Source organism: Mesorhizobium sp. M0998 (assembly GCF_040318885.1).
Lineage (GTDB): Bacteria > Pseudomonadota > Alphaproteobacteria > Rhizobiales > Rhizobiaceae > Mesorhizobium.
In genome coordinates this window covers 1-114,165 of the sequence record NZ_JAMYND010000002.1, presented here as the reverse complement: position 1 = coordinate 114,165, position 114,165 = coordinate 1, and the positions used below count along the sequence as shown (strand labels likewise).

107 protein-coding genes, 1 pseudogene and 1 riboswitch (1 of these 109 only partly in view) are annotated in these 114,165 nt (G+C 63.4%); of the genes and pseudogenes, 47 read left to right on the top strand and 61 right to left on the bottom strand.

Features of this window, described 5'->3' with window-relative positions; genetic code table 11:
- The 3 genes from NKH59_RS02350 to NKH59_RS02340 form a co-directional block, all read right to left on the bottom strand.
- Nucleotides 1-942, bottom strand: partial view of a putative sulfate exporter family transporter gene (locus NKH59_RS02350; protein ID WP_352502967.1) — the 5' portion only. It extends 489 nt beyond the left edge of the window; 942 of the gene's 1,431 nt are visible here — the first part of the coding sequence; it begins with the start codon at nt 940-942; its stop codon lies off the left edge, out of view.
- Nucleotides 939-3,026 carry a di-heme oxidoredictase family protein gene (locus NKH59_RS02345; protein WP_353020768.1) on the bottom strand — a complete coding sequence of 696 codons (2,088 nt, stop codon included), beginning with the start codon at nt 3,024-3,026 and terminating at the stop codon, nt 939-941. Before NKH59_RS02345 ends, NKH59_RS02350 begins: the two co-directional genes overlap by 4 nt.
- Nucleotides 3,027-3,365: 339 nt before the next feature.
- Nucleotides 3,366-4,079 carry a GntR family transcriptional regulator gene (locus NKH59_RS02340; RefSeq protein ID WP_023676076.1) on the bottom strand — a complete coding sequence of 238 codons (714 nt, stop codon included), beginning with the start codon at nt 4,077-4,079 and terminating at the stop codon, nt 3,366-3,368.
- A gap of 258 nt (nt 4,080-4,337) precedes the next feature.
- Here NKH59_RS02340 and NKH59_RS02335 point away from each other — a divergent pair, with 258 nt between their 5' ends.
- From NKH59_RS02335 to NKH59_RS02310, 6 genes are all read left to right on the top strand, one after another.
- Nucleotides 4,338-5,426: an ABC transporter ATP-binding protein gene (locus NKH59_RS02335; RefSeq protein WP_352472207.1), complete on the top strand. Its 1,089-nt coding sequence runs from the start codon at nt 4,338-4,340 to the stop codon at nt 5,424-5,426.
- A gap of 36 nt (nt 5,427-5,462) precedes the next feature.
- On the top strand, nt 5,463-6,752 hold the full coding sequence (locus tag NKH59_RS02330) for an ABC transporter substrate-binding protein (protein WP_352472208.1): 1,290 nt from the start codon (nt 5,463-5,465) through the stop codon (nt 6,750-6,752).
- A gap of 195 nt (nt 6,753-6,947) precedes the next feature.
- The gene (locus NKH59_RS02325) at nt 6,948-7,859 is read left to right on the top strand and encodes an ABC transporter permease (protein WP_352472210.1); all 912 of its coding nucleotides are present in this window, start codon (nt 6,948-6,950) and stop codon (nt 7,857-7,859) included.
- Nucleotides 7,860-7,863: 4 nt separating this feature from the next.
- Entirely contained in the window at nt 7,864-8,682 is an 819-nt protein-coding gene (locus tag NKH59_RS02320; protein ID WP_352451583.1) for an ABC transporter permease, read from the top strand.
- Nucleotides 8,683-8,684: 2 nt separating this feature from the next.
- Nucleotides 8,685-9,425, top strand: coding sequence for an aspartate/glutamate racemase family protein (locus NKH59_RS02315; RefSeq protein WP_352472211.1), 741 nt, complete (start codon nt 8,685-8,687; stop codon nt 9,423-9,425).
- A 5-nt stretch (nt 9,426-9,430) separates the two neighbouring features.
- Nucleotides 9,431-10,267, top strand: coding sequence for a GNAT family N-acetyltransferase (locus tag NKH59_RS02310; protein WP_352502969.1), 837 nt, complete (start codon nt 9,431-9,433; stop codon nt 10,265-10,267).
- 51 nt (nt 10,268-10,318) lie between these two features.
- On the opposite strand, the gene NKH59_RS02305 is transcribed toward NKH59_RS02310, so the two are convergent.
- The 6 genes from NKH59_RS02305 to NKH59_RS02280 form a co-directional block, all read right to left on the bottom strand.
- Entirely contained in the window at nt 10,319-10,465 is a 147-nt protein-coding gene (locus tag NKH59_RS02305; protein WP_352502970.1) for a hypothetical protein, read from the bottom strand.
- Nucleotides 10,466-10,541: 76 nt separating this feature from the next.
- Nucleotides 10,542-11,834: an NAD(P)/FAD-dependent oxidoreductase gene (locus NKH59_RS02300; RefSeq protein ID WP_353020765.1), complete on the bottom strand. Its 1,293-nt coding sequence runs from the start codon at nt 11,832-11,834 to the stop codon at nt 10,542-10,544.
- On the bottom strand, nt 11,831-12,808 hold the full coding sequence (locus NKH59_RS02295) for a branched-chain amino acid ABC transporter permease (RefSeq protein WP_352503013.1): 978 nt from the start codon (nt 12,806-12,808) through the stop codon (nt 11,831-11,833). Before NKH59_RS02295 ends, NKH59_RS02300 begins: the two co-directional genes overlap by 4 nt.
- Nucleotides 12,805-13,713: a branched-chain amino acid ABC transporter permease gene (locus tag NKH59_RS02290; RefSeq protein WP_352502972.1), complete on the bottom strand. Its 909-nt coding sequence runs from the start codon at nt 13,711-13,713 to the stop codon at nt 12,805-12,807. The genes NKH59_RS02295 and NKH59_RS02290 overlap by 4 nt, the downstream gene beginning before the upstream one ends.
- Nucleotides 13,710-14,459, bottom strand: coding sequence for an ABC transporter ATP-binding protein (locus NKH59_RS02285; protein ID WP_352502973.1), 750 nt, complete (start codon nt 14,457-14,459; stop codon nt 13,710-13,712). The genes NKH59_RS02290 and NKH59_RS02285 overlap by 4 nt, the downstream gene beginning before the upstream one ends.
- Nucleotides 14,456-15,253: an ABC transporter ATP-binding protein gene (locus NKH59_RS02280; RefSeq protein ID WP_352502974.1), complete on the bottom strand. Its 798-nt coding sequence runs from the start codon at nt 15,251-15,253 to the stop codon at nt 14,456-14,458. Before NKH59_RS02280 ends, NKH59_RS02285 begins: the two co-directional genes overlap by 4 nt.
- Nucleotides 15,254-15,378: 125 nt before the next feature.
- Here NKH59_RS02280 and NKH59_RS02275 point away from each other — a divergent pair, with 125 nt between their 5' ends.
- The 6 genes from NKH59_RS02275 to NKH59_RS02250 are packed head-to-tail and all read left to right on the top strand — an operon-like array spanning nt 15,379 to nt 19,758.
- Nucleotides 15,379-16,116 (top strand): GntR family transcriptional regulator, encoded by a 738-nt coding sequence (locus NKH59_RS02275; RefSeq protein WP_352502975.1) that lies wholly within the window; start codon nt 15,379-15,381, stop codon nt 16,114-16,116.
- Complete coding sequence (locus NKH59_RS02270; RefSeq protein WP_353020763.1) at nt 16,113-16,601, top strand: DUF3830 family protein; 489 nt, start codon at nt 16,113-16,115, stop codon at nt 16,599-16,601. Before NKH59_RS02275 ends, NKH59_RS02270 begins: the two co-directional genes overlap by 4 nt.
- A complete protein-coding gene (locus NKH59_RS02265; RefSeq protein ID WP_352472221.1) occupies nt 16,602-16,961 on the top strand; it encodes a TIGR04076 family protein in 360 nt (119 codons plus the stop codon). It begins immediately after the preceding gene.
- Nucleotides 16,958-18,013, top strand: a complete 1,056-nt coding sequence (locus NKH59_RS02260) for an aldo/keto reductase (protein WP_352502977.1) — start codon at nt 16,958-16,960, stop codon at nt 18,011-18,013. The genes NKH59_RS02265 and NKH59_RS02260 overlap by 4 nt, the downstream gene beginning before the upstream one ends.
- Before the next feature lie 8 nt (nt 18,014-18,021).
- On the top strand, nt 18,022-18,450 hold the full coding sequence (locus NKH59_RS02255) for a DUF4440 domain-containing protein (RefSeq protein WP_352472224.1): 429 nt from the start codon (nt 18,022-18,024) through the stop codon (nt 18,448-18,450).
- A gap of 48 nt (nt 18,451-18,498) precedes the next feature.
- Entirely contained in the window at nt 18,499-19,758 is a 1,260-nt protein-coding gene (locus NKH59_RS02250; RefSeq protein WP_352472226.1) for an ABC transporter substrate-binding protein, read from the top strand.
- On the opposite strand, the gene NKH59_RS02245 is transcribed toward NKH59_RS02250, so the two are convergent.
- Both NKH59_RS02245 and NKH59_RS02240 read right to left on the bottom strand, forming a co-directional pair.
- On the bottom strand, nt 19,752-20,015 hold the full coding sequence (locus NKH59_RS02245; protein ID WP_352503014.1) for a sigma-70 region 4 domain-containing protein: 264 nt from the start codon (nt 20,013-20,015) through the stop codon (nt 19,752-19,754). The genes NKH59_RS02250 and NKH59_RS02245 overlap by 7 nt on opposite strands.
- Nucleotides 20,016-20,217: 202 nt before the next feature.
- Nucleotides 20,218-20,757, bottom strand: coding sequence for an Lrp/AsnC family transcriptional regulator (locus NKH59_RS02240; RefSeq protein WP_352452390.1), 540 nt, complete (start codon nt 20,755-20,757; stop codon nt 20,218-20,220).
- Nucleotides 20,758-20,805: 48 nt separating this feature from the next.
- Here NKH59_RS02240 and NKH59_RS02235 point away from each other — a divergent pair, with 48 nt between their 5' ends.
- Together NKH59_RS02235 and NKH59_RS02230 are read left to right on the top strand one after the other, a co-directional pair.
- A complete protein-coding gene (locus NKH59_RS02235; protein ID WP_353020761.1) occupies nt 20,806-21,981 on the top strand; it encodes an MFS transporter in 1,176 nt (391 codons plus the stop codon).
- A gap of 49 nt (nt 21,982-22,030) precedes the next feature.
- On the top strand, nt 22,031-22,462 hold the full coding sequence (locus tag NKH59_RS02230) for a GNAT family N-acetyltransferase (protein ID WP_353020758.1): 432 nt from the start codon (nt 22,031-22,033) through the stop codon (nt 22,460-22,462).
- On the opposite strand, the gene NKH59_RS02225 is transcribed toward NKH59_RS02230, so the two are convergent.
- From NKH59_RS02225 to murA, 9 genes are all read right to left on the bottom strand, one after another.
- Nucleotides 22,459-23,589, bottom strand: a complete 1,131-nt coding sequence (locus NKH59_RS02225; protein ID WP_352542249.1) for an anhydro-N-acetylmuramic acid kinase — start codon at nt 23,587-23,589, stop codon at nt 22,459-22,461. The two genes, NKH59_RS02230 and NKH59_RS02225, sit on opposite strands and share 4 nt — an antisense overlap.
- 5 nt (nt 23,590-23,594) lie before the next feature.
- Entirely contained in the window at nt 23,595-24,596 is a 1,002-nt protein-coding gene (locus NKH59_RS02220) for a serine hydrolase domain-containing protein (RefSeq protein WP_352502982.1), read from the bottom strand.
- A gap of 68 nt (nt 24,597-24,664) precedes the next feature.
- Complete coding sequence (locus tag NKH59_RS02215; RefSeq protein WP_352502983.1) at nt 24,665-26,413, bottom strand: ABC transporter ATP-binding protein; 1,749 nt, start codon at nt 26,411-26,413, stop codon at nt 24,665-24,667.
- Nucleotides 26,410-27,249, bottom strand: a complete 840-nt coding sequence (locus NKH59_RS02210) for an ABC transporter permease (RefSeq protein ID WP_352502984.1) — start codon at nt 27,247-27,249, stop codon at nt 26,410-26,412. Before NKH59_RS02210 ends, NKH59_RS02215 begins: the two co-directional genes overlap by 4 nt.
- Nucleotides 27,249-28,208, bottom strand: a complete 960-nt coding sequence (locus NKH59_RS02205) for an ABC transporter permease (protein ID WP_352502985.1) — start codon at nt 28,206-28,208, stop codon at nt 27,249-27,251. Before NKH59_RS02205 ends, NKH59_RS02210 begins: the two co-directional genes overlap by 1 nt.
- Before the next feature lie 34 nt (nt 28,209-28,242).
- Complete coding sequence (locus NKH59_RS02200; RefSeq protein ID WP_352502986.1) at nt 28,243-29,763, bottom strand: ABC transporter substrate-binding protein; 1,521 nt, start codon at nt 29,761-29,763, stop codon at nt 28,243-28,245.
- A gap of 99 nt (nt 29,764-29,862) precedes the next feature.
- Nucleotides 29,863-30,786: an N-acetylmuramic acid 6-phosphate etherase gene (gene murQ, locus NKH59_RS02195; protein ID WP_352542256.1), complete on the bottom strand. Its 924-nt coding sequence runs from the start codon at nt 30,784-30,786 to the stop codon at nt 29,863-29,865.
- A gap of 184 nt (nt 30,787-30,970) precedes the next feature.
- The gene (locus NKH59_RS02190) at nt 30,971-31,861 is read right to left on the bottom strand and encodes a glucosamine kinase nucleotide-binding domain-containing protein (RefSeq protein ID WP_352502987.1); all 891 of its coding nucleotides are present in this window, start codon (nt 31,859-31,861) and stop codon (nt 30,971-30,973) included.
- A complete protein-coding gene (gene murA / locus NKH59_RS02185; RefSeq protein ID WP_352542244.1) occupies nt 31,858-33,114 on the bottom strand; it encodes a UDP-N-acetylglucosamine 1-carboxyvinyltransferase in 1,257 nt (418 codons plus the stop codon). The genes NKH59_RS02190 and murA overlap by 4 nt, the downstream gene beginning before the upstream one ends.
- Before the next feature lie 187 nt (nt 33,115-33,301).
- On the opposite strand from murA, the gene NKH59_RS02180 reads away from it, so the two are divergent.
- The 3 genes from NKH59_RS02180 (at nt 33,302) to NKH59_RS02170 (ending at nt 36,438) form a co-directional block, all read left to right on the top strand.
- The gene (locus NKH59_RS02180) at nt 33,302-34,150 is read left to right on the top strand and encodes a MurR/RpiR family transcriptional regulator (RefSeq protein WP_352542243.1); all 849 of its coding nucleotides are present in this window, start codon (nt 33,302-33,304) and stop codon (nt 34,148-34,150) included.
- Between the two features lie 236 nt (nt 34,151-34,386).
- Nucleotides 34,387-35,496, top strand: a complete 1,110-nt coding sequence (locus NKH59_RS02175; protein WP_352542242.1) for a carbohydrate kinase — start codon at nt 34,387-34,389, stop codon at nt 35,494-35,496.
- 12 nt (nt 35,497-35,508) lie between these two features.
- Nucleotides 35,509-36,438 carry a pseudouridine-5'-phosphate glycosidase gene (locus NKH59_RS02170; RefSeq protein ID WP_352502990.1) on the top strand — a complete coding sequence of 310 codons (930 nt, stop codon included), beginning with the start codon at nt 35,509-35,511 and terminating at the stop codon, nt 36,436-36,438.
- 35 nt (nt 36,439-36,473) lie between these two features.
- On the opposite strand, the gene NKH59_RS02165 is transcribed toward NKH59_RS02170, so the two are convergent.
- From NKH59_RS02165 to NKH59_RS02135, 7 genes are all read right to left on the bottom strand, one after another.
- A complete protein-coding gene (locus tag NKH59_RS02165; protein WP_352680985.1) occupies nt 36,474-37,865 on the bottom strand; it encodes an FAD-binding oxidoreductase in 1,392 nt (463 codons plus the stop codon).
- Between the two features lie 604 nt (nt 37,866-38,469).
- A complete protein-coding gene (locus NKH59_RS02160; protein WP_352542240.1) occupies nt 38,470-39,750 on the bottom strand; it encodes an amylo-alpha-1,6-glucosidase in 1,281 nt (426 codons plus the stop codon).
- Nucleotides 39,751-39,781: 31 nt separating this feature from the next.
- Nucleotides 39,782-40,822 (bottom strand): ABC transporter ATP-binding protein, encoded by a 1,041-nt coding sequence (locus tag NKH59_RS02155; RefSeq protein ID WP_352542239.1) that lies wholly within the window; start codon nt 40,820-40,822, stop codon nt 39,782-39,784.
- Nucleotides 40,823-40,843: 21 nt separating this feature from the next.
- Nucleotides 40,844-41,686, bottom strand: coding sequence for a carbohydrate ABC transporter permease (locus NKH59_RS02150; RefSeq protein WP_352542238.1), 843 nt, complete (start codon nt 41,684-41,686; stop codon nt 40,844-40,846).
- A complete protein-coding gene (locus NKH59_RS02145) occupies nt 41,683-42,528 on the bottom strand; it encodes a carbohydrate ABC transporter permease (RefSeq protein WP_352542237.1) in 846 nt (281 codons plus the stop codon). The genes NKH59_RS02150 and NKH59_RS02145 overlap by 4 nt, the downstream gene beginning before the upstream one ends.
- 75 nt (nt 42,529-42,603) lie before the next feature.
- Complete coding sequence (locus NKH59_RS02140; RefSeq protein WP_353020755.1) at nt 42,604-43,872, bottom strand: ABC transporter substrate-binding protein; 1,269 nt, start codon at nt 43,870-43,872, stop codon at nt 42,604-42,606.
- A gap of 36 nt (nt 43,873-43,908) precedes the next feature.
- Complete coding sequence (locus tag NKH59_RS02135; RefSeq protein ID WP_353020752.1) at nt 43,909-44,952, bottom strand: substrate-binding domain-containing protein; 1,044 nt, start codon at nt 44,950-44,952, stop codon at nt 43,909-43,911.
- A gap of 226 nt (nt 44,953-45,178) precedes the next feature.
- Between NKH59_RS02135 and NKH59_RS02130 the strand changes: the two genes are divergently transcribed.
- From NKH59_RS02130 to NKH59_RS02085, 10 genes are all read left to right on the top strand, one after another.
- Complete coding sequence (locus NKH59_RS02130; protein WP_023676028.1) at nt 45,179-46,153, top strand: sugar-binding transcriptional regulator; 975 nt, start codon at nt 45,179-45,181, stop codon at nt 46,151-46,153.
- Nucleotides 46,154-46,197: 44 nt separating this feature from the next.
- Nucleotides 46,198-47,643 (top strand): ABC transporter substrate-binding protein, encoded by a 1,446-nt coding sequence (locus tag NKH59_RS02125; protein ID WP_352455241.1) that lies wholly within the window; start codon nt 46,198-46,200, stop codon nt 47,641-47,643.
- Nucleotides 47,644-47,795: 152 nt separating this feature from the next.
- Entirely contained in the window at nt 47,796-48,719 is a 924-nt protein-coding gene (locus NKH59_RS02120) for a carbohydrate ABC transporter permease (RefSeq protein ID WP_352452414.1), read from the top strand.
- Between the two features lie 9 nt (nt 48,720-48,728).
- Complete coding sequence (locus tag NKH59_RS02115; protein WP_023676025.1) at nt 48,729-49,586, top strand: carbohydrate ABC transporter permease; 858 nt, start codon at nt 48,729-48,731, stop codon at nt 49,584-49,586.
- Between the two features lie 4 nt (nt 49,587-49,590).
- Complete coding sequence (locus NKH59_RS02110) at nt 49,591-50,709, top strand: ABC transporter ATP-binding protein (RefSeq protein WP_352502996.1); 1,119 nt, start codon at nt 49,591-49,593, stop codon at nt 50,707-50,709.
- The gene (locus tag NKH59_RS02105; RefSeq protein WP_352502997.1) at nt 50,706-51,830 is read left to right on the top strand and encodes an ABC transporter ATP-binding protein; all 1,125 of its coding nucleotides are present in this window, start codon (nt 50,706-50,708) and stop codon (nt 51,828-51,830) included. The genes NKH59_RS02110 and NKH59_RS02105 overlap by 4 nt, the downstream gene beginning before the upstream one ends.
- Entirely contained in the window at nt 51,830-53,392 is a 1,563-nt protein-coding gene (locus tag NKH59_RS02100; RefSeq protein ID WP_352472265.1) for an FGGY-family carbohydrate kinase, read from the top strand. The genes NKH59_RS02105 and NKH59_RS02100 overlap by 1 nt, the downstream gene beginning before the upstream one ends.
- Nucleotides 53,393-53,399: 7 nt before the next feature.
- Nucleotides 53,400-54,440 carry a 2-hydroxyacid dehydrogenase gene (locus NKH59_RS02095; RefSeq protein WP_352502998.1) on the top strand — a complete coding sequence of 347 codons (1,041 nt, stop codon included), beginning with the start codon at nt 53,400-53,402 and terminating at the stop codon, nt 54,438-54,440.
- A 19-nt stretch (nt 54,441-54,459) separates the two neighbouring features.
- A complete protein-coding gene (locus NKH59_RS02090) occupies nt 54,460-55,977 on the top strand; it encodes a glycerol-3-phosphate dehydrogenase (protein WP_352542233.1) in 1,518 nt (505 codons plus the stop codon).
- Nucleotides 55,977-56,915 (top strand): sugar phosphate isomerase/epimerase family protein, encoded by a 939-nt coding sequence (locus NKH59_RS02085; RefSeq protein ID WP_352503000.1) that lies wholly within the window; start codon nt 55,977-55,979, stop codon nt 56,913-56,915. Before NKH59_RS02090 ends, NKH59_RS02085 begins: the two co-directional genes overlap by 1 nt.
- Before the next feature lie 47 nt (nt 56,916-56,962).
- Here the strand turns inward: NKH59_RS02085 and fba are convergent, their stop codons facing one another.
- Complete coding sequence (fba, locus tag NKH59_RS02080) at nt 56,963-58,027, bottom strand: class II fructose-bisphosphate aldolase (RefSeq protein WP_352503001.1); 1,065 nt, start codon at nt 58,025-58,027, stop codon at nt 56,963-56,965.
- Between the two features lie 255 nt (nt 58,028-58,282).
- Between fba and NKH59_RS02075 the strand changes: the two genes are divergently transcribed.
- Genes NKH59_RS02075 through derI form a run of 3 tightly spaced genes read left to right on the top strand, consistent with a single transcriptional unit; the run spans nt 58,283 to nt 60,286 of the window.
- Nucleotides 58,283-59,047: a DeoR/GlpR family DNA-binding transcription regulator gene (locus NKH59_RS02075; protein ID WP_023676017.1), complete on the top strand. Its 765-nt coding sequence runs from the start codon at nt 58,283-58,285 to the stop codon at nt 59,045-59,047.
- A 10-nt stretch (nt 59,048-59,057) separates the two neighbouring features.
- On the top strand, nt 59,058-59,816 hold the full coding sequence (locus NKH59_RS02070; RefSeq protein ID WP_352472271.1) for a triose-phosphate isomerase: 759 nt from the start codon (nt 59,058-59,060) through the stop codon (nt 59,814-59,816).
- A gap of 26 nt (nt 59,817-59,842) precedes the next feature.
- Nucleotides 59,843-60,286 (top strand): D-erythrulose-4-phosphate isomerase, encoded by a 444-nt coding sequence (gene derI / locus NKH59_RS02065; protein WP_023676015.1) that lies wholly within the window; start codon nt 59,843-59,845, stop codon nt 60,284-60,286.
- Here derI and dhaL read toward each other — a convergent pair.
- The 10 genes from dhaL to mtnK all read right to left on the bottom strand — a co-directional run bounded on the left by dhaL (nt 60,283) and on the right by mtnK (nt 70,972).
- Nucleotides 60,283-60,921 carry a dihydroxyacetone kinase subunit DhaL gene (dhaL, locus tag NKH59_RS02060; RefSeq protein ID WP_352542232.1) on the bottom strand — a complete coding sequence of 213 codons (639 nt, stop codon included), beginning with the start codon at nt 60,919-60,921 and terminating at the stop codon, nt 60,283-60,285. The genes derI and dhaL overlap by 4 nt on opposite strands.
- A gap of 9 nt (nt 60,922-60,930) precedes the next feature.
- Nucleotides 60,931-61,938 carry a dihydroxyacetone kinase subunit DhaK gene (locus NKH59_RS02055; protein ID WP_353020748.1) on the bottom strand — a complete coding sequence of 336 codons (1,008 nt, stop codon included), beginning with the start codon at nt 61,936-61,938 and terminating at the stop codon, nt 60,931-60,933.
- Between the two features lie 69 nt (nt 61,939-62,007).
- Nucleotides 62,008-62,481 (bottom strand): 6,7-dimethyl-8-ribityllumazine synthase, encoded by a 474-nt coding sequence (locus tag NKH59_RS02050; RefSeq protein WP_352503004.1) that lies wholly within the window; start codon nt 62,479-62,481, stop codon nt 62,008-62,010.
- Nucleotides 62,482-62,558: 77 nt separating this feature from the next.
- Nucleotides 62,559-62,705: riboswitch (FMN riboswitch) on the bottom strand.
- 116 nt (nt 62,706-62,821) lie between these two features.
- Entirely contained in the window at nt 62,822-65,131 is a 2,310-nt protein-coding gene (locus tag NKH59_RS02045; RefSeq protein WP_352503005.1) for a xanthine dehydrogenase family protein molybdopterin-binding subunit, read from the bottom strand.
- Nucleotides 65,132-65,229: 98 nt separating this feature from the next.
- The gene (locus NKH59_RS02040; RefSeq protein WP_353020745.1) at nt 65,230-65,517 is read right to left on the bottom strand and encodes a nuclear transport factor 2 family protein; all 288 of its coding nucleotides are present in this window, start codon (nt 65,515-65,517) and stop codon (nt 65,230-65,232) included.
- 246 nt (nt 65,518-65,763) lie between these two features.
- Nucleotides 65,764-66,750 (bottom strand): FAD binding domain-containing protein, encoded by a 987-nt coding sequence (locus NKH59_RS02035; protein WP_352503007.1) that lies wholly within the window; start codon nt 66,748-66,750, stop codon nt 65,764-65,766.
- A 3-nt stretch (nt 66,751-66,753) separates the two neighbouring features.
- Nucleotides 66,754-67,413 (bottom strand): 2Fe-2S iron-sulfur cluster-binding protein, encoded by a 660-nt coding sequence (locus NKH59_RS02030; protein WP_352503008.1) that lies wholly within the window; start codon nt 67,411-67,413, stop codon nt 66,754-66,756.
- A gap of 130 nt (nt 67,414-67,543) precedes the next feature.
- Entirely contained in the window at nt 67,544-68,428 is an 885-nt protein-coding gene (locus tag NKH59_RS02025; RefSeq protein ID WP_352503009.1) for a helix-turn-helix domain-containing protein, read from the bottom strand.
- A 181-nt stretch (nt 68,429-68,609) separates the two neighbouring features.
- Nucleotides 68,610-69,704 (bottom strand): S-methyl-5-thioribose-1-phosphate isomerase, encoded by a 1,095-nt coding sequence (mtnA, locus tag NKH59_RS02020; RefSeq protein ID WP_352503010.1) that lies wholly within the window; start codon nt 69,702-69,704, stop codon nt 68,610-68,612.
- The gene (gene mtnK / locus NKH59_RS02015; RefSeq protein WP_352472279.1) at nt 69,701-70,972 is read right to left on the bottom strand and encodes an S-methyl-5-thioribose kinase; all 1,272 of its coding nucleotides are present in this window, start codon (nt 70,970-70,972) and stop codon (nt 69,701-69,703) included. Before mtnK ends, mtnA begins: the two co-directional genes overlap by 4 nt.
- A gap of 135 nt (nt 70,973-71,107) precedes the next feature.
- Between mtnK and NKH59_RS02010 the strand changes: the two genes are divergently transcribed.
- The 4 genes from NKH59_RS02010 to NKH59_RS01995 all read left to right on the top strand — a co-directional run bounded on the left by NKH59_RS02010 (nt 71,108) and on the right by NKH59_RS01995 (nt 75,799).
- Complete coding sequence (locus NKH59_RS02010; protein ID WP_352472280.1) at nt 71,108-72,619, top strand: sugar ABC transporter ATP-binding protein; 1,512 nt, start codon at nt 71,108-71,110, stop codon at nt 72,617-72,619.
- An 83-nt stretch (nt 72,620-72,702) separates the two neighbouring features.
- On the top strand, nt 72,703-73,698 hold the full coding sequence (locus tag NKH59_RS02005; RefSeq protein WP_023676003.1) for an ABC transporter permease: 996 nt from the start codon (nt 72,703-72,705) through the stop codon (nt 73,696-73,698).
- Between the two features lie 46 nt (nt 73,699-73,744).
- On the top strand, nt 73,745-74,800 hold the full coding sequence (locus NKH59_RS02000; RefSeq protein ID WP_352615090.1) for a substrate-binding domain-containing protein: 1,056 nt from the start codon (nt 73,745-73,747) through the stop codon (nt 74,798-74,800).
- Between the two features lie 156 nt (nt 74,801-74,956).
- Entirely contained in the window at nt 74,957-75,799 is an 843-nt protein-coding gene (locus NKH59_RS01995) for an acyl-CoA thioester hydrolase/BAAT C-terminal domain-containing protein (RefSeq protein ID WP_353014230.1), read from the top strand.
- A 29-nt stretch (nt 75,800-75,828) separates the two neighbouring features.
- Here the strand turns inward: NKH59_RS01995 and NKH59_RS01990 are convergent, their stop codons facing one another.
- The 4 genes from NKH59_RS01990 to NKH59_RS01975 all read right to left on the bottom strand — a co-directional run bounded on the left by NKH59_RS01990 (nt 75,829) and on the right by NKH59_RS01975 (nt 79,534).
- Nucleotides 75,829-76,101: a type II toxin-antitoxin system RelE/ParE family toxin gene (locus tag NKH59_RS01990; protein WP_352918040.1), complete on the bottom strand. Its 273-nt coding sequence runs from the start codon at nt 76,099-76,101 to the stop codon at nt 75,829-75,831.
- A gap of 1 nt (nt 76,102) precedes the next feature.
- A complete protein-coding gene (locus tag NKH59_RS01985) occupies nt 76,103-76,360 on the bottom strand; it encodes a type II toxin-antitoxin system RelB/DinJ family antitoxin (protein ID WP_352970973.1) in 258 nt (85 codons plus the stop codon).
- A 72-nt stretch (nt 76,361-76,432) separates the two neighbouring features.
- Nucleotides 76,433-78,487, bottom strand: coding sequence for a bifunctional aldolase/short-chain dehydrogenase (locus NKH59_RS01980; RefSeq protein WP_353020740.1), 2,055 nt, complete (start codon nt 78,485-78,487; stop codon nt 76,433-76,435).
- An 81-nt stretch (nt 78,488-78,568) separates the two neighbouring features.
- Complete coding sequence (locus NKH59_RS01975) at nt 78,569-79,534, bottom strand: sugar-binding transcriptional regulator (protein ID WP_352612273.1); 966 nt, start codon at nt 79,532-79,534, stop codon at nt 78,569-78,571.
- Nucleotides 79,535-79,680: 146 nt separating this feature from the next.
- On the opposite strand from NKH59_RS01975, the gene NKH59_RS01970 reads away from it, so the two are divergent.
- From NKH59_RS01970 to NKH59_RS01945, 6 genes are all read left to right on the top strand, one after another.
- Nucleotides 79,681-79,926 (top strand): type II toxin-antitoxin system ParD family antitoxin, encoded by a 246-nt coding sequence (locus NKH59_RS01970; protein ID WP_352612275.1) that lies wholly within the window; start codon nt 79,681-79,683, stop codon nt 79,924-79,926.
- Nucleotides 79,927-79,943: 17 nt separating this feature from the next.
- Nucleotides 79,944-80,258, top strand: a complete 315-nt coding sequence (locus NKH59_RS01965; protein WP_352472289.1) for a type II toxin-antitoxin system RelE/ParE family toxin — start codon at nt 79,944-79,946, stop codon at nt 80,256-80,258.
- 90 nt (nt 80,259-80,348) lie between these two features.
- Nucleotides 80,349-81,989, top strand: coding sequence for an acyl-CoA synthetase (locus NKH59_RS01960; RefSeq protein WP_353020738.1), 1,641 nt, complete (start codon nt 80,349-80,351; stop codon nt 81,987-81,989).
- A gap of 238 nt (nt 81,990-82,227) precedes the next feature.
- A complete protein-coding gene (locus tag NKH59_RS01955) occupies nt 82,228-82,836 on the top strand; it encodes a TetR/AcrR family transcriptional regulator (protein ID WP_352612708.1) in 609 nt (202 codons plus the stop codon).
- 62 nt (nt 82,837-82,898) lie between these two features.
- Nucleotides 82,899-84,047 (top strand): efflux RND transporter periplasmic adaptor subunit, encoded by a 1,149-nt coding sequence (locus tag NKH59_RS01950; RefSeq protein ID WP_353020736.1) that lies wholly within the window; start codon nt 82,899-82,901, stop codon nt 84,045-84,047.
- 208 nt (nt 84,048-84,255) lie between these two features.
- Complete coding sequence (locus NKH59_RS01945) at nt 84,256-87,390, top strand: efflux RND transporter permease subunit (RefSeq protein ID WP_353020734.1); 3,135 nt, start codon at nt 84,256-84,258, stop codon at nt 87,388-87,390.
- Between the two features lie 58 nt (nt 87,391-87,448).
- Here NKH59_RS01945 and NKH59_RS01940 read toward each other — a convergent pair whose 3' ends face one another.
- Together NKH59_RS01940 and NKH59_RS01935 are read right to left on the bottom strand one after the other, a co-directional pair.
- Nucleotides 87,449-87,907, bottom strand: a complete 459-nt coding sequence (locus NKH59_RS01940; protein WP_353020732.1) for a helix-turn-helix domain-containing protein — start codon at nt 87,905-87,907, stop codon at nt 87,449-87,451.
- Nucleotides 87,900-88,271: a DUF4258 domain-containing protein gene (locus NKH59_RS01935; protein ID WP_352472295.1), complete on the bottom strand. Its 372-nt coding sequence runs from the start codon at nt 88,269-88,271 to the stop codon at nt 87,900-87,902. Before NKH59_RS01935 ends, NKH59_RS01940 begins: the two co-directional genes overlap by 8 nt.
- 177 nt (nt 88,272-88,448) lie before the next feature.
- Here NKH59_RS01935 and NKH59_RS01930 point away from each other — a divergent pair, with 177 nt between their 5' ends.
- The 3 genes from NKH59_RS01930 (at nt 88,449) to msuE (ending at nt 92,104) form a co-directional block, all read left to right on the top strand.
- A complete protein-coding gene (locus tag NKH59_RS01930) occupies nt 88,449-89,942 on the top strand; it encodes an aldehyde dehydrogenase family protein (protein ID WP_353014223.1) in 1,494 nt (497 codons plus the stop codon).
- Nucleotides 89,943-90,075: 133 nt separating this feature from the next.
- Entirely contained in the window at nt 90,076-91,431 is a 1,356-nt protein-coding gene (locus NKH59_RS01925) for an LLM class flavin-dependent oxidoreductase (protein ID WP_352502051.1), read from the top strand.
- A 112-nt stretch (nt 91,432-91,543) separates the two neighbouring features.
- Nucleotides 91,544-92,104 (top strand): FMN reductase, encoded by a 561-nt coding sequence (gene msuE / locus NKH59_RS01920; RefSeq protein WP_352455213.1) that lies wholly within the window; start codon nt 91,544-91,546, stop codon nt 92,102-92,104.
- Nucleotides 92,105-92,250: 146 nt separating this feature from the next.
- Here msuE and NKH59_RS01915 read toward each other — a convergent pair whose 3' ends face one another.
- The 16 genes from NKH59_RS01915 to NKH59_RS01840 all read right to left on the bottom strand — a co-directional run bounded on the left by NKH59_RS01915 (nt 92,251) and on the right by NKH59_RS01840 (nt 109,716).
- Nucleotides 92,251-93,960, bottom strand: coding sequence for a trimethylamine N-oxide permease (locus NKH59_RS01915; RefSeq protein WP_353020729.1), 1,710 nt, complete (start codon nt 93,958-93,960; stop codon nt 92,251-92,253).
- Nucleotides 93,961-94,176: 216 nt separating this feature from the next.
- Nucleotides 94,177-96,546, bottom strand: a complete 2,370-nt coding sequence (locus tag NKH59_RS01910; protein ID WP_353020727.1) for a trimethylamine N-oxide demethylase — start codon at nt 96,544-96,546, stop codon at nt 94,177-94,179.
- A gap of 265 nt (nt 96,547-96,811) precedes the next feature.
- Nucleotides 96,812-97,441 carry a sarcosine oxidase subunit gamma gene (locus tag NKH59_RS01905; RefSeq protein WP_353020725.1) on the bottom strand — a complete coding sequence of 210 codons (630 nt, stop codon included), beginning with the start codon at nt 97,439-97,441 and terminating at the stop codon, nt 96,812-96,814.
- Nucleotides 97,434-100,415, bottom strand: coding sequence for a sarcosine oxidase subunit alpha (locus NKH59_RS01900; protein ID WP_353020724.1), 2,982 nt, complete (start codon nt 100,413-100,415; stop codon nt 97,434-97,436). Before NKH59_RS01900 ends, NKH59_RS01905 begins: the two co-directional genes overlap by 8 nt.
- The gene (locus NKH59_RS01895) at nt 100,415-100,690 is read right to left on the bottom strand and encodes a sarcosine oxidase subunit delta (protein ID WP_352472303.1); all 276 of its coding nucleotides are present in this window, start codon (nt 100,688-100,690) and stop codon (nt 100,415-100,417) included. The genes NKH59_RS01900 and NKH59_RS01895 overlap by 1 nt, the downstream gene beginning before the upstream one ends.
- A 17-nt stretch (nt 100,691-100,707) precedes the next feature.
- Nucleotides 100,708-101,961, bottom strand: a complete 1,254-nt coding sequence (locus tag NKH59_RS01890) for a sarcosine oxidase subunit beta family protein (RefSeq protein WP_353020722.1) — start codon at nt 101,959-101,961, stop codon at nt 100,708-100,710.
- Between the two features lie 36 nt (nt 101,962-101,997).
- Nucleotides 101,998-103,305, bottom strand: coding sequence for a type III glutamate--ammonia ligase (gene glnT, locus NKH59_RS01885; RefSeq protein ID WP_023673983.1), 1,308 nt, complete (start codon nt 103,303-103,305; stop codon nt 101,998-102,000).
- Between the two features lie 33 nt (nt 103,306-103,338).
- Nucleotides 103,339-104,667, bottom strand: a complete 1,329-nt coding sequence (locus tag NKH59_RS01880; RefSeq protein WP_353020719.1) for an FMN-binding glutamate synthase family protein — start codon at nt 104,665-104,667, stop codon at nt 103,339-103,341.
- Between the two features lie 6 nt (nt 104,668-104,673).
- A complete protein-coding gene (locus NKH59_RS01875; protein ID WP_352453795.1) occupies nt 104,674-105,408 on the bottom strand; it encodes a GltB/FmdC/FwdC-like GXGXG domain-containing protein in 735 nt (244 codons plus the stop codon).
- 4 nt (nt 105,409-105,412) lie between these two features.
- Nucleotides 105,413-106,306, bottom strand: coding sequence for a class II glutamine amidotransferase (locus NKH59_RS01870; RefSeq protein WP_352542208.1), 894 nt, complete (start codon nt 106,304-106,306; stop codon nt 105,413-105,415).
- 84 nt (nt 106,307-106,390) lie between these two features.
- Nucleotides 106,391-106,723: a hypothetical protein gene (locus tag NKH59_RS01865; RefSeq protein ID WP_352542207.1), complete on the bottom strand. Its 333-nt coding sequence runs from the start codon at nt 106,721-106,723 to the stop codon at nt 106,391-106,393.
- The gene (locus NKH59_RS01860) at nt 106,720-107,400 is read right to left on the bottom strand and encodes a hypothetical protein (RefSeq protein ID WP_352542206.1); all 681 of its coding nucleotides are present in this window, start codon (nt 107,398-107,400) and stop codon (nt 106,720-106,722) included. Before NKH59_RS01860 ends, NKH59_RS01865 begins: the two co-directional genes overlap by 4 nt.
- Nucleotides 107,401-107,446: 46 nt before the next feature.
- Nucleotides 107,447-108,847 (bottom strand): APC family permease, encoded by a 1,401-nt coding sequence (locus NKH59_RS01855; RefSeq protein WP_352472309.1) that lies wholly within the window; start codon nt 108,845-108,847, stop codon nt 107,447-107,449.
- 15 nt (nt 108,848-108,862) lie between these two features.
- A complete protein-coding gene (locus NKH59_RS01850) occupies nt 108,863-109,024 on the bottom strand; it encodes a hypothetical protein (RefSeq protein WP_023673991.1) in 162 nt (53 codons plus the stop codon).
- 15 nt (nt 109,025-109,039) lie between these two features.
- The gene (locus NKH59_RS01845) at nt 109,040-109,417 is read right to left on the bottom strand and encodes a hypothetical protein (RefSeq protein ID WP_023673992.1); all 378 of its coding nucleotides are present in this window, start codon (nt 109,415-109,417) and stop codon (nt 109,040-109,042) included.
- 11 nt (nt 109,418-109,428) lie between these two features.
- The gene (locus tag NKH59_RS01840) at nt 109,429-109,716 is read right to left on the bottom strand and encodes a hypothetical protein (protein WP_353020717.1); all 288 of its coding nucleotides are present in this window, start codon (nt 109,714-109,716) and stop codon (nt 109,429-109,431) included.
- Between the two features lie 286 nt (nt 109,717-110,002).
- Between NKH59_RS01840 and NKH59_RS01835 the strand changes: the two genes are divergently transcribed.
- From NKH59_RS01835 to NKH59_RS01820, 4 genes are read left to right on the top strand one after another with little or no spacing between them, the layout of a single operon-like run.
- Entirely contained in the window at nt 110,003-111,136 is a 1,134-nt protein-coding gene (locus NKH59_RS01835; RefSeq protein WP_352542205.1) for an aminomethyl transferase family protein, read from the top strand.
- Between the two features lie 14 nt (nt 111,137-111,150).
- Nucleotides 111,151-111,747: a dimethylamine monooxygenase subunit DmmA family protein gene (locus NKH59_RS01830; RefSeq protein WP_352542204.1), complete on the top strand. Its 597-nt coding sequence runs from the start codon at nt 111,151-111,153 to the stop codon at nt 111,745-111,747.
- Entirely contained in the window at nt 111,744-112,709 is a 966-nt protein-coding gene (locus NKH59_RS01825; RefSeq protein ID WP_353020715.1) for a PDR/VanB family oxidoreductase, read from the top strand. The genes NKH59_RS01830 and NKH59_RS01825 overlap by 4 nt, the downstream gene beginning before the upstream one ends.
- A gap of 9 nt (nt 112,710-112,718) precedes the next feature.
- Nucleotides 112,719-113,759 (top strand): heme-dependent oxidative N-demethylase family protein, encoded by a 1,041-nt coding sequence (locus NKH59_RS01820; RefSeq protein WP_353014204.1) that lies wholly within the window; start codon nt 112,719-112,721, stop codon nt 113,757-113,759.
- 109 nt (nt 113,760-113,868) lie between these two features.
- On the opposite strand, the pseudogene NKH59_RS01815 reads toward NKH59_RS01820, so the two are convergent.
- Nucleotides 113,869-114,165, bottom strand: a pseudogene (locus NKH59_RS01815) (IS481 family transposase); the annotation flags it as partial.

Below are 114,165 nucleotides of genomic sequence, written 5' to 3'. Positions count from 1 at the left end.
TTCGCCGAGACGGCCGATGCGTGTGGTGATCCCGAGCGCGACCATCACCATCAGGAACAGGAACTGGTCGACGTCGAGAATGCCGCGGCGCAATTGCGGATCGAGCGTGATTTGCGAATTGAGCATCACCACGCCGATGAAGGCGACGATGAACCACGGGAACGGGATCGGCGTTGCTCCGGGCGCGCTCTTGCGGCCGCGAAAGAACGTGCCGATGGCCAGCAGAAGCGGGATGAGCATCAGCACCTTGCTGAGCTTGACGAGGGTAGCGGTGTTCAGCGCCCCGTCCGAGACTGCGAAGGAGGCGCCGTAGACCTGCGCCAGTTCGAAGATGCTCGCGCCGACGAACACGCCGTAGAGCCGGTCGTCGAGATGCGGCAGCCAGCCGCCCAGGAACATCACGGGATAGACGAGCAGCGCCGCGGTGCCGCTGAGCGTGATCAGGGCGATCGCAACCCCCGCGCTCTGGTCGCGTGCGCGCATCAGCGCAGCCACTGAGAGAATGGCGGCTGCGCCGCAGACGGCGCTTCCGACCGCGACCAGCAACGCGATCTCGGCCTCCAGCCTGAACAGCCTACGTGCGATGGCGTAGAGCAAAGCCGCGACCAGGATCAGTTCGATGGCCGCCACCGCGAGCGGCATCAGCCCGAGATCGAGGAACAGTCGCGTCGTGATGCGGAAGCCGACAAGGACGACCGCCAGGCGCAACAGGTAGCGCTTGGTGAAGTCGAGCCCCGGGCGCAGGACTTCGGGGCAGGCAAAGCTGTTGCCGATCAGCAGCCCGAAGAGCATGGCGACGAGGACCGGATTGCGCGACAGCGGCTCGCCCAATCCGCCGGCAATCCAGCCGCCCGCAAGGGCGAGCGCGGCCGCCACGGCTATACCGGGCAAGATCGAGTGCGCTTGTTCCGGCGCATGCGAAAACGTCAGGGCGATGCTCATCGCCTGGCCTCCTCGGCCGGGGTGAGCGTTCGCAGATAGGCAGCCACCGCCTCGATCTCTCCGGACCCTTGTTCGACGGGTTGCGTGTCCGTCCCGCTGTGGCCGGAGACGACGCTGGTGATGCCGAGCTCCCTGGTGAAAGCGTCGGCGACCATCTCTTCGAGGACCGCAATGTCGGCCTTCCAGCCATAGCGGCCGACGCGCGTCGCGCCGTTGGCATCGAGGACATAGTGCGGGCGGCCCTTGATCCCGTCGCCTTTGCTGACTGCCTGCGCCTCGATGACGCTGTCGGGTATGTCGTCTATGCCAGCGACGCCGTAGAGGCTGGGCGGCATGCGCAGCGAGATGACATTGGCCTGCTGCGGCAGTGCAGCCGGTTCAGCCGCGATGCCGGCACCATCGCGCAGCATGTAGCGCCGGGCGACCGGGCTGTTGGGATGATCGATCGGGACCGTGCGCCCGGATCCCGGATCCATATGGGCTATCCTGCGCGCGAAACGGTTCTCATCCGCGCTCGCACCGCCGGGGCCGGGATGACAGGACAGGCAGGACGTCGCATTGAACAATGGTCCAAGACCGGTCCGCGGCGTGAAATCGGTGTGAAACAGCTCCCTTCCGCGAGCGGCGAGATCGGGGTTGGCGGCAGCATTTTGCGTCTGCTGGGCCGTCGCCGACACGCCGTGCTCGTCAAAAGCAGGAACCTCGAGCAGCGCTCCGTCGCGGCCGGGAAATCCGGGAAGCTCGCCGCCTATCGTTATCCAGATCCGCTGCGCGTCCGCCGACATTGCGATGGCTCGCAGGCGATCGCCGCCGAGAGGCCCAAGGCCAGGGATGTCGATCGTCGCTCGGGCGAGAAGCCGGCCGTCCTGGCTTATGCGCAGCAGCGAGCCGTCGCCGCTATTGGCGACGAACAGGTCCGACCCCCCGGCAAGCGTCGTATGGCTCGAAAAGTGCGGATTGGCGATCTCGGGGACAGCGGCGGCAATGTCGACTGGACGATCGAATTCCGGCAGCGAGACCATGCCAGCCCCGGCGACCGTGAAATGCCGCCGGTCGTCTTGCAGTTTCAGCAGCACCAGCCGGTCGCGGCCGGGGTCGGCGATGTAGAGAACACGGTCCGGGTTCCACTTGAAGGCAATGCCGATGACGCCGGGATCGTCGCCGCTGTTGCGGCCCATGCTCACCGTGCCAGGGCCGGCTAGGCCGTCGACACCGTCCTGGACATGGATCTGGACCACGCTGCCGTCCGCAGTGACCGCGCCGAACACGGCAAATCCGCTGCCGTCCGGTGACGGGCCGAGAAACGCCGTTCCGAGCGCACCGGTCTGCAGCCCGCCGGGCGTCAGTTGGCCGCTTGCCCGGTAGTTCAGCCGCTTCGCCAGCCATCCGTTGGCCAGCCAGCCGCTCGCCAGCCATCCAGTGGGTTGAGCGATCTGCGCTTGTTCGCGATCGGTAGACCGGCCGGCGAACACGCCGCCGGCCTCGCGGCTTGGCGCATTGTCGAGCGGGGCTCCGTCGGGGTCGACGACGGTGACGCTGCCTTCGCCGGCCAATCCGTTCGGCGCGTTGGCGATCCAGGGCCTTCCAAAGGCGTTGTTGATCGAGATGTAGCGCGGTCCGGAAGCCGCCGCCAGCCGCGCCGTTCGAGCCTGGCCATTGTAGCGCCGGTTGAGGAATGGCTCGCTCTGCGCCGTGTAGAGCTGGACTGGGCTCGCTCCGCCATAGTCGGCTAGATCTTGGTCGGTGAGATCCTGCGGAACCAGGATCGTGCCCGATTTGTCGCCGCGCGGATCGATTGACAGGATCGCGCCAGGTTTGAATACGAGATCGCCTGGAGGCGCGCCGAAATTGCTGCCTACCGCGACCAGAACCCTAAGCGGATCGAGCACACGTCCTTCGCGCGTGGTCAGCAGGAATTCCGGATTTCCCGGTATCGGTCCGCCATTATGAAAACGCCCCACCTCGCGCACGCCGGCCACGCCCGGCAGCCCGACGGCGACGATACGGGCGCCCAGGCGCCAGGCGGAGATGTGATCGCTGGTGAAGCCCACCGTCGGCAGCAAGATGAAAGACACCGCTGTCATTCCGGAGATAATCCGGCCAAACGAAAGGTCCAGCGAGGCGCAGCTTCGCCGCGACCGACGAGCTCTGACGAAATCCATAAGCACCGCGGCAAGGCCCTTGCGCATTGCGACATCCCCGGCTCGATACCTCGATGCGTCTACATGCGGCCCCGAGCATGTGACGCTTATCTCGACGCAATCATTGAGCGGGTGCACTTACGTATCGTGTACGGCACCTCAACCGCCGGCCGTATCTTGCGCTTTGGGGGAAGGCGTGCGGCCGCGCGCGCTTCGCAAGGCAAGCGCTTGTCGGGCAAAGGTGATTATGGGCATGGCGAGGTTGCCGCGAACGGCAAATTTTCAGAACTCGAGCGCCTGCCTGAGTGCCGGGCCGCTCCTGACGCGCAAATCGAGGTCGGCCTCGATATGGTCGATGTGGTGCAGCATCAGCGCGCTGGCGCGTTCGGCATTGCCATTTTCCAGCGCCTCGAGGATCTGCGTGTGTTCGTTGTGGCCGCAGCTCGAGATGCCCGAGCGGCCATAGAGTGCGATCACCAGCGATGAACGAGCGACCAATTCCTCCATGAAGCGCTGCAGGATGACGTTTCCCGCGACCGACGCCAGAAGCAGGTGAAAATCCCCCGACGCCTTGATCTCCGATCGCCTTGCGTTCGGTCCGCGTTCGGCGATGAAACGGCCTTCTTCGTCGAGCTGGGCCTTGAACGCGGCGACATGCGCCGGCGTCATCCGTCCGGCGGCGGCGATCGCGATGCCTGGTTCGATGAGCCGGCGCGAAGCAAAAACCTGCCGCGCTTCCTCCGGCGACGGATTGGCGACGAAGGCGCCGCGATTGCGCTCGGTGCGCACCAATCCCTCGAAGGAAAGCATCTGCAGTGCGGCACGCGCCACGGTGCGGCTGACATCGAACAGCGTGCCGACTTCGCCTTCGGAAAGCTTTGTTCCCGGCGCCAGCCGGCGATCGACGATCGCGTCGCGCAACTGGTCGCGGATCGCCTGCGCGCGATCCTCGTTGGCGGCCTCGATAGCAGGGAAGGTCTGGTCGGCAATGTTCATGGCAGTGGTCCTGCCTTCTTCTACCCTGAATCGCATCGCTTGGACGAGAGACAAAGTGAATACAGAGATGAAAAAGATTGCATACGATCTTTGCGGAGATCGGCGGCAATCGCCTATAATTTGTGCATTGCACAAGGCCGACGTATCGGCAGCTACATAGAGGCGGCCCTGATTTCTTCGAGGATTCAGTCAGTTGGTGCGGCGGTGCGCAACTGGCACGCATGATGCTTTGGCTAATCCGACCAAAGGGGAAGCTGGATGTCCAAAGCCGCCGAAATCGACATTGTGTCCGTTTCGAAAGTCTATGGCGCGACGACTGCCGTCGAAGGCATCAGCCTGAAAATCCCTGCCGGAACCTATTGCTGCCTGCTCGGTCCGTCCGGCTGTGGCAAGACCTCGACGCTGCGCATGATCGCCGGGCACGAGAGCATATCGAGTGGCGACGTGCGTCTCGGCAACACAGTGGTCACCGACCTGCCGCCGGCCAGGCGCGGCACTGCCATGATGTTCCAGTCCTACGCACTGTTTCCGCATCTCGACCTGATCGACAACGTCGCCTTCAGCCTGAAGATGAAAGGCGTCGGCAAGGAGGAGCGCCGCGCCAAGGCGCTCGACATGCTGAAGCTGATGCAGATGGAGGCCTATGCCAGCCGCCGCCCGGCGCAGCTTTCCGGCGGGCAGCAGCAGCGCGTTGCCCTTGCGCGCGCCTTGATCACCGATCCCGAGGCGCTGTTGCTCGACGAACCGCTTTCGGCGCTCGATCCTTTCCTGAAGATCCGCATGCGAGCCGAACTGAAGAAGCTGCAGACGTCGCTCGGCATCACTTTCGTCCACGTCACCCACAGCCAGGAAGAGGCGATGGCGCTGGCCGACCTGATCGTGGTGATGAACGACGGCCGTATCGAGCAGGCGGCGCACCCTCGCACGGTGTTCGAGCGGCCGGCCACGGCCTTCGTCGCTCGTTTCATGGGCGACCACAATGTCATCTCCGGGCGCGTCGCCGGCAGTCGCGACGGCATGGTCGTTTTCGATGTGCCCGGCGGCGTCACGCTCGCCGCCAGCGGGCAGGGCAGGGAGACCGGGGAACCCATCGACATCGCCATTCGCACCGACCACGTGCGCATCGGCGAGCCGCCGGCAGCCGGGCTCGGCTTCACCGGCATTATTGCAAACGTCGAGTACCGCGGTTCGACCGTGAAGCTCTCAGTCAATGGCGCCGGCATCGAGGATTTCACGGTGATCGTCGACGACACCAGCTTCTTCGCCAGGCCGGTTGCCGTCGGCGACGCAGTGCCGATCGCCTGGGACGCCGAGGACGCGATCGTCCTTGGCCGTCTCGATTCCTGAAATCCAGCATAACCAACCAAAACAGGGGAACTGAACATGACCAACACCACCGACAAGAAGACTGGAATATCGCGACGTTCGCTGCTCAAGACAGGTGCCGCCGCCGTCGGTTTCGCCGCCGGTTCCGGCGCCATATCAGGCTTTCCGACCATCTGGGCGCAATCGAACATCACGCTGCGCCAGTTCGGCACCGGCGTATCCAACCTCAATGCCATCGCCGACAAGTGCAAGGCCGACCTCGGCATCACGCTGGAGATGACAGCAACCGATTCCGACGCCGCCGCGCAGCGCGCTGTGACGCAGCCCGACAGCTACGACATCGCCGACATCGAATACTGGATCTGCAAGAAGGTGTTCCCGACAGGCGTCCTGCAGCCGATGGATGTCAGCAAGCTGAAATATTACGACGAGCTGGTGCCGCTGTTCAAAACCGGCAAGCTGACGCCGGACAGCGTCATTGCCCAGGGCACCGCGCCGCATACCGTCGGTTACGTCGAGGCGCAGGACAGCAAGGTCTTCGCCAAGGCGCCGACCAACTGGTTCACCATGGTGCCGACGATCTACAATGCCGATACGCTCGGCATCCGCCCCGACCTCGTCGGCCGCGATATCACCACCTGGGCCGACATCATGGATCCGGCCTTCAAGGGCAAGACCGCCATCCTCAACATCCCGTCGATCGGCATCATGGATGCGGCGATGATCATGGAGGCAACGGGCAACATCAAATACGCCGACAAGGGCAACATGACCAAGGAGGAGATCGACAAGACGATCGACTTCCTGATCAAGGCCAAGCAAGCCGGCCAGTTCCGCGCCTTCTGGAAATCCTTCGACGAGAGCGTCAACCTGATGGCTTCAGGCGAAGTCGTAATCCAGTCAATGTGGTCGCCGGCCGTGGCCGCGGTCCGCTCCAAGGGCATCGCGTGCCGGTTCCAGCCGCTCAAGGAAGGCTACCGGTCCTGGGGTGGCGGGCTTGGCCTGGCAGCCCATCTCTCCGGCGCCGAACTCGATGCCGCCTATGAATACATCAACTGGTACACGTCCGGCTGGGTTGGCGGCTATCTCAACCGTCAGGGCTATTACTCGGCCAACATGGTGTCGGCCAAGAAGTTCATGTCCGAGGACGAGTGGGGCTACTGGATCGAAGGCAAGCCGGCAAAGGGCGATATCCTGTCGCCGGACGGCAAGGTCATGGAAAAGGCTGGCGCCGTGCGTGACGGCGGCTCGTTCGAAGAGCGCATGGGCAAGGTCGCCTGCTGGAACTCGGTCATGGACGAGGACCGCTACATGGTGAAGCGCTGGAACGAGTTCATCGCTGCTTGATGCCCTCTGCCTTCTCCCCTTGGGAGAAGGCAGATTGGCGCGCAGCGCCAAGACGGTTGAGGGGTGCTGGACGGAGCACTGTTGGTGCCAAGCTGGAACACCCCTCATCCGATCGAGCTTCGCTCGGCCACCTTCTCCCACAGGGGGAGAAGGGCACACCCCTCAGTCGCATCGCCGACTTCGACCGAGATATAGATGGCAGTAGCGCTCGAACAATCCACGCACGTTACGTCTGCAAGGCCTGCCAGACGTAGGCGCTCCTTTGCCGGAGTCGCACCCTATCTCCAGGCGGCACCGCTGGCGCTGATCCTCGGCGCGTTCCTCCTGCTGCCAATTCTGATGATCGCCGTGGTCTCATTCTGGGATTACGATTTCGCGGCGATGTATCCGGATTTCCTGACCACCAATTATTCCGACACGCTCGGCTCCTGGGTCACCTGGAAAACCTACCTGAATACGCTGAAATACGCCGCCATCGTCTGGGCGCTGACGCTGTTCATCGGTTTCTGGGTCGCCTATTTCCTTGCCTTCCATATCAGGACCACGGCCATGCAGATGGTGCTGTTCCTTGTCTGCACGGTGCCGTTCCTGACCTCTAACATCATCCGCATGATCTCGTGGATTCCGGTGCTTGGCCGCAATGGCCTGGTCAACTCGACGCTGGTGCAAATGGGGCTGATCCCGAAGCCGATCGAATGGCTGCTCTATTCCGAATTCGCCGTGGTGCTGGCCATGGTGCATCTCTATACGCTGTTCATGGTGACGCCGATCTTCAACACGCTGATGCGCATCGACAAGTCGTTGATAGAAGCCGCGCGCGACGCCGGTGCTTCCGGCTGGCAGGTTCTGTGGAACGTCGTCATTCCGCTCGCCAAGCCCGGCATGGCGATCGGCACCATTTTCGTCGTCACCCTGGTGATGGCCGACTTCTCGACGGTGCAGGTGATGTCCGGCGGGCAGAGCGCCTCCGTCGCGCTGATGATGAAGAACCAGATGTCGCTGCTGCAATATCCGGCAGCTGCCGCCAACGCCGTCGTGCTCTTGGTGCTGGTGCTGCTGATGGTCGCGGGCATCCTGCGCATCGTCGACATCCGCAAGGAGCTGTGAGGCGATGAGCCAGGACAAGCGCACCCTCGAATTCTATGTGTTGGCGGCGTTCTTCGGTCTTTTCGTGTTGTTCCTCTACGGCCCGCTTTCGGCGATCCTGATCCTCTCTTTCCAGGGCGAGAACGGCGGTCTGACATTTCCGCTGAACGGCGTGTCGCTGCACTGGTTCGCCAATTTGTTCGAGCGCCAGGCGGTCGGCGACTTCGGCGGCAGCTTCAAACGCTCGCTCGTCCTTGGCCTGATGGTGATGGTCGTCACTGTCGCCGTGTCGCTGCTCGCCGGCCTGGCCTTCCGGCAGAAATTTCGCGGCGCAACCGCACTGTTCTATCTGGCCGTCGCCAGCCTGGTCGTGCCGTCGATCATCATCAGTCTCGGCATCGGCGTCGTCTTCCAGCAGATCGGCTTCCGCCCCGCCTGGTACACCTCCGCTTTCGGCGCCCATCTGACCTGGACCTTGCCTTTCGGCGTGCTGATTATGTTTGCTGTCTTCAACCGGTTCTCGCCAGCCTATGAGGAAGCCGCGCGCGATCTCGGAGCATCGTCGTGGCAGACCTTTGCCCATGTCGTGCTGCCGATGATCGCGCCCAGCCTGATCGGCGTCGGCCTGTTCGGCTTCACTCTGTCATATGACGAGTTCGCCCGCACGCTGATGACCTCGGGCACGTTCAACACCTTGCCGCTCGAAATCTACGGCATGACGACGAATGTCACGACGCCGGTGCTCTATGCGCTGGGCACCGTGACGACCGTGTTTTCCTTCCTGGTGATCCTGCTGACGCTCGGCGCAATCGTCTATGTCGGCCGCCGCCGCGAGCGTGCCTGACAGTGCAGATCCTCGTCGTCAATCCAAACACCACCGCCAGCATGACCGACACTATCGCGGCGGCAGCCCGATCGGTCGCTGCTCAATCGACGAAGATCGTTGCCGTCACCTCGTCGATGGGACCTGTATCGATCGAAGGCTATTACGATGAAGCACTTGCCGTGCCCGGCCTGCTGGTCGAGATCGCCGCCGGCGAACGCTCCGGCGCGCAAGCCGCGATCATTGCCTGTTTCGACGACACCGGCCTCGATGCCGCGCGCGCCATGGCCAACATTCCGGTCATCGGCATTTGCGAGGCATCGCTCAGCACGGCCTCGTTCATCGCCCAGCGCTTCACCGTCGTCACCACCACCGGACGTTCGCGCGTGCCGGTCGAAGGCCTGGTGCAACGCTATGGCATGGCGGGGCGGGCACGCGTGCGCGCCGCCGACATCCCGGTTCTTGCCCTCGAAGATCCGGCGTCCGACGCACTGCTCAGGCTGCGCAGCGAGATTGCGCGCGCCATCGACGAGGATCGCGCCGAGGCGATCGTGCTCGGCTGTGCCGGCATGGCCGATCTGGCGGCGGCGCTGCAGCGGGAATTCGGGCTTCCGGTCATCGACGGCGTGGGCGCTGCCGTGAAACAGGCCGAGGCATTGATCGCCCTTGGCCTGACGACATCCAAGCGCGGCGCCTATGCAAGCCCGTTGGCAAAGTCTTATCATGGCGCGTTGAAATCCTTCGCGCCTGGCGCCGCCGAGTGATCGCAATGCCCCGAACGATCCGAACGCTCGCACGTGAAGAAGTGCAAACCCTTGTCGATTGGGCGGCGGCGGAAGGCTGGAATCCCGGCCTTAACGATGCCGCGCTGTTTCAGGCAGCCGACCCGCAGGGCTTCATCGGCGCCTTTATCGATGGCGAGATGGCGGCCGGCATTTCGGCCGTCGCCTATGGCGATGGTTTCGGCTTCATCGGCCTCTACATCTGCCGGCCGGACAGGCGTGCCCAAGGTCATGGCAAGGCGGTCTGGGATGCCGGCATAGCGCGGCTCGGCAAGCGCACGATCGGCCTCGACGGCGTTGTCGAACAGCAGGCCAACTACCGCAGCATGGGTTTTGCACCGGCCTACCGGACGATCCGGTTCATGGGGTCACCGAATGTCCCGGCAGCCGTCGGCAACGACGTTCGCGCCATAGGGCCGGAACTCGTGCCGGACATACTGGACTATGACCGCCGCTTCTTTCCCGGTCCGAGGCGATCCTTCCTGGAACACTGGCTGCGCCCGCCGCACATGGCGCTTGCGATCCTCAAGCACGGCGCCATTGCGGGATATGGCGTCGCGCGCCAATGCCGGGACGGCTGCAAGATCGGCCCGCTCTTTGCCGACAGCCTGGACGCGGCAAGCCATCTCTTCGCCGGGCTCGCGCACATGTCCGGTCCCGGAAACGTCCATCTCGACGTTCCCGAAACCAGCCGGCAATTTGCAGACTTGCTGTCGTCCGCAGGCCTTCAACCGGGCTTCGAGACGGCTCGGATGTACAAGGGAAAGGCGCCGCAGCTCGTGCAGTCCGGAGTTTTTGCGATAACGACGTTGGAGTTGGGGTGAGGCGGTACAAGCCGGCTTCCAGTGCAAAGTCGGGCAACAGGACTACGCGGTCTATTTTTCCTGAACTGAAATGCCGGAATCGTCGATGCGAAGTTCCACGCCTTTCGGCCTAGTCTCCTCGCCATAAACGTAAATCCCCAACGCAATAACGGCGACGGCCAAAGCGCCGATGATGAGATAAAGATAGTTCTGCTTCATCCGCTGTCGTTAACAACATGGTGTGGGCGAGTCTAGCAGTTCGGGTATCAGGACGGCGGCCAGAGACGCACGTCGATCAGCCATCCAGCCGGTCGCGCAGCATGCTCCAGGGGAGCACCATGTTTGGTGCATGCCGCATCAGGCTATGGAACGGGATCGGCGACGGCGGCGCAAACGGCAGCGGCAAATCCTGAGGCTTTGTTCCATCAGCCCAATCCGCAAGCACCTTGCCCATCGCAGTGGTCATGGCGATGCCGCGTCCGTTGCACGCGAAGCCGGCGATCAGCCCGGGGCCGAGATCGACGAGGTGCGGCAGGAAGTCGGGCTCGACGGCAGCCATCCCCGACCAGCTGTATTCAAGCGGCGGGATGTCCGGGAGATCGAGATATCTGGCAAGCCGCCGCCAGATCGCCCGCGGCACCCGCGTGTCGGCACCGGGGCCAAAAACATGCATGCCGCCGGTGATCAGCCTGTTTCCGCCGTCGAAGCGGAAGGTGAAGAGATTGCGTCTTGTGTCGCCGACGCCTTGCCCGCCAGGAAGCAGGCGAGTGCGTATTTCGCGCGGCAGCGGCGCTGTCGCGATCTGGAAGATTTTCAGCGGGAAATAGGTTCGCCGCAGCGCCCGATCCAGCGGCCCGCCATAGGCGTTGGTGGCGACCAGCACCTTTCCTGCGCGTACCGAACCGGAGGCCGTCTTCAAAGCCCAACCATCGCCTATGTGATCGATCGACGCGACACGCGTATTCTCGAAGATGCGCGCTCCGGCCTTTTCCGCCGCGTCGGCCAATCCGCGCGCATATTCGACCGGATTGAGGACGCCACCCGATCTGTCGATCCAGCCGCCGAGATAACCGCGAACGCCGGTCAGCTCTTCGACCGCCTGTCCGTCCAGCGCAACAGCCGGCCTTCCGCGCCTTGCCCATTGTTCGGCGCGCGATCTGGTCTTTTGCAAAGCGGCCGGTGAATGGGCTGGTTGTATCCAGCCGCTCTGGACAGAATCGCATTCGATGGCATGCCGCCTGATCAGGTCGAAGACGAGGTCGGCGCTGCCGGCGGCGAAATCGACAAGGCGTTCACCGCGTTCGGGGCCGAGCTGGGCAATGATATTGTCGGGGTCTCTTTTCGCGAAATTCGGCACGACGAAGCCGGCATTCCTGCCGGTTGCCCCCCAGGCGATGATTTCCGCCTCGAGGACGGCAACCGAGTTGCCTTTCTCGGCACTGTGCAGCGCGGTGGAAAGGCCTAAAAAACCGCCGCCGACAATTGCCAGATCGACATCGAGTGCGCCTTCGAGGGTGGGCCGGTCGCGGCGACTGCGGCTGACGACATGCCAAAGGGAAACGCCGTGCGGCCCGGTCACGCCGTTCATGAGCCGCTCTCGCTCGGGGCCACGCGTCGACGTTTGCCGAACCTTGGACGCCGCGGCCTGTCGCCAAACAGGCCGTTCGGCCTGACCAGAAGGATGACGCACAGCATCACGCCGATGGCGACGATCTGCAGCGAAGCGGCGCGGGCCTGCTGTTCCGGCGAGAACAACATACTGGTCAAGGCTCCCGATCCGGCCCATATCGCCCAGACCAGGATGCTGCCGATGACGGCGCCGATGTTGCTGCCCGAGCCACCGACGATCAGCATCACCCAGACCTGGAAAGTCAGTGCCGGCAAATAATTGTCCGGGGCGATGAAGCCGGTGAAATGCGCCTGCAGCGCACCGGCAAGCGCCATGATGGCGCCACCGACGGCAAAGGCCTGGACGCGGTAGAACCGTGCGCTTTTGCCTAGGGATATCGCGGCCCGCTCATCCTCGCGAAGCGCCTTCAACACGCGCCCCCACGGGCTGCGCGACAGATGCTCCAGCGCGAGATAGACGATCAGCGTCACCACCGAGACGATCGCAAGGTTCGAAAGGTTGAACAGCAACGGCGTTTCGGCAAGGCCGCCGAACGGACGCGGAATAAAGCCGATGCCGAACGGCCCGCCGGTCAGCTTCTGGGCATCGAGCGCTACCAGTTGCACGACGACGGCGACGCCGAAAGTAGTGATCGCCAGATAGTCCGATCTCAAGCGTAGCGTGGCAATGCCGGTGATGGCGGCGGTGACGCCGCCCAATAGCATGGCGCCAAGCCAGCCGATAAGGATCGGCAGGTCGAAGCCGCCCAGGCGCGCGGCATCGTCGGGCGTGGTCAGCAGCGCCGAGGTGTAGGCGCCGATGGCAACGAAGCCGGCGACCCCGACATTGAAAAGCCCGGTCAGCCCCCATTGCAGATTGAGCCCGAGCGTGATGAGCGAAAAGATCAGCGCGGTGGTCAGGAAGAAGGCGCCGTAGCCGAGCAGATCCATCAGCGTTCCCTCACTCCGAAAAGGCCGATGGGCCGCACGAACAGCACCGCCATCAGGATGATGAACGAGACGGCTGCCCGCCATTCGGCGCCGATCAAATGCACGGCAGCCGCTTCGGCCATGCCGATGATCAGGCCGCCGAGAACGGCGCCAGGCACGCTGCCGATGCCGCCGAGGATGGCGGCCGCGAACATCGGCAGCAGCATCTCGAAACCCATGAACGGGCGGATCTGGATGAGAATGCCGATCATGACGCCGGCGACGCAGGCCAGCGCGCCGCCGATGATCCAGGTGACGCGCACCACCCTGGCGACGTCGATGCCGACGATGCGGGCAAGTGCCGCGTTCTGACTCAATGCCTGCATCGAGCGGCCGGTCTGGGTCCGCGTCATCAGGAGATGCACGCCGAGCACCAGCACGGCGGTCAGCAGCAGCAGCGCGATCTGGTCCGGGGTGATGCGGATGCCGAAACCTATCGGCATGGCGATCTGGATCGCCCGGCTGAAATAGGTCGGACGCGAGGTGAAGATGAATTCGAGCAGGCTTCTCAGCGCCATCGAGGCGCCGAAGCTGGCCATCACCACGATGATCGCCTGGCCCTTGGCCCGCAGCCGCGCGAACAGCACCATGTCGAGCACCAGCGCCAGCAGGCCGGTGGCCGCCATGCCGATGATGAGCGCGACGATCAGCGGCCAACCGAAGGAGAGGGGCGCGATCGGCGCGATCTTGCCGAAAATCGCGCCAATGGCGCCAACCACGGCGAGCGTCGCATAGGCGCCCCAGGCCATGAAGTCGCCATGGGCGAAGTTCGAGAAGCGCAGGATCGAATAGGTGAGTGTCACGCCGATGGCGCCGAGGCCGATCATCGAGCCTGCCAGCAGTCCGTCGACGACGAATTGCAGGTTCATGCCGCGCTTCCTTGTCCAAGATCGAGGCGGCGCTGGCCAAGATAGAGTTCAGCCACGACCGGGTCGCTCCAGAGCTCGGAGGCGACGCCTTGGTGCCGCTCCTTGCCCTCAACCAGCACATAGGCGCGGTCTCCAATGGCAAGCGCTGCCTTGGCGTTCTGTTCGACCAGCAGAATGGTGACGCCGGACTTTCGGATGCCGGCCAGCATCTCGAACACCATCGCCACGAATTTCGGCGACAGGCCGGCCGACGGCTCGTCGAGCACCAGCACCTTGGGATGGACGATCAACGCCCGGGCGACGGCCAGCATCTGCCGCTGTCCACCCGACAGATTGCCCGCGGCCGTTCTGCGCTGACGGGCGAGATCGGGAAAGGCCGCATACATTTCCTCGATGCGGGCTGGGACCTCGCGCGGCCTCAGGATGCCGCAGGCGACCCTGAGATTGTCCTCGACCGACATCAGCGGGAAGATGTTCTCTGTCTGTGGCACGAAGGCAAGGCCACGGCGGACCATGATGTGAGCGGGCGACGCCGTGATATCCTTGCCGTCCAGCAGCACCGTGCCGCCGGTGATCGGGACAAGGCCGGCGATGGCCTTGATAAGGCTCGACTTGCCGGCGCCGTTGGGACCGAGAACGACGACGATCTCGCCCTGGTCGACGGTGATCGAAGCGCCGCGCACGATCGGAACGCCAGGCTCGTAGCCGGCTTCGAGATCGCGGACATCGAGTACCTTTTGGCTCATGCCGTGCCTCCGAGGTAGGCCTCGATGACGCGCGGGTCGCGCGCCACCTCCTCCGGGGTGCCTTCGCACAGAAGCTGGCCGCTTGCCATGACCAGGACGCGGTGGCAAAGCCGCGTCACCATTTCGATATTGTGCTCGATCAGCAGGAAGGTGATGCCGCGCGCATTGATGTCGCGGATGCGATCGATAATGATCTCGAGCAGGGTTGCGTTGACCCCGGCCGCCGGCTCGTCGAGCAGGATGATCGCCGGGTCGGCCATCATCACGCGGGCCAACTCGAGCAGCTTGCGCTGGCCGCCTGAAAGCACGCGCGCAGGTTCGTGCGCGAGGTGAGCGATCGTGACGAGCTCGAGCAGTTCGACGGCTCTTGTCTCGGCAGCCCTTTCTTCGGCAGCGACTCGCCGGGGCGTCAGGAAATTGGCGAGCAGTTTTTCTCCAGTCTGTCCTTGCGCGGCCAGCATGACGTTTTCGATCAGCGTCAGGTTAGGCAAGGGCCGGGGGATCTGGAACGTGCGGCCAAGGCCGCGGCCGATGCGGCGATGGGCTGCTTCCCCCGACACCGATACGCCATTGAGGAGGATTTCGCCGCTGGTCGGCAGAATGCTGCCGGCGAGCAGGTCGAACATCGTGGTCTTGCCGGCGCCGTTCGGGCCGATGAGGCCGAGTATTTCACCCGGCCGGACGTCAAACGAGACATTGTTGACCGCGACGAGGCCGCCGAAGCGCTTGACGACGTTCCTGGCCGTCAGAACCGGCGTGCGGATCTCCTCCTGCCGTTCCGTCGTGTCGCCCATGAATCCCTCAGGCCGAAAGCGATCTTCGCCGCCTATGATTTGATTTGTGATCACACTTGCTTTGATCACGCTATTCGGCTTTAATTTCTTCCGCAAGCCGAAAACGGCCAAGACCGGGATTGCCCATGCAGAAGGCCGCCATCGAAAAGAACAATGAGGTGATCGCAGCCCAGCTTACGCCGGTCGGCCGCGAGACCGTGCAGGATCGCGTCTATTCGGAGCTGCGCCGCGCCTTGATCGGCGGCCTTTTCGAGCCGAGCCAGGTGCTAACCATCCGCGGCCTCGCCGACGCGCTGGTCACAAGCACCATGCCGGTGCGCGAGGCGCTCGGACGGCTGATCACCGAGAAGGCGCTGGAGGCGCTTCCCAACCGTTCGGTGCGCGTGCCGCCGATCACGCTGGAGCGCATCGACGACCTCTTGCGCGCCCGCTCCCTGATCGAGGGCGAAGCGATCGCCCTGGCCGCCACGCGCATGAACGCGCGCCAGATTGCTTCGGTCGAGGCCATGCTCGGCGAATGGGACGAGATGCGGGCGCTGAAGCACAAGAAGGATATCGACCGCGAGGCCACGCTCAACCAGAGCTTCCACTTCGAGATCTACCGTTGCTGCGGTTCCGCCGTGCTGATCCCGATGATCGAGAGCCTGTGGTTGCAATCCGGGCCTTGCATCCGCGTTGCCATCTACGCCTTCTCCGACGCCGGCGAGGTCGATACGGCCCACTACCACCGCAGCATCGTCGCAGCGCTTGCGAGGCAGGATGCGCAAGCGGCGCGCGAGGCGCTGGTGGCCGATATCAGCCGGCCCTTCGCCTTTCTGCGCGACAAGCTCCAATCCACAAGCAAGGAAGGATTGAGGGCATGACGGCGCCTGGCATCAGCATCACCGAGCCACGCTCGAAGCTTTCCGTGACCGCGCTTCTGTTGCCTGAAAAGGCGCCCGACAACGCCGCCTTCCTGCTGGCGTATCTCGAGCAGCCGCGCGTCGTTTCCGGCATCCATGCTATGTTGACGGGGCCGGAAATCTCCTGCCCGGTTCCATCAGCCGAACTTGAGGGCCAAACCTATGCCAGGCCCTTGCCGGCGGAGAACGCAACGCTGACGCCGCAGCCGGGCGACATCGTGTTGTCCTACGTGCCGCCGCGCATGTGGGGCGGCAACCCGAATGCCATCTTTGACGTCGGCCTGTTCTACGGAGCGGGTGCACGCCTGCTGTTCCCGATCGGCTGGCTTGCCGGAAGCGTCGTCGCGCAGGTGGTGCCTGAGGATCGCGACAAATTCGCAGCTGCTTGTGGCGTGATCCGCCGCAACGGTGCCTGCGACATCACCTTCACCCGGGTGGAGATCTGAATGGCTGAGACCGACGACAGTTTTGAGCTCTTCGACCTTCGCGTCGAGGCGGTTATCCCCGAGGGCAAGCCGATCTATTGCGGCGCCAAGCCCGGCGACTATTTCGAGTTGAAGGGCGAGATGCTGTCGATGCCAGCGGGGCAAGGTTTCTCGATCTATTCCATTGCGGCAGTGTTGCCGCTTCTGGCCGCAAAGCAGCGCCCGACCCACAGGAACGACTGGATGACGTCGGACGCCGAGATCGCTTGTCCGGATCCCAATTGTGCCAGCCGGCTGAGGATCGTCAGGACCGGCAAGCGGCGGTTCAGCCATGCCGAAACGACGGCGGTGCCGCTGCCGAAGGAGAATGACCGGAGATGACCGCCAAGGCTTTCGAGCTCAGCCCCGGCTATACGATCTCGCGCGTTATTCGCGGCGGCTGGCAGCTTGCCGGCGGGCACGGCGCGATCGACCGCCAACAGGCGGTAACCGACCTGATCGCCACCTTCGACGCCGGCATCAGGACCTATGATTGCGCCGATATCTATACCGGTGTCGAGGAGCTGATCGGCGCGGCACGCCTGCGCCTTGCCAATGAGCGTGGCCTTGATGCTGCCGCCAAGATGAAGGTGCACACCAAGCTAGTGCCTGACCTCGAACGGCTTTCCACGATCAGCCGCGACTACATCAGCAGCATCGTCGAGCAGTCGCTGCGGCGGCTGAAGACCGAGCGGCTCGATCTCGTGCAGTTCCACTGGTGGGACTATGCGCTGCCCGGCTATGTCGAAGCGATGGGCTGGCTCAACGAAATCCGCGGGGAAGGCAAGGTGCGCAACATCGGCACCACGAACTTCGACACGCCGCGGTTGGCCGAGATCCTGGCCGCCGGTGTGCCGCTGGTCAGCCAGCAATTGCAATACTCGGTGCTCGACCAGCGGCCAGCCAACAGCCTTGCAGCGCTCGCCAGCCGGCACGGCGTCAGTTTCCTCTGCTACGGTTCGGTGGCGGGCGGCTTCCTCAGCGAAAAATGGCTTGGCGCTGCCGAGCCGCAGACGCCGCTCGAAAACCGATCGCTGGTCAAATACAAGCTGATCATTGACGACTTTGGTGGCTGGGAGCTTTTCCAGGAGTTGCTTCGCACACTGAAGGCCGTCGCCGACCGCCACGGCGTCGATATCGCCACCATCGCCAGCGCCTGGGTGCTGGAGCAGCCGCAAGTGGCGGCCGTCATCGTCGGCGCTCGCAACCAGGCGCACGCCCTTGCCAATGCCAGAATCATGGACGTCGCGCTCGATGCCGACGACTGGGCGAGGATCGCTGCCGTGATCGCGCAAAGCCGTGGGCCGCTGGGCGACGTCTACACTTTGGAACGCGACCGTCACGGCCGCCACGGCTCGATCATGCATTACAATTTGAATGCAGGCAGGAAATGAACGCGGCCATGGACGAAAAGCCCTCCTTGCTTTCCCGCGCCAGCGCCGAGGTGGTCGATCTCCACCGCTTCTTCGTCGACTGGTTCAATGCGGCGAGTGCGGACAATTCAGATTTCAGGCGCTTCGAACGCGTCATGGGCGAAGGCTTCCGCATGGTTGTGCCGGATGGCCAGGTCCTCGATCGTGACGCGGTGCTCGACCATGTCAGGGCAAGCCGCGCCACTTGTGACGGCAATTTCACCATCTCGATCGAGGAAATCCGGGCCGGCTGGCAACAAGGCGACACGATCGTCGTCAGCTACATCGAAGCGCAGCAGCGCGCCGGCAAACATAGCCGCCGCCGCTCAAGTGCCGTTTTCACCACCAGTTCATCGGCGCCCAACGGCGTCGAATGGCGACATCTGCATGAAACCTGGCTGCAGATGCCGGAAGGCTGAACAGGCTCAAGACATCAATGAGAGTCGTGTAACGAAAGGGGAACAACAATGAAAAAGACCATACTTCAGATCACCACCGCGCTCGCACTGCTGACAGCGGCCGGCGCAGCGCAAGCCGCCGATTGCAAGATCACCGTCGGCCTCGTCATGGAACTGACAGGCCCGGCCGGCGAGTACGGCCAGGCCGGCGCCAAATCGGTCGAGATGGCCTTCCGCGACATCAACGATGCGGGTGGCGTCCGCGGCTGCGATCTCGCAACCGACACGCGCGACAGCCAGAGCCAGGGCAACATTGCGGTCGACGCCGCGACGCAGCTCGTGCAGGTCAAGAAGGTGCCAGTGATCATCGGCGGCATCATCTCCTCGGTGTCGATCCCGATCCTGACCTCGGTCACCGCTCCGGCCAAGATAGTCCAGGTGTCGCCTGCTTCCTCGTCGCCGACGCTGACGGCGCTCGGGCGCGACGGCAAGACCAACGGCATCTTCTTCCGCACCATCACATCTGATGCGCTGCAGGGCGTCGCCGCCGCCAAATATGCCATCGACAAAGGCTTCAAGAAGCTGGCGGTCATCCACGTCAACAACGACTTCGGCGTCAACATGGTGGCGGAATTTTCGCGCGCCTATAAGGCACTCGGCGGCACCATCGTCTCCGACACGCCCTACAATGAAAAGCAGTCGAGCTATGCCTCGGAAGTGACGGCGGCGATGGCCGGCGAGCCCGACGGGCTTTATCTCGTCAGCACGCCTGTCGACGGCGCAACCATCGCCCGCACTTGGATTTCGCAGGGCGGTGTCCAGAAATTCCTGCTCAATGACGGCATGAACAGCCCGGACTTCATCGAATCCGTTGGCGCGGATTATCTGAAGGATGCGTACGGCACTTCCTCCGGCACCAGCCCGACCGCATCGACCGAGTATTTCACCAAGAACTATAAGGAATTTTCGGGCATCGAACCGTCGAACCCGGCGGCCGACCGGTCGTATGATGCCGGCGCCATCGTCGGCCTGGCCATCGCCATTGCGGGCTCCGAGGATCCGGCCAAGATCAAGGAGGCGATGTACAAGGCGGTCGACCCGGCCGGCACGCCGATCTATGCCGGCAAGGATGAGTTCGCCAAGGCGCTCGGCCTGATCAAGGATGGCAAGCCGATCCGCTACGAAGGCGTCATCGGCCCGGTCGCCTTCGACAAATACGGCGACATCACCGGCCCGTTCCGCCTCTGGAAGATCGTCGACGGCAAGGTGACGACCGACGGCGAAATGACGACGGATGACGTCAACGCCCTGCAGGCGAAGCTTCAGTAAGCCGCCCATGTCTTGTCCGGCATCGATCCCATTCCATTGAGGTTGATGCCGGACACTTGCATGTCCTGTTGCTGGTCAGGCCGGCCTGGAAACGACCACCGCACCAGCCCAGAGCGGCCTCGGTTCAACGCAGCTTTGACACCACCCACGGTCGAGCCGACGAGATCGGCAATCTCTTCCAGCGAATAGTCGAAGACATCCTTGAGCAGGACGCAGGCGCGCTCCTTGGGCGGCAGATGGATCACCAGCCGCTCGATGGCGCGATCCGCGCCCTGGCCCGCCGTCCAGCGAAATGAAGCTGCCCACGATCAATTTTCTCATCGCGTGTCTCCGGTTGCGCAACAGGCATCCAGTCGGATCCAAGAACCGGCGCAAACGAACCGGCCCGACGGATGACCACAGGATGCTTGCCTGAGACGTTTCCGGTTCGACTTTGGATACGCGTGAGGACCGTTTGAGCTAATAAAGCGGCTTGGCCATGTGCCGGGGGGTCGGCCATTCCGTCGTTATCCCCGGCTGCACCGGCCGCTCGAGATAGGTCGACAGGACCACATAGCTTCGGGTCGAGGTGACGCCGGGTGTTTCGTAGAGGCGCGACAGCAGGCCCTCGAGCGCCCGCGTGTCCTCGGTGCGGACCTTGATCAGCATGCATGTGTCGCCGGCCACCGAATGGATCTCCTCGACTTCGGGGTGTTCGGAGATTGCCATCAGCTCCGGCGTCTTTCCCCACCCCTTTGTGTCGATATGGACGAAGGCAAGCAGCGGCTTGTGCACCGCCTTGGGATCGATGATGACCGCGGTGTTGCGGATGGCGCCGCTGCGCCGGAGGCGCTTGACGCGTTCATGGGCTGCCGGCGGTGAAAGGCCGACGCGGTCGCCGAGCTCGGCATAGCTGATCGTGGCGTCGTCGACCAGAACGCCTAATATTTTTCGGTCGGTTGCATCGATATCGCGGGCGGCGGGCCTGTTCTGCGGAATGCCATCTGTTTCTTCATCCATATTAAAATTCCCGATTGATGCAGAATTTAATACGGCCATTATTGCCATATGTCGAACACTGATCAAGTCGCAACATTTACAGCAAGGCCGCCTATCCCGGCCCTCACTTACCTCCTCACCGGATGCATTGCCGTGATCGGCTCGAACTCGCTGGTGCTCGGTCCGATCGCACCGGCGGTGGCCGCGTCCTTCGGCACAAGCGTGCCGGCGGTTATGATCGCGTCCGCCGCGTTCGGGCTCGGTACGTCGGCGAGCGCCTTGTTCCTGGCGCGCTATATCGATCGGCTTGGCGCCCGTCGCATGCTGCAAGGGGCGTTGCTGCTGCTGGCGATAGCGCTCGTCGCCAGCGCCGCTGCGCCGACCGTGACGACGCTGGTCGCGGCCCAGCTTCTCGCCGGCATCGCTGCAGGTGTCGCCATGCCGGCAATCTATGCCAGCTCCGCCGCGATTGCGCCGCCCGGTCGTGAAAGCGGCACCATAGGCGTCGTGCTGACCGGCTGGACGCTGAGCATGGTCGCCGGCGTTTCGCTGTCGGCCGTACTTGCCGATCTGGTGCATTGGCGCGCCGTTTTCGCGGCGGTCGCGGTGCTCGCAGCACTCGCATTGGCAAGCCTGGCGCTGACGTCGCTGAGCGATGTCAGGAAGAGCGGTCCGGCACCGACGCCGCTGGGTGCGTTGGCCGTTCCGGGCATAGTGCCGCTGCTGGTCGCCTGCGCCGCCTTCATGACCGCGTTCTACGGCATCTACGGCTATCTTGGCGATCACCTTCACAACGGCTTGGGACGGCCGGTCAGCGCGAACGGGCTGGCCGCGCTCGCCTATGGTGTCGGCTTTGGCGCGGCGGCGCTCCTTGACGGCGTTATCGATCGCCTGGGTGCGCGGCGTGTCATGCCGTTTGCCTACCTGCTCGTCGCGGTCGTCTATGTCGCGATTGCCGCGGCAAGCAGTAGTTTTCATCTGACCATAGCGGTGATAGCCGTCTGGGGCCTTGCCAATCATTTCGGGCTGAACGTGCTGGTGATGCGCCTGTCGGCGCTCGACCCTGCGCGCCGCGGCACGATCATGGGTTTGAACAGCGCGGTGACCTATCTTGCGGTGTTCGTCGGCACCACGGCGTTCGGACCGCTCTATTCCACGTTCGGTTTTGCGGCATCGGCGGTGGTTGCAGCCTTGCTCATGCTAATCGCTGCTGCGGCAGCGGCGTGGCGTTCGCCGAAGCTATAGCACAGCAAGGCTTGCGTCTCGGTCCCGTCCTTCGATAGATGCTTGGTGGATGGACAATACAACGCTTGAGACAACCGCCGACCCCTTGCCGCACGAGCTGGCTTTTCTCGGAGAGCGGCTTGCGGCGTTCAACGACAGTGATGTCGGCGCCTCCTGCAGGAAGGCATTGGCCGTGTTCGTGCGCGATGAGCACGGCGCTATTGTCGCCGGCATCTCGGGATACACCGCCTGGGGCTGGCTCTATGTGCAATGGCTCTGGGTCAATGAAAAACTGCGCGGTCACCGCATGGCCGGCAGGATGCTCGAGGCGGCCGAGAGGGAGGCGATCGCGCGCGACTGTCGCGGCGCCTGGATCGACACGTTCAATCCCAAGGCCGCCAAGGCCTATGAGCGCCAGGGCTATCAGCCCTTCGGCGTGCTTGCCGATTTTACCGTCGGCCGCAGCCGCATCTTCCTGCAGAAGAGGCTGAAGCCTGACTAGCCGGCAAGGCGTCCGCCGCACATCGGCTTTGGCACGCCGGTCGTACTGGGGAAGCTGATCGGCAAGCCCCTGAGCACGCGCACTGCCAGGAACGCAAAACACTCCGCCTCCACCGCATCGCCCTTCCAGCCAAGCGCCTCGGCCGGAACCGCTTCGACGCCAGCGCGGCTGGCAAGCATGGCCATGATCGTTGGGTTGTGTCGACCGCCACCGCTGACCACCAGCCGCTTCGGCCGGCGCGGCAGAAGATCGAGCGCCTTGCCGACGGCGGCCGCGGTGAAGGCCGTCAGCAGGGCTGCGCCGTCCTCGGCGTTCATTCCGTCCGCCATTGAGGCGCCGAAATCGAAACGGTCCAGCGATTTCGGGTAGGGTTTGGTCAAATACGGATGCTGCAGGAGCTTGGCCAGCCGCGCTTCGTCGACCGTGCCGGCGCGGGCAAGGGCGCCGTCGCGGTCCATTTCGCCGAGCCCCTTCGATTTGATGAAATCGTTCAGCGGTGCGTTGGCGGGCCCGGTGTCGAAGGCAACAACATTGTCCGTGCCATCCCACCAGGTGATGTTGGCGACGCCGCCGAGATTGAGCACCGCCGTGTCGCCGGTGGCGTCGGCTTCGCGCAGCAGCGCGGCGTGATAGGCGGCCGACAGCGGCGCGCCCTGGCCGCCGGCGCGCATGTCGGCCGAGCGGAAGTCATAGGCGACCCTGGTGCCAAGGATGGCATGCATCAGCTCGCCGTCGCCAAGCTGGCGGGTCTGGCCCAGTCGGCCCACTTGCGGGGCACGGTGCAGCACGGTCTGGCCGTGGAAGCCGACGACCCCTATATCGGCCATCGTCAGCCCGTGGCTTTCGACCAGATCCTTGACTGCCGCGGACTGGGCGCGCGTCAGCGCTTCCTCTGCCTCGTCGAAGATTGCCGGTTCCGGCCCTGTGAAATTCCAGCTCCTTGCCTGCCGCAGCGTCTCTTCCAGCAAGGTCCGGATCGACTGCGGGTAGGGGGCAAGCGTGTAGATGCCGAAGTCGTCAATCCGTTCGCCGTCGGTCTTGATCAGCGCGACATCGATATTGCCGTCCAGCACGGTGCCGGTCATCAGGCCGACGGCCCACATGGGTTCGCCATTTTTCGGATTCATGGTTGTCAGGCTCCGTTGACGAGATCGCCGACCGCTTGGCGAAGCGCTACGATCCCGCTGTTGAAATGACGTGTCGGATGGATCCGGTTGGTGAGCAAGGTCCAGGCTCTGCCTTTGTCGAAGTCGACCCACAGCCCGACACCGGTAAAGCCGGTATGCCCGATGGTTTCGGGGCTGCATAACCGGCCGCCGGACCAGCCTTCGTAGGGTCGCTCCCAGCCATGGGTGCGGGTTGCCGACAAGGGCGTGCGCATTAGCGCGATCGAACGCTGCGACGCGCCGGTCCCGTCCAGCAGCCCTTGCGCAAAGTCGAGGACCGAAGCCGCCGTTCCGAACAGGCCGGCGTGACCGGCACCTTGCAAGGCCGAGCAATTGTCGTCGTGGACTTCGCCGCAGAGCACGCGATGACGCCATGTGCAGTCTTCGGTCGCCGCCGCTTGATCTGGTTCGGCGGAGAACGCGAAGCCCGGACCGGGATCCATCTCGCGAATGGTCTTGCCAGACAGGCGCTCTAGGACGAAGCCGAGCAGGATGAAGTTGATATCAGAATAGACCGGCTCGCCAGCCTGCCATTCGCGCTGCAGGATGAAGGCGCGCAGCAGGTCCGGATCGTGGCCATAGGTGTAGATCGGCGCGACGGCGGGAAACGGTGTCTGATGGCCGAGACACTGGCGAAACGTTACGTTCCGTTCCCAGGCTTTTTCGTCATATTGGCGAAGGTCGGACAGGACGGAAATCAGCGGCGCGTCGAGGTCGATGACGCCTTCTTCCGCCAGTGCCAGGATACGCGACGTGGTGAAGATGACTTTGGTCAGGGAGGCCAGGTCGAACCATGTCCCGACATGCATCGGCCGTATCTTGGGCACGACTTGGGCTGAGCCGATTGCCCGGACGATGCGTTCGCCGTCCCCGTCAACTATGCCGAGCACGCAGCCCGGAATGCGCGATGCGGCCACGGCCGCTTCGAGCGGGGCGAATGCGCGGGAGAAGAAATCATGGTCGATCAACTACGCCTCCGTTTGGAAGGCAGCGAGGGGCTGTCCGTCTGACTCTGCATGCTTTCGAGCGACAATCATCACGCTTCCACCCGTGCCCTATGATCCGGCCCGAATTGCTGCCAATTGGCCGGCCCCGGCTCAAACCCCAGCGGACGCACGAGCGAGGGGACCTGGCGCGTGTCCAGCTCGAAACGTTCATGCCGCCGGTCTATAGTAGGAACGGCCGCGATAAGCTGTTTGGTATAGGAGTGCTTCGGCTCCGAGAGCACCGATCTGGCATCGCCGATCTCGACGATCTGGCCGGCATAGATGACCGCGATGCGATGGGCGATCCGCTCGACGACAGCCATGTCATGCGAGATGAACAGATAGGCCAGCCCGAATTCACGCTGCAGCTCGATCAAAAGCTCCAACACCCTGGCCTGCACCGACACATCGAGCGCCGAAACCGCTTCGTCGAGGACGACAACCGAAGGATTGAGCATCAGCGCGCGAGCGATGCACAGGCGTTGCCGCTGGCCGCCGGAGAATTCGTGCGGATAGCGCTGCAGGCTGTTTTCCGGAAGGCCGACGCGTTTCAGCAGCGCGGCCATTTTCGCCCGCGTTTCAGCAGTTATCCGTCCGCCGGTAGCGATCACAGGCTCTGCGAGGATGCTTTGGATGGTGAGTCTGGGATTGAGCGAGCCATAGGGATTCTGGAACACCATCTGCATGGGAAGGGCGCTCTGCCCGGTGACGGGCTTGCGCGCGCTGGCCGAGATCGTGCCGCGCGTCGAGCGCACCAGCCCCAGAATCGCGCGGGCGGTGGTGGACTTTCCGGAACCGCTCTCGCCGACGACCGCCAATGTCTCGCCCGGCATTAGCTCGAAATCCACACCGTCCACGGCATGGACGGCACCGCTGGTACGGCTGAAAAACCCAGCCTTGACCGGAAACCGCACTACGAGGCCATCGACCTTCAGCGCCGGCTCGGCAGCTTTTTGCGTTTCGCGTTGCACGTCCTTGCGTGCGGCACTGCCGCCGGCGAAATGCGGCACCGCATGAAGCAGATGCCGCGTATAGGGATGCCGCGGATCGTCCAATATCTGGTTCAATGCGCCCTGCTCGACAGCTTCTCCGCCTTGCATCACCATCACCTTGTCGGCGATGCCTGCAACCAGACCGATGTCGTGGGTGATGAAGATCATCGACATCCCGGTTTCCTGCTTCAACTCGGCGAGCAGCGCCATGATCTGCGCCTGCACCGTAACATCCAGCGCCGTCGTTGGCTCGTCGGCAATGAGCAGGCGCGGGTTGCACGCAATCGCCATGGCGATCATCACCCGCTGCAGCATGCCGCCCGAAAGCTGGTTGGGCGTGTATTTCAGCCGCCGTGCAGCGTCGGGAATACGCACGCGGTCGAGCGCGTCCTTGGCCGCCGCCGTCGCTCGCCGGCCGGTCAGGCCGCGATGCAGGCGAAACGATTCCTCGATCTGCCTGCCGATGGTCAGCACCGGATTGAGCGAGGTCATCGGCTCCTGGAAGATCATGCCGATTTCGCCGCCGCGGATCTTCGTCAATTGCGGCTCGGCTGCGGCTGTCAGGTCGAAGGTGCTGCCGTCGGCCCGCCTCAGCTTGATCGACCCGCCGGTGATGCGGCCGCCGCCATAATCGACGAGGCGATTGATCGACAGCGCCGTGACCGACTTGCCCGAGCCGCTTTCGCCGACGATGGCCAGCGTTTCGCCGTCGGCGAGATCGAAGCTGACGCCGCGCACGACCTCATTGGCTTGCGGGTTGCGACCGAAGCCGACGCGCAATCCGCTGACGGACAGCAGCGGGATCATGCGATCGATCTCCGCATCTTCGGGTCGAGGACATCGCGCAACGCATCGCCGAGCAGGTTGAAACCGAGGATGCCGATCATGATCGCCACGCCCGGGAAGATCATCAGCCAGGGAGCTGTCTCCATCAGATTGCGGCTGTCGCTCAGCATCAGGCCGAGCGACGCGGCGGGCGGCTGCGTGCCGAGCCCGAGGAAGCTTAAGCCGGCTTCGGTCAGCAGTGCCCAGGCCAGCGCCAGCGTCACCTGAACCGTCAGTGGCGCCACCAGATTGAGCAGCAGATGCCGTGTTACGATATAGCCCGCACTGCTGCCGAACGTGCGGGCCGCGTCGACGAACTCGCGCGCCTTGAGCGACAGAGCCGGACCTCGCACGACGCGCGTGAAGATCGGTGTGTAGACGACGGCGATGGCAATGACGCTGGTCGAGGTTCCCGGTCCCGCAACCGCGACGATCAGCAGCGCCAGCAGGATCGCCGGGAACGCCAGCACAACGTCCATGATGCGCATCACCATGCCGTCCCAGCGGCGCCCGAACCAGGCTGCCGCCAGCCCGAGCACGGTGCCGGCCAGTGTCGCAAAGGCGACCGAAAAGAAGGCCACGATGAAGGACTGGTCGATCCCGGTCATCAGCCGACTTGCGACATCGCGGCCGAACAGGTCCGTGCCCATCCAGTAGATGCCGTCAGGCGCATGCAGTCGCTCGACCCGGTGCTGCGTCAACGGATTGTGCGGCGTCAGCCCCAGCATGCCAAGCACGGCAAGCAGCAGATAAAGCGCAACGATGGCACCGCCGATCCGGCCGCTGGGATGCGCAAATATAGCCCGCAATGTCGCCATCAGTGCTCGCTTAGCCGGATACGCGGGTCGAGCGCGACATAGGCGAGGTCGACGAGGAGATTGACGATCATGAAGTTGAAGGCGATGAATAGCACGCTTCCCTGCACCAGCGCGTAGTCGCGCTGCAGGATGGCATCCAGCACCATGCGGCCGAGACCGGGCAGCGCATAGATCTGCTCGACGATGACAGCTCCGCCCAGGAGGTAGCCGAACTCTATGCCGCTCAGCGTCACGACCGGGATGAGCGCGTTGGGCAAAGCATGCCGCCAGATGACGCCGCGCGCCGAAACGCCCTTGCTGCGCGCCGTCCTGACATAGTCGTCGCTGAGCACATCGAGCATCGCCGAACGCGATATGCGGGTCACCGAAGCCGCGAAGGCAAATCCAAGCGTGACCGCAGGCAGCAACAGCTGGCCGAGATTGCGCAGCGGATCCTGCCACAGCGGCGAAAACTCGCCCATCGCCGGCAAAACGCCAAACCCCGCCGACAGCGTGTAGATGATCAGCAGGGCAAGGACGAAGTTCGGCGTCGACTGCCCGATCATTGCGACAACGCGCACGCCGAGGTCGGATAGCTTTTCATTATGGGTGGCGGCAAAAATCCCGGCCGGCATGCCGACAACCAGGGCGATGATCATCGACAGCAAGGCGAGTTCCAGCGTTAGCGGGAAACGCTCGAGGATGACGTCGAGCACCGGCCTGCCATAGGTGGACGAAATGCCGAGATTACCTTGGAAAAGACCAAGCAGCCAGCGCCAGTATTGGATGAACCAGGGCTGGTCGATGCCGAAATAAGCTGCAAGCGCATCGCGCTGCTGCGGCGTCAGCAGGCCGGCTTCGGTCCCCAGCATTGCCGTGATCGAATCGCCCGGAACCATCCTGATCGCCAGGAACACCACGATGGACACGCCAAGCAGGACGAGAGGGAAGGTCGCCAGTCGCCGCATCAGATAGTTCACGCGAAGAATATCCTCTCGTCCGGCATCAAAGCAGCTACTGGATCGTCACCTTGGCGAGGCTGAACAGCGAACCTGTCGGCACCGGTTCGAATCCTGCGATATTCTTCTGCTGTGCCGTGTAGCTGTAGGACGTGTAGAGCCAGATCCAGGGCGACATCTCAGTGATGTGCTTCTCGAAGTCGGCGAAGATCGCTTTGCGCGCTGCCGGGTCGGTCTCGGTGCGGCCCTTCTGCATAAGACTGTCCAGCGTGTCGTCGACATAGTTCGCCACCTTCTGCAGATTGCCCGTCTTGGTCCAGTAGCGGTTGTACATAGTGTAGGGATCGGCCCTGCCGCCGTTCAGCGCGACGGCCATGTCGAAATCGCCCTTCAGCCAGGCGTCGACATAGACGTTGAGCTCCATCATCTTGATGTCGAGCTTGACGCCGATTTCTGCGAGTTGCGACTGGATGACCTGGGCTTCCGCCGCTGCCGTCGGCGGCTCGCCGGTGGCGCCGATCACGGTCGCCGAAAAGCCGTCGGCATACCCGGCTTCGGCCATCAACTGCTTGGCCTTCTCAATGTCGCGCTTATAGCAGAACAACTGCTTCGGATCGGTCGCCAGTGCCGGGATGGTCAGCGGGCCGGTGACCTTGCCTTCGCCGAGCGAGGCGGTGTCCAGCACTTCCTGCCGGTCGATGGCGCAGGAAATCGCCTGACGCACCTTGAGTTCGGTCATCGGTTTGCGGGAGGGATTGAGCTGCAGCACGTGATAGGCAAGCACCGGCACGCGGTTCAACTGCAGGCTGGCTTCCTTGGGCACCAGCGTGGCGACAAGCGGATCGTTGAGCAGGGCAAAATCGATCTGCTTGGTGCGCATCGCCGCCAGGATCGCCGTCTCGTCCGGCAGCACGCTGATATCGATGCCGTCGACGCCGGTCGCGCCGCCTGCCCAGTCCTTGTTGGCGACAAGCACTTCCTTGGAATTCGGATCCCATTTTTCGAGCTTGAACGGACCCGAGCCGATCGTTGTCGTGCCGATCGAGCCAGTCGCGATTTCGCTTGCCGGGACGATCGCCGCGTTGACGTCGCTCATCGCCGTCAGGATCGGCACATCCGGCTGCGAGAGGTGGAACACGACGGTGGCTGGATCGGGCGTGTCGATGCTGGCGATCGAGAGAAAGTTCGCGCGCGCCGCAGCACCCGTCTTCTCGTCGAGTATGCGCTCGAACGATGCCTTGACGTCGGCCGAGGTCACGGCGGCGCCGTTCTGGAATTTTGCTTTCGGATTGAGCTTGAAGCTCAGCTCCTTGCCGCCCGGCGAGAACTGCCATGAATCGGCAATCGCGGGCGTGATTTGCAGGTTTGCGTCGAGCCGCACCAGCGGTTCGTAGATCAGCTCCAGCAGCCGCAGTGAGGAGAATGCCGTCTGCTTGTGCGGATCAAGACCGGTGGCGTCCTGCGACCACGCCATATGCAGCGTCGCCGCACTCGCCTGCACCGGTAGCGCGGCGATGCCAACCATTGCCGCGAGCGTCATGCCAGAAAGCAGTTTCTTGCCAATGTGCCGTACCATTGTCGTCTCCCATTATTGTTAAACCAGATGCCTTGCAGTTCCCCGGACCGCTTCAAAGGGACACACGCCCCGGAACATCGGCCCAGTATCCATGCGGTTTTACACCGTCTTTTCGCCTATCGCCTTGCGCAGGAAACCTCCCGCGTTGGCAAGCGCCTTACGTGCTTCTTCGACACCCATGCCGGTGATCGTCACGAGGATTGCCAGTTTTACATCATTGCCGGTCTGGTCGAGTGCCTGTCGTGCCTGCTGTGCCGCGCAGCCGGTCGTCTGCATCACGATCCTGACCGCCCTTGCGACAAGCTTCTTGTTGCTTGGATTGAGGTCAACCATCAGGTTCTGATAGCTCTTGCCGATGCGGATCATACTGGCGGTGGACAGCATATTGAGCACCAGCTTTTGCGCGGTTCCCGATTTCAGCCGGGTCGAGCCGGTGAGGACCTCCGGGCCAACCACCGGAGAGATGGCAATATCGGCAATGCCGGCAATGGTCGATCGAGGATTGCAGGACAACGCCACGGTGGTGGCTCCCACCTCCTTGGCATAGGTCAGGCCGCCGATGACATAAGGTGTGCGTCCGCTGACAGCGATGCCGACCACCACGTCGTCGGCGGTCAGCTTGATGTCCTGCAGCGCCTTTATTCCCTGTTTCGGATCGTCCTCGGCGCCTTCCGCAGAGTGCACCAGCGCGTCGACGCCGCCGGCGATCAGGCCCACCACCATGTCCTCGGGTACGCCGAAGGTCGGCGGGCATTCCGAGGCGTCAAGGACGCCGAGCCGGCCGCTGGTGCCAGCCCCCATATAGACAAGGCGTGCACCGTCCTGGAACGCGCTCACGATCCGGTCCACGGCCGCAGCAATATCGGGGATGACCTTCTCGACGGCTGCCGCAACGCCTTTGTCCTCGTCATTGATCTTGCGCAGCACCTCGAGGGTCGGCAACAGATCGATGTCCATGGTTTTCGGGTTCCGGTCCTCGGAAACCAGCCGCTCCAGCTCCGACATCAACCCTTGTTCGACCACTTCGCTTACTTTCAAGTGCGACTGCGAGCAGGACTGTGATGCCCACAGCAAGCGGCGTCCAGTGCCTGCACCTGGCCGTCGGCTCCGTACCGGCTGCGCCGGTTCTGTTTCGTTAACTTTTTAGAATTCGATATTCCCTGTGTCAACAGAAAGTAGGAATATTATATTCCTTGCGAGCAAGGCATCACTGGCGGCAGAGGGATTTTCTGGCCAGGATTATGGCTCCCGAAACCGCGTCGCCGTCGGCCGGCTTCAGCCGTCGGCGGACGTCGGGAGCGAGCCATGGCTCAAGCGGGCTGGACAACCCTCCGAGCAGCGTAACCCGCGGCGCGCCTTTTTCGAACAGCACCCGCACGAAGGTGTCGATCTGCTCGGCAGCGCCTTGCACGATCCGCCGACCGGCCGGATCGCCCTGATCGGCATGGCGGATCACCATCGGCGCCAGGGCGGCATAGTCAGTCGCACTGGCGCGGTCCATCCAGGCCACCGCCTCGAACGGATCGTCCTTGAAGCGCTGCATCACCTCGGCCAGCAGCGCCGTCCGCTCATGCCGACTGTCATGGGCTCGCAAGGCAAGCTGCACTGCCTTCAGTCCGAGATCGGCGCCGCTGCCCTCATCGGAAATCGGAAAACCGTAGCCGCCGACGCGCAGGTCGCGCCCTTCGACAAAGCCGAGCCCGATCGAACCGGTCCCGGCTATGACGATGGCGCCGTCTTGACCCGAATGCGCGCCAAGGCAAGCCGCGACGCCGTCGCTGACGAAGTCGATGCTCGCAAAGGGTTGTTCGATGCCATGAAACGCCTCGAGCGCACCCTTACGGCCGATGCCGGCAACACCGATACCCGCGCGGATCCTGGCGATTTCCGCCGCCGTGAACCCTCCCTCTTCGATCGCCGCGCCAAAGGCTTTGGCAATCGAGGCCCAGGCCACCTCTATACCGAGTCGCGTTGTCGCCGGGCCCGACAGGCCTTGCCCGAGCACGGTTCCTGCCTCGTCTTCGATACGCGCCCGGCAGCCGGTTCCGCCGCCATCGACGCCCAGGAAATAATGCGGAGACGCCCCACCGGCACTCATTGCCTTATTCGTTCGATCTGGGCACCGCACAGCCGGAGCTTGCGGTCCAACTGCTCGTACCCGCGGTCGAGATGATAGACGCGATTGATCGTCGTCTCGCCCTCCGACACCAGCGCTGCCAGCACCAGCGAGACGGAGGCGCGCAGGTCGGTCGCCATCACTTGCGCGCCCTTCAGCTTCTCGCCTCCGCGCACCAGCGCCATGGTGCCTTGCAGCTTGATATTGGCGCCGAGCCGCATCAGTTCAGGCACATGCATGAAGCGGTTCTCGAAGATCGTCTCGCGCAACAGCGAAGCGCCCTCGGCACAGCACATCAACGCCATGAACTGCGCCTGGAGATCGGTCGGAAAGCCCGGATATGGCTCCGTCGTCACGTCGACCGCCTTGAGCGGCCCGTCTCTCGACACGATCAGCCCGCGGTCGCCCGGCCATATTTTCACACCGGCTGCTTCGAGCAGCTGGACGATGGATGCCATGTGCTCGAGCCGCGCGTGGGTCAGCTCGAGCTGACCGCCGGTGATGGCCGCTGCGACGGCATAGGTGCCGGCCTCTATCCGGTCCGGGATGATGTCGTGCGTGGCGGCGCGCCAGTCTGTGCTGCCCCCGATCAGGATGCGGTGCGTGCCGGCGCCCTCGATCTGCGCGCCCATGTCGTTCAGGCAGGCGGCAAGATCGGCCACCTCCGGCTCGCGGGCCGCGTTGAGGATCTCGGTCTCGCCGTTTGCCGTCGTCGCCGCCATCATCGCCGTTTCGGTCGCGCCGACCGACGGCGAGCTCAAAACGATGCGCGCGCCTTTCAGTCCGCCCGGCGCAGACGCGACGATCAGTCCGTTTTCGATCGCGATATCGGCGCCAAGTGCGGCAAGTGCGGCGACATGCATGTCGACCGGCCGTGCGCCGATCGCGCAGCCGCCAGGCAGCGAGACCCGGGCATGGCCGAAGCGGGCAAGCAGTGGACCGAGAACCAGCACCGTCGCGCGCATGCGCCTGACTGTATCGTAGCTTGTCTCCCTGGAAGCGGCGGCACTGGTATCGATTGTGGCGGCATGCGCCGATCTGGTGACTTCGGCCCCATGAAGGCCGACGACGCCAAGCATGTTATCGACATCCGTCACCTCAGGCAGGTTGGTCAGCTGCAGCGGATAGGGGCTGAGCAACGCCGCCGCTATTTGCGGCAAGGCCGCGTTCTTGGCGCCGGAGATCGTAACCGCGCCCTCAAGCCTGTGCCCGCCGACGATCCGCAATTTGTCCATGGCTCTGACCTAATCCCGAGCTGTCGGCGAGTCTACGATCTTTTCATGTCCGAATCGTCGACATGCCCGAAGGCTGGGCCGCAACTGCATCAGTCGAGATTTGATGGTTCATTCTTGGCTGTCAATCAGAGACGGAATAATTTATTCCTTGGCTTGGCATTGTCGATGACAGGCAATGGGGGAACGCATGTCCGTCCTGAAGAAGATCGAGGCCAAGCTCGAAGTCATGGCGCCCGGCGACCGCGAGATCGGTCGGTATATCGTCGATAATCCCGACCAGATGCTCCGCCTGTCGACGGCGGCGCTTGCCGCCGAGATCGGCCGCAGCCAGTCGAGCGTCGTCAAGTTCAGCCAGAAGCTCGGCTATTCCAGCTATCAGGAGCTTAAGCTCGCCGTCAGCGAGGCCAAGTCGCAGGAATGGCACGTGCCGGCCGGCATGATCCACGGTTCGATCGAGGTCGGCGACAGCTATCTGGTCATCCTGCGCAAGCTGATCGGCAGCAAGCTCTTGTCGATGCAACAGACCGTCGCGGCCAACACCGAGCAGGAAATCGGCAAGGCCCTCGAAGCGTTGAACGGTGCGCGCCGCATTCATTTGGCCGGCGTCGGCGCATCCTCGCTGGTGGCGCGCGATTTTTCCTACAAGCTGATGAAACTCGGCCGCAACGTGCTGCACGACAGCGACAGCCATGTGCAAATGGCCAATGTCTCGACGCTTGGACGAGGTGACGTGCTGTTCGCGCTCTCCTATTCCGGGGCGAGCATCGAAACCCTGCGGATAGCTGAACTTGCCCGCAAACGTGGCACCACCGTGATCGCCGTCACCGGACTTCGCGACAATCCGCTGAGCCGGGTTGCCGACATTCGCCTCCACACGATCGCCGATGAAGAGCGCGCGCGCTCTTCATCGATAACTGCGCGTGATGCACAACTGACGCTGACCGACCTGCTGTTCATCCTGCTCGTGCAGAAGCAGCCTGACGCCAACGAATACGTCCACAACAGCGAATTGGCCGTCTCGGTGCTGAAGGCTTAGCGGTATTCGCGGCCTGGTGTTAAAGAGTCCCGTTTTTCGACGGAATCCCCGCGGCGTACGGACCTTCAGCGTGAGCACGATCGATACGTCGATACAGTCGCCAAGTGGACTGACTGGGCGTCGCCGAAATGCGGGCAGTCGACTGGAACGCCCAGCTTCAAACAAATATTGACAAGAGCATCTGTTGTTTAGAATATCGTACATTCAGCCTCGAATTTGGCGGGCCAGGTGAGACGATGGACGACATTGGAGCACAGGAACAAGCGGTTCTCGACCTCATTGCGGCGAATCCGTTCGCCGGCCAGCAGGATATTGCAACGGCGCTCGGCATTGCCCGCTCGACGGTTGCGGCCCACATCGTGCAACTCGTCAACAAGGGATACATTCTCGGCCGTGGTTACGTCTTGCCGACGTCAAAGCGCATGGTCTGCGTCGGCGGCGCGGTGCTCGACCGCAAATACCACGCCAAGAAGGATCTGATTTTCGAGACGTCGAACCCGGTCGACGGCTATCGCAGCTTCGGCGGGGTTGCCCGCAACGTCGCCGAAAACCTTGCCCGCCTCGGCGTCGACATAAGCTTCGTCTCGATCGTCGGCGACGATGAAACCGGCCGCTCACTGGTGCGGCATCTGCGCGACCTCGGCGCCGATGTCAGCCAGGTCATCACCACCACGGAACGGCCGACGGCGGAATACGCGGCCATCCTCGACCGCAACAACGACCTCGTGCTCGGCATTGCCGACATGGAAATCTTCGATCTGTTTTCGTCGTCCTATCTCGACCGCTTCTGGCCGCATCTGGCTTCGGCGACATGGGTGTTCATCGACTGCAATCTGCCGGCCGCGACCCTCGCAGCACTGATGTCGCGCAAGCAGGGTGCGCGCTTCAAGCTCGCCGTCGACACGGTATCGGCGCCGAAATCAGCGCGCCTGCCGAAGGACCTGACCGGCATCGATCTTCTGTTCACCAATCATGACGAGGCCAATACGATGCTCGGCATGACGGATGCCGACAGGCGGCTGACGCCGGAGGAAGCAGCGGCAGCGCTGCGCGCGGCCGGCGCCGGCGAGGTGATCGTGACCGTGGGCGCGCATGGATTTGCCGTTGCGACTGAGAGCGGTGTGACGACCATGCACTCCGTCCCGGCCAAGCCCGTCGATATCACCGGCGCCGGTGACGCGATGATCGCCGGCACACTGTACAAGGTGCTTTCGGGTGAGCCGGTCGCTCATGCCGTGCGCACCGGCGCGCTGCTTGCCACACTGACCACCGAGAGCGAAGCCAGCGTCCATCCCGATCTGTCGCCGCGCTTCCTTGCCGCCGGCATGTACCGCATTCCTGCCTGAAAGCGAGATGATATGAAACCTTTCCTTGTCCACCTGAACGATGAAGTCGCTGCTGCGCTTGATGAAGGCCGCGCGGTGGTGGCATTGGAATCGACGATCATCACCCACGGCATGCCCTATCCGGCCAATCTGGAAACTGCCCGTGGTGTCGAGACCGTGGTGCGTGAAAACGGCGCCGTGCCCGCCACAATCGCAGTGGTCGCCGGCAAGATCAAGGTTGGCCTCGACGACCGTGAGCTGGAAGAGCTGGCAGCGGCAAAGGGCGTGGTCAAGGCTTCCGGGCGCGATCTCGCCGCCATCATGGTGCGCGGCGGCTCGGCCGGAACCACCGTCTCGGCGACGATGCGGATCGCCGCGTTAGCCGGGATCGGCATTTTTGCGACCGGCGGCGTGGGCGGCGTGCATCGCGGCGCCGAAGCCACTTTCGATATCTCCGCCGACCTGACCGAACTCGGCCAAACCGGCACGACCGTGGTCTGCGCCGGAGTTAAGTCGATCCTCGATATTGCGAAGACGCTGGAATATCTGGAAACTCAGCGCGTGCCGGTGATCGCCTATGGGAGCGATGATTTTCCGGCTTTCTACACCCGCTCCAGCGGGCTCAAGGCCGATCATCGCCTCGACACGCCCGACGAGATCGCGCGAGCCATGCTGCTGCATGACGAGATGGAATCCGGCACCGGCATTCTCGTCGCCAACCCTATTCCCGAAGCGGACGCGCTCGATCCGGCGTTCATCGACGGCACGATCGCAGCGGCCGTGGCTGAGGCCGAGAAGCGCGGCATCGGGCGCAAGGAACTGACGCCGTTTCTGCTCGCACGCATCAATGAGCTTTCGCAAGGCCGCAGCCTGAAGGCCAACATCGCGCTGGTCCGCAACAACGCCGCGCTTGCTGCCCGCATCGCGGTTGCGCATGCGGAATTGAAGGGCGCGACCAGATAGAGACAGCGCCCGGCCAGCGCTACGCACCTTCGATTTCAGCCCGGCGCGAGGTCGAAGATGCGCCCGGCATTGAGGATGTTGTTCGGGTCGAAGGCTGCTTTCAGGCGCCGCATGGCCGCGATCTCGGCGTCGCTGCGCACAAGGTGCAGCCATTCCTTCTTGTCCAGGCCGATGCCATGCTCGGCCGAGACGCCGCCGCCAGCCGCGGCCACGCGCCGGTAGACGATGTCGTATGCGGCCGCCGGATCCCCGGTGCGAACCTGATAATGCAGATTGCCATCGCCAAGATGGCCGAAGACGTAGACGTCGGCGCTGCGGTCGACGGCCTTGATGACGGCTTCTGTTTCGCCCAGGAAAGTCGCCATTCTCGCCAGTGGGATGCTGATATCGACGCCGATCAGGCCTGCCATCGAAAACAGGAAACGGTTGGCCTCCTCGCGCACCGCCCAGAGCGCCCGGAATTCGCGCGGCGATTGCGAGACGACCACGTCGTCGATCACGCCATCTTCAACCGCCTGCATCAGCACCGCGGCAAAACGTTCGCGGTCGCGGTCGGGCTCGCTGCCCTGTATCTCGGCAAGCACATAGACGGGCGAGCCGACCGGCAGCGGCGCCGGCGCCTCCATGCCGGCGATCATGGCGCCATAGAGCGGTGCGAAATTCACCTCATAGGCCGATAGCAAGGGCCCGAGCTTCCGCCTGAGCAGCGCAAGCAACGTGATCGCCGCGTCCAGCGAAGCAAGCGCGCAGAAGGCATTGATCTCGGTGGCCGGCTTCGGATGCAGCCGCAGGCATGCGCGCGTGACCACGCCGAGCGTGCCTTCGCTGCCGATGAACAATTGGCTGAGGTCGTAGCCGGAGTTGTCCTTCGCCAAACCCTTGAGCGAGGTCAGGATACTGCCGTCGGCAAGCACCGCTTCCAGCCCAAGCACCTGCGCCCGGTACATGCCGTAGCGCAGCACACGGATGCCGCCGGCATTGGTGGCGACATTGCCGCCGACGGTGGCCGTGCCGCGCGCTCCGATGTCGACGCCGAACAGCAAGCCGGCCGCATCGGCGGCTTCCTGCACCGCTTGCAGCGGCGCGCCGGCCTCGGCGATGATGGTCGCCGCCTCGCGGTCGATAGCCTCAACGGAAGTCATGCGCTCCAGCGACAGCACCGCTTCGCCGCGCTGGATGCGCGCCGCGCCCGCAAGACCGGTGCGGCCACCCTGGACGACGAGCCTTTGCCCGACCTCGTTGCACAGGCGCAGAATGTCCGACACCTCGCCGGTCGTGCGTGGACGCAAGACGATCGCCGGCGGCGCGCCGTCCTTGCCGTCGGGGTCTTCCCGGTAGCGTGGTCCGGCCTCCTCAGCCGAGACAATCGCTGACCTGTCCAGCCGCTTTTCCAGCCGCGACAGAAGCTCGGTAATTTTCTGCGACATGTGGCTCAAGGACATGAACGGCCCGGGCGCATCGACGCGGCCGGGAGAGGGAAGGGCGAGGGCTGCGAAAGCGGCCGTGGCTGATTTCTACTGTTCAGCAAATGTGCGGAAAACCCGCCAAGAATACAGCCGGTTGTCTTCGCCATGCGTCGCTCCTGTAACAGGTCGACCATAGGCGCGGCCGGCTATTTGTCAAACCTTTGACCGCAAGCGCTTACCTGCGGGCGGCCCAGTATTCTGGACCGAGGCAAACGCTCACTCACGCGTCCCAGGCGCCTCAGCCTCGGCGCAAATGAGCTTGATGTCGGCTCCCGCCGCCCAGGCGCCGATATCCTCCCGCCGCAGTGCCGCCGCCATCATGTCCGGAAACAGATCCGGGGTGCAGGCGAAGACCGGAATGCCAAGTGCCGCGAGCCGCGCTTCTCCCCGCCTCGACGCAGTATAGATAGCGGTTTGTGAAGAATTATTATAGCTCTGGCATGGTGAAGATTGGCATGCCTTGGCCCTGTTTTGATGGACCAGGACGTGCCTCAGACGCAAATAGTATCGACTGTTTTTCGGCGGACAGAACGGGCTTTGGTAGCCGGCGGCCTTGGCGGAAGCTTCAGGCTCTGCCCTTCAGGAACTCGATCACCATTGCCGCGGTCCAGGTGAAGCGATTGCCGCCGAGCGGCTCGCCGTTGAGGGGATCGTAATATTCGGCAAAACCGCTCTCGGCGATCAGCTCGAGACTGGATTGCGTGATGCGTTGTGCGATTTGGCTGTGGCCGGCGACGGCAAGGCCGTCGGCGATCATGTAGTTGACCACCAGCCAGACCGGGCCGCGCCAGTAGCGCTTTGGGTCGAAGCGCCCATCCTCAGGATCGTGCGACGGGACGATGCAACGCGTTTTGCCGGCGATGCGCTCGATCGTTGCAGCGATGGTCGCTGCCCGGCTTTCCGGGATGGCCGAAAATACCGACAGAATGCCGCCGACCGACGCGCTGTCAACATGCTTTCCGGCCACTCGGTCGAAACAAATGTACTGGCCATGCGCGTCGCTCCACAGCCGTTCCATTGCCGAAAGCCCCTTTTCGGCACGGGCGCGATTGGCTTCTGCGATTTCGGTTTCGCCAAGTGCCTCGGCGAGATCGGCAAGGTCGGCGGCGGAACGGATCAGGATGGCGTTGAAGCCGGGATCGACGACCTGGAATGGCGAGGCATCGTGCAGCCGGGCATTGTCCCAGCCAAGCCCGCGGAAATGCTGCAACAGCCAGACATAGCGGTCATACTGTGCCTTGGTTGGACGATGCGCCGGATCGGCGTGCAGGATGTCGCGGCGGGTGTAGGGCTCGACGCCTTCGGTCGGCACGCGCTCGAACGCCTCGTCCCAGTCGATCGAGTTGTCGCGACCGGACTCCCATGGGTGGATTATGGCGACCAGCCCTTCGCCGTCCGGGTCGCGATTTTCGTAGAACCAGCGGTGCCAGGCATCGATTTTCGGCAACAGTGCGCGGGCGCGCTCGGCCGCCGGGGTCTTGTCCTTGGCCTGGTCGAACAAGCGGCGCACGGCAAAGCCGGCGACCGCCGGCTGGGTGATGCCGGAGGTGGCAGTCGGGCGATTGGTTCGCCAGACCTCCGGCCCGGGGAAATAGCCGTCGCTCCAGACATGGAAGACGATGTGCGGCACCATGCCGTCTGGCCATTGGTGGGCGAACAGCGTGTCGATCTCGGTCCAGGCGCGCGCCTCGTCATAGTGGGCAAGGCCGAGCGCGGTCAGGCAGGAATCCCAGTTCCACTGAAACGGGTAGAGGCCCTTGGTCGGTATGGTGTAGGTGCCTTGGTCATTTTCCCTGAGCACCTCGACGGCGCGGGCGATGGTTTCGTCGACAGCAAGAGATATCATCGGGCGTTCGTACTTTCAGAATCGAAGGGGATCAAAGGGCGTTGGTGGTTTCGGGATCGAACCAGCGGATGCGATCGGGTTTGGGCGAAAGCCGCAAGTGATCGCCGACGGCGACCGTGGCATTCGATTCGAGGATGGCGCGGAACAGGCCGCCCTCGACGCCGCAGGTGACCAGCGTGTGCGGTCCGAGCGGCTCGACAACGCGCACGGTGGCGTTAATACCTTCGTTGCCGGCGTCTACATCCTCGGGGCGAATGGCGAATTCTATCGTCTGCTTGTCCGATTTGGGGCCGGGCAGCGTCAGCCCGGCGACGGTCCAACTGCCGTCGGCCGTCTTCGTCGCCGGGATGAAATTCATCGGCGGGTTGCCGATGAAGGAGCCGACGAAGCGGGCCGCCGGATTGCGGTAGACCTCTACCGGCGAGGCGGCCTGGACGATACGGCCCTGATGCATGACGGCGATGCGGTCGGCAAGGCTCATCGCCTCGACCTGGTCGTGGGTAACGTAGATGGTGGTGGTCTTGGACGCCGCGAGCACACCTTTGAGCTCGGCGCGCATTTCGAGCCGCAGCAGCGCGTCCAGGTTGGACAGCGGCTCGTCCATCAAGATCACGTCAGGCTCCATCGCCAGGGCGCGGGCCACAGCCACGCGTTGGCGCTGACCGCCGGAAAGCTGGCCCGAATAGCGCTTCAAAAGCTGTTCGATATGCATTAGCTCGGCGGTGCGGTTGACGCGCCCGTCGACCTCCTGCTGCGGCAGCTTCTTCATGCGCAGGCCGAAGGCGATATTCTCGAATACCGTCAGGTGGGGAAACACGGCGTAATTCTGGAACACCATAGCGATGCCGCGTTCGCGCGGCGGCAGATGGTCGACGCGACGGCCGCCGATCCAGACCTCGCCCTGGCTTGGCGTTTCCAGCCCGGCGACGATCCTCAGCAGCGTGGTCTTGCCGCAACCCGAGGCGCCGAGCAGCACCATGAATTCCTGGTCGGCGATGGTCAGGTCGATCGAATGCAGCGCGGTGAAGCCGCCGAAACGTTTTGCCACCTGCTTGATGACGATCTCAGCCATCGGCGTTCTCTTTTGTGCGCGTCATCGATTGGCGATCCCCCACATGGCGAACAGATATTTGCGGACGGCAAAAATGAAGATCAGTGCCGGGATAACCAAGGCAGCACCGCCGGTGAATTTGAGGTAGAGCGGCGATTCGCCAAGGCTCTGCAGCAGGAAGGCGGTCAGCGTCCGGTTCTCGATGGTGAGCACGGCGGCGGCAAACACCTCGTTCCAGGAGATGGTGAAGGCAAACACCGCGGACGCCGCGATGCCCGGCAGCGCCAGCGGCAGAATGACTTTTCGGAATGCCTGCAATCTCGTGCAGCCGAGCGTCCAGGCCGCCTCCTCCAGCTCGACGGGAATGCCGGAGAACAGCGAGAAAGTGATCAGCACCGCAAACGGCAGCGCCAGCGTGGTGTGGACCAGCGCCAGCCCGATCGCGGTGTCGTCGAGGCCGGTGCGGATGAACATCACCGCCAGCGGCAGCGCCAGCAGCGGCAGCGGGAAGGCGCGGGTCATCAGCACGAGGAAACGGAACGTTTCCTTGCCCGGGAAATCGAAGCGCGACAGTGCGTAGCCGGCCGGTGCGCCGAAGCCGATCGAGAGGATCATCGTCAGCGTGGCGACGAGCACGGAGTTCCACAGCGCCTTGGCGATGCCGGCGAAATTGATGAAGAAAGCAAAGCTGCCGAAATCGAATGACGGGAAGAAGCGCTTGGGAAAGGCGGTCACCTCTTCCGGCGACGACAGCGCGTTGACGATCAGCAGATAGATCGGCAGCAGCACCCAGACGCAAAGCAGGATGACGGTGGCGACCAGCAGCCAGTTGCCGGCTTTGCGGGCCTCAGGCGCGGCGATCGAGATCTCCGCGACAGTGCTCATATCCGCGCCTCCTTCGGCACACGCAGCACACGCAGGAAGAACAGTGTGAAACCGATCGAGATGGCGAGGATGAACAGCGCCATGGCGGCGGCGACATTGTGGTCCTGCAGCGTGAACTGCCAATTGTAGGTCTCGCCCATCAGCACCGGCAGATTGGTGCCGCCGAGTGCTGCAACCACGGCAAAGACCTCAAAGGCAAGGATGACGCGCAGGATGATCGCCGTCTGCAGGCTTGGGCGCAGCAGAGGCAGCGTGATCTTGATGAAGCGCTTCCACGGGCTAGCGCCAAAAACCTCCGCCGCCTCGTAGTATTCCCGGGGGATCAGCCCCATGCCGGCGACCAGAATGACCATCATGATGGCGGTCGCGCGCCAGATCTCGGCCAGCGCCACGGCGATGAAGATCGTCAGCTTGCTCTGGTAGCCGAGGAACATGACCGGGCTGTCGATGACGCCGAGATTGGAGAGCAAGGTGTTCAGGAAGCCGGACTGGTCGAAGATGGCGAGCCAGATCAGCCCGGCGGCCAGATCGGAGATGCCGAGCGGAATGGCGAAGATATAAAGCGCGGCGCTGCGTCCGGTTTCGAGCCGCGACACCGCGGTTGCCATCAGCAGTGCCATGACCAACTGAATCGGCACGACGACGACGCTCAGCAGTAGCGTATTGCGGACAGTGACCGGAAACTTCCAGCTGCCCGCCATGGTGCGGAAATTGTCGAGCGTAAAGCCGCCGTCGCGGGTGAACGCCTCGAAGGCGACCAACACGAACGGGTAGAGGAAGAAGACGCAGAGGAACAGCGCCGCCGGTGTCAGCAGCAGATAGGGCAGGGCCTTGCTGTGCATGGAGCGCTCTCTATTCGAAGCTTCAAAAGGGGTGGGCGCCCGGCGCGCTGGAAATCCGGACGCCCGGGAGGATTCTTAATCGACCGGGCAGGCGCCTTGCGAGGGCTTGTCGGGCGCCCAGCACGGCGCCTTGGCCTCTTCGATGATCGCTTTCAGCGCCGTCGCCTGTTCGTCGAGCACGCCGTGCACATCCTCGCCGCCGAGCACGATGCGCTCGAAGCTGTCGGTGTAGATCTGATTGAACTTGCCGCCGAGGCCGCCAAGTCCCATCGGCAGCAGCGCCGGCAATGCATCGGGAGCTCCGGTCATGGTGGCGATCACTGGGCTGAAGGCCTTCACCGAGGCCGGCATGTCGTCGGGCAGCTTGACGTCGACGATGGGGAAGAAGTTTGTCGCCTTCAGCGTCGCGATCTGGGTTTCCGGTTTCAGCATATAGGCGACCAGCGCCTTGGCCTTGTCCATGTCGGGCGAGGTCTTCGGGATAGCGATGCCGGCCACCACCGGCATGTAGCCGCGGCCTGACGGGCCAGCCGGCGCCGGGAAGGCGACGAAGTCATCGGGTTTCTGGTTGAAGGCGTCGGCGAGGCGCGCCACGTGATCGAATGCCACCCAGACTTCGCCGGTCAGCAGCGGCTCCTGCATGAAGGCATAGTTGGTCGAATTCGGGTTGGTGTATTGCCACAATTCCTTGAACTTGTTCCACGCCGTTTCGGCCTCCGCCGAGCGGAACTTCGTCACCATCGAGCCGGTATACGATGGAAGGAGAAAACCCTCGAAGAAACGGTGCTTCAGCCCTTTCGGGCCGGCCGGAAAACCGAATTTGGGCGAACCGGTCTTTTCAGCGATGTTTTTCGCCCACTCGATCAGTTGGTCATAAGTGATGGTGTTGAGATCGGTGCCGGCCGGCAGATATTGCAGCGCCTGTTTGTTGGCCGCCATCAGAAAGGTGGCCTGCATCCATGGAAGGTACTTCTGCTCGCCGGTGCCGAGCATGCCGAGCTTCTTGTAGGTCTCGTTGACCTTGACGCCACCGAGATCGACGCCAGAGAGATCGACAAGGTTCGCGCCGACGGTGGAGAAGTCTCCGTGCAGGCCGCCGAGCACGCCTATGGTGCCGGCGCCGGCCTGCAGTTCGGCCTGAAGGCGGGTGAGCCAGGGCCCGTCCTCGGCGACCTGATAGTCGACCTGGCCGTCAAACCCCTTCAGCACTTCGCTGCGCATCTTCTGTGTCTCTTCCACTGGTCGCGCCTGTGTCGACCAGAACAACACCTGCTGGGCTTGTGCTGCGCCGGCAGCAAGCGACAACGCCAGCACCGCACCTGCCAATGTCCTCAACGCATTCATCGTCGTCTTCCTCCCTGGTTGTGCGCCGCTAAGGCGTCAGTTCCGTCCTGTGGGTGCCGGGCCATGGCTTGCCCGCAAGACAAGTGTCGGCCGGACCAGCCGCGTCAGTGGCGCGTCCGGCCTGTCGCCGATGACGGTCAGCAGCATCTCGCCGATCTCGCGCGCGCACTGGCGGATCGAGGCGTCGAAAGTGGTCAGCCCCGGCGGCGCATAGGCGGAGGCGGCTATGTTGTCGAAGCCGATCACCGAAAGGTCGCGAGGAATGGCAAGTCCGGCGCGCCCCGCCTCTTCCATCACAGTCAGCGCCAGCTCGTCGAACAGTGCGACAATCGCCGTCGGCCGCTCGGTGGCGTGCAGAAGCCGGTTGATTGCCTGGATGCGGGCACCGCGATCGAAACGCGGCGCCGTCGCCACATCGAGACTGACGGACGGATCGCCCCGGCGGGCGATCGCGGCGGCGAGCCCGTCCTGCCTGAGATGGCGAAATGTCATCGGCTCGGAAATCGTCACCAGGCCGAAATGGCGGTGTCCGAGATCGTAGAGCATGTCGAAGGCCTCGCCGAATGCGTGCGCGCCATCGGTATCGAGCCAATGGTAGGCAAAGTCGCCGTCGAGCAGCCGGCCATGCGCGACGAACGGGAAATTGCGCTGGCGCAGATAGGCAAGCCGCTCGTCGATCTCGGCGATGCGGGTGACGACGACCCCGTCGGCGCGGCCCGATTCGACGACATGGCGAAGCACGGAAAGTTCCGACTGGCCTTGCGCTGCTGCGGCCAGGATCAGGTCGGAGCCGTGCGAAACCAGCCCTTCGCCGAGCCCTGTGACGAATTCACCGAGGAAGGAGTCAACCAGATTGGGGCCGCGGATCGGAAGCACCATGCCGACAAAGCCGCTGCGGCCGGAGACCAGCGTGCGGGCTGCGGTGTTCGGCACATAGCCGGCCTGATGCGCAGCCTCGGCGACACGTTGGCGCGTTTTCAAGGCGATCTGCACGTGGCCGGCAAGGGCGCGCGAAACGGTGGTAATCGACAGGCCGAGCTGCGCAGCAAGTTCCTTGAGGGTGGTAACGCGGGCCGGCATCGTTTCTCCCGAACGAAGTTTGAAACGTTTGTAATGCGTCCAATCCAAATTGCAAACGTTTTAAATGCGCATGGTCGGTGTTGTTTCTTGCCCGTTGGTTAGCGCGGCCCAATTCGGCCCCGGCCGGCAAGCTCCTGGCCGGAGATTTAAACGCAGCGGTTGCTTGACTCGGGCGACGCCTTGTGAAAAATTTTGCAGCAACTGATAAAAATATCAAAGGGCGGAAATGGTTGGTTTTGGCAACGGCCTGCTGCGCGACGATGAGACCGGGATGGCCGCCCGTGCCGCCTGGCTTCACTATGCCGGCGGCCTGACCCAGTCGGAGGTCGCCAAGCGGCTCGGCCTGACCAGTCTCAAGGCGCATCGCCTGATCACCAAGGCCAATCAGGAAGGCCTGGTCAAAGTCTACATCGACGGCGAAGTCTCAGAATGCGTGGAGCTTGAGGATGAGTTGTCCGGCCGGTACGGCCTCGACTACTGCGAGGTGGTTCCGGACTTCGATGCCGAAGACCTGCCGCTCAAGGCGCTCGGCATTGCCGGCGCGCAGTTTCTCAAGCGCGAGATCGAACGCGGCGAAGAGGCGCTGATCGGCGTCGGCCACGGCCGCACGCTTGCCGCCTGCGTGGAATATCTGCCGCGCATATCGGCCGGCAGGATCCGTTTCGTCTCGCTGCTTGGCGGCCTGACGCGCAAGTTCTCGGCCAACCCCCATGACGTCATCCACCGCGTCGCCGAACGCACCGGTGCGGAGGCCTATGTGATGCCCGTACCGATGTTCGCCAACACGGTCGAGGATCGAACAGTATTGCTCGGGCAGAAAGGCGTCAGCGATGTCTTCGACCTCGCCAAGTCCGCCGACTTGCTCATCGCCGGCATCGGCACCGCCGAACGTGAGGCCTCGCTTGTCGCCACCGGTATGATCGAGAAGGGCGAGATGGAGGAGATCCGCCGCAACGGCGGTGTCGGCGAACTGCTCGGCCATTTCTTCGACGATGCCGGAAAGGCCGTTGCGACGACGCTTTCCGACCGGGCGCTGGCACTGGCGCGCGAAGACATCAGCAACCGCAGGATTGTCGCCGTCGCCGGCGGCAAGGTGAAGGTTCGCGCCATCAAGTCAGTGCTGGAGGGCCGTTATCTCAAAGGCTTGATAACCGACGAGCGGACGGCGCGATCGCTCGTGGAACAGACGCCGGTCGGGTAGCCGGCAACCATTTCGTTGAAACTACCCTGTGGAGGAGAAGAGAAATGCATGAGAAAGAGAAAGACCTCATCGACGCATTCCTGCGTGGACAAGTCGACCGCCGTGGGCTGATCAAGGGCCTCGGTGCAATGGGCCTTGCCGCCAGCACCGCCGGCACACTGCTCAATTTCGGGCAGACCCGCGCCCTGGCGGCTGATTTCGACTGGCAGGCGCATAAGGGCAAAACCATCAAGCTGTTGCTCAACAAGCATCCTTACGCCGATGCGATGATCGCCAACCTCGACAATTTCAAGAAGCTGACCGGCATGGAAGTCGTCTATGACGTGTTCCCCGAAGACGTCTATTTCGACAAGGTTACCGCCGCGCTGTCGGCCAGCTCGCCCGAATACGATGCCTTCATGACCGGCGCCTACATGACCTGGACCTACGGTCCGGCCGGCTGGATCACCGACCTCAACGAATGGATCAAGGATCCGGCCAAGACCAACCCGAAATATGCCTGGGACGACTTCCTGCCCGGCGTCAAGAACTCCTGCGCCTGGAACGGCCAGCCGGGCGGCGCCCTCGGTTCGGCGGACGCCAAGCAATGGTGCATTCCGTGGGGCTTCGAGCAGAACAACATCACCTACAACAAGGGCATGTTCGACAAGGTCGGCGTCAGCGTTCCCGGCAATATGGATGAGATGGTCGCTACGGCGGCGAAGCTCACCAAGGACGTCGGCGGTGGCGTCTACGGCATCGGCGTGCGCGGCTCGCGCTCTTGGGCGACGATCCACCCGGGATTCCTGTCGGCTTACGCCAATTTCGACCAGAAGGACCTGAACGTCTCGGCTGACGGCAAGCTGTCGGCCGCGATGAGCACCGCCGAATCCAAGGCTTTCCACAAGCAGTGGGTCCAGATGATCCAGGAGAGCGGCCCGAAGGACTGGTCGACCTACACCTGGTACCAGGTCGGCACCGATCTCGGTGCAGGTGCTTCGGCGATGATTTACGACGCCGACATCCTTGGCTACTTCATGAATGGCGGCGACAACAAGATGGCCGGCAAGCTCGCCTTTTCGGCATTCAAGGCCAATCCTGCCGCCAAGGCGCCGACGCCCAATATCTGGATCTGGTCGCTGTCGATGTCCAACTTCTCCAAGGACAAGGACGCCACCTGGTACTTCATGCAATGGGCATCCGGACCCGAGCATGCATTGTTCGGTGCGACCAAGATGGACTTCGTCAATCCGGTTCGTCAGTCGGTCTGGAACGACGAGATGTTCCGCGAGAAGCTGAACAAGAGCTATCCGGGTTATGTCGAGATGTTCGACGTCTCGGCGCCGGGCGCCAGCATCAAGTTCACCCCGCAGCCGCTGTTCTTTGATCTCACCACCGAATGGGCGGCGACGCTGCAGAAGATGGTGGCCAAGGAAGTGCCGGTCGACGAGGGCCTCGACAAGCTGGCCGAGAGCATCAACAGCCAGCTCAAGGAAGCCGGGCTTGGCTAAGCCGCGGCCAAGGCTGGCCCGTCCGCGGGCCAGCCTTTGAGATGTGATACGTTTGCGACGCGGTCCCGAAAGGTGCCGCCTGCTCGCCCGACCGGCCGCCTTGCTCCCTTGGGCGGCCGGGACGGCGAAGCAACAGGATGACGGAGCAGCCGATGACTGCGGCGACAATACAAAGAAACAGGCCGTCGGGCTTCAGGATCAGCAAGCGGGTGCTGCCCTATCTCCTCAGCCTGCCGGCTCTGCTGGTCTGCATCGGCATCCTGATCCCGTTCCTGACGTCGGTGGTCTATTCGTTCCAGCGCTACCGGTTGAGCCAACCCTGGGCGCGGCAGTTCAACTGGGGCGACAACTATATCTCCTTCTTCACCGACCCGAAGTTCTGGAACACGCTGGAGATCTCGCTGCTCTACGCCGGCATCACCGTTGTGCTTGAACTGCTTCTCGGTCTCGGCATCGCCATGCTGCTGCAAAAGCGCTCGACGCTGAACAACTTCATCTCGATCATGCTGCTGATGCCGCTGATGACGGCGCCGGCGCTCGCCGCGCTGATGTGGAAGCTGATGACCAATCCCGGTTTCGGCGTGCTCAGCTATCTCGCCAGCCTGATCGGGTTGCAGGATTTCCGCTGGGCCTCGTCTCCGTCGACGGCGCTGCTCACCGTCGTGCTCGTCGACATTTGGGTCTACACGCCCTTCATCATGATCCTGCTGCTTGCAGGTCTGCGCAGCCTGCCGACGCAGCCCTTCGAGGCGGCAGCACTCGACGGCGTGCCACGCAGCTTCGTCTTCTTCCGCATCACACTGCCGATGCTGACCCCCTACATCCTGACGGCGACCCTGTTCCGCCTGCTTGATTCCATCCAGCAGTTCGACATCATTTACGCCATGACGCAGGGCGGTCCGGGCGACACACTGACCGTGTTCCAGGTCGAGGCGTATCTCAATTTCTTCCAGTCGACCAATGTCGGCCGCTCGGCGGCACTGATGATCATCCTGTGGGCGATCACCTATTTCCTCTCGAACATTTTCATCAAGAACTGGCTGCGGCTGCGCGAACGCGCCCGCGGCCAGGCATAGGAGGCTGGCGTGGAACACACCTCGCTTCTCGAACGCATCCTGCGCGGCATTGCCCTGGCGCTGGTCGTGATCTTCTTCATGTTCCCGATCGTCTGGATTCTGATGATGTCGTTCCAGACCAACGAGACAATCCTGCGGATTCCGCCGCAGCTTGTCTTCGAGCCGACGCTCGCCAACTACACTGCCTTGATCACCGGCAAGCTGATGACGGCGGCCGGCACGCTCGACATCGCCTTCATGCGCAACCTCTGGAATTCCGTCTTCCTGTCGGTCACCTCGGTTGCCGTCGCGTTGCTGCTCGGCGTTCCGGCGGCCTACGCCTTTGCGCGGCACAAATTCCGCGGCTCGGAGGACATTGCCTTTACGCTGCTGTCGTTCCGGTTTGCGCCGGCGCTGCTGGTGCTCCTGCCGCTCACCCTCTATTTCCAGAAGCTCGGGCTGGCCAACACCTATATCGGGCTGATCTGGGTCTATCAGTTGATCTGCCTGCCGTTGATCCTGTGGATCGTGCGCGGCTATTTCGAGGACATTCCCGCCGACATCGAATACGCCTACCGCATTGCCGGACATTCCTGGTTTGCCACCTTCCGCAAGATCGCGCTGCCGCTCGCCGGCCCAGGCATTGCCGCTGCCGGTCTGCTCGCGTTCATCTTTGCCTGGAACAATTTCGTTTTTGCGCTGGTGCTCGCCTCGGCCGACAAGCAGCCGGTGACGGTCGGCGCGCTCGCCTTCATCACCTCCTCGGGCATCCAGTATGGCCAGATCTCGGCGGCGATCGTGCTGTCGATCACGCCAACGCTGGCGCTCGCGCTCTATGCGCAACGCTATCTCGTCGAAGGCCTGTCGCTTGGCGCGGTGAAAGGATAGTCCGATGGCAAGCCTCGAACTGCGAAACATCGTCAAGCGCTATAAAAGCCAGACTGTTCTCGACAATCTGTCGCTGACCGTCGCCGACGGCGAAACGCTGGTCCTGTTCGGGCCGTCCGGCGCCGGCAAGACCGTGCTGCTGCGGCTGGTGGCCGGCGTGATCGACCCCGACGAGGGAAAGATACTCATCGGCGGCGAGGACATGACCGATCTCGACGCCGAGTTCCGCGGCGTCGGCATGGCATTTCAGAACTTCGCGCTGTTCCCGCATATGACGGCGTTCGATAACATTGCGACGCCGCTGCAGGCGAAGCACTCATCGCAAGGCACGATAAAGACCGGCGTCGAGAGCGTCGCCAAGCTGTTGAAAATCGGCCATGTGCTCAGCCACAAGCCGCGGGCGCTGTCCAATGGCCAGAAGCAACGCACCGCGCTTGCCCGCGCCCTGGTCGGCTCGCCGCCGCTGCTGCTGCTCGATGATCCCTTGCGCAACGTCGATGCCAAATTGCGCTTCGAAATGCGGCTGGAACTGCCAAGACTGCTGGCGGATCGTGGCGCGACCGTTATCTACGTCACCCAGGACTACAAGGAAGCGATGGCGCTCGGCGACCGCATCGCGGTGATGTCGCAGGGCGTCGTCAAACAGCTCGGCACGCCCGAGCAGATCTATCGCGAGCCGGCCAATGTCGAGATTGCCCGGCTGTTCGGCGACCCGACCATCAACCTTCTGGACGTCAAGCCGGCGCGGGACGCCAAGGGCATCTATGTCGGCCTGTCCAACGTCCAGGTCCATCTTGCCGGCGCTCATGAGGCGGCGGTCGGCCGCGACTGCGTGATCGGTTTGCGGCCGGAGGCGCTGGCGTTTGTCGATGAACGCACGCTCGGCGCCATCCCGGTGACGGTCGAGGCTGAGACGCCGCTCAACGAGAAGATCGTCACGCTGGTGCGCACCGTGCGCGGCCGTGAAATTCTGGTTTCGCGTCCTTCCGGGACACCGGGCCAATCCGAGGGCAAGGTCTACATTGCCGTCGACAGTAAAAGCGCCCTTTTGTTCGATCGCACAAGCGGCGAGCGCATCGGCTCGAAAAACGTCGTCAATTTGCGTAGCGGAGAAGCGGCATGAGCCCGACCGCAATCACCATTTCGGGCGTCGACAAGTTCTACGGTCCGATCGACCGTGGCGTACACGCCGTCAAGAACCTGACGATGGAAATCGTCAAGGGCGAGATCGTGGCGCTGCTCGGCTCGTCCGGCTGCGGCAAGACCTCGACATTGCGCATGATCGCAGGCTTCGAAGAGGTCTCGCGGGGTAGCATCTCGGTTGCCGGCCGCAAGGTGCACACGTTGCCGCCGGTCAGGCGCAACGTCGCAATGGCCTTCGAGGGCTATTCGCTCTACCCGCCGCTGACCGTGCGCGAGAACATGGCCTTCGCCCTCAAGGCCGCCAGGCTGGCGAAGAGTGCGGTCGATGCAAAGGTTGCCAACATCGCCAAGCTGCTCGAGATCGAGGACATTCTCGAGCGCTATCCGAGCTCGATCTCCGGCGGCCAGCAGCAGCGCGCCAGCCTCGGCCGGGCGCTGATCCGCGAGGCCGACCTGCATCTGCTGGACGAGCCGATGGGCCAGCTCGAGCCGCAGCTTCGCGCCGTGCTGCGCGGCCGCATCAAGCATTTCATCAAGGAGCGTGGCCTGACCGCGATCCTTGTCACCCACGACCAGACCGAGGCCAATGCTCTGGCCGATCGCATCGCTGTCATGGAGGGCGGCGTGCTGCAGCAGTTCGATACGCCTGACAGGCTCAAGGAGCGGCCGGCAAACCTGTTCACCGGCACCTTCGTTGGCGAGCCGCCGATGAATGTCTTCGAGGCCTATGTCGGCACAGCTGCCGGCAAGATCAGTCTCAAGCTGCCCGACGGGCTTTCGCTCGAATACGACAAGGATGCGTTCAGCGGCCCGGTTCGCGACGAATTGCTCAACCGGCAGCGCGTCGTCATCGGCGTCAGGCCCTATGCGGTCCGCCGCTCGAAAGATGGTGTGCCGGCGACGGTTTCGGCCAATCAATGGCTCGGCGACCAGACCCATATCGCCGCCGATTTCGCCGGCGGTTCGCTGGTCCTGGTCGAACATGACCGAACCCGCTTGGAGCTTGGCGCGCCGATCAAGATCAGCATCGATCCGAAAAACCTTCACGTCTTCGATCAGGCGAGCGGCAATGCCATTTCGCACGGCACGGAGCTGGCTTGATGCAGGATGTGCTGATCGGCATCGACGCCGGCACGTCTGTCATAAAATCCGTCGCCTTTGACACGGCGGGCAGGCAGATCGCGTCCGCCGCGCTGCCCAATAAATACGAGACACTGCCGGGCGGCGGCGCCGAGCAGGACCTGACACGCACCTGGGCCGATACCGCGACGACCTTGTGCGAGCTTGCCGACAAGGTGCCGGATCTCGCCAGCCGGACCATTGCCATCGCCGTGACCGGGCAGGGCGACGGTACCTGGCTGATCGACAAGGATGGCGAGCCGGTTGCCAAGGGCTGGCTGTGGCTCGACGCGCGCGCTGCCGCGGTCGTCGAGGAGATCCGCGCGCGGCCGGAGGACCGGCTGCGCTTCGAAAAGACCGGCAGCGGGCTCGCTGCCTGCCAGCAGGGATCGCAGTTCGTGTTCATGAAGCGCCACATGCCCGCGATGCTTGCCAATGCAGCGACCGCGTTCCACTGCAAGGACTGGCTCTATTTCAAGCTGACCGGCCACCGCGCCACCGACCCGTCCGAGGGCACCTTCACCTTCGGCGACTTCCGCACGCGCGGCTATTGCGATGATGTGCTCGAGGTACTCGGCGTCACCGATCTCCGGCATCTGTTGCCGCCCATCGTCGATGGCACCAGGCAAAGCACCTCGCTGTCGGCGGCAGCAGCCGATGCGACCGGCCTGCTCGCCGGCACACCGGTCGTTCTGGCCTATGTCGATGTCGCCTGCACGGCGCTCGGCGCCGGCCTGTTCGATCGCGAACGCAAGCCGGGATGCTCGATCATCGGCTCCACCGGAATGCATATGCGGCTTGCCGAAACGCCGGACCAGGTTCTGCTCAACGAGGCTGCAACCGGCTACACGATGACGATGCCGGCACCCGGCGTCTTTGCGCAGATGCAGTCGAACATGGCGGCAACGCTCAATATCGACTGGGTCCTTGGCCTCGCCTCCGGCATTCTCGCCTCGCAAGGTATTACGCGGACCAATGGCGAGATGATCGCGCTGGTCGACCAGTGGATATCGTCGTCCGAGCCAGGCGCGCTGCTCTACCAGCCCTATGTCTCGGAGGCCGGCGAGCGCGGGCCGTTCGTCGATGCCAATGCCAGGGCCGGCTTCATCGGCATTTCGTCCAGGCACGGCTATGCCGACATAGTCCGCGCGGTGTTCGAGGGGCTGGCTTTCGCGGCGCGCGATTGCTACGCCGCCATGGGGCCCCTGCCCAAGGAAATCCGCCTGACCGGCGGAGCGGCCAGGAGCCCGGCTCTGCGCAAGATCCTGGGTGCTGCGGTCGGCGCCGACATTCGCACCAGCGAGCGCGAGGAGGCCGGTGCTGCGGGCGCCGCAATGATTGCTGCGGTCTGCGTCGGCCAATACGCATCGATGGACGATTGCGTCAGCGAATGGGTCACGCCTTTGCTCCGTACGGCCGAACCCAGCGATCGGAAACTTGCCGCTGCCTATGAGGCGATGGCTCCGTCCTACACATTGGCGCATGAGGCGCTGCGGCCGGTCTGGCGCTCGATGGCCGCGTCCAGGCAAACCGACGTGAATTGAGAAGAGCATGCCCAAGAAAATTGCGATCATCGGCGACCGCTTCATGCTTCCGGAAGTGTTTCGCGAGAAAATCGAGGCGGCCTGCGGCGACAATCTCGACATCCGCAGCATTGAGACCGCTTGGCCCGACGAGCCGATGCAATTCGGCAATGCCGCGCTTGGTCTGGACAAGGTCAAGGAGTATTTCGGCGATCCCGACGAGGTGGTGGATTTCATCGGCGACGCCGAAATCTTCGTCACCCAGCTTGCGCCGCTCTCCGAAAGCATGATGCAGCGCCTGCCCACGCTCAAGCTGGTTGCGGTCTCGCGCGGCGGACCGATCAACATCGACATGGCCGCCGCCAAGGCCCACGGCATCACCGTGGTCAATGTGCCCGGCCGCAACGCCAGCGCCGTGGCCGAGTTCACCATCGGCGCCATTCTCGCTGAAACGCGGCTGATCCGCGTCGGTCACGAAGCCTTGCGCAAGGGCGAATGGCGCGGCGATCTCTACCGCGCCGATCGCACCGGCCGCGAGCTCAACGAAATGACCGTCGGCGTCATCGGCTACGGCAATATCGGCACCAGGCTGGTTCGCCTGCTGCGCGCCTTCGGCTGCCGCATCTTGGTTTGCGATCCCTATGTGCAATTGAGCGCCGAGGACCGCAATGCCGGCGTCGAACTGGTTGCGCTGGACGATCTGCTGTCGCGCTCCGATGTGGTCACGCTGCATTCCCGGGTCACCGAGGAGACGCGCGGCCTGATCGGCAAGAACGCCATCGCCCGGATGAAACCCGGCGTAATCTTCGTCAATACCGCGCGCGGACCGCTGGTCGACTACGATGCGCTCTACGATGCGCTCGTCTCGGGGCAGATCGGCAGCGCTATGCTGGAGACGTTCGCCATCGAGCCGGTGCCTGCCGACTGGCCGCTGTTGCAACTGCCGAACGTGACGCTGACGCCGCATATCGCCGGCGCGTCGGTACGCACCGTGACCTACGCGGCCGAGCAGGCGGCCCAGGAAGTGCGCCGCTACATCGCCGGGCTGCCTCCGGTCAATCCATGCTGACGACAGGGCATAGAGCGAGATGAACGGTGAAACCGAAATCGTCGACCTCTTCGTCATCGGCGGCGGTGTCAATGGCGCCGGAATCGCGCGCGATGCGGCGGGCCGGGGTCTGTCGGTCATTCTTTGCGAAAAGGACGATCTTGCCGAGGGCACCAGTTCGCGATCGGGAAAGCTCGTTCATGGCGGTTTGCGCTATCTCGAATATTACGAGTTCCGCCTGGTGCGGGAGGCGCTGATCGAGCGCGAGGTGCTGCTCGAATCCGCGCCGCACATCATCTGGCCGATGCGCTTCGTGCTGCCACACAGCCCCGATGATCGGCCGGCCTGGCTGGTGCGGCTCGGCCTGTTCCTCTACGACCATCTTGGCGGCCGCAAGCGACTGCCGGCCACCCGCACGCTCGACCTGCGCACCGCGCCAGAAGGCGCGCCGATCAAGGACAGCTTCAAGCGCGGCTTCGAATATTCCGACTGCTGGGTCGACGACGCCCGCCTGGTCGTCATCAATGCGCTCGACGCCGCGGAGCGTGGGGCCAGGATATTCACCCGCACTGCCTGCACCGCTGCCCGCCGCGAAAACGGCCTGTGGTCGGTGGAGATGCGCGACGGTCGAACCGGCGTCAGGACCACAGTCCGGGCACGGGCGCTGATCAACGCCGCCGGACCCTGGGTCAACGACGTCATCAACCGCGTCGGCGGCCAGAATTCCAGGCGCAACGTGCGCCTGGTCAAGGGCAGCCACATCGTTGTGCCGAAATTCTGGGAAGGGCGGCAGGCCTATCTCGTTCAGAACAGCGACAAGCGGGTGATCTTCATCAATCCCTATCAGGACGATCTGGCGCTGATCGGCACCACTGACATTCCCTATGAAGGGCGGCCGGAGGACGTGACCGCCGATGCGAGCGAGATCGATTACCTGATCAAGGCAGTCAATCGCTACTTCAAGCGCCAGCTCGCACGAAGCGACGTCGTCTACTCGTTTTCCGGCGTCAGGCCGCTCTATGACGACAATGCCGACAATCCGAGCGCGGTGACCCGCGATTACATATTCGAACTCGACGCACCGGCTGGGCAGGCGCCGCTGCTTTCGGTCTTCGGCGGCAAGATCACCACCTTCCGCAAATTGGCCGAGCACGCGCTCGACCGTATCGCCCCGTTCTTTCCGAAAATGGGCAAGCCGTGGACCTCGAAAGGGCACCTGCCGGGCGGCGATATCGCCAATGCCGATTTCGAGCAGTTCCTCGGCGACCTCGGCCATGAATTTCCCTGGATGCCGGCATCGCTGGTCAAGCATTACGGCAGGCTCTTCGGCACAAGGACGCGCGATCTGGTCGGCGCGGCCACCTCGCTCGCCGAACTGGGCCGGCGCTTCGGCAAGGATTTTTTCGAGCGCGAAGCCAATTACCTGTTCGAGCATGAATGGGCCGAGACCGCCGCCGATATTCTCGAAAGGCGCACCAAGCACGGCCTGCATCTGTCCGCCGCGGAAAGAACCGCCTTCGAGGACTGGTGCTCGAGCCGGCTGGCAAAGGCCGGCTGATGGCCTTTACGCTTTCGCTCAACACCAATCCGCTGGTCAACCGCTTTGCGGAGCCGGACGACCTGATCGACGCGATCGCCTATCAGATCGGTATCAGGGACGTCCAACTCACCCATGAATTCGTCAATCCCGGCTGGCCGGCGGCGACGATCGCCAAATTCGTCCGCCTGTTCCGCTCCGCGCTCGACCGCACCGGTGTGCGCGTGACCTCCGCGATGACCGGCCCTTACGGCCGGCTCAATCATTTCGGCCATCCCGATGCCGACGTGCGGCGCTACTACGTCGACTGGTTCAAGACCTTTTCAGAAGTTTCGGCCGAGCTCGGCGCCGCAGGCATGGGCACGCAATTCGCGATCTTCACTCGCCGGGATTACGACAATCCTGAACGTCGCGCGCGGCTTTTCGACATCGCGCTGGAATGCTGGCGCGAGGTCGCCGAGCATGCCAAAGCAGCCGGCTTGACCTACCTGTTCTGGGAGCCGATGTCGGTCGGCCGCGAATTCGGCCATACGATCGAAAGCTGCCGGGCACTGCAGCGCGAGATCGAAGCGGCCGGCATGGCCGTCCCGTTCAAGATGATGGTCGACATCGACCATGGCGACGTGACCTCGAGCAATCCGGCGGACACCGACCCTTATGCCTGGGCCGAAGCCTTTCCCAGGCAATCGCCGATCATCCACGTCAAGCAGTCGTCGATGAACAAGGGTGGTCACTGGCCGTTCATTGCCGCTCACAACAAGGACGGCCGCATCACGCCGGAAAAGCTGCTGGAGACGGTTCGCCGTGGCGGCGGCGTCGACAACGAGATCTGCCTCGAATTGTCGTTCCGCGAGCGCGAGCCCGTCGACCACCAGGTCATCGCCATGATCCGCGAGTCGGTCGACTACTGGGCACCCTTTATCGAGACCGGCCGGGCCGATCTCTTGCCGCGAGCATGATCGGATGAGCAGGAGCTGAGGCAGCTCCTGCTCAGAGCCGGAATACGTCAGCCAAATTTCGGATCGAGGCTTCCGGACTTGTAGCGCTTGGCCATTTCCGACAGCGGCAGCGGCTTGATCTTCGGTGCGTTGCCGGCGGTGCCGAATTGCTCGAAGCGCTCCTTGCACAGCTTCCGCATCGCGGCCATTGCCGGCGTCAGATATTTGCGCGGATCGAATTCGCTCGGGTTCTCGGTCAGCACCTTGCGGATTGCGCCGGTCAGCGCCATGCGGTTGTCGGTATCGATATTGATCTTGCGCACCCCGTGCTTGATGCCGCGCTGGATCTCTTCGACCGGCACGCCCCATGTCGGCTTCATCTGGCCGCCATATTTGTTGATGATCTCCTGCAACTCCTCCGGCACCGAGGACGAGCCGTGCATGACGAGATGCATACTCGGCAGACGGCGGTGGATTTCCTCGATGACGTTCATGGCCAGTACAGCGCCGTCCGGCTTGCGGCTGAACTTGTAGGCGCCGTGGCTGGTGCCCATGGCGACTGCCAGCGCATCGACACGGGTGTCGCGCACGAACTGTTCGGCCTGCACGGGATCGGTCAGCAGCTGGTCGTGGCTGATGACGCCCTCGACGCCATGGCCGTCCTCCTGCTCGCCGCCGCCCATCTCCAGCGATCCGAGAACGCCGATCTCGCCTTCCACCGAGACGCCGCCCCAATGCGCCATGTCGACGACGCGGTGGGTGATGCCGGAATTATAGGCGTAGTCGGCCGGCGTCTTGCCGTCTTCCTTCAGCGATCCGTCCATCATCACCGAAGTGAAGCCGTGCTGGATCGCGGTGACGCAGGTCGCTTCGTTGTTGCCATGGTCGAGATGCATGCAGACCGGGATATCGGGATGGATTTCGACCAGCGCTTCGATCAGCTTGGCCAGCACCACATCATTGGCGTAGGCTCGTGCGCCGCGGCTCGCCTGCAGGATAACCGGCGATTTGGTCTCCTCGGCTGCCTCCATGATGGCGAGGCCCTGTTCCATATTGTTCATGTTGAAGGCAGGCACGCCATAGCCGTATTCGGCGGCATGATCGAGCAATTGTCTCAGTGTGATGCGAGCCACTCAGTAGTCTCCCGTATCCGGTTTCGAGCCAGTGTTTGCGGGCCGTTCGGTTGTCGACGAGCCCCTGATGCTTCTGGCCGGATTTCCGCGGCACCGCAACCGCTGGGCGCTCGGCCGGCAGCAATTCTTGTTACAGGACGCGACCAGAAGCGTCATGATATCCCAAAGAGATATAACATTATCACAAAAATTTGGTGGCTTGTGCGACGTTTGCTGTTATATCTCGGAACCGGATTGCACAAGGATGCCGCGGAAATGAAGAGCGACGGCCGCCGGCAAGGCATCATGGATTTTCTGATGGACATCGGCACCGCCAGTGTCGACGATCTTGCCTCACGCTTCGGCGTGTCAAAGATGACTGTCCACCGCGACCTCGACGAGCTCGAGGAAAGCGGCTTCCTGCGCAAGGTGCGCGGCGGCGCCTCGATCCAGCCGAGCAGCCTTTTCGAGAGCGATTTCCGCTACCGCCAGCGGCTGGCCGGCGACGAGAAGAAGCGCATCGCCGCCGCTGCCGTGACGATGATCGAACCGGGTCAGACGGTGATCATCGACGATGGCTCAACCGCGGGCGGCGTTGCTCGGCATCTTGCCGATCTGCGTCCGCTGACGGTGATCTCGAACAATCTGGCCGTCATCCAGGATTTGGCGGGCGTTGCCGGCATCAACCTGATTGCGCTCGGCGGCCAATACAACAAGAAGTTTCACGGCTTCTTCGGCCTGCTCGCCGAGGACACGCTGAAATCATTGCGCGCCGATGTCGCGTTCCTGTCGTCATCGGCCATCCATGGTGCCTCTGCCTTTCACCAGGATCAGGAAGTGGTCCAGACCAAACGGCTGATGATGGCCGCAGCAGCGCGCAAATATCTGCTGGTCGATCATGGGAAATTCGGCCGCACTGCCTTGCACTTCCTGACAGATCTCAAGGCCTTTGACACGGTCTTCACCGGCCGCGAGCCGCAGCCGCAGATGCGCGCCGCGCTGGATGGTGCCGGCGTTTCGCTGACAGTGATCGCAGAATAGGAGGGCACGTATGGTTTATTGGGTCGGCACCAGCTGGAAAATGAACAAGACGCTCGCCGAGGCGATGGCTTTCGCCGAGGCGCTGGCGGAGTTCGTCCCCGGTTTCGACGAGCGCATCCAGCCTTTCGTCATCCCGCCCTTCACGGCGATCCGCGAGGTCAAGAAAGCGCTGTCGCCGACGCGCATCAAGGTCGGCGCGCAGAACATGCATTGGGCCGACGCCGGCGCCTGGACCGGCGAGATCTCGCCGGTCATGCTGAAAGACTGCGGCCTCGACATGGTCGAGCTCGGCCACAGCGAACGGCGCGAGCATTTCGGCGAGACCGACAACGCCGTCGGTCTGAAGACTGCGGCGGCGGTGAAGCATGGTCTCGTGCCACTCATCTGCGTCGGCGAGACCCTGGCTCAACGCGACAGCGGGCAGGCCGCTGCGGTGCTGGCCTTGCAGGTGCACGGCGCGCTGCAGTTTCTCGAAGGCGCGGCGAAGGCGGCGACGATCCTGTTTGCCTATGAGCCCGTCTGGGCGATCGGCGACAAGGGCGTGCCGGCCAGTTCGGACTATGCCGACAGGCAGCAGGCGCTAATCAAGAAAATCGCACGCGACCTGCTGCCGGTGGTGCCGCCGGTGCTTTATGGCGGCAGCGTCAATCCGCAAAATGCCGCCGAACTGGTCGGCCAGCCCAACATCGACGGCTTGTTCATCGGCCGCTCGGCCTGGCAGGCGGACGGCTATATCGACATCCTCAAGCGCGCCTCGGCGGCGATCTGAATCACCAAACAGGAAGGAAACGGAACATGAAAATTGCCATTGGAGCTGATAGCGCCGGTAAGCCGCTGCTCGACGTCATTGCCGCTCACCTCGCTACCAAGCCCGGCCTCACGGTTAGCGACCTCAGCCAGTCGGGCTACTATGCCGACCTGTCACAGAAGCTCGCCCAGACCATCCTGGACGGCGAAAACGATCGCGGCATCCTGTTTTGCGGCACCGGCATCGGCGTATCCATATCCGCCAACAAGGTGCCCGGCATTCGCGCCGCACTCACCCACGACACCTATTCGGCCGAGCGCGCGGCAAAATCCAACAACGCCCAGATCATCACCATGGGCGCCCGCGTCATCGGCCCGGAACTGGCCAAGTCGATCGTCGATGCATGGCTTGCATCGGAATTCGATGAGAAGGGACCGTCGGCCGGCAATGTCCAGGCGATCGACAGGCTCGACGCGGCGAAGCGGGGTTAAGCCAGACTGTTCCACATCGCTCTGATAATCGTCACGGCCGATGCGGCGCCGGGGTCCATATGCCCGAGCGAGCGCTCGCCGAGCCGCGATGAGCGGCCCTTGGCGGCGATCATGCCCTTGGTCGCCTCGGCACCTCGTTCGGCCGCTGCAAGTGCAGCCTCCAGGCTCTCGGACAGGCTCTTGCCGGCTTCCTGCGCGGCACCCGCTGCTTGCGCAGCCGGCAGCCAGGCGTCGACCATGGTCTTTTCGCCGAGCTCGGCCTTGCCGCGATCCTGGATGCCTTGCGCCATCGCCCGGAGCATGGCGATGGTGTCAGCGTCCTCCAGAATTGCCTTGCCTTTGACGGCGGCGGCACCGCGCATGAAGGCGGTCGCATAGAGCGGGCCTGACGAGGCGCCGACCGCGTTGAGGAAGGATTTCGCCGCAGTGTTGAGCAGCGCCGTCGGCTCGGTCGCCGCGAGGTCGAGTTGCGCTAGTGCATCGCGCGCAGCTGTGAAGCCTAGTGCCATGGCGATGCCATGGTCGGCGTCGCCGATGACGCCGTCGAGTTGGCAGAGCCTGTCCTTGTCGGCGTCGATCGCCGCCGCGATCTCATCGAACATTCTTTTCAAGCCGACTGAATCGATCGAGGTCATGATGCTTTCTCAGCCGGCGCGGAACATGGCGCCGTCGCAAGGATGGTCGAGCATCGCCTGCAACTCGCCGTCGAGATGCATCAGCGTCACCGAGGCGCCGGCCATTTCGAGCGAGGTGCAGTAATTGCCGACCCAGGTCGCGTGGACGGAAATACCGACGTCATCCAGCCTCTGCTTGACGCGTCGGTTCATGATGTAGAGCTCCATCAACGGCGTTGAGCCGAGCGAATTGACCAGAACGGCGACCTTATCGCCGCGCGCCGGCGCCATCTCGTCGAGGACCTTGTCCAGCATTTCGTCGGTGATCTCGTCGGCCGTTTTCAACTTTCCGCGCGCGATGCCTGGCTCGCCATGGATGCCCATGCCAATCTCCATCTCGTCCGGTCCGATCTCGAAATTGGGCCGGCGGGTCTGCGGCAGCGAGCAGGGCGACAGCGCCACGCCCATGGTGAAGGTGTGATCGTTGGCCTTCCTGGCGATACGCTCGCATTCATCGAATGACAGCATCTGGTCGCATGCGGCACCGGCGGCCTTGAAGATGAAGAAATTGCCGGCGACGCCGCGCCGCTTCTGCCTCTGGTCGCGCGGCGCCGAGGCGACATCGTCGGTGGTCAGCACGGTGCGCACCTCGATGTCGTCCATTGCCGCCATTTCGGCGGCCATGTCGAAGTTCATCACGTCGCCGGCATAGTTGCCGTACATGAACAGCACGCCGGCGCCACCGCTGGCCGCCTTGGCGCATTCGAGGATCGGGTCCGGCGGCGGCGAGGCGAAGACATTGCCGATCGCGGCGGCGTCGGCCAGCCCCTTGCCGACGAAGCCGAGGAAGGTCGGCTCGTGGCCCGAGCCGCCACCGATGACGAGACCGACCTTGCCTGGGCGCGGTCCGTCGCGGGCGATAATGGTGCGCGGACTGCCGTCCGCGCTTCTGAGATGGCGCGGATGCGCGGCCAGGATGCCCTCCAGCATCTCGTCGACGGAGCGGTTACCGTCATTGATGATCTTCTTGGTCTGCACCGGCATCCTCCCTGGTTTTCGTGAGATACTACAGCGCCTTACCGGGATTTCCACCCGGCGGTGGAGGTTTCACGCCGCGATGTGTTCGCGTGCCGCCAGCAGTTGCACGCAGGCACTGGCCGCCTCTTTGCCTTTGACCCTGAAATGCTCGAAGAAGAAGCGGTGATGGTCCGCGCTGTCATGGTAGTTGTGTGGCGTCAGCACCGCCGAAAGCACCGGCACGCCAGTCGACAATTGCACATTCATCATACCGTCGATGACCACGCTTGCAACAAACTCGTGCCGGTAGATGCCGCCATTGACGACGAACGCGGCGCCGAGGATAGCGGCATAGCGGCCGGTCACGGCAAGCGTCTTTGCATGCAGGGGAATCTCATAAGCGCCAGGCACATCGAAGACATCGACGGCAAAGCGTTTCTCTCCGAGAACCGCCAGTTCCGCCTCGAATGCTTCAACGCATTGGTCGACGATATCGGCATGCCAACGCGCGCGAATGACGGCAACGCGGATGGCTTCATAGTCGTTGTGGGAATGCTGATTCATGGGTCCATCCTTCCGTTTCGAACCAGAATCAGGACGCACGATACGGAGTCCGAACCGCGAAAGCGGACCGTCTTCCATTTCGTTCTCTTCCATCCGGACTGTGACCGTCGGCTCCGGAATCACACCGGATCTGCTGACCTCTCCGGCTAACCGGAAAGCGCTCGCGGGCTTGGGCCGAGACCCTTACCGCCGGTGGGGACTTTCACCCCGCCCTGAGAACATTGACGGCGTTTGTATGGAAGGGTCGGAAAGCGCTGTCAACCACCGGCGTCGTCGTCGATGGCGCAGAAATAGCGATCCGTTTCGACCTGGTCACCGTTGAGGGCGAGGGAGGAGAGCGTCAAATAGCGATCACAGGTAAGGCAGGCAGCACCTTGTCCAAGGTGATGGGAAATTCACGCACTCGCACGCCGGCCGCGTTGTAAACGGCGTTGGCGACAGCAGCCCCCGCACCGCACACGCCGAGCTCGCCGAGACCCTTTGCGCCAAGCGGGTTGGCCTTGTCGTCGTCTTCCTCGAGGAAGGCGACCTCCATATCGGGGACATCGCCATTGACCGGCACATGATACTCGGCAAGATCGTGATTGACGAAGTGGCCGTAGCGCGGGTCGAGCACCGTCTGCTCCATCAGCGCTGCACCGATCCCCCAGGTCATGCCGCCGATGATTTGCGAGCGCGCGGTCTTGGCGTTGAGGATACGGCCCGCGCCGATCACAGCCAGCATCCGGCGCATGCGGATTTCACCGGTATCGCAATCGACAGCGACCTCTGCGAAATGCGCGCCATAGGAATGCTGCGAATAGGTCTTGTATGACTGGGTGGTGGCGCCCGCGGCTACGGAGCCTTCGGCTTCGAGTCCATCGGGAGAGATCCCTCGGATAAGATCGGTCAGGCTCGCCGATCGCTGGCCGACCCTGACCTCGCCGTCGGCAAAGCTTGCCTCGGTGGCGTTCGCGCCGCGCAACGGCGAGGCTTCGTTCGACTGCGCCGCCTCCAGGATCCGTTCCTTGAGGACGTTGCACGCATTATACAAGGCCGAACCCGCGCTTGCTGCGCCCCAGGACCCGCCGGAGCCGGCGGTACGCGGGAAGCGGCTGTCACCGAGCTCCACCTTGACGGACGAGATCGGTAGGCCGAGGCTCTCGGCGGCAATCTGGGTCAGGATCGTATAGGTGCCGGTCCCAATATCGGTCATGTCGAGCCGCGCCGTCACCCGACCGTCCCGGTCGATCGCAACCCGCGCCGTCGCCGCGCCGATATAGTTCGGACGGATCGCCGCCGCCATGCCGTGGCCGATAAGCTTGCGGCCCTCCCGAGTTCGGCCCGGTGTCGGGTTTCTCCGCTCCCAGCCGAAACGGCGGGCGCCTTCCTCCATGCAGGCGACGAGATTGCGGGTGGAGAACGGCACGCCGCGCTCGGGATCCTGTGCCGGTTCGTTGCGGATCCTGAGTTCGATCGGGTCCAGACCGGCGCGCTCGGCGAGCTCATCCATGGCGCATTCGAAAGCCAGCATGCCGGGCGCTTCGCCGGGCGAGCGCATCCATTCGCCGCGGTTGATGTCCAGCGGAACCAGGCGATGGCGGGTGAGACGGTTCGGCGCCGCGTAGAGCGAGCGCGCAAAAACTGCCGTTTGTTCGCAGTACTCCTCGAAGCTGGACGTTGCCGACCAGACATCGTGTGCGATCCCGGTGAGCCGCCCGTCAGTGTCCGCGCCGAGACGTACCTGTTGGACCATCTCCGCGCGATGACCGGCATTGGCGAACATCTGTTGTCGCGTCAGCGCGATCTTCACGGGGCGCTGCAGCACCTGCGCTGCAAGTGCGGCCAGGATCGTGTCGGCATGGGCAATCAGCTTGGAGCCGAAGCCTCCGCCGATGAAGGGACTGACGATGCGCACTCGCTCGAGCGGGATGCGAAGCGTGCTGGCGACCCCGGCCCGGAAGTTCGCGAGGGTCTGCGCCGATGTACGGATCGTCAGCTCGTTGCCTGACCAGGCAGCAAGCGTCGCATGCGGCTCCATCGGATTGTGATGTTCGAAGGGGGTCCCGTAAGTGGAATCGATCTTGATCGGCGCCGTCGCAAAGGCGCGCTCGAAGTCGCCGACCACGCTGTCGGTCTCGAAGCCGGCATTGGTCCGCTTTGGCGCGTAGGCGTCGGCGATATGTCCCGGTAGATCGTAGAGGCCCGGCTCCTCGTCGTAACGTACTCTGATGAGGCCCGCAGCAGCGCGCGCCGCCTCGAACGTCTCCGCAACGACCAGCGCGACCGGCTCGTCGTAATACCGTACCTGATCGCTGTTGAGCGCGGGCCGGGGGCGCGTGAAGACCTCCGGCACCGTTGGCGTGACCGTTGGGCCGAAATCCGGCTGGGCCGGCGCATTGCGGTGCGTCATGACGAGCAGCACTGCCGGCGCCCGTTCGGCTTCGGTCGTGTCGATCTCGGCGATGCGGCCCTTGGCGACGGAGGCGCCGAGAATGTAGCCATAGGCTGTACCATCCAGCTCATTCTCGTATGCGTATGTGGCGCCGCCCGTCACTTTGAGCGGACCGTCGATGCGGTCGATCGGCCGCCCGATGATGCCAGCATCGGCACGAGGTTTCACCCTTGAATGGGTGGCGGAGCCGGGCAGTCCGGGTATGGTCTCGTTCATAAGTCACCTAAAGATTTTTCATCTGGAGTTCGGAGGCATCGAGGCCGCGACGACGCCGCTTCCTCGCACCTTTATGTTCGTCGCGCGGCGGCCGGAGCTCACGCGGCGATCTCGCCGAAATACTCGCGAAACTCGACCAGCCTCCCTGTTGGGCCGGCTCGCATGAAGATCGCATGCAGGCCAGTGTAGGGCGCGCCACCGATTGTCCCGCTCCCGCGATCGCAGACGATGACCCAGTCGGCGGCGAAGAGCTTGAGATCGACGGTCGATTTCGTGATCCTGTTCCCCTGCGCTTGATGCGCGGCGGTCCAGGCTGCGAGTGCCCGTTTGCCCTCTGGCGGTCCGTGTCGGCCTCGTTGCTCGCCGACAGGGAATTGGAAGGTCATCGTCACAGTCAAGGAATGCCGTCCAGTCGCCAGAGGCCCAGCCGGCAAAGAAGGCGTCTACGGCGGCCTCGAGCCCGTGACGAGCTCCCGGGTCGGATGTGGCGCCCCAGGCTGTGGCGGCAGAGACGAGAAGGCCGCCACCCGCGGCGGCAACGGCGCGTCGCGTGAGTTTCATATCGATCTCCTGCTCGGCGCCGGCATCTGGGAACAGCGGTTCGGGGTCGTCGTCTCTGTCATCGCATCGCCTCATGCACTCTCGGCGGCAGCAGCCAGCGTGTGCCGTATCGTCCGTTTCGCCAGCGGGATCTTGAAACCATTGGCGCCATGACCGACGGCTCCGGCGAGCGCGGCTTCGGCCGCGTCGCTAAAGGCACCGTCGGATGCCGCCGCGCCTGCCAGCGCGCGCTCCGCCTCCGTCGCGCGCCAGGGTTTCGCTGCCACGCCGCCCATGGCGATCCGAGTGCTTCGGATACGGTCGCCGCTTTTCTCGACGATTGCTGCCACCGACACCAGCGCGAAGGCGTAGGAAGCACGGTCGCGCACCTTGCGGTAAACCTGTCGGCCGGGTGGCGGCGGCGGCAGGGCAACCGAGACGACTATTTCGCCGTGGCCGAGCACGGTCTCCAGCTGGGGCGTCGCCTCGGGCAACCGATGGAAATCGCCGATCGGGATCGTGCGGGTCTCGCCGCCGGGCGAGACGGTCTCAATCCTGGCGTCGAGCCCGGACATGGCGACCGCCATGTCGGAGGGATGGACCGCAATGCAGGCTTCGCTCGCGCCGAGTACGGCGTGCATGCGATTGAAGCCCTGAAGTGCCGCGCAGCCCGAACCCGGCTGGCGCTTGTTGCAGGGCATGTTGCGGTCGTAGAAATAGGGACAGCGCGTGCGCTGCAGGAGATTGCCGCTGGTCGAGGCCTTGTTGCGTATCTGTCCGGACGCTCCCGCCAGCAGCGCTTGCGTGAGCATCGGATAGCGCGACCTTACCCGCGGGTCGGCGGCAAGATCGCTATTGCGGACCTGGGCACCGATCCGAAGCCCGCCTTCCGCCGTCTCCTCGATCCGATCAAGCGGCAGCCGGCTGATGTCGACGAGATGCGCTGGGCGCTCGATCTCGAGCTTCATCAGGTCGAGCAGGTTGGTGCCGCCGCTGATGAACTTGGCATCCGGCCGGGCCGCAACCGCGGCCGCCGCCTGCTCAGCACTCGCCGCACGTTCATAAGTGAAGGACTGCATTGCTCATGCCTCCTCTGCCGCGTCGCGGATTGCGGCGACAATGTTCGGATAGGCGGCGCAACGGCAGATGTTGCCGCTCATCCGCTCGCGGATCTCGGCATCGGTGAGAGCGACGGAAGCCGCTGCCACGTCGGCGCTCGCATGGCTTGGCCAACCGGCCCGCGCCTCGCCCAGCATGCCAACCGCCGAGCAGATCTGGCCTGGCGTACAGTAGCCGCACTGGAAACCATCGCGGGCGACGAAGGCGGCCTGGACCGGATGCAGCCGGTCACCCTCGGCAAGGCCCTCGACCGTGGTGATCTCGTCGCCTTCATGCATTGCGGCAAGCGTCAGGCAGGAATTGATCCGGCGCCCATCGACGAGCACCGTGCATGCGCCGCACTGGCCGTGGTCGCAGCCCTTCTTCGAGCCGGTGAGGCCGAGATGGTTGCGCAGGGCGTCGAGCAGCGTCGTCCGCGGGTCGAGCTCGACGGCAAGATCCTTCGCGTTGATCCGTAACGACATCGTCATCGTCGGTAGCGGCGAGGACGATGCAGCCGCCGTGACGGTCTCGGCCGGCTCGGCGTCAACCGGTAGTCCGGTAGCCAGGAGCACCCCGGTCGCAACACCGCCTTCCAATACCATCCGACGCGTCGGCCCGCTCCTGTTGTCCGTTTTGGCCATGCATGATCTCCCAGTCGCAATGAAGCGCAGACGGCAACTTGACCCGAGCGAACCCTCGAGTTCTGTCACCCAACGACACTGGAGGTGGGAGTGCGGGCGGCGGCTTTCTTTCAAGAAACCGGCGGCACTATCAGGATTCTGGAGAAGAATTCACCCGATAGGCACGAGGCGTCATGCCCCTCAGACGTCGGAAGGTCGTGGTGAAGTGGCTCTGGCTTGAGAAGCCGAGCCGAAAGGCAATGACACCGATCGACAAACCCGTTTCGCGCAGCAGCGCCTCCGCTCGCCGCACCCGTTCCTCGATCACATAGGCGTAGGGTGCAAGGCCGGTCGTCGCCTTGAAGCGACGCGCAAAACTGTCGACGGCCATGCCCGCGGCGGCTGCCAGCTCGCTTAGCGAAATGTCGGAATTCATATGCGCATCGATGTAATCCCGAACGCGACCAAGCGCCCGGCGGCTGAGACAGCCGTGACGTACAAACCGCGGTTGCTCCCCGCTCAGGTTGGCCACGCGGAGACTGACGAGGGCGACCAGATGCTCGACATAGGCAGTGTCTGGCTTGTGGCCGAGTGCCATCTCGTCACGAAGCGAACTCAAGAGCGTGGCGACGACCGCGTCTTTCTTGTTTACCAGTATAGGCAGGTTCTTCAGGCGTTCGCATCCGGGAAGCCCGATATCGGGATCGATCCACAGGGCTGAATAGGAGAGGTTTACATCGCGATAGAAGCCCTGTCGTTCCGCGCCTGCCGGGACGAAGGTGAGGGCTCCGGGACGGTCCATTCCGTCGTAAAGGGATCGTGCCTCGTGCCGGATGGATGTATGGGACGTGCCGCCTTCTTCGGTCAGCACGATCAGATGATGAGGGGCTGTCCAGCGGAGCTCCGCCTCCCGGCACGCCCACCGCCGGTTGTCGAAGACGATCGAGGAGCTGACCCATGACGCGGTTTGCAGGGGCTCCGACTTCTCGTCCTGGCTCCGAACCCGTCCGTCACCAAGCAACGGTCTGAATGACATCGCGGTATCCCGCTGGTTCACTCGCCGAGCCGTGGGCAGCCCCGGCTTCGAGCGTTGGGCGCGGCCCCGCCGCTACGCATACGGCCGTCCATGTGGGACCGGCAACGGGCGTTTTTAACCGTGCCGTGTTCAAGAAATCGTGAGATCAGGCAAATCCGGAGCACCCTCCCGGAAAAGCCGATCATCCGCGCTCGGGAAACATCACCCTCAGGCCTTCGCGCGAGGCCGTAGCGACACCGCGTTCGGTGATCAAGCCGGTGACCAGCCGCGCCGGCGTCACGTCGAAGGCCGGATTGGCCGCCGGCGTGCCTTCCGGGGATACGCGGACCTGGGCGATCTCGCCGGAAGCGGTCTTGCCCCAGACCAGTGAGACCTCGTCGGGCGAGCGCTGTTCGATCGGGATGTCGGCCAGCCCGTCGCCCACGGTCCAGTCGATCGTCGGCGACGGCAGCGCGACATAGAACGGCACGTCGTTGTCGGCGGCCGCCAGTGCCTTGAGATAGGTACCGATCTTGTTGCACACATCGCCGTCGGCGGTGGTCCTGTCGGTGCCGACGACGACCATGTCGATCTGGCCGCGCTGCATCAGATGGCCGCCGGCGTTGTCGACGATCAGCGTATGCGGCACGCCGTGGCCGGCCATCTCCCAGGCGGTCAATTGGGCACCCTGGTTGCGGGGTCGCGTTTCGTCGACATAGACATGGACTGGAATACCGGCTTCCGTCGCCAGATAGATCGGCGCGGTGGCAGTGCCGTAGTCAACGGTGGCCAGCCAGCCGGCATTGCAGTGGGTCAGGATATTGACTGGTTCGCCCGGCTGCTTGCGCGCCGCGATCGCCTTGATGATTTCGAGCCCATGGGCGCCGATGGCGCGGTTGAGGCCGACATCCTCGTCGGCGATCTCGCCGGCACGCCGATAGGCAGCCGCGGCACGTTCTGCCAGCGGAAGCGTCAGCAGGAAGCGCTGCATTTCGTTCAGCGCCCAGCGCAAATTGATCGCCGTCGGGCGCGTTTCGTGCAAGGTTGCCCAGACGGCGTCGAGTGCTGCGTCCGACGGATCGTCGGCCATCTGCATGGCGACGCCATAGGCCGCGGTGACGCCGATCAGCGGCGCCCCGCGCACCCACATGTCGCGGATTGCCGTGGCGATGCCGACGACGGTATCGATCTTTTCGATACGGAAATCATGCGGCAGCCAGCGCTGGTCGATGATCTCCACCGAACGCCCGTCGTCACTCGGCCAGATGGTGCGGTAGTGGCGGTCGCCGACGTTCAAATCCTGCTCTCCCGTTCGATCAGCGCGGCCAACCGGTTGACCTCGTCGATGCTGTGGATCTGGCGCCGGTTGACGGCGAGATGACGGCCGAATTTCAGCGCCTTTGCCTCACATCTGGCGCGCAGATCCGGATCGGCAATGGTCTCGAAATCGGCATTGTGGGCAAGGCCGAGAATTCGCCGGTGAACCTCGACGCCGGCAAAGCCGAGCAGATCGGTCCAGATCGAATGCAGCATGTGGTCTAGCGCCTGCTCGGCGCCAAGCCTGTCGCCCTGATCTTCGAACAGGCTCTTCTGGTAGAGCATGCCGGTACGCTCGGTTCGCCACAGATGCGAGAACTCGGCGCGAAACACCGACCATGTCTCGACCGTAACGCCGATCAGATAGTCACGCATGGCGTCGCGGCTTCCGTCCTGTTCATGGCCGCGCTGCGAGAAGAACGCCATCCAGAAGTTGGCGAGCAGCATGCCGACGTCGAAGGCGATCGGCCCGTAGAAGGCGAATTCGGGGTCGATCATCCTCGTTTCGGTGTCGGTGACCATGATCGAGCCGGAATGCAGGTCGCCATGCAGCAGCGTCTCGGCATTGGCAGCGAAGATGTGCTTCATGCGCTGCGCCTCGACCTTGAGGTCGCGGTCGGCGCGCAGCTCGGCGACAATGCCGTCGAGCTGCGGGCTGGTGTGCCGGTTCATCTTGGCATCGAAATACGGATCCGAGAAAACCAGGTTCTCGGTGATGTCGCAGAGTTCGACATTGTCGGCGAACAGCGCCAGATCGGCCTTGCGGTCCTTGGTCGCCATATGCAGGTCGGAGCCGCGAAACAGCGTGCGGGCCATGAACAAGCCGATGTCTGTCGCGATGTTGGGCAATTGCCGGCCTTCGATCAGCGCCCGCCGCAGGATAATGTGCGGCGACAGATACTCCATGATGATCAGCGCCTGGCCTTCGTCGAAGTGATAGATATAGGGCACCGAACCCGGCGCCCGCGCCTGTTGCCGCGTCAGCGCATGGTATTCGAAGAAGGAGCGTTTTAGCGGCAGCGGCCAGCTGTCGCCGACCAGCCGGACGTAGGGCAGGGCCTGCTTGACGACGGCCGCACCCTCAGCACCCTCGACGATGAACACCAGGTTCAGATTGCCGTCGCCGACTTCACGAACCTTCCACTGGCTCGTATCCTTGCCGATCTGCGAACACAGGGCCTCGTTGGCACCGAGACGGCCCGCCAGTGTCTCGACCGACAGTGCTTCGAACGGCGATTTCCCAGTCATCCTCACCTCCCGCTCATGTGCTCCGATGATAGCGGAGCCAACGCGGTCGGGCCAAGCTAGGAAGCCTGCTGGCAATTGTCAATCGTGTTGACAATTGCCGATATAGCCCATAGCGTCATGTTCAGGGAGGAACGAATGGGCAATGATGCCGTGTTCCGCGTCGACGGCCTGAGGAAATCCTTTGGCCATATCGAGGTGCTTGGCGGCGTCTCGCTCGAATTGCGTGCCGGCGAAGTGACCGTGCTGATGGGCGCCAACGGCGCCGGCAAATCCACCCTCGTCAAGATCATCAGTGGTGTCTACGACCATGGCGGCGGCACGATGTCGCTTGCCGGTCACGTGTTCGACCCGAAAACGCCGGCGGAGGCGATCCGCGCCGGCGTCGTTACCGTCCACCAGAACATCAATGACGGTGTCGTCGCCGACCTCGACGTCGCCACCAACCTTACCCTCGACAGGTTGAGCGGCAGCGGCGTGCCGACCCTGTTCAATCCAGGCCGGGTGCGTCGCGAGGCAAAGGCGGTGGCCCACCGCATGGGACTGGCCATCGACCTCAAGGCCCGGATCAGCGATCTCTCTCTGGCCGACCGCCAGATGGTGGCGATCGCCCGCGCCATGGCGCACCGGCCGAAAGTGCTGATCCTCGACGAGCCGACCTCCTCGCTGTCCAGCGCCGAAGCCGACCGGCTGTTCGCGCTGCTCGACCGGCTTCGCCAGCAAGGCGTGGCCATCCTCTACATCTCGCACCGTATGTCGGATATCAGACGGCTTGCCGATCGCATCATTTCGATGCGCGATGGGGTTATCTCAGGTATCTTCGACAAGAAGCCGCTGGATTACGAAGGTGCGGTCAACGCCATGCTCGGCCGCAAGATCCAGCTCGAGCGGATCGTCGCCAGGAATTCGGCCAAAGCAATTTTCACTGCCGACGCGCTGCGGATTGCTGAAGGCGCCAGGCCGATCTCGCTGACCCTCGGCGATGGCGAGGTCGTTGCCATCACCGGCCTTGTCGGTGTCGGCAAGACCGTGCTCGCCGAGACGCTGTTCGGCCTGCGCCAGCCGCTGGCCGGGACCATGGTGCTGAACGGGAAACCTTATGCTCCGGCATCGACCGGCGAAGCGATTGCCGCCGGTGTGTTTCTCGTCGCCAAGGACCGGGGCGAAAACGGCATCGTCGGCGACTTCAACATACAGGAGAATATCAGCCTGCCGTTCCACAGCCGCATGTCGCGTCTCGGTGTTCTCAAACGCCGTATCGAACGCGCCATTGCCCGCCAGCAGATCCAGGAGCTCGGCATCGTCTGCCGCTCGGAGAGGGACGAGATGGCGTCGCTTTCCGGCGGCAATCAGCAGAAGGTGATGGTCGCCCGCTGGATGTCGCAGGCGGCAAGGCTTTTCATCCTCGACGAGCCCTTTCAGGGCGTCGACATTTCGGCTAGGCGCGACATCGCCGCCAAGCTGCGGGCCAGCGCCCACGGCCGCGCGACGCTGCTGTTCGTCACCGAACTCGACGAAGCCCTGGAGACGGCCGATCGCATCCTGGTGATGTCGGAGCAGACGATCGTCGGCGAGCACCGCAATACCGATGTCGATCTCGAGCGTCTGCTGGCCGAAGTGGCGGGCGGGCCGTTGCACAGCGCAGCCTGACGGCGGGATGACGATGAGAATTGGAATGGAGAGGGCATGAATTCGGGTTGGATAAAGACGGTGCCGGCGTGCGGGAGCGCTGAATGATCCTGCGCGACAATGCTATTCGCTACGGCTTCATCGTTCTGTTGTTCGGGCTGATCGCCTATTTCGCCGTTGCTGCCGATGGTTTCGTCTCGCCGCAAAGTGCTGTCTTCATCTTCCAGTCGGTCGCCATCACCGGCGTTCTAGCGCTCGGCGTCACCGCCACGCTGGTCGTCGGCGGCTTCGACCTGTCGATCGGCTCTGTCGCCACCAGCGCCATGATGGCGGCTGCCTATGTCATGGTGGTGCTGGGGCAGAACGCCGTCGTGGCGGTCGTCGTCTGTCTTGTGATCGGCGCCGTCGTCGGCCTGATCAATGGCTGGCTGATCGTCTATATGCGGGTTCCGGACCTTTTGGCGACGCTCGGCATGATGTTCCTGCTTGTCGGCCTGCAGCGCATCCCGACCGAAGGCCGTTCGATCGCCACCGGCATGACCATGCCCGACGGCTCGGTCGCCAACGGCAGCTTCGGCGCCGCGTTCCTGGCGCTTGGCCGCCATCGCTTCGATTTCTTCATCCCGAACCTCATTCCGGTGTCGGTCGTCGTTCTGCTCGTGCTGGCGGTGCTGATCTGGTTCTTTCTCGAATACACGCGTTTCGGGCGCATGATGTATGCGGTCGGCAGCAACGAACGCGCCGCAGAACTCGCCGGCGCGCCTGTCAAGGCATACAAAATCTGGGCCTACGTTATTTCGGGAGTTTTTGCCTCGATCGGCGGCATTTTGCTCGCTGCCCGGCTTGGACGCGGCGACATCGCCTCGGGTAATAATCTGTTGCTCGACGCGGTGGCTGCGGCACTCATCGGTTACGCGGTTCTCGGCGCCGCCAAGCCGAACGCCTTCGGCACGGCTGTCGGCGCGGTGTTTGTCGGCGTGCTGCTGCAAGGCCTGACGATGATGAACGCGCCTTACTACACGCAGGATTTCGTCAAGGGCGTGGTTCTCGTGGTCGCCCTTGTCTTTACCTTCGCCCTTTCCGGCAGGGGCAGGAGATAGGGTTCGACCGGGTCACATTTTGGGTTCAACAAGTGGAGGAAACGACGTGAACATCACAAGAAGGCTTTTGGGGAAGGCAGCGCTCGGGCTTGCCGGCGCAACATTGCTGATGCAGTTGCCGGCGATGGCGCAGGACAGGCCGGCGCCGTTCGACAAGCCGGGTGCCGTCAAGATAGCGCTGGTCCGCTATCTCTCGACCGGCGACTTCTTCCAGGCCTATCTTTCCGGCGTCGAGGCGCAGGCCAAGGCGCTCGGCGTCGACCTGCGCGTGCTCGACAGCCGCCAGGACGCAGCGCTTCAGGCGGACATGGTCGACCAGGCCATCGCGCTCGGCGTTCAGGGCATCATCATCCAGCACGGCCTGACGGAATCGATGAAGGACGCCGCCCAGCGCGCGGTCGACGCCGGCATCAAGGTCGTCGCCTTCGACGTCAATGTCGAAAACCCCAAGATCCCGCAGATCGAACAGTCCGACCGCGACCTCGCCCGCCTGGCGCTCGAACAGGCGGTCAAGGACAATGGCGAGAGCTGGAAGGCCGGCTATGTCTATGTCGCCGGCATCGCCCCACTCGACCGCCGCAACGAGACCTGGGTCGAATTCAAGAAGAAATATTCGGGCATCGATGAAGTTGCCATGTTCGGCACGCTCGACAACCCGATCGCCAATTCGGTCGCCAACCAGGCCCGTTCGGTGCTATCGGCCCATCCCGACATCAAGGTGATGTTCGCGCCCTATGACGAATTCGCCAAAGGCGTGAAGATCGCCGTCGACGAGGCCGGGCTGAACAAGGACATCAAGATCTATTCGGCCGACATCTCGACCTCGGATATCGCCGCGATGCGCGAGCCGGACAGCGCCTGGGCGGCAACCGCCGCCACCAACCCGGCCGTCGTCGGCCAGGTCTCGGTGCGTGCGCTGGCGCAGCTCTTGGCCGGCGAGGATCCCGGCCACAACGTCATCGTGCCGCCGACGCTGATCACCCAGAAGGACCTGCTCGACAAGGACATCAAGAACATGGAGGACCTCTCGGCCAAGCTGCCGCAATTCGCCCATGCCGATGTCGCGATGCCGACCTGGATGCCGAACCCGAACGCGAAGTGACTTTCGGCACGAGCAAAACAATAGCCGTCTGCAGCAGCTTGTTGCAGGCGGCCTTTTGTCGAAGATGTCTGGCGTGCCGGACCGCCGAATTGCAATTGTCGCAGCCGCCGGCTTTGCGGGCCGATTGGACAATCGAAACCCAGGATTGACGGGTACATGGAGATGCGGGCGGTAGAGGAAAGTCTTACCGGCGCCGTCGCCGGAACATGTTTTCGATGCTTGAAGGCCACCACGGGCGTTGTGGTGTTGGGTGGATCGAGCGGCCGTGTTGACGTCGGCCGCGCGCGGCTCTTTGCAAATGCGGGTGCATCGGCCTTGGCTCTGCAGTGGTTTGGCGGTGAAGGCCAGGTTCCCGGAATATGTGAGCTTCCCCTGGAAACGTTCTTTGCGGCAACCGATTATCTCATTGAAACAGGATGCCGTCGTATCGTCTATGTGGGCACGTCTAAGGGTGCCGAGGCGTCATTGCTTGCCGCCGTCCATGACCAGCGAATTGATGCGGTGGTCGCGATTAGCCCGTCATCCGTAGTTTGGGGAAATGTCGGTGCGGGCCGCGATGGTGTCAGCTGGCCTGAACGATCCTCATGGTCGCTCGACGGCATCGCGCTGCCGTTTGTGCCGACAGATCCAGATTGGACACCAGAGTATGTCGATGGCCAGGTGTCCTACAGGGGGCTTTTCGAAAGTTGTTTGAAAACGTTCAAGCGGGAAGCGAATGCGGCGACCATCCCTGTTGAGACCGCATCGGCCGAGCTTCTGCTCGTCGCCGGTGGCGGCGATGCACTGTGGCCTTCCCTATCGTTCGCCCGAGATATTGTTGGGCGGCGCGGCGAAGCAGGCAAGGTCACGCATCTCATTTCGTCGCCGGATGCCGGTCACCGCATTCTCTTGCCAGGCGAGAACACACCACGCTCGACTTTGCATGCACACGGAGGCAATGACGAGGCCGATTCAAAGCTGGGCCGAAAGGCTTGGGAAGGCATCCGAGAACTACTTTAGCAAAATTCTCAAATGCGCACCTGTCTCGGCTACTCGTTGAACAGATCGGAATGTGAGCCGGTGCGAGCAAGCTGTAGCTCGTCACCGGCAACACGATAGATCAAGAGCCAGTCCGGTTCTATGTGAGCGTCACGAAAGCCTTTCCAATCGCCTTTCAGCGAGTGGCCCTTATAGCTCGCCGGTAGCTCATCTCCGGCGAGCAGAAGGCCTAGCAGTTCGCGCAATTTACCAAGGTCTTTGCCGCGCTTCTCCGCACGTTTCACGTCCCGGCGGAATTGCCCGGAGCGAACGGGCGTCAGCACGTCAGATGCCCAGATCCTTGAACAACTCATCGGCCGAGGCGAAGCGCTTGCCCTTGCCACGCTCCAATTCCGTCATCGCCTTCCGAGTGGTTGCGTTCGGCACTTTCACCGGAAAGGGAAACTCCTTGTCGGCGGCGACGCGGACCAGCAGCAGGCGGATGGCGTCGGAAACGGACAATCCCATTGCCGCCAAGGCCTCCGTTGCCTGATCCTTTGTCGCCGTATCGATCCGAGCGCGGACCACGGTATCCGTTGCCATGTTGTGACTCCTTAAGAGAGCCACAATGTAGCTACAAAATACCAATTACGCAAGTGTGATCCCCGATCGCGCCTACCTCAACGCCGCCGCGATGTTGCCGCCATCGACCGTCGTCACATCGGCGGTGGTCCGCTCGGCCAGCGCCTGATGCAGGAAGGCCTGGGCGACGTCTTCTGCCGTCACTTCCTGCCCGAGCAGGTTGCCCGACATGTACTCCTTCTCCGACACGCCGCGCGCGCCCGAGCGGCTGGCGATCATGGCGTCGGTCAACAGCCCCGAACGGATGCGGTCGGCGTTGACGGCATTGGAGCGGATGCCATGCGCGCCGTAGTCGAGGGCATATTGCCTGGACAAAAACAGCGTTGCCGCCTTGGGAATGCCATAGGCGCCGAACTTCGGCCCCGGATTGACCGCCTGCTTGGAGGTATTGAACAACAGCGCGCCGCCGGTGCCCTGTTCCAGCATGATGCGCACGGCATTCTGCGCCGCCGACTGGTGGGCGAAGAAATTGAGTTCGAAGCTTTTGCGCAAGGTGGCGTCGTCGAGTTCGCCGATCCGGCCCTCCCAGGCAGCACCGGCATTGGAGACGAGAATGTCGAGGCCGCCGTAGACGTCGACCGCTTTGTCGAAGGCGGCGCGCATCTGCACCGGATCGGTGATGTCGGCGCCAATGCCGATCGAACCGTTACCGGCCTTTTTTGCCGCCTCGGCAGCCCTTGACCCATCGAGATCGACGACGACGGCATGGGCACCGTTGTCGGCGAACAGCTTTGCCGTGGCAGCACCGATCGCGCCGGCGCCGCCGGTGACCAGCATCACCTGGCCGGTCAGCGGCTTCGGCTTGTTGGCGGCGAGCTTGGCCTGTTCCAGCGACCAGTATTCGAGCGGGAACAGGTCGGCTTTGGAGAGCGGGCGGAAATCGCCGACGGCTTCGGCGCCGCGTACCGCCTCGATCCACATTTCGCCGACGTCGGAGGCGATCTTCGCATCCTTGAGCGTGCGACCGTGGCCGAACATGCCGAGGCCGGGCACCAGCGTCAGCCGCGGCATCGGGTCGAGCATGGTGCGCTTCACGTCGTCGAGCGCATCATTGGTTTCGAAATAGGCGCGATAGTCCTTGGCGAATTTCTCGACATGCTGGCGGATGACGGATTTGTAGTCGCCGACCTTGTCCGCGTTGGGCGCCGGCAGTGCCATCGGTCCGGTCTTGATGCGGATCGACAGGTCGGGTGTCGACACGCCGCGTCCGGCATAGTCGGCAATTTTTGCCGAATTGGTGAAATCGACGATCGCATCCGAGGTGCGGAAATCGCTGATCATGCGGTCGAAGCGGCCTTCGCCGCGTGCCACCGCCGCTGCGCCGCGCAGCATCGGCGCAATCTCCGCGGGCTTCGCCAGCCTGGCCGGCAGTGCCACCTTTTCGGTGCGCGGCTTGCCGTTCCCAGCGATGAAATCCTCGGCGACGTTCACATAATGGATCATCCTGTCATAGGCCTGCCTGGCATCGTCGCCGAAGGTGAAGATGCCGTGCTTGTCGAGGATCAGGCCTTCGACCGTCGGATCGGCGTCGAATACATCGGCGGCCGCCTTGGCCAGATCGAAGCCCGGCATGATGTAAGGCACGAATCCCATTTTCTCGCCGAACACCTTCCGGCTCAGCGCCTCGCTGTCCTCCTGGTCGACGATGGCCAGGATCGCCGTCGAATGGGTGTGGTCGACGAATTTGTGCGGCAGGAAGGCGTGCAGCAGCGTCTCGACCGAAGGGTTGGGCGAGGACGGGTCGATGAGGTTCGCCCGCTGCAGCGCGACCATGTCCTCGTCGGAGAGCTTCTTGAGCGACCGCGCCTTCAACAGCGCGCCGAGCTTGACCGCCGGCAGGCCCTGCGGCTCGATGACGCCCATGTCCCAGCCGCTGCCCTTGACGCAGAGCACGTCCCATTCGTCGCCGACAAGGTCGGTGGCCTTGGTCTTGCACGATGTATTGCCGCCGCCATGGAGGACGAGCCGCGGCTCGCCGCCCAGCAGCCTGGTCGTATAGACGCGCAGCGCCAGGTCGCGGGCCACACCCTTCTTTGCATAGTCGGCGACCAGCTTCTCCGCCTCGCCGTCATTCCACAGGTTCTTCATGTCAGCTTCGTCCGATTTCTCTTTTGTTGTGAACAGGAATACCGCGACGCCTTGATGACAATGCGTCGGCGGCTCTAGGTATCAGGCGACCTCTTTTGCTGCTGCTCCGGCATGGTCGAGCAGCCGTCGCGCCATGCGCGCGCCTACGACCAGATGGGTGCAGAGCCCGCCGGCGATCGCCGCGACGAGCGGTTCGAACTTGCTGTCCTCCTGCACCACCACAAGGCGCTTTTCGATGCTGTGCAGCGATGACAGCTCTGCCGAAATCAGCCGGCGGTTGTAGCTGCAGTCGAGCGCCTGGCCTCGGGCGTCGATGATCTGCCCGGCAATGACGCCGGCCGCACCCGCCTTGCGCAATGCAGCCATTTCGCTCTCGGTCAGCGCGCCGCATTTGACCAGATGGCTGTCGGTGTCCACCGAGCCGACCGAATACAGCGCCAGGTCGCACTCACCGATGCCCGACAATTGCTCGCGGATCACCGGCTCGGCGCGCAGGCCGCGTGCCAGTTCTTCCGTCGTCAGAACCAGCGGCGCGTAGAAGTTCAGTCCCTTGGCGTTGAGCCGGCGCGCGATTTCCATGGTGCACTGGTCCGGCCGGTACGAATAGGGGGCGCCCAGATTGCCGCAGAGCTGCACCACGGTGACGTCCTGCAGATCGGCATAGGACATGATGTCGGCGATGGTGTAGATGGTCCGCCCCCAGGCGACGCCGATACGGTCGCCCTTCCTGACCAGCTCGAGAAAGACGCTTGCCGCCAGCACCGCGATGTCGGTCGAGGGGTCGGCGACATAGCCGTTTTCCGGCGCGATCCAGACCGCGTCGAGCTTCAGCGCGTCTTCCAGCTTGCGCGCCAGCACGTCGTCGGTGAAAAGCTGGGTCGAGGTCGAGATGTTGACGATGCCGGTCTCGCGCGCCTTGCGCAGATACATCGCCACCGAGGCACGGGAAATCTTGAGCTGGCTGGCCACCTGGTCCTGGCGCAGGCCGTGTGCATAGTAAAGCCAGGCGGCCTTGTGGATAAGCTGTTCTGCCGGTCGGATCGCCATGCCATCTCCTCGCTGACATTATTCACGGCTCTCGACAAAAGTCAAACCTTAGGCTGCGCACCTGATCCGACACCTGGCATTCCGGATGTCAGTAATTGCGCATTTATTGTTATCTCGGTACAATAAACCGATCAGGAGGTCCGACAATGAACGTATCATTGGGAGAGCGTTGGGAAACCTTTGTTTCCAACATCGTCAAGTGCGGCCGCTACGGTTCTGCCAGCGAAGTCGTGCGCGAGGGCCTGCGCCTTGTCGAAGAGCGCGAGGAAAAGCTGAAGGCGCTCCGTGCCATGGTGGACAAGTCGTTTGCTGAAGGCGGCGAAGCCACCGAGCAGGATATTGACGCCGCCTTGGAAGCCAAGGCCAAGCAACTCGCAAGGGAAGGCTTTTAGGAGTGCCACGGCTGCGCATGCTGCCGTCGGCACAAGCAGATTTGGTCAATATCCTTGAATACCTCACTCGTGAAAGCGGCAGCCTGTTTATTGGCGGGCGTTTTGTGGATGCTCTGCGCCAGAAATGCCGTGATCTGGCGAGCTTGCCGGCGACGATTGGTCGTGCTCGTCCCGAACTCCGGCCGGACGTCCGAAGTTTCGCTTTCAGGGGATACGTGATTTTCTTCCGCTATAATGGCGACTTTTTCGAAGTGGCGAATATCGTGGAAGGGCATCGGGACATCGACGCTTTGTGGCCGGAGGGTGAGGGCGGGGAGGGGCGTCCCAAGTAATGGGCGAAGTGTCTGATGGCGGTGCACGAATCCAGTACGCGCTCAGGATCTGGTGGTAAGAAGGCTCGACCAGACATTGCGGAGGACGGGATGGGCAATCCCTACGAACAGGATCTCGACAGGAATCCGGCCAACCACCAGCCGCTGACGCCGCTCACCTATTTTGAGCGGGCGGCAAAAACCTTTCCCGACCAGACCGCCATCATCCATGGCCGCCAACGCACGACCTATCGCGATTTCTGGAAGCGCTCGCTGAGGCTTGCCTCGGCGCTGGCGAAGCGCGGTATCGGCAAGGGCGACACCGTCACCGTCATGCTGTCGAACACACCGCCGATGCTGGAAGCGCATTTCGGCGTGCCGATGACCAGGGCGGTGCTGCATTCGCTCAACACCCGCCTCGACGCCGCCGTCATTGCCTTCCAGCTCGATCACGCCGAAAGCAAGGTGCTGATCGTCGACCGCGAATTCGCCGGCGTGGTTCGGCAAGCGCTGACGCTGGCCAAGGTCAGGCCGCTGCTGATCGATTACGACGATCCCGACTATGCCGCCGATGCGCCCTATGCCAAGGGCGAGCGGATCGGCACGCTGGACTACGAGGCGTTTGTCGCCGACGGCGACGAGGATTTCGCCTGGTCGATGCCGGACGATGAATGGGATGCCATTTCGCTCAACTACACCTCCGGCACGACAGGCAATCCGAAGGGCGTCGTCTGTCACCACCGCGGCGCGGCACTGATGGCCTATGCCAACACCATCCATGCCGGGATGGGCAAGCACCCGGTCTATCTGTGGACGCTGCCGATGTTCCACTGCAACGGCTGGTGCTTTCCCTGGACGCTTGCCGTGCAGGCCGGCACGCATGTCTGCCTGCGCTGGGTGCGGCCGAAGCCGATCTACGACGCCATCGCCGATCACGGCGTCACCCATCTGTGCGGTGCACCCATCGTCATGTCGGTGCTGATCAACGCCTTGGACGAGGACAAGCGGCAATTCCCGCAGACCGTCACCTTCAACACCGCCGCGGCGCCGCCGCCTGAGGCGGTGCTGTCGGGCATGGCCGATGCGGGCTTTGCCGTCACCCATCTCTACGGCCTGACCGAAACCTATGGCCCGGCCGTCGTCAACGAATGGCATGGCGAGTGGGACCTGCTGGAGAAAGGGGCGAGGGCGGCGAAGAAGGCCAGGCAAGGCGTACGCTATGCCGCGCTCGAAGGCCTGACGGTGATGGACCCGCAGACGATGCAAGAGACGCCGGCCAACGGCGAGACGATCGGCGAGGTGATGTTCCGCGGCAACATCGTCATGAAAGGCTATCTCAAGAACCGCAAGGCGAGCGACGAGGCCTTTGCCGGCGGCTGGTTCCATTCGGGCGACCTCGGCGTCATGCACCCGGACGGGTACATCCAGCTCAAGGACCGTTCCAAGGACATCATCATCTCCGGCGGCGAAAACATCTCCTCGATCGAGGTCGAGGAGGCGCTGTACAAGCATCCCGGCGTCGCTTCTTGCGGCGTTGTCGCCCGATCCGACGACAAATGGGGCGAGGTGCCGGTCGCCTATGTCGAGCTGAAGCCGGGCAAGGCGGCGACCGAGGCGGAGGTAATCGAGCACTGCCGCGCGCTGCTCGCCCGCTTCAAGGTGCCGAAAGCGGTGATCTTCGCGGAAATCCCGAAGACTTCGACGGGCAAGATCCAGAAGTTCCGGCTGCGGGAGATGGCAAAGCAGCCTTAGGGCCTGATCCGAAAACGGAACCGATTTCGGAAAGCATCTTTTCAAGATCCTTCGCAAAAAAACACGGGGCGGCGTTGCAGGCGCGCCCGGCGGAAACCACATGCGTTTCGTGGGCCAACTCCGTCCGGGGATGTCACCATCTGTCACTAGTAGCCAAAATGGTGCCTTGACAGGTGATGGTTTTCAATTTACGAGTGACGAAATTCTAAATTCGTCAGTCGTAAATTTGGCCAACGAGATGCTTGAAACCCTGGACACCACCGCCGATTCCGCCCGCCAGGAAAATGTCACGCGCATCCTGGATTGCGCGGAGCGATTGTTCCGCCACTACGGCTACGGCAAGACCAACGTCGCCGACATTGCGCGCGAACTCGGCATGTCGACTGCCAACATCTACCGCTTCTTCGCCTCCAAGGTGGAAATCCATCAGGCGGTTTGCGGCCGTATGCTCGAGACCTGCTACCGGTTGAGCTACGAAGCCTGCCATGGTTCCGGCACCGCCAGCGAAAAGCTCCGCCGCTACGTGCATACGCACTATCAGTGGACGCTGGATACCATGATCGACCAGGAGAAGGTGCACGAGATGGTCATCGTCGCCATCGAGCGCGACTGGCATGTCATCGAAAAGCACATCGACCGCATCCACGACCTGGTCGCTGACGTGATCCGCGAGGGCATCGCCACCGGCGAGTTCGTCGATCAGGATCCGGTAGTCGCTTCCCGGTGTTTCGGTGCTGCCATTATCAGCCTCTCTCATCCACAGATGATGGCCCAGTGCCTCGCCAAGAAGAACCGGGCGACGCCGGACGAGCTTACCGAGTTTGCCATCAGAGCCTTGAAGAAATGACCATTGCCGCCCGTCGGGCGGTGATGTCGGCAATTCATCTCCACAGTTCGGGAGTACGAAAAGTGTCTTTGTCCAAGTCCATCACCTACAGGCGACCGGCCGCCGGCCTGGCACTGATTGTCGTTGCCGCTCTCGGCCTCGCCGGCTGCTCGCAAGAGAAAGCCGAGGTCAAGGAGATCATCCGCCCGGTCAAGGTGGTCGAGATCGCCAAGGCGAGCGATACCCGTCAGCTTTCCTATTCCGGATCGGTGCGCGCCCGCACCGAGATGAATCTCGGCTTTCGCATCAACGGCAAGATCACCGAGCGCCTTGTCGACATCGGTGACCGCGTCAAGCCGGGTGACGTTCTCGCCCGCGTCGATCCCACCGACTACGAGCTCTCGGTGAGAAGCTCTCAGGCCAGCCTCGATGCTGCGGACCGTCAGGTCGAGACAGTCGAGCTTACGCGCAAGCGGGCCGAACAGCTCTACGCCAAGAATTTCGCCCCGAAGTCGCAGCTCGAGCAGGCGACGCTCGCCTATAATCAGGCGGTCGCCACGCGAGACTCCGCCCGCTCGCAGCTTGCCCAGGCACAGAACCAGGTCCGCTATACCGATCTCAAGGCGGACAAGAACGGCATCGTCACATCAGTTGCCGCCGATGTCGGCCAGGTTGTCGGCTCCGGCACGCCGGTGGTGACCGTTGCCATCGACGGCGAGAAGGAAGTCCTGATCGCTGTTCCGGAAACCGATATTGCCGAATTCAAGCCGGGCAAGACCGTCAAGGCTGGCTTCTGGTCCGATGAGGCGCTGACGCTCGACGGCAAGGTCCGCGAAGTCGCCGGCAGCGCCGATCCGCAGTCGCGCACCTTTGCCGTTCGCGTCAGCCTGCCCAACGATCCTCGCGTGCTGCTAGGCATGACCGCCTCCATCGAAGCCGCGGTGGACAACCGGCAGCAGCTGGTGTCGATCCCGCTGGCCGCGTTGGCGCAGAAGGACAGCCAATCGATCGTCTGGACAGTCGACCGCAACGGCGGGACCGTCCATGCGCATCCGGTCAAGGTCGCCGCCTTCACCCCCGACGGCGTCAGCGTCGCCGATGGGCTGAACCCGGGCGACGTCGTCGTCGCCGCCGGCACGCAGTTCATGACCGAGAATCTGAAAGTCAAGCTGACCGGTGATGCAGCGCAACAGTCGGCGTCGGCCGATGACGCTGCAAGGCGCTTGCGCTGACGGCCAGGCAATTCACGGTTTCCGGGCGGCAGGCGCCCCCGATTTTCGAGATCTCAGGTCGATGTAACCCCCACGTCGATCCTCGCGTCCCACCGCGATGTAGATCTCTCAACTCGGAAAGCCACGCCGCCCGGAAGCCCACATCGGAAGTTCCTTGGGCATGCGAAAGCGCGTGCTCTGTTGATCAAATTGAAACGGACTGACGCCGATGACCATCGACACCAATGAAAAGCGGTCTTTCAATCTTTCGCGCTGGGCAATCGGCCATCCGAGCATTGCCCGCTTCCTGTTCGGGCTGATCATCGTCGCCGGTACACTCGGCCTGATGCGCATGGGCCAGAAGGAAGACCCCGATTTCACCTTCCGCGTCATGGTCGTCCAGGCGATCTGGCCAGGCTCCTCGATCAAGGAGATGGAGGACCAGGTGGTCAACAAGATCGAGCGCAAGCTGCAGGAAACGCCGCACCTCGATTTCGTCCGCTCCTACACCCGCGCCGGCAGCGCCATCATCACCTTGCAGGTCAAGGGCGACACCAATCCAGCGCAGGTCGCCGATGCTTTCTATCAGGTGCGCAAGAAGGTCGGCGATATCGCCAATGAGCTGCCGCAGGGGCTGCTCGGGCCTTACTTCAATGACGAATTCGGCGACACGTTCATCACCCTGCATTCGATCAGCGGCGACGGCTACAGCTATCCCGAGCTGAAGAAATTCGCCATCCAGGCGCGTGACATGCTGCTGACGACGCCCGGTGTCGAGAAGGCCGTGATCATCGGCGACCAGCCGGAAAAGCTCTACATCGACGTTTCATCCAAGGTGCTTGCCGAACGCGGCCTGACGTTGACCGACCTGCAGAATGCGATCCAAGGCCAGAACAATGTCGACCCGGCAGGTTCGGTCGACACCGGCCAGCGTTCGGTGCGCATTTCGGTTGAGGGCGATGTCACCAGGGCGGCCGACATCCGCGAGCTTCGCCTGCGCGCCGGCAACCAGGTGACGCGCCTCGGCGACATCGCCACCGTGACCTCCGGCCTCGAGGATCCGTACCAGCGCAAATACCGTTTCAACGGTCACGACAGCGTCCAGCTCGGCGTCGTCATGGCCAAGGGCTTCAACGTCACCGACGTCGGCAAGGACGTCGAAGCGACCTATAAGCGCTTCGAAGAGGCGCTGCCCTATGGCGTTTCGGTCGATCAGATTTCCGACCAGCCGCATGTCGTGAAGGAGGCGGTGAGCGAGTTCATGGAAGCGCTCGGCGAAGCGCTGCTGATCGTGCTTTTCGTATCGTTCCTGTCGATCGGGTGGCGCTCGGGCCTGGTGATCGCGATCGTCATTCCGCTGGTCCTGGCCGCCACGTTCGCCATCATGTACGAGCTCGGCATCGACCTGCAGCGCATTTCGCTCGGCGCGCTGATCATCGCCCTTGGCCTCCTGGTCGACGACGCGATGATCGTCGTCGAAATGATGGAGCGAAAGCTCGAGGAAGGCTTGGTCAAGGTCGAGGCGGCGAGCTTCGCCTATTCCTCGACCGCCTTCCCGATGCTGACCGGCACGCTGATCACCACGGCCGGTTTCATCCCCGTCGGTTTCGCGGCCTCGACCGCCGGCGAATATGTGCGCACCCTGTTTTACGTCGTCGGCATCGCGCTGGTCGTGTCCTGGTTCGCGGCGGTCTATTTCACGCCGTGGCTCGGCCACATGATCCTGAAGCAGCGCAAGCACGCCGGCAACCATCACGATGTCTTCGACACGCGCTTCTACCGCCGTCTTCGCTCGACCGTTGCATGGGCGGTGCGCCACCGCATCATCGTCCTGGTGATGACGCTGATGACGTTTGCCACCAGCCTGTGGGCGTTCCAGTTCATCCCGCAGAATTTCTTCCCGCAATCGTCGCGCCCGGAAATCCTTGTCGACCTCTGGCTGCCGGAAGGCACCAGCATCAAGGAAGTCGAGACCCAGGCCAAGGCGCTCGAAGCCAGGATGATGGACGACAAGGACAAGCGCTTCATCGCCACCTATGTCGGCGAAGGCGCGCCGCGCTTCTTCCTGCCGCTCGACCAGCAGCTTCGCAACCCGAATTTCGCCCAGCTTCTGGTGATGGCCAATGACGAACCGGCCCGCGAGCGGCTGATTGTCAAGCTGCGCACCATCCTGGCAAATGATTTCCCATCGATCCGCGCCAAGGTCGACCGCCTGTTCCTTGGTCCGCCGACCGGCTGGCCGGTGCAGATGCGCGTCATGGGTCCGGATCGCCAGGAGGTGCGCCGCATCGCCGACGAGGTGAAGGCGAAGTTCCAGGCAAATCCGCTGCTCGGCGCCATCCACGACGACTGGCTGGAGCCGGTGCCGACGATGAAGCTGGTGATCGACCAGGATCGCGCCCGTGCGCTCGGCGTCACCTCGCAGCGCATCCGCCAGACGCTGCAGGCGGCCATGTCGGGAGCGCCGCTCGATGACTTCCGCGACGGCGAGGAGACGGTTTCGATCGTCGCCCGTGAGCCGGAGGCAAGCCGTCACCTGCTGTCGGCGGTCGACTCCGTCTACATCCCGACCGATTTCGGCGGCTCCGTGCCGCTGTCGCAGGTCGCCAAGGTAGTCCCGGTGCTGGAGCAAGGCGTCGAATGGCGGCGCGACCGCTTGCCGACCATCAGCGTACGCGCCACGCTTCCGGACGGCGTGCAGCCGAACGATGTCGCCATGAAAATGTACAGCGACATGCAGGGCCTGCGCGCCAGCCTCGCACCCGGCTACAAGATCGAGATCCAGGGCGGCGCCGAGGATGCGGCCGAAAGCCAGGCCTCGATTGCGGCGAAAGCGCCGATCATGCTGGCCGTCATCGTCGTGCTGCTGATGATCCAGCTGCAGCATTTCGGCAAGGCCATGCTGGTGCTGGCGACCGGTCCGCTCGGCATCATCGGCGCGGCGGCGGCACTTTTGATCAGCGGCGCGCCGTTCGGCTTCGTCGCCATCCTCGGTGTCATCGCCCTGCTCGGCATCATCATGCGCAACTCGATCATCCTGGTCGATCAGATCGACCAGGACATCGCCGCCGGCGTGGAGCGTTCCGAGGCCATCATCGGCTCGGCGGTGCGCCGGTTCCGGCCGATCGTGCTGACGGCGCTGACGGCGGTGCTGGCGCTGATCCCGATCTCGCGTGGCGTCTTCTGGGGGCCGCTCGCCTACGCCATGATGGGCGGCATTCTCGTCGCCACGGTGCTGACCATCCTTGTCCTGCCGGCAGCCTATGCGCTGTTCTTCGGCAGGGAGCCCAAGAAGGTGGTGGAGCAGCCGGCCGAGACGGAAGAAAAGAACGAAAGGCCGCAACTGGCCCTGGCGGCCGAATAGCGGTCGAGCGAACGTCTTCCATAGATAACCCCGCCGAGGCGGGGTTATCAGGGTCGGGTCAGGCCGCAATCAGTTCGTACGGCCGAGCATCGTTATTCATTTTCTGTATTTTGATCGGTTGCTCGTCCGCGGTAGGAACGCTCCGACGCGACAACTCATCGATTCCCGCGTCAACAGGCAGCCCCAGCTTTTCGATTGCCAAACGACGCACCAGGGCCTCAGCCGAGCTGTCAATGTCGATTTCGTTGCGCTCCCATCGGCCAATCGACTGCTTGTCACGGTGGACCAAGGCGGCCAATTCAGCTTGGGTCAGACCCATTTCGGAGCGCAGGAAACGAAGCTCGTCCCCGCTCATGCCCTTGGCATGGCTTACGATCCCAAGCGCGATTACTTGATGCAGTTCATTCACAGCAGGAATCGTGATGATGTCGTCGCCATCGTCATCCACCTCAACGGCGATGCCTTCGATGTAAACGTTGAGCAGACCGCTTTCTGTGTAGTGGTGTGCGTTATTCATCAGCTTCAACTCCAATTATCGAGCCCGCTTTTCGCTCGAACTCATCGATCCACATGACCGAAATAACTTTGACGAGACATCCGTTCTTGGAAGGGATGATAACGACCCCGATGGATCGACTCCCGCTGTTCGGTGTCTTGCACTCCACGCGATAACGGAAATGACCCGGCCGGGTTGCGGGCACAGGTGGTTGGTACACATTTCCAAACTTGAGCGCATGCAGCACATCAGACATGATCAAGCCGCGTTCGGAAAGCCGATCCTGCGCATGCAGCTTGTACGAGATGTTTAGTTTCAGATTTCTCGCGATAGATCTTATTTCAATCGTCGCACGGCCGGCATCCCAAGGTTGCGTGATCGTCACAAATCCCCCTTCTATGGCATTCCTTCCGGTGCTTCATCTATCATGGTGATACCTACATAAGTGCTGAACGTCAATAAACAAGCGGCATGCCATTGACGCCCGTTGGGTGGTGACAAATTCGCTACCGAACACAGGACGACACCGCTATTAAGACTAGCGCGTGGTTGGAGGACAGTCATGACCATAGCTCAGACAAAGGCACCGCTGCGGCTGCCGATCGACGGGCGCCATCGCCGGATGTTCATCGGCGGCGGCTGGGTCGATGCCCGCTCCGGTCGGACCACGGAGAGCCGCAATCCCGCCACCGGCGCGGTCATCGCCACGGTGCCGCGCGCCGACCGCCAGGACATCGACTTGGCGGTGACTGCTGCGCGCAAGGCGTTCGAGGGCCCGTGGAGCCGGTTCAAGCCTTATGAGCGCCAGGTGCTGCTGCTGAGGATCGCCGACCTCTTCGAAAAGCACTGGGAAGAGATCAGCCGCTCCGACACCACCGACATGGGCATGCCGATCATACGCACCCGCGCCAATCGCAACCGGGTCATCGGCATGCTGCGCTACTATGCCGGCATGGCGACGGCGCTGCACGGCGAGACGATCGACAACTCGCTGCCCGGCGAAATCGTCTCGTTCACCCACAAGGAGCCGGTCGGCGTCGTCGGCGCCATCATTCCCTGGAACGCGCCAACGGCGGCGTCGATCTGGAAGATCGGCCCGGCGCTGGCGACCGGCTGCACCATCGTGCTGAAACCATCGGAAGAGGCGCCGCTGACGCCGCTTTTGATCGCCGACATCATGAACGAGGCCGGCGTTCCGGAAGGCGTCGTCAACATCGTCACCGGCACCGGCACCGAGGCAGGTGCCGCACTCGCCGAGCATATGGGCGTCGACAAGATCGTCTTCACCGGCTCGACGGCGACCGGCCAGTCGATCGTGCGGGCCTCGGCCGGCAACCTCAAGCGCGTCTCGCTGGAGCTCGGCGGCAAGTCGCCGGTCATCGTCTGCGCCGATGCTGATCTCGACAAGGCGGTGCCGGTGGCGGCGATGTCGGTGTTCGCCAATTCCGGCCAGATCTGCATCGCCGGTTCGCGCCTTTTCGTCGAACGGCCTGTCCATGACGAGTTCGTCGAGCGGCTCGCGGCATACGCCAAGGGTCTCAGGGTCGGCGACGGCATCGACCCGGCGACCGAGATCGGTCCGCTCGTCTCCGAAAAGCAGCTGCAACGGGTCACCGGGTACCTCGAGGCCGGCACCGCGGAAGGGGCGAAACTCGTCACCGGAGGCACCCGGCTTGTGGAAGGCGCGCTTGCCGCCGGCAATTTCGTCGCGCCGACCGTCTTTGCCGGCGTCTCGGACGACATGAAGATCGCCCGTGAGGAGATCTTCGGGCCGGTGATTTCAGCCTTGCCGTTCGATACGCTGGACGAGGCGGTCGAGCGGGCCAACAACACGCCTTACGGCCTGGCTGCAGGGGTCTTCACCCAAAATCTCGCCACCGCCCACCAGCTGTCGCGCAAGATCCGCGCCGGCTCGGTCTGGGTCAATACCTATCACGCCATCGATCCGGCCGTGCCCTTCGGCGGCTACAAGATGAGCGGCTACGGCCGCGAGGGCGGCGCCGAGCACCTCGCCGAATATCTTAACACCAAGGGCGTGTTCATCAAGATCGATTGATCGGTCCGCCGCCCGCACAAAAAATGCTCCCCGACGCCGGTTTTGCAAAACAGAATTCCTTCCCATGGCCGCAAAGCCATCCAATGCTCGAGCAATTGGAGCGTTACGCTCGTCGTCATCGGTGCGTTTTTCCATGGCAGAAAATCGACAATTGCGGCTTGGCGCTTTCATGCGGCCCGTCAGCCTTCATACCGGCGCCTGGCGCTACCCGGGCGCCTATCCCGACGCCAACTTCAATTTCGCGCATCTCAAGCACTTCGCGCAAAGGCTGGAAGCGGCGAAGTTCGACGCCTTCTTCATGGCCGACCACCTGGCCGTGCTCAACATGCCGATCGAGGCGCTGCGGCGCAGCCACACGGTCACGTCCTTCGAGCCGTTCACGCTGTTGTCGGCGCTTGCTGCCGTCACCGATCGTATAGGGCTGATCGCAACCGCCTCGACGACGTTCGACGCCCCGTACCACATCGCCCGTCGTTTCGCCTCTCTCGACCATATCAGCGGCGGGCGCGCCGGCTGGAATATCGTCACCACATCCAATCCCGACGCCGCGCTGAATTTCGGCCTCGACGAGCATGTCGAGCACGACGAGCGTTATCGCCGGGCGCGGGAGTTTTACGATGTCGTCACCGGCCTGTGGGACAGTTTTGCCGACGATGCCTTCATCCGCGACGCCGAAAGCGGGCTCTATTTCGATCCGGCGAAGCTGCATGTGCTCGACCACAAGGGCGAATATCTTTCGGTGCGGGGACCGCTCAATATCGCGCGGCCGGTGCAGGGCTGGCCGGTCATCGTGCAGGCCGGCGCGTCGGAGGCCGGACGGCAGCTCGCGGCGGAAACGGCCGAGGTGATCTTCGCCGCCCATGCCGATCTCGCCTCGGGGCAGCGCTTCTTTGCCGACGTCAAGGGACGTGCGCAAAAACTTGGCCGGTCGCGCGACGACATCAAGATACTGCCCGGCGCCTTCGTCATTGTCGGCGAGACTGTCGAGGAGGCGCAGACGAAGCGGGCCAAGCTCGACAGCCTCGTCTACTACGAGAGCGGCGTCGCCTCGCTGTCGATCGCGCTCGGCCACGACGCGTCGCGGTTCGATCCGGATTCAGTCTTGCCCGAAATCCCGGAAAGCAACGCCAGCAAGAGCGGCCGCGAGCGCGTCATCGAACTGGCGCGCAAGGAAAACCTGACCGTCAGGCAGCTTGCGCAGCGGCTGGGCGGATATTCCGGTCTTGCCTTCGTCGGCACTTCGAAAACCATCGCCGACGAGATGGAGGAATGGCTGGTCACCGAAGGCTCGGACGGGTTCAACGTCATGTTCCCCTATCTTCCCGCCGGATTGGATGATTTCGTCGAGAAAATCGTGCCCGAATTGCAGCGGCGCGGCATTTTCAGGAGCGAATACGAAGGATCGACCCTGCGCGAAAATCTTGGCCTGAAGCGGCCGCCAAACCGGTTCTTCCAACCTGAGACGGCAGCGATCCGCAAAGCTGGCTAGAACCGGTAATGATTTTAGACCGTGGCAAGCATCCGTTCTTTTCGTTCGGCCCGAATGTCCATAGGGTCAGCAGCGGGCTGGCAGCCCGAAATCATCGCGAGGGCTTTGCATCATGACCAATCCGGCCGTTGTCGGTTTCTCAGGCAATTTCACCCGGCCGTCCAAGACGCGCGGCTTCGTCGATCGTATCGTGAACGAGGTAGCCGGCAGATATGGCCTGGCCGCCAGCACGCATGACGTCGTCGACCTCGGCCCCAGCCTCGGTGGCGCCAAATGGGCGCGTGAACTGGATGCGCAAGCGGGCGATATCCTCAAGCGCGTCGTCGCGGCGGACGTGCTCGTCGTTGGCTCGCCCACCTACAAGGGCAGCTATACCGGCCTGTTCAAACACTTCTTCGATCTTGTCGACCCAACGGCGCTCAGGGGCAAGCCGGTGGTGCTGCTGGCGACCGGCGGCGGCGACCGGCATGCGCTGATCATCGAGCACCAGCTGAGACCGCTGTTCGGCTTCTTCGAGGCCTTTACGCTGCCGACCGCGATCTACGCTTCGGACAGGGATTTCATCGACGGCGTGCTTGCGTCCGAGACGATCCAGGCGCGCGTCGGACAGGTCCTCGAGGATATCGGTGCAGCGCTTGGCGGTCGCTCCCGCGCCGGCACCGCTGCCGAATAGCCCCTAAAAAGAATAACCCGCCTCAGCGGCGGGTCTCGGGGCGAATCAGCACCATACCAAAATTATTAGCATAGCTGCCGGCACAAAGCAAGAACAAAATGCAGGAATCGAGCGCGCCTTGCGTGCCCGATCCCTCAACGCAGCCGTCAGATGACGAACAGCCAGTTGGCGAGCAGCATCACCACGACGCCGGCGACCAGCGTCAGATAGGGCAGCATCCCCGCCTTTTTCACCGCAAGGTCGGACGAGCTCATGCCGAGATCGGCCAGCATGTGGTCGGGGAATTTGCCCTTGTCCTGGATGTAGTGCCGGAAGCAGAACACCGGGATGATCAAGGCTGCCGTGATCAGCCCGGCCCACAATGCCATCGGGTTCCAGACCTTGGCGCCGGCGCCCATGAAGACCGCGTTGACGTAGGCAAAGATGGCGCCGAGGCCGAGCAGCCAGCTCGGCGCCCTCCATGGCCGCGCGATGTGGCCATTGTCGATGCGGTGGATCCAGCCGGCATTGAGGTTAAGGAAGTTGAAGATGATGTAGCCGCAATTCGACACGGCGAGGATGAAGAAGAAGCTTGTTGCGTCGGCCGAGGCGATGGCCAGCACGATCAGGTTGAAGATCAGGTCGGTCCACATCGCCCGCGTCGGGGCGCCGTGCTCGTTGACATGGCTGAGATAGCGCGGCAGCCAGCCGTCGACCGAGCCTTGATAGAGCGTGCGCGAGGAGCCGGCCATCGCCGTCATGATGCAGAGCACCAGCGCCAGGATCATCAGCATCACCAGCAGGCTGTGGATCAGCTGTCCGCCGCCGACCATACCGGCCAGCGCGTCGGCAACGCCGGAGCCGTCGACGATCGGCGTCGCCAGCATGCCGTTCAAGCCGAGCACGCCCTGGAAGGTGAACGGCACCAGGATGAACAGCAGCATGCACAACAGGCCGGAATAGAAGATCGCCTTGAAGGTATCGGTGCCCGGGCTTTTGAACTCGGAGGTGTAGCAGACCGCGGTCTCGAAGCCGTAGGTCGACCACGCCGCGATGAACATGCCGCCGAGCACCAGCGTCCAGCCGGCGATGTTCCACGCGCCGGGCTCCGGCGCATAGGCTGCCGCGAGCGGCACCAGCGGCGAGAAGTTTGCCCAGTTGATCTGGCCGGTGACGATCGGCACCACGCCGACGATCAGCATCGGGATGATGACCAGCAGGCCGATATATTTCTGCACGTTGGCCGTGCCCAGGATGCCGCGATGCTGGATCGAGAAGATGATCAGCATCAGCACCGCGCCGATGAAGAAGGTGGCGTTGAAGGTGAAGGAAACCGGGCCAAGCGTGTGACCGTAGAGCGTCCAGTTACGGATCGCCGGCGTCGCCGCCGCGGTGACCGCGGTGATGGCGTCGGCGGCGCTGGTTCCGGCATGGGCCGCGATATAGGCGGCGACCTCCGGCGACGTGTCGGTGAACAGCGGCACCGGCGCCAGTGCGTTGAGGATATAGGCGGCGGCGATCGAGCAGCCGAGCGACAGCACCGGCGACCAGGCGAACCAGTTGCACCACACCGAAAGCGGCGCGATGAATTTCGAATAGCGCAGCCACGCGGTGGCGCCGTAGACCGAGGCGCCGCCGGATTTGTTCGGGAACAGCCCGGCGATCTCCGCATAGGTGAAGGACTGCAGGAAGCCCATGACCATGGATACGGCCCAGATCAGGAAGGCCAGTGTTCCGGTGGTGCCGGCGATGCCGCCGATCGAAAACAGGACAAGGGCCGGAACGCCGCTTGCCACCCAGAAGGCGCCGCGCCAGTCGATGTTCCGGTGCAGCTGCCCTTCGGCAGGCGGCACCAAGGTGGTGACTATCGTGCTCATTTACGTGGATTCCCCATTTTTGATGTTCCCCATCGGCAACAGCCGCAATCTCGCGAGGCGTCATCGACGCTCACGTTGAACGGCCCCAGGCGTTTTCCGCTCAGTAGTATTTTTTTCTTAGCAGTGAAGATTGACCCAACGGGCTTTCACGTCAAGCGCTTTGTGACGCTGTGCACATTGCGCTTGTGGGACAAGGGAAGAACCAGGCAGCGTCGATCAGGAGCGCGGCCTGGTCTTTTGCGGGTCGTAATGGGCGAAGGCGACGACGCGCGCCGGTAGCCGCTTGCTGTGGCCGTCGAGCTTGCCGATTTCGACCTCGGTGCCGATCGCCGAATGCGCGACGTCGAGCCTGGCCAGCGCGATGGTCTTGTTCAGCACCGGCGAGCGCATGCCCGAGGTGACGACGCCGATCTGGGCGCGGCCGATATGCACGCAATCGCCGTGGCCGACGGCGACGTTGGCGTCGATGTCGAGGCCGACCAGCTTCTTCTGCGGGTTTTCCTTGCGCCGGATCAGCGCCTCGCGGCCGATGAAATCGTCGCTCTTGGTCTTCAGGGGTACGGTGAAGCCGATGCCGGCCTCGAACGGGTCGGTCTGGTCGGAAAACTCGTGAGCAGCAAAGATCAGCCCGGCCTCGATACGCACCATATCGAGCGCCTGCAGCCCCATCGGCTTCAGGCCGTGCGGCTGGCCGGCCTGCCAGATCGCGTCGAACACCTTTTCGGCGTCGCGCGGATGGCACCAGATCTCATAGCCGAGCTCGCCGGTGTAGCCGGTGCGCGAGACAACGACCGGAATGCCGTTGCCGCCGCCGATGCGGGCGACGGCGAAACGGAACCATTCGAGTTCGTCGATCGACGGCTGCAGCGGCGAGGTCCAGATGATCTGCCGCAGGACGTCGCGGCTTTTCGGTCCCTGCACGGCAACATTGTGCATCTGGTCGGTCGAGGAGCGCACCAGCACGGTGAGGCCGAGTTTTTGCGCCGTTTCCCGCAGCCATTGGCCGGATAGATTGTCGCCGCCGACCCAGCGGAAATTATCCTTGCCGAGCCTGAGCAGCGTGCCGTCGTCGATCATGCCGCCATGCTCGTAGCACATGGCGGAATAGACGACCTGGCCGACGCCGAGCTTCTTGATGTCGCGGGTCAGCGTGTATTGCAGCAGCGCCTCGGAGTCCGGCCCGGTGACCTCGAACTTGCGCAGCGGCGACAGGTCCATGATCACGGCGTCCTGCCGGCAGGCCCAGTATTCATCGATCGGGCCTTGCCTGGCGAAGGAATTGGCGAGCCAATAGCCCTTGTACTCGACGAAGTTGCGGGTGTGCTTGGCAAAGCTCGAATGAAAGGCGGTCTCGCGGGTCATTTTCGGTTCCGATTCGGGCGTCATGCGTCTGGCGATCGCTCGCGAGAATTTGTGCTGGCCGGGATAGGTTCGCACATGGATGTCGGTCAGGTTCCAGCCATTGGCCGGCGTCGTATCGTCGGGGCAGGCGGACGAGACGCAGACGATGTCCGTGAGCGCCTTGAGTAGCACATAGTCGCCCGGCCGCGACCACGGCTCGTCCGATACCACGACGCCATGCGCGTCGATGGCCGTGTTGAAGAAGAAGTTGATCGCCATCCAGCCGGCGCGAGGCGTGACACCCTTGTCGGCCAGCGCGCGGTTGAAATTCTCCGAGCAGTTGGGATGGCCGGGATAACCGATGTCGTCGTAATATTTGGCCGCGCAGGCGAGCGCGAATGCATCGTGGCGGCCGCAAGTGTCCTGCACAACCTCGACCAGCGGCTCCATGTCCTGGTCGTAGTATTTTGAGTGCAGACCGGGCATCGGATAGCTCGAACCCATCAGCGTGCGCGTCGTCGTCACGTCGAGCGGATGATCGCGGCCCTTGTCCAGCTTGCGCGCCGAAAAGCACTGGAAGTCGGTGCATTGGCGCCCGTCGACATCGATGATCTGCAGATAGTCGCCCGCCTTGACGAAGTAGGCCTCCGCCGTCGCCGAATGGACGCGCAGGTCGAGCACGGGATCGGCCAGCGGGTCGGCAAGCCTGGATTTCGCTGCCGGGCGGATGGTGGCGCGACGGACGATGACGCTAAGCGGCGTCGCCGTATCGTGGCCGTCGACCAGCATCGGCCCGCCGGGCGCGGCAATCAGCATCGACCCATCGCGGGCGACGGTAAAAGCCTGTTCGGTACCGGCAGGGGTGGCGCCGCCGAAAACGCGAACCGCCTTCGCCTGGTCGAGCTGCACCTGGCGCCGCTCGAGCCCCCGGCGCAAGGATGCGAGGCTGTCATCGCCTTCGGCCAGCAGCGCCTTGATGCCGGCGGCATTGCTGTTCGATTTCTCGCCGAGAATGCCGGGATCGGTCGCCTCGCTGCTGTCCCATGCCAGCAGCTCGCAGGCCTGCCCGCCCTCGACATCGCGCACGGTGACAATGTCGCCGGCCTCGACCTCGATCAGCACCGCGCCATTGCCCTGAACCGTGTAGCGCTCCATTCCGGCCGGCAGCGTAATCTGGCCTGGCCGCAGGATCAGGCTCGGCCGGGGCGGTCCGGCGACGACGGCGGGGTAGGGCGACTGGCTCATCTCAACCTTGGTTTCGAGAAACAAGTTTGCCTGTGTGTGAAATTATTTTAGCGGGAAGAATAGCAGGGGGATCGGGTTTGGCAAGGTGAAGGTGGCACAAGCTCCCCCTTCTCCCCTTGTGGGAGAAGGTGTCGCCGAAGGCGACGGATGAGGGGTGTTCCAGGGAACGCCAGCCTCTCACTCCGCTGGAACACCCCTCATCCGTCTCGGCGCTGCGCGCCGATCCACCTTCTCCCACAAGGGGAGAAGGGAAGACGCGCCAAGGCTATGCCAACTCCTCGCTGTGGCTGATCTCGACGCCATACTCGGCGGCAGCGTCCAGCATCGTATGCCACAGGCTTCCCGCGAAGGTGGCGAACACCAGAAGATTGAACACCGCCTGTCCGTCCGGCCGGTCATTGCCGCGCCAGAAATTGATGCTGGTGTGATCGAGCGAGGTCGCCGCAGCGGTGCCGGCCGGGAACACCGCGGGGTGCAGGTCTAGCGACGACAGTTTGGCCAGCATCGCGCGCGCCTTTTCTCCGGAAACGCTGATCAGCGCGCGCGCATGCGACTGGTCGGACAACGAGGCGGATTGCGCAAACGCCTGGCTCAGCGGTTCGCTCGCGTGCTTGCCGCCATTGGACAGGACCAGGAACTGATCCGGTCCCGACCAGATCAGCGTAGCGTCGGGAGCTCGGGTCGCCTTGGGCGTTTCCGGGGCGGCAACGCCGAAGCGGGTTTCGGCGGCCTTCGCCAGTTCTGCCGCTTTGCCGCGCCGCGCCATCACCTGGATCAGATCGAAATTGCGGATCTCGGTGAGCGATACGCCGGCCGCCGTGCCACGCGCGCCATAGGCGCCGACAACAAGCGCTTTCTCCAGCGGACTGCGGGCAATCCAGGAAAACTCAGCCACGCTGGCGCCCTCCATCCGGATCGTAGAAGACCGGGCTGCACAGCTCGACGTCGTAGTCTTCGCCGCGCAGCGGGTCATGCGCATGGACGATCTCGCCGATGCGCTCGCGGCCACGCTCAACAAGCGCCAGCCCGATCCACTGGTCGAGCATGGGCGAGAAGCAGACCGAAGTGACATAGCCCTGGTCGTTGCCGGGACCGGGCGTCTCGCCTTTCGGAATGATATGCGCGCCGGAGCGCAGGCGGCGCGTCTTGTCGACCGGCTTGATGCCGACGACGACCTGCCGGTCTGGGGCAATCAGCGCCTCGCGCCCGGCCATGACGCGGCCGATGAAATCTTTTTTGGTCGACATCATCTTGCCGAGGCCGAGGTCGGCGGCGGTCGTCGTGCCGTTCAGCTCCGGGCCGGCGACATGGCCCTTTTCGATGCGCATGACGCCGAGCGCCTCGGTACCGTAGGGCGTAACGCCGAACGGCTTGCCGGCCAGCATCAAATTGCGCAACAGCGCCTCGCCATAGCGGGCGGGAACCGAAATTTCGAACGCCATTTCGCCCGAAAACGAGATGCGGAACAGCCGCGCCTTGATGCCACCGCGAAGCGCGACTTCCCGCGCCCCCATGAAGGGAAAGCCCTCGTTCGACAAATCCTCCGCCGGATCGACGATTTCCCGAAGCAGGTCCCGGGTCTTCGGCCCGGCGATCGAGAACTGCGCCCATTGATCGGAGACGGATGTCAGCTGCACGTCGAATTCGGGGAACAGCACCTGCCGGCAGAATTCGAGATGCTGCATCACCAGCCCGGCCTTGGCGGTGGTGGTGGTCAGGAAATAGTGGTCCTCGGCCAGCCGCGACGTCGTGCCGTCGTCATAGACGATGCCGTCCTCGCGCAGCATCAGCCCGTAGCGGGCTTTGCCGACGGCGAGACTGGAGAAGGTGTTGATGTAGACGCGGTCGAGAAAGGCGCCGGCATCCGGGCCGTGCACGTCGATCTTGCCGAGCGTCGAGACATCGCAGAAGCCGACGCCGGAGCGCACCGCCTTGACCTCGCGGGTGACGGACTCCAGCCAGTCCTTTTCGCCGGCGCGCGGATACCATTGCGCGCGCTTCCACAGGCCGGTGTCGACGAAGATCGCGCCCTCGGCCGCCCAGTGATGCGATGGCGTCAGCCTCGTCGCATGGAAGTCTTCGTCGCGATGATGGCCGGCGAAAGCGCCGACGGCGACCGGCACATAGGGCGGGCGGTAGATCGTCGTGCCGGTTTCGGGGATCGATTTGCCGCTGATTGCCGCCATGATGGCGAGACCGGCGACGTTCGAGGTCTTGCCCTGGTCGGTGGCCATGCCGAGCGTCGTATAGCGCTTGAGATGCTCGACCGATTCGAAACCTTCGCGCTGCGCCAGCTCGATGTCGGACGCGGTCACGTCATGCTGGTAATCGACGAAGGCTTTCCCTTTGCCGGCCACATACCAAAGCGGCGTCAGCGAAAACGCCTCGCTGTCGGCGACCGGCGATGTGCCGGCATTGCCGCCGCGTCCAGCACTCTGCGCTGCCGCAGCACCCGCGGCAAAGCCCTGGCGCAGGCAGTCGCCCAGCCCGAAGGCGCCGTTGGCGGCGCCGACGGCCATCATGCCGGGCGGCGCACCATCCGGCACGAAGGCTGCGATATCGTCCTGCCATTTCGGCCGGCCGCGATGATAGGAGGTCAGCCCGACTGCCGGATTCCAGCCGCCCGAGACGGCTAGCCCGTCGGCCTCGACCTCGGCGCGCGCCCCACCGGTGAGCGATACCGCGATTTTCCTTACGCCGTCCTTGCCGCCTTCGACCCCGCTGACCGAGCCGTTGAGCACGGCAAAGCCGCCTTTGGCGGCAAGCGCGCGATGCGCGGCGGAGACGTCCGGGCGCGCATCGACGACCGCCGCGATCTGCAAACCGGCGCCAAGCGCGGTCTCGACCGTGCGCCAGCCATCCTCATTGTTGGTGAACAGCGCGATCCTCCTGGCAGGGGTAACCGCGTAGCGCGCGACATAGGTCCGCATAGCCGAAGCCATCATTACGCCCGGCGTGTCGTTACCGGCAAAGACGATGGGTCGCTCGATGGCGCCGGCGGCGACGACGCAGCGCTTGGCCACGATCCGCCACAGCCGCTGGCGCACCTGGTGCTCGGGCGGCGAGGGCAGGTGGTCGTTGACCCGCTCGATGGCGCCATAGGTGCCGCCATCATAGACGCCGAACAATGTCGTGCGGGTCATGATGCGGACATCGGGCAGTGCGGCGAGTTCGGCCAGCGTGCGCGTAATCCATTCGGCCGCCGGCGCGCCGTCGATCATGCCGCCGTCGGCGAGCAGACGGCCGCCAAGCGCAAAATCTTCCTCGCACAGGATGACGCGGGCGCCGCCGCGCCCGGCCGCCAGTGCCGCAGCCAGCCCGGCCGGGCCGGACCCGGCAATCAGCACGTCGCAATGCGCCCACGCCTTGTCGTAATGGTCGGGATCGGCGACGCCTGCAGCGCGGCCGAGGCCGGCGGCGCGGCGAATCGTTGGCTCGTAGATCGTTTCCCAGAATTTCGCCGGCCACATGAAGGTCTTGTAGTAGAAGCCGGCGACGAAGATCGGCGCGAACAGCTGATTGACCGCCATCAGATCGTGGCGCAGCGACGGCCAGCGGTTCTGGCTGGCGGCTTCGAGCCCGTCATAGAGTTCGGCCGTGGTCGCCTTGGTGTTCGGCTCGCGCCGCGCTCCGCTGCGCAGTTCGACCAGCGCGTTGGGCTCCTCCGAACCAGCGGTCAGGATGCCGCGCGGCCGATGGTATTTGAACGAGCGGCCGACCAGCTTAACGCCATTGGCGATCAGCGCCGAGGCCAGCGTGTCGCCTTGGAAGCCGGCAAAGCTCTTGCCGTCGAAGCGGAAGGCCAGCGGCGCGGCGCGATCGATGAGACCGCCGCTCTCCAGCCGGTGTGTCTGCGCGGGGCCAACCATCAGGCCCCAACCTCGGCGGCACCAACGCCTGCAGCCGGTTCGACCGCCGAAATCTCATGCGTCAGCGTGTTGCGGGCGACCTTCAGCCAGGCCCGGCAGCCGCCGCCATGGTACCAGTATTCGCTCATCGGCCCGGCGATGTTGTCGCGCAGATAGACGTAGTCGAAGACCTCGTCTTCGGTGGCGCCGGCCGCCGGACGCACCGGCTTGGCGTCGCCCAGATAGGTGAACTCGCCGAGTTCGCGTTCGCCGCAGAAGGGACAGACAATGCGCATGCTTCTTCAGCCAGCCTTTAATGCAGGTTCGGTTGGGCGCCCTGGCCCTTTTCGTCGATCATCGCACCTCGCCGGAAGCGGTCGAGACGAAAGCGGGCAGCCTCCTTGTGCGGCTCGTCGCGCGCCAGCAGATGGGCAAAGACCAGGCCGGAGCCGGGCGTCGCCTTGAAGCCGCCATAGCACCAGCCGGCGTTGAGATAGAGCCCGTTGACCGGTGTTTTGTCGATGATCGGCGAGCCGTCCATCGACATGTCCATGATGCCGCCCCACTGACGCAGCAGCCGTATCCGGCCGATCATCGGCATCAGCGCCATGCCGCCCTCGCACACGTCTTCCATGACAGGCAGATTGCCGCGCTGGGCATAGGAATTGTAACCGTCTATGTCGCCGCCGAAGACCAGGCCGCCCTTGTCGGACTGGCTGACGTAGAAATGCCCGGCGCCGAACGTCATGACGTTGGGGATCAGCGGCTTGATCGCCTCGGAGACGAAGGCCTGCAGCACATGGCTTTCGATCGGCAGCCGCATGCCGGCCATCGCCGCGACGCGCGACGAGGAGCCGGCGACCGCCATGCCGACCTTGGCCGCGCCGATCCTGCCGCGGCTCGTGTCGACGCCGGTCACCTTGCCGCTGCCATCGCGGACAAAACCGGTCACCCCGCAGTTCTGGATGATGTCGACGCCGAGCGCGCTCGCCGCATGCGCATAGCCCCAGACCACGGCGTCGTGCCGCGCCGTGCCGCCGCGCCGCTGCAAAAGCCCGCCCTGCACCGGGAAACGTGCGTTGTCGAAGTTCAGGAACGGCATCATCTTCCTGACCGCCGTCAGATCGAGCAGTTCGGCATCGATGCCGTTGATGCGCATGGTGTTGCCGCGCCGCGCATAGGCATCGCGCTGCGCGTCGGAATGGTAGAGGTTGATGACACCGCGCTGGCTGACCATGGTGTTGTAGTTGAGGTCCTGCTCCATCCGCTCCCACAGCTTCATCGACAGCTCGTAGAAGCCGGTATTGCCGGGCAGCCCGTAATTGGAGCGGATGATGGTGGTGTTGCGGCCGGCATTGCCGGAGCCGATCCAGCCTTTTTCCAGCACCGCGACATTCCTGATGCCGTATTCGCTGGCGAGGAACCATGCCGTCGCCAGGCCATGGCCGCCGCCGCCGATGATCACCACGTCGTAGTGGCTCTTCGGGCTGGCGTCGCGCCAGGTGCGCTGCCAGTTCTTATGGCCGGAAAATGCCGCCCGGGCGAGGGAGAAGATCGAGTATTTCATGAACCTGTTTCGCGCCGGGCGTGCAACAATTCCGGATCAGATGTCGAGCGTGTGGTCGCGCTCCCACTGGGTGAAGTGGGAAGCATAGGAATTCCATTCCTGCTGCTTCAGCTTTAGATAGGCCGACGAGAATTCCTCACCCAGCGCCGCCTTGAGCGATTTGTCGTTGTCAAACTCGCGCAACGCGTCGAGCAGGTTGAGCGGCAGCTTCGGCGCGCCCTCGACCGTATGGCCGAACTGGTACATGTCGATATCGTAGCGCCTGCCGGGGTCGGCCTTCGAGCGGACGCCGTCAAGGCCGGCGGCGATGATGACGGCCTGCAGCAGATAGGGGTTTGCCGCGCCGTCCGGCAGGCGCAGCTCGAAGCGGCCGGGGCCGGGCACGCGCACCATGTGGGTGCGGTTGTTGCCGGTCCAGGTCACCGTGTTCGGCGCCCAGGTGGCGCCGGAGATGGTGCGCGGTGCGTTGATGCGCTTGTAGGAATTGACCGTCGGGTTGGTGATGGCGGCAAGCGCGGACGCATGTTTCATGATGCCGCCGAGGAAATTCCTGCCCTTGGCCGACAGGCCGAGCTCCATCGCATTATCGGCAAAGACATTGGTCTTGCCGTCTTTGTCCCACACCGAGATATGCGCATGGCAGCCATTGCCGGTCAGGCCCTGGAAGGGTTTAGGCATGAAGGTTGCGCGCAGGCCGTGCTTTTCGGCGACCGATTTCACCATGAATTTGAAGAAGGAATGCTTGTCGGCGGTCGCCAGCGCATCGTCGAAGGCCCAGTTCATCTCGAACTGGCCGTTGGCGTCCTCGTGGTCGTTCTGGTAGGCGCCCCAGCCGAGCGCCAGCATGTGGTCGCAGATCTCGGCGATCACGTCGTAGCGGCGCATCACCGCCTGCTGGTCGTAGCAGGGCTTCGACGCCGTGTCATATTCGTCGGAAATCGTCTTGCCATCCGGCGAGATCAGGAAGAATTCGGCCTCGACGCCGGTCTTGATGTGCATGCCGTCGCCAGCAGCCTCCGCGATCAACCGCTTCAGCGTGTTGCGCGGCGCCTGCTCGACCGATTTGTCGTCCATGATGCAGTTGGCGGCGACCCAGGCGACCTCCGGCTTCCAAGGCAACTGGATCACCGAGGCCGGATCCGGCACCGCCAGCATGTCGGGATGCGCCGGCGTCAGATCGAGCCAGGTGGCAAAGCCGGCAAAGCCGGCACCGTCCCGCTGCATGTCGGCGATCGCCTGCGCCGGCACCAGCTTGGCGCGTTGTCCACCGAACAGGTCGGTGTAGGATATCATGAAATATTTGACGCCCTTTTCCTTGGCGAAGGCGGCGAGATCGTTCCCCATTATAGTTCCTCGCTTACTGGCATTTGGTTTGTCTTAGAAGCCGTTCTTGCCCGGTATCCAGTTGGTGCCGGCCAGCGGCACGCCGGCCATGGCGGCGGCTTCGATCGTCAAGGCCACAAGATCCTCGGGCTCGAGATTGTGCAGGCTGTTCTTGCCGCAGGCGCGGGCGATTGTCTGAGCCTCAAGTGTCATCACCTTAAGATAATTCGCCAGCCGTCGGCCGGCCGCGATCGGATCGACCCGTTTCATTAGCTCGGGATCCTGCGTGGTGATGCCGGCCGGGTCGCGACCCTCATGCCAGTCGTCATAGGCGCCGGCGGTGGTGCCGAGCTCGTTGTATTCCGCCTCCCAGCGCGGGTCGTTGTCGCCGAGCGCGACAAGCGCTGCCGTGCCGATCGACACCGCATCGACGCCGAGCGCCAGCGCCTTGGCGACGTCGGCGCCGTTGCGGATACCGCCGGAGACGATCAGCTGCACCTTGCGGTGCATGCCGAGGTCCTGCAGCGCCTGCACGGCCGGCCTGATGCAGGCAAGCGTAGGCTGGCCGACATTTTCAATGAACACTTCCTGGGTCGCCGCAGTGCCGCCCTGCATGCCGTCGACGACGACGACATCGGCGCCCGATTTCACCGCAAGCGCGGTGTCGTAATAGGGCCGCGCGCCGCCGACCTTGACGTAGATCGGCTTTTCCCAGTCGGTGATCTCGCGCAGTTCGAGGATCTTGATCTCGAGGTCGTCCGGCCCGGTCCAGTCGGGGTGGCGCGAGGCCGAGCGCTGGTCGATGCCTTTCGGCAGCGTGCGCATTTCGGCGACGCGGTCGGAGATCTTCTGGCCGAGCAGCATGCCGCCGCCGCCTGGCTTGGCGCCCTGGCCGACGACCACTTCGATCGCGTCGGCGCGGCGCACGTCGCGCGGGTTCATGCCGTAGCGTGACGGCAGATACTGGTAGACCAGCGTCTTCGAATGGCCGCGCTCTTCCTCGGTCATGCCGCCGTCGCCGGTCGTCGTCGAGGTGCCGGACAGCGTCGCGCCGCGGCCAAGCGCTTCCTTCGCCGGGCCGGACAGCGAGCCGAAGCTCATGCCGGCAATAGTGATCGGGATTTTCAGTTCGATCGGTTTTTTCGCATAGCGCGAGCCGAGCACGACGCTGGTGTCGCAGCGCTCGCGATAGCCTTCGAGCGGGTAGCGCGAGATCGAGGCACCGAGGAACAGAAGGTCGTCGAAATGCGGCAGCTTGCGCTTAGCGCCGGCGCCGCGGATGTCATAGATGCCGGTCGCCGCGGCGCGGCGGATCTCGGAAAGCGTGTAGTCGTCGAAGGTCGCGGATTTGCGCGGCGTCGTCGGCGGGTTGCGATAGGTCATTGAGCCTCAATACGCGTCGGCGTTGTCGATATTGAAATTGTAGAGGGTACGAGCCGAGCCATAACGCTTGAACTCCGCCGCCTTGACGCCGGTCACACCGGCGCGGTCGAGCAAGCCTTGCAGCAATTCGAGATGCTCGGGCCGCATCTCCTTGGCGATGCAGTCGGCGCCGAGGCTTTCGACCTTGCCGCGCACGAAAAGCCGCGCCTCGTAGATGGAATCGCCGAGCGCATCGCCGGCGTCGCCCAGCACCACGAGGTTGCCGGACTGCGCCATGAAGGCCGACATGTGGCCGATATTGCCATGGACGACGATGTCGATGCCTTTCATCGAGATGCCGCAGCGCGACGACGCGTTGCCTTCGATGACGAGCAACCCGCCCCGGCCGGTGGCGCCGGCATACTGGCTGGCATCGCCTTTGACGACGATCTGGCCGGACATCATGTTCTCGCCGACGCCGGGCCCGGCCGAGCCATGCACGGTGATGGTGCCGCCGTCGTTCATGCCGCCGCAATAATAGCCGACGCTGCCGCGCACATCGATGGCGACCGGCTGGTCGACGCCGACGGCGACCGAATGGCTGCCTCGCGGGTGGAGCACCTCCCAGGCGGTCTCGTTCGAACCGGGCGCCAGATCGTGCAGCGCCTGGTTGAGCTCGCGCAGCGACATTTCGGCCAGATCGAAGACCCGTGATGCATGGCCCGGCTCGCGAGCCGCCTTGGAGAGGTTAATTGCCGGCATTGGTTCAATGCTCCCAGAAATAGACGGTTGCGGGCTCGGGTTCCCAGACCTTCGCATTGTCTATGCCGGGCAGTTTGGTGAGCGCACGATATTCCGAGCCGAAGGCGACATACTGGTCGGTTTCGGCCATTACGGCGGGCTTGCAGGCGATCGGGTCGCGCACCACGCCGAAGCCGTTCTTGGTGCCGACGACGAAGGTGAAAAACCCGTCGAGATCACTCAGCGTGCCTTCCAGCGCCTCGCCGAGGTTCTTGCCATGCGCCATCTGCGAGGAGAGATAGGCGGCAGCGACCTCGGTGTCGTTCTCGGTCTCGAATGTCATGCCTTCGCGGATCAGCTCGCGGCGGACATTGTTGTGGTTGGACAGCGAGCCATTATGGACCAGGCACTGGTCGGCGCCGGTCGAGAACGGATGCGCGCCCATCGTCGTCACCGCCGATTCGGTCGCCATGCGGGTATGGCCGATGCCGTGCGTGCCGGTCATCTCGCGGACGCCGAAACGGTCGACGACCGCTTCGGGCAAGCCGACTTCCTTGTAGATTTCGACGACGTCGCCGGCGCCCATGATGCGGATGTCGGGGCGCAGCGCCTGGATCGTCTCGCGTGCTTCGTCGATCTTGGCAGGCGTCGTCCGGACCACGGCATGCGTCGACTTCGCAGCAATGCTCACCGGCGCGCCGATTGCCTTGGCGAGTTCGGCGTCGAGGCTGCGGAAATCGCGCTCCGGCTTGGCCGACTGGATGGTGATCTTGGCTTCATTGGAGGGCGCGCCATAGATGGCGATGCCGGCGCTGTCGGGACCGCGATCGCTGAGCGAGATCAGCATCTCCGACAGCATCGCGCCAAGCTGGGGCTCGAGCGACTTGTCCTTCAAAAACAGTCCGACGATTCCGCACATGTCAGCCTCCGCGAGTTTGTTCCCTCCGAGATGTATCGAATGAGTCCCGGGAATTCAATTGGTATGAAAAAAATTTTCCTGTCGTTATATATCGGCTGAGGCGCCGCCGGCCGCACTATCGCTGCGCTGGCCGCCATTGTGAACCCATTTGGCATAGCGGATGCGGGCGATCTTGTAGGCATCCAGGATCGACAGGGCATAGATCAGGAAGCCGCCGGCATGGCGTCCGACGAAGCTGGCGTCGGGCGGCGCGATCTTGGCGGTGACCCAGGCGAGGATCACCATGAAGAACAGGAATTGTAGGCCGCGCACCGGCACGCCGAGCACGACATGCCCGCTCGCCGGCAAAACGATCGCAGCGCCCAGAACCAGATAGGGGCTCGGTGGTGCGGGGGAGGTGGTGATCTGGCTGGTCATGCCGCTTGCCGTTCGCTTTGATTGATGGCATCGCGCAGCGCCGAAGCCGACGACAGCAGCCTCTCGATCAGCACCGGATCGAGCCTGACCGTGCCGAATTCGGCTTGCCGGAATACGCCGTAGCGCGCCCGCTCGGCCTCGGCCAGCAGCCAGACGATGCGCACGCCGTTCGGCGTGATCAGCAATTCCTTGGCGCGCTCCTCGGCAAAGACATCGAGGTGGCCGGCGATGATGGCTTCGGGGAAGCGCACGCCCTTGCGGTCGCTCCGCAGCACCGCCTCGGCCGGAAACCCCGCCGCCTTCGGCAGCGGGTGGACGAGATGATCGAAATTGGAAAAAGTCGTCGGCGATCCCGGCCGCATCATCATATCGAAAGTGCCTGGTATCGCGACCTTTTCGGTGATCGAAACGCTAAGCCAGCGCGCCGGCAGCTTCCTGATCGCCAGCGTGTCGACGATGGTCCGCACCTGCACCCGCCGGCCGTTCCACGAGCCGGCGAAGGTGACGACGCCGGCAGTGCCGTCCGAGACGTTGGCCGCGTCGGGGACGACGACGCGGACGCCGGCTTCGTCGGCGGCAAGCCCGGTCGAAGCCTTGGCGCGGCTGGCCCGCGCAAGCCAGGCTATATGGAGGACGAGAGCCAGGGCAACCGCCCCGGCGAGCAATGCTGAGATCACCTAACGCACCTCGTCACGCAAATGCCCGCCCAGACCGGGCGCGCCGTCAGTAGCCCTGCGGCTTCGGCCACGGCATGGTGAACTGGGCGCCACGGCGCACGAATTTGTAGCGGTAGAAGTGGAACCACAGCGAGATCAGGAAGTAGAAGGCGACCATGGCGATCAGCTGCGAGCCGAAGCCGAGGAAGATCGCAAAGAAGGTGACGACGCAAAGGCAGAACAAGACGATCGCCGGCAGCGGATGGAACGGATGGGTGTAGCCGCGGCGGATCGAGCCGAGCGGCCACTTTTTCCTGAACATGATGATGTTGATGCTCATGAAAGTGTATTGCAGCACGCCCGACAGGATCGAGAAGGTGATCGCCTGGTTGAGGTCGGCGATGAAGGCGAAGGCGAGCGCGATCGGCAGCAGAAACAGGATCGAGCGATAGGGCGTGCGGTATTTCGGATGCACCGCCGAGAACCAGGTCGGCAGATAGCGGTCGCGGCCGAGCGAAAACCAGGCGCGCGCGGCGTCGTTGATGCAGCCATTGGCGGAGGCGAGCGCGGCAAGCAGCGTCGCGATGAACAACAGGTTCTCCAGCAGCGCACTGCCGGTCAGTTTGCCTGCATCCCACAGCGGATAATAGGTGATGCCGAGATATTCCCAGGGCATCATCGAGGCGCAGACATACCAGGTCATGGCGGCGGCGATCAGAAGCGTGATCATACCGGCCATCGTGCCATAGGGCAGCGAGCGCGCCGGCGAGCGCACTTCCTCGGCGGCCTGCGTGGTGCCCTCGATGCCGAGATAATACCAGATGCCGAACTGGAAGGCGGCGATGACGCCGATCCAGCCGTAGGGCAGGGCGTTGCCCGGGGTCACCAACTCGTTGAGCTTGAGCACGGCGCCTTGCGTCCACGGGCTGACCGAGAAGAACAGGATGACGATCGAGACATAGGCGATGGCGGTGATGACGAAGTTGACGTTGAGCGTCATCAGCACGCCGCGATAGTTCAGCCATGCCAGCACGACGATTGTCGCGGCGATGAAGGAATTGTGGTTGAGGCCCTCGACGCCGGCCTTGGCGACGATGGTGTCGCCGAGCAGGATCGCGTCCGACACTTCGAGCATGGTGTAGGCAAAGACCAGGAACAGCGCGACGTTGAAGGCCATCAGCGGCCCGACAATGTGCTTGGCCTGCGCATATTGGCCGCCGGCGGCGGCAACCGTCGAGGTAACTTCGGAATCGATCATCGCGACCGAGGTGTAGAGCAGGCCGACGATCCAGCAGACGATCAGCGCCGCCAGCGCGCCGCCCTTGTCCGCCGCGAAATTCCAGCCGGTGAATTCGCCGACCAGAACGATGCCGACACCGAGCGCCCAGACATGGGCGGGGCCGAGCACCCTGAGCAGTGAAACCCTGTCGCCCTGCACTTGCACCGCTGGTTCAGCCGTGATCGTCATCGTTCAATCCCCCACTCAGATCCGGTGTTTTTCGGACACGGCTTCAAGTTCGCCTTCCCTGGACGAGGTCAGCATCTCTTCGGAATAGGTCGTGTCGATCTTGAACCAGTCGTAGAGCATCCACAGCGCGAGCACGATCGAGATGCCCCAGCATGCGTAAGAGAGTGCCACCCACATGACGATGCTTCCTATCTATTTGTCGCCGAACTTTTCGTCGATGACGTCGCGGTATTCGCGGTCCGATGCGCGGAACAGAAAGATGAAATAGCCGATCAGCACTGCCGCCATGATGATCAGCGTCGGCCAGTCGATGATGTAGTGGAACCGGTTCTGAATGATGTCGTGCGCGGTTTCCGGCGTGTAGCCGAGCTTTTCCCAGATCGAGGCCATGGTCGGGTTCTGGCCGAGCGCTTCCCACGTCTTGGCGTCGAGCGCGTCGATGGATTTTGCCGCCCCTGCCAGCCCTAGTTTCAGCGGCAGCCACAGCGCGACGAAAATCGCGACCACGACGACGGCGATATCGAAAACCTGTCCGGCCTTGCTCTGTTCGGGCGGTGTATAGCGGGCCATGCGTCTCCCCCTCAGGACTTGCGGTTGCGGTAGGCGTCGGCATTCTTGATGTCGAGGCCGTAGATGAAGTCCTTGTCTTCCTTGTAGTGGTTGACCATCGCCAGGATCGCGGCCGTGTTGAAGATCAGCACGGCGGCGGCGGCGACCGCGACGACGAGCTTGATGCCGGCGTCGGGGACGTATGGCCACGTCATGAACAGGACAAAGAGGATCGTCGCCCACAGGCAGACGATCAGGAGCATGGATCCAAGCACGTCGGAACGGTACAGCGCTTCCACGCGCTGTTGCAGGTCGGACATCGGCTTTCCCCTTTTTCAACGCCGGTCCAGATTGGCCGGTCATTGCCATCTTTCAAGAGAGTGAAATTTTTTTCATAAAATCCGGCCGAATTGTGGAATTGTCAAGACGATTTTACGCGACGTTAACCGTTTGTTTGGGCGCGCCGGATTTGCCTGACAATGAAATTATTTGCTTACGGGTATTGCAGGCTCCCGGCGTTTGCGATCAATATTCAAGCCAACGCTCCCGCCTGTGTGCAGGGAGCAGGGGAAAGCAAAAAAGTTTCTTTCGAACGGAGGACAGCGGATGACGGCATCCTGGAGATTTTCGACGCTTGCGGACCGCCATCGCGCGCTCGGCTCGAAGCTCGAGGACTGGAGCGGCATGGGCACCGCCTGGACCTACGACAAGGACGCCGACGAAGAGTATATCGCCATCCGCACCAAGGCCGGCCTGATGGACGTGTCCGGCTTGAAGAAGGTCCACATCACCGGGCCGCACGCCTCGCACCTGATCGACCTGGCGACGACGCGCGACGTCGAAAAGATCTATCCCGGCAAGTCGGCCTATGCCTGCATGCTCAACGAGGCCGGCAAGTTCACCGACGACTGCATCCTCTACCGCACCGGCCCGAATTCCTGGATGGTCGTGCATGGCTCGGGCACCGGCCATGAAGAGTTGCAGCGCGCTTCCGTCGGTCGCGACGTGTCGCTGCGCTTCGACGACAATCTGCACGATCTTTCGCTGCAAGGCCCGACCGCCGTCGATTATCTGGCAAAGCATGTGCCCGGCATTCGCGACCTCAATTATTTCCACCACATGCAGACCCAGTTGTTCGGCTTTCCGGTGATGATCTCGCGCACCGGCTACACCGGCGAGCGCGGCTACGAGATCTTCTGCCGTGGCCAGGACGCCGGAACGATCTGGGACAGGATCCTCGACGAGGGCAAGAGTGCCGGCATCATCCCGTGCCGCTTCACCACGCTCGACATGCTGCGCGTCGAGAGCTACCTGCTGTTTTACCCCTACGACAATTCGCAGAAATACCCGTTCGAGAACGAAGGCCCCGGCGACACACTGTGGGAGCTTGGTCTCGACTTCACCGTCAGCCCCGGCAAGACGGGCTTTCGCGGTGCCGAGGAGCACTACCGCCTCAAGGGCAAGGAGCGCTTCAAGATCTTCGGCGTGCTGCTCGAAGGCAAGGAGCCGGCCGACGAGGGCGCGCCGGTCTATCGCGACGGCAAAAAGGTCGGCGTGGTGACCTGCGCCATGTATTCGCCGCTGGTCAAAAAATCGATGGGCATTGCCCGACTCGACGTCGACTGCGCGGTGCAGGGCACCAGGCTCGAGATCCGCAACAAGAGCGGCACCATCAGCGCAACCGCCGAGCCGCTTCCTTTCGATGATCCGAAGAAGACCAAGCGCACGGCGAAAGGCTGAGGCATACTGCGGGTATGGCAGCGAAAAGCATCATCAGTCGCCCGGTCTATGGGACCCTGTCTCCGCAGCCTGGCAAGCATCATCTTTTCATAGCGGATGCAGAGGGAGCGCTGGCGATTGCCGATTTGGCCGCCAAGGCACCGGCGGATTTCTTCGGTGGCGCCCACATCATCTTCATTCCCGGCCGCGACGGCAAATACGCCGATGCGCTCGAAGCCCTGAAGCCGGCACAGTTCTACCTCGGCCATTCCTTTGCCAGCGCCCTGCCGCGGCTGAAGCAGACGCTGGCCAACGCGCATATGGGACTCAGGCTCTATCTTGCCGGCACCGAGGGGCTGATCGGCCAGGCCATGCAGGCGGCGCTGGAAGCCGGCATCGACCACACCTCGGTTCAGACCGAGCATCGCGGCTCGCTGGCGCGCCGCATGCAGTGCGTCCACTGCAAGGGCATCACCGAGAACGTGACGACGCAGCCGGCAACCTGTTCGCATTGCGGCCTCTTGCTTCTGGTGCGCGATCATTATTCGCGGCGGCTCGCCGCCTTCCAGGGCGTCTGCATCAACGCCGAGGACCGCAGCGAAATTCCTCCGATCGAGGAGGTCTTTCGATGAGCACCGGCACCACCAAGCTCGATGTCGTCGTCAGCGATGTCGTCCCGGTCAACGAACTGGTGACGCGCTTTCATTTCCGCCGGCGCGACGGCGAGCTTTTGCCGACCTTCTCCGGCGGCGCCCATGTCGTCGTCGAGATGCGCGATGGCGAACGCACCAGGCTCAATCCCTATTCGCTAATGGGCTCGCCGCTCGACACCAGCGAATACACCATCTCGGTGCGCCGCGACGACGCCGGCCGCGGCGGCTCGCTGTTCATGCACAGGCATGTCAGGCCGGGCACGGAGATGGTGGTGAGCTACCCCGTCAACCTGTTCTCGCTCGATCTTCGGGCCAGGAAGCATCTGATGCTGGCCGGTGGAATCGGCATCACCCCGTTCATGGCGCAGACCGCGCAGCTGGCGGCGGAAGGCGGCAATTTCGAATTGCATTACACCTGCCGCACCGCCTCGCTCGGCACCTATGCCGACCTGCTGAGAGAGCGCTACGATCGCCGGGTTAGGCTCTATCACGACGATCGCGACGAGCGCGTCGATCTCGACCGGCTGCTGTCGTCGCAGCCGCTCGGCACGCATCTCTATGTCTGCGGCCCGTCCGGCATGATCGGCTGGGTGCGCGAGCGTGCCGCGGCCCTCGGCTGGCCTCCGGAGACCGTGCATTTCGAGCATTTCGCCGCACCCCAGCCCGGCGCGCCCTTCGACGTGACGCTGGCGCTCAGCGGCAAGACCATCCGTGTCGACGAGCAGCAGAGCCTGCTCGAGGCGATCGAGGCGGCCGGCGTCGATCCGCCCTATCTCTGCCGCGGCGGCGTCTGCGGCCAGTGCGAGACCAACGTCATTTCGCATGACGGCAAATTCATCCACAACGACCACTGGCTGAGCGAGGAAGACCACCGTTCGGGCTGCAAGATCATGCCCTGCGTCTCGCGTTTCGAGGGCAGGTCGCTGGTACTGGAAAGATAGGAGGCGAGCTTGGGCATCACCTTTCGCAAGGAAACGTTCCGCGACGACTTCACCTTCAGGAACAGCCCCGAGCACATCAGGCGGTTCCCGTTCCCGTTCCATGAAGACAGCTACATGTATGCCGTCAACATCGAGCCGCATGTCGTCGGGCCGAAGGGCAGCGTGCTGGAGAATTTGATCGACGTCGACGAGCACTATGTCGCCGAGATGCAGGACCGCGCTTTGGTGCTGGCCGAGGATCCGCTGCGCTGCCAGTCGCTGCCGCACATGACGCTGGCCGGCTGGGATCTGCTCGAGCTTTTGATGGAGCAGCAGGCGCTGGGCTATCCCGAGCATTTCACGCTGACGCGCCATGGCGACCGCTGGCGCTGGATCAACCGGCCGCTCGGCATCGACGACAGCTTCACCTTCGGCGACGTCTCGACGCTCCCCTATGGGCCGATGGAATACATCACCCGCCAGAGCCAGGGCGATTTCTGCATCCTCGACCAGCGCGACGGCAATCTGTGGATGGATGCCGGCATGGTCACCACCCAGGCCGACTGGTCGCTCGATTTCGACATCGGCATGAACTTCTTCGAATGGCACGCGCCGGTGCCGCTGGCGCATGAGAAGGGCATCTTCGTCCGGGCGCTGAAATTCCTCTCCAATATCCAGCAGGGCAAGCCGGCGCGCCGGCTGAACTGGACGATGACCATCAATCCGCGCCTCGATACCAGCCCGGAAAATTATCACAAATGGGGTCCGGACCGGACCACGGTGACGCCCAAAAACGTCGGCGACAAGGTCCATCTGCGCGTCGAGCTGCAGAGCTTCTGGCGGCTGCCGCGCTCGAATGCGATCGTCTTCCCGATCCGCTGCTACCTGATCAAGATGGACGAGCTGGTGACGCAGCCGAAATGGGCAAGGCGCCTGCACCGCGTCATCCGCGACCTGCCCGAGGAACTCGCCAACTACAAAGGCCTGACGCGCTACCGCGCGACGCTGGTCGAATGGCTGTCGAAGCTGGATGACGGCAGTGCGACATCGCCGGGGTTCGGGCCGGATTGAGGTTCTGTTTGCGAGGTTCGCGCTGCCCGTCAAGCTGCCAATCTCCCCCCTGTTTGGACCGGAGACATCGCGAACAGGTGTGCGAGGACATCGCGAACAGTGCTCCATGCTATCTCTCGACGAGGTTGAGGTCGATGGTTTGGATTTTCTGATGGCGGAAGAAGACGTTGAAGACGCCGTCCTTGTCGGTCGCACGGAAGGCGACGGCGCGCCCGGCGAAGGCATTGCAGATCTTGAAGTGGCGGCCGAACAGCGAGGTCGCGCCCTTCTGCTGGATCTTGCGGATATGGTCGCCGGGCGCATAGTCGAAGGGCTGCTGGGTCTCCCTGAAGTCGCGCGGGGAAGACCGGTAGCGGTCGAGCGGCACGGCGCCGGCGATCGCCTCGTGCGGGCGCTCTGCATTGTA

Coding starts and splice junctions, on each gene's coding strand:
- NKH59_RS02240 (WP_352452390.1), bottom strand. CDS start 20,757: ATGGATGAAGAAACAGATGGCATTCCGCAGAACAGGCCCGCCGCCCGC.
- murA (WP_352542244.1), bottom strand. CDS start 33,114: ATGGACAAATTGCGGATCGTCGGCGGGCACAGGCTTGAGGGCGCGGTT.
- NKH59_RS01995 (WP_353014230.1), top strand. CDS start 74,957: ATGGAGATGCGGGCGGTAGAGGAAAGTCTTACCGGCGCCGTCGCCGGA.
- NKH59_RS02280 (WP_352502974.1), bottom strand. CDS start 15,253: ATGGGCGACACGACGGAACGGCAGGAGGAGATCCGCACGCCGGTTCTG.
- NKH59_RS02090 (WP_352542233.1), top strand. CDS start 54,460: ATGAACGGTGAAACCGAAATCGTCGACCTCTTCGTCATCGGCGGCGGT.
- NKH59_RS02120 (WP_352452414.1), top strand. CDS start 47,796: ATGACTGCGGCGACAATACAAAGAAACAGGCCGTCGGGCTTCAGGATC.
- NKH59_RS02255 (WP_352472224.1), top strand. CDS start 18,022: ATGGACGAAAAGCCCTCCTTGCTTTCCCGCGCCAGCGCCGAGGTGGTC.
- NKH59_RS01880 (WP_353020719.1), bottom strand. CDS start 104,667: ATGACCTATCGCAACCCGCCGACGACGCCGCGCAAATCCGCGACCTTC.
- NKH59_RS02340 (WP_023676076.1), bottom strand. CDS start 4,079: ATGAACATTGCCGACCAGACCTTCCCTGCTATCGAGGCCGCCAACGAG.
- NKH59_RS01925 (WP_352502051.1), top strand. CDS start 90,076: ATGGCAGAAAATCGACAATTGCGGCTTGGCGCTTTCATGCGGCCCGTC.
- NKH59_RS02105 (WP_352502997.1), top strand. CDS start 50,706: ATGAGCCCGACCGCAATCACCATTTCGGGCGTCGACAAGTTCTACGGT.
- NKH59_RS02155 (WP_352542239.1), bottom strand. CDS start 40,822: ATGGCTGAGATCGTCATCAAGCAGGTGGCAAAACGTTTCGGCGGCTTC.
- NKH59_RS02345 (WP_353020768.1), bottom strand. CDS start 3,026: ATGACAGCGGTGTCTTTCATCTTGCTGCCGACGGTGGGCTTCACCAGC.
- NKH59_RS01895 (WP_352472303.1), bottom strand. CDS start 100,690: ATGCGCATTGTCTGTCCCTTCTGCGGCGAACGCGAACTCGGCGAGTTC.
- NKH59_RS02035 (WP_352503007.1), bottom strand. CDS start 66,750: ATGCAGTCCTTCACTTATGAACGTGCGGCGAGTGCTGAGCAGGCGGCG.
- NKH59_RS01965 (WP_352472289.1), top strand. CDS start 79,944: ATGCTGCCGTCGGCACAAGCAGATTTGGTCAATATCCTTGAATACCTC.
- NKH59_RS01970 (WP_352612275.1), top strand. CDS start 79,681: ATGAACGTATCATTGGGAGAGCGTTGGGAAACCTTTGTTTCCAACATC.
- NKH59_RS01975 (WP_352612273.1), bottom strand. CDS start 79,534: ATGGCGATCCGACCGGCAGAACAGCTTATCCACAAGGCCGCCTGGCTT.
- NKH59_RS01840 (WP_353020717.1), bottom strand. CDS start 109,716: ATGTCCGACCTGCAACAGCGCGTGGAAGCGCTGTACCGTTCCGACGTG.
- NKH59_RS02285 (WP_352502973.1), bottom strand. CDS start 14,459: ATGAGCCAAAAGGTACTCGATGTCCGCGATCTCGAAGCCGGCTACGAG.
- NKH59_RS02070 (WP_352472271.1), top strand. CDS start 59,058: ATGGTTTATTGGGTCGGCACCAGCTGGAAAATGAACAAGACGCTCGCC.
- NKH59_RS02330 (WP_352472208.1), top strand. CDS start 5,463: ATGACCAACACCACCGACAAGAAGACTGGAATATCGCGACGTTCGCTG.
- NKH59_RS02165 (WP_352680985.1), bottom strand. CDS start 37,865: ATGTCGCAGAAAATTACCGAGCTTCTGTCGCGGCTGGAAAAGCGGCTG.
- NKH59_RS01835 (WP_352542205.1), top strand. CDS start 110,003: ATGACGGCATCCTGGAGATTTTCGACGCTTGCGGACCGCCATCGCGCG.
- NKH59_RS01875 (WP_352453795.1), bottom strand. CDS start 105,408: ATGCCGGCAATTAACCTCTCCAAGGCGGCTCGCGAGCCGGGCCATGCA.
- NKH59_RS02125 (WP_352455241.1), top strand. CDS start 46,198: ATGCATGAGAAAGAGAAAGACCTCATCGACGCATTCCTGCGTGGACAA.
- NKH59_RS01915 (WP_353020729.1), bottom strand. CDS start 93,960: ATGAGCACGATAGTCACCACCTTGGTGCCGCCTGCCGAAGGGCAGCTG.
- NKH59_RS02230 (WP_353020758.1), top strand. CDS start 22,031: ATGGACAATACAACGCTTGAGACAACCGCCGACCCCTTGCCGCACGAG.
- NKH59_RS02190 (WP_352502987.1), bottom strand. CDS start 31,861: ATGAGTGCCGGTGGGGCGTCTCCGCATTATTTCCTGGGCGTCGATGGC.
- NKH59_RS02270 (WP_353020763.1), top strand. CDS start 16,113: ATGACGGCGCCTGGCATCAGCATCACCGAGCCACGCTCGAAGCTTTCC.
- NKH59_RS01960 (WP_353020738.1), top strand. CDS start 80,349: ATGGGCAATCCCTACGAACAGGATCTCGACAGGAATCCGGCCAACCAC.
- NKH59_RS02150 (WP_352542238.1), bottom strand. CDS start 41,686: ATGAGCACTGTCGCGGAGATCTCGATCGCCGCGCCTGAGGCCCGCAAA.
- NKH59_RS01955 (WP_352612708.1), top strand. CDS start 82,228: ATGCTTGAAACCCTGGACACCACCGCCGATTCCGCCCGCCAGGAAAAT.
- NKH59_RS01830 (WP_352542204.1), top strand. CDS start 111,151: ATGGCAGCGAAAAGCATCATCAGTCGCCCGGTCTATGGGACCCTGTCT.
- NKH59_RS02110 (WP_352502996.1), top strand. CDS start 49,591: ATGGCAAGCCTCGAACTGCGAAACATCGTCAAGCGCTATAAAAGCCAG.
- NKH59_RS01865 (WP_352542207.1), bottom strand. CDS start 106,723: ATGACCAGCCAGATCACCACCTCCCCCGCACCACCGAGCCCCTATCTG.
- NKH59_RS01930 (WP_353014223.1), top strand. CDS start 88,449: ATGACCATAGCTCAGACAAAGGCACCGCTGCGGCTGCCGATCGACGGG.
- NKH59_RS02170 (WP_352502990.1), top strand. CDS start 35,509: ATGAAACCTTTCCTTGTCCACCTGAACGATGAAGTCGCTGCTGCGCTT.
- NKH59_RS02235 (WP_353020761.1), top strand. CDS start 20,806: ATGTCGAACACTGATCAAGTCGCAACATTTACAGCAAGGCCGCCTATC.
- NKH59_RS02300 (WP_353020765.1), bottom strand. CDS start 11,834: ATGAACGGCGTGACCGGGCCGCACGGCGTTTCCCTTTGGCATGTCGTC.
- NKH59_RS02140 (WP_353020755.1), bottom strand. CDS start 43,872: ATGAATGCGTTGAGGACATTGGCAGGTGCGGTGCTGGCGTTGTCGCTT.
- NKH59_RS02040 (WP_353020745.1), bottom strand. CDS start 65,517: ATGACCTTCCAATTCCCTGTCGGCGAGCAACGAGGCCGACACGGACCG.
- NKH59_RS02225 (WP_352542249.1), bottom strand. CDS start 23,589: ATGAATCCGAAAAATGGCGAACCCATGTGGGCCGTCGGCCTGATGACC.
- NKH59_RS02145 (WP_352542237.1), bottom strand. CDS start 42,528: ATGCACAGCAAGGCCCTGCCCTATCTGCTGCTGACACCGGCGGCGCTG.
- NKH59_RS02130 (WP_023676028.1), top strand. CDS start 45,179: ATGGTTGGTTTTGGCAACGGCCTGCTGCGCGACGATGAGACCGGGATG.
- NKH59_RS01850 (WP_023673991.1), bottom strand. CDS start 109,024: ATGTGGGTGGCACTCTCTTACGCATGCTGGGGCATCTCGATCGTGCTC.
- NKH59_RS02100 (WP_352472265.1), top strand. CDS start 51,830: ATGCAGGATGTGCTGATCGGCATCGACGCCGGCACGTCTGTCATAAAA.
- glnT (WP_023673983.1), bottom strand. CDS start 103,305: ATGGGGAACGATCTCGCCGCCTTCGCCAAGGAAAAGGGCGTCAAATAT.
- NKH59_RS01900 (WP_353020724.1), bottom strand. CDS start 100,415: ATGGTTGGCCCCGCGCAGACACACCGGCTGGAGAGCGGCGGTCTCATC.
- NKH59_RS01870 (WP_352542208.1), bottom strand. CDS start 106,306: ATGTGCGGAATCGTCGGACTGTTTTTGAAGGACAAGTCGCTCGAGCCC.
- NKH59_RS02305 (WP_352502970.1), bottom strand. CDS start 10,465: ATGAAGCAGAACTATCTTTATCTCATCATCGGCGCTTTGGCCGTCGCC.
- derI (WP_023676015.1), top strand. CDS start 59,843: ATGAAAATTGCCATTGGAGCTGATAGCGCCGGTAAGCCGCTGCTCGAC.
- NKH59_RS02325 (WP_352472210.1), top strand. CDS start 6,948: ATGGCAGTAGCGCTCGAACAATCCACGCACGTTACGTCTGCAAGGCCT.
- NKH59_RS02085 (WP_352503000.1), top strand. CDS start 55,977: ATGGCCTTTACGCTTTCGCTCAACACCAATCCGCTGGTCAACCGCTTT.
- NKH59_RS02275 (WP_352502975.1), top strand. CDS start 15,379: ATGCAGAAGGCCGCCATCGAAAAGAACAATGAGGTGATCGCAGCCCAG.
- NKH59_RS01855 (WP_352472309.1), bottom strand. CDS start 108,847: ATGACGATCACGGCTGAACCAGCGGTGCAAGTGCAGGGCGACAGGGTT.
- NKH59_RS02260 (WP_352502977.1), top strand. CDS start 16,958: ATGACCGCCAAGGCTTTCGAGCTCAGCCCCGGCTATACGATCTCGCGC.
- NKH59_RS02265 (WP_352472221.1), top strand. CDS start 16,602: ATGGCTGAGACCGACGACAGTTTTGAGCTCTTCGACCTTCGCGTCGAG.
- NKH59_RS02005 (WP_023676003.1), top strand. CDS start 72,703: ATGATCCTGCGCGACAATGCTATTCGCTACGGCTTCATCGTTCTGTTG.
- NKH59_RS01945 (WP_353020734.1), top strand. CDS start 84,256: ATGACCATCGACACCAATGAAAAGCGGTCTTTCAATCTTTCGCGCTGG.
- NKH59_RS02045 (WP_352503005.1), bottom strand. CDS start 65,131: ATGAACGAGACCATACCCGGACTGCCCGGCTCCGCCACCCATTCAAGG.
- NKH59_RS02200 (WP_352502986.1), bottom strand. CDS start 29,763: ATGGTACGGCACATTGGCAAGAAACTGCTTTCTGGCATGACGCTCGCG.
- NKH59_RS02320 (WP_352451583.1), top strand. CDS start 7,864: ATGAGCCAGGACAAGCGCACCCTCGAATTCTATGTGTTGGCGGCGTTC.
- NKH59_RS01845 (WP_023673992.1), bottom strand. CDS start 109,417: ATGGCCCGCTATACACCGCCCGAACAGAGCAAGGCCGGACAGGTTTTC.
- NKH59_RS02160 (WP_352542240.1), bottom strand. CDS start 39,750: ATGATATCTCTTGCTGTCGACGAAACCATCGCCCGCGCCGTCGAGGTG.
- NKH59_RS02335 (WP_352472207.1), top strand. CDS start 4,338: ATGTCCAAAGCCGCCGAAATCGACATTGTGTCCGTTTCGAAAGTCTAT.
- NKH59_RS01910 (WP_353020727.1), bottom strand. CDS start 96,546: ATGAGCCAGTCGCCCTACCCCGCCGTCGTCGCCGGACCGCCCCGGCCG.
- NKH59_RS01985 (WP_352970973.1), bottom strand. CDS start 76,360: ATGGCAACGGATACCGTGGTCCGCGCTCGGATCGATACGGCGACAAAG.
- NKH59_RS01980 (WP_353020740.1), bottom strand. CDS start 78,487: ATGAAGAACCTGTGGAATGACGGCGAGGCGGAGAAGCTGGTCGCCGAC.
- NKH59_RS01940 (WP_353020732.1), bottom strand. CDS start 87,907: ATGAATAACGCACACCACTACACAGAAAGCGGTCTGCTCAACGTTTAC.
- NKH59_RS02175 (WP_352542242.1), top strand. CDS start 34,387: ATGGACGACATTGGAGCACAGGAACAAGCGGTTCTCGACCTCATTGCG.
- NKH59_RS02030 (WP_352503008.1), bottom strand. CDS start 67,413: ATGGCCAAAACGGACAACAGGAGCGGGCCGACGCGTCGGATGGTATTG.
- NKH59_RS02025 (WP_352503009.1), bottom strand. CDS start 68,428: ATGTCATTCAGACCGTTGCTTGGTGACGGACGGGTTCGGAGCCAGGAC.
- NKH59_RS02095 (WP_352502998.1), top strand. CDS start 53,400: ATGCCCAAGAAAATTGCGATCATCGGCGACCGCTTCATGCTTCCGGAA.
- NKH59_RS02310 (WP_352502969.1), top strand. CDS start 9,431: ATGCCCCGAACGATCCGAACGCTCGCACGTGAAGAAGTGCAAACCCTT.
- NKH59_RS02215 (WP_352502983.1), bottom strand. CDS start 26,413: ATGATCCCGCTGCTGTCCGTCAGCGGATTGCGCGTCGGCTTCGGTCGC.
- NKH59_RS01890 (WP_353020722.1), bottom strand. CDS start 101,961: ATGAAATACTCGATCTTCTCCCTCGCCCGGGCGGCATTTTCCGGCCAT.
- NKH59_RS01825 (WP_353020715.1), top strand. CDS start 111,744: ATGAGCACCGGCACCACCAAGCTCGATGTCGTCGTCAGCGATGTCGTC.
- NKH59_RS02250 (WP_352472226.1), top strand. CDS start 18,499: ATGAAAAAGACCATACTTCAGATCACCACCGCGCTCGCACTGCTGACA.
- NKH59_RS02290 (WP_352502972.1), bottom strand. CDS start 13,713: ATGAACCTGCAATTCGTCGTCGACGGACTGCTGGCAGGCTCGATGATC.
- NKH59_RS02010 (WP_352472280.1), top strand. CDS start 71,108: ATGGGCAATGATGCCGTGTTCCGCGTCGACGGCCTGAGGAAATCCTTT.
- dhaL (WP_352542232.1), bottom strand. CDS start 60,921: ATGACCTCGATCGATTCAGTCGGCTTGAAAAGAATGTTCGATGAGATC.
- NKH59_RS02135 (WP_353020752.1), bottom strand. CDS start 44,952: ATGCCGGCCCGCGTTACCACCCTCAAGGAACTTGCTGCGCAGCTCGGC.
- mtnK (WP_352472279.1), bottom strand. CDS start 70,972: ATGACTGGGAAATCGCCGTTCGAAGCACTGTCGGTCGAGACACTGGCG.
- NKH59_RS02210 (WP_352502984.1), bottom strand. CDS start 27,249: ATGGCGACATTGCGGGCTATATTTGCGCATCCCAGCGGCCGGATCGGC.
- NKH59_RS02075 (WP_023676017.1), top strand. CDS start 58,283: ATGAAGAGCGACGGCCGCCGGCAAGGCATCATGGATTTTCTGATGGAC.
- NKH59_RS02050 (WP_352503004.1), bottom strand. CDS start 62,481: ATGAATCAGCATTCCCACAACGACTATGAAGCCATCCGCGTTGCCGTC.
- NKH59_RS02180 (WP_352542243.1), top strand. CDS start 33,302: ATGTCCGTCCTGAAGAAGATCGAGGCCAAGCTCGAAGTCATGGCGCCC.
- msuE (WP_352455213.1), top strand. CDS start 91,544: ATGACCAATCCGGCCGTTGTCGGTTTCTCAGGCAATTTCACCCGGCCG.